Annotated in this window: 100 protein-coding genes; 54 read left to right on the top strand and 46 right to left on the bottom strand. The window is 73.8% G+C overall.

The features are described from left to right. Positions 1–305 precede the first annotated feature (305 nt). The gene (locus tag ABEA15_RS08630; RefSeq protein WP_425579374.1) at positions 306–1,589 is read left to right on the top strand and encodes a multidrug effflux MFS transporter; all 1,284 of its coding nucleotides are present in this window, start codon (positions 306–308) and stop codon (positions 1,587–1,589) included. A gap of 205 nt (positions 1,590–1,794) precedes the next feature. Beyond that, positions 1,795–3,675 (top strand): AMP-binding protein, encoded by a 1,881-nt coding sequence (locus tag ABEA15_RS08625; RefSeq protein WP_345556204.1) that lies wholly within the window; start codon positions 1,795–1,797, stop codon positions 3,673–3,675. 7 nt (positions 3,676–3,682) lie between these two features. Here the strand turns inward: ABEA15_RS08625 and ABEA15_RS08620 are convergent, their stop codons facing one another. The 3 genes from ABEA15_RS08620 to ABEA15_RS08610 all read right to left on the bottom strand — a co-directional run bounded on the left by ABEA15_RS08620 (position 3,683) and on the right by ABEA15_RS08610 (position 6,692). Continuing rightward, complete coding sequence (locus ABEA15_RS08620; protein WP_344143184.1) at positions 3,683–4,327, bottom strand: LuxR C-terminal-related transcriptional regulator; 645 nt, start codon at positions 4,325–4,327, stop codon at positions 3,683–3,685. Between the two features lie 10 nt (positions 4,328–4,337). Continuing rightward, positions 4,338–5,636, bottom strand: coding sequence for a sensor histidine kinase (locus ABEA15_RS08615; RefSeq protein ID WP_344143182.1), 1,299 nt, complete (start codon positions 5,634–5,636; stop codon positions 4,338–4,340). A gap of 93 nt (positions 5,637–5,729) precedes the next feature. Continuing rightward, positions 5,730–6,692 carry a hypothetical protein gene (locus ABEA15_RS08610; RefSeq protein ID WP_345556203.1) on the bottom strand — a complete coding sequence of 321 codons (963 nt, stop codon included), beginning with the start codon at positions 6,690–6,692 and terminating at the stop codon, positions 5,730–5,732. Positions 6,693–7,179: 487 nt separating this feature from the next. Between ABEA15_RS08610 and ABEA15_RS08605 the strand changes: the two genes are divergently transcribed. Then, positions 7,180–7,623, top strand: a complete 444-nt coding sequence (locus tag ABEA15_RS08605; RefSeq protein WP_344143269.1) for an SMI1/KNR4 family protein — start codon at positions 7,180–7,182, stop codon at positions 7,621–7,623. Between the two features lie 150 nt (positions 7,624–7,773). Beyond that, positions 7,774–8,460 (top strand): peptide deformylase, encoded by a 687-nt coding sequence (gene def, locus ABEA15_RS08600; RefSeq protein WP_344143180.1) that lies wholly within the window; start codon positions 7,774–7,776, stop codon positions 8,458–8,460. A gap of 41 nt (positions 8,461–8,501) precedes the next feature. Here the strand turns inward: def and ABEA15_RS08595 are convergent, their stop codons facing one another. Beyond that, the gene (locus ABEA15_RS08595; protein ID WP_345556202.1) at positions 8,502–9,224 is read right to left on the bottom strand and encodes a YdcF family protein; all 723 of its coding nucleotides are present in this window, start codon (positions 9,222–9,224) and stop codon (positions 8,502–8,504) included. Positions 9,225–9,552: 328 nt separating this feature from the next. Between ABEA15_RS08595 and ABEA15_RS08590 the strand changes: the two genes are divergently transcribed. After that, on the top strand, positions 9,553–9,954 hold the full coding sequence (locus ABEA15_RS08590) for a hypothetical protein (protein ID WP_344143178.1): 402 nt from the start codon (positions 9,553–9,555) through the stop codon (positions 9,952–9,954). Positions 9,955–9,985: 31 nt separating this feature from the next. Next, positions 9,986–10,378: a VOC family protein gene (locus ABEA15_RS08585; protein WP_344143177.1), complete on the top strand. Its 393-nt coding sequence runs from the start codon at positions 9,986–9,988 to the stop codon at positions 10,376–10,378. Positions 10,379–10,391: 13 nt separating this feature from the next. Here the strand turns inward: ABEA15_RS08585 and ABEA15_RS08580 are convergent, their stop codons facing one another. Beyond that, positions 10,392–10,838: a MarR family winged helix-turn-helix transcriptional regulator gene (locus ABEA15_RS08580; RefSeq protein ID WP_344143176.1), complete on the bottom strand. Its 447-nt coding sequence runs from the start codon at positions 10,836–10,838 to the stop codon at positions 10,392–10,394. An 81-nt stretch (positions 10,839–10,919) separates the two neighbouring features. Here ABEA15_RS08580 and ABEA15_RS08575 point away from each other — a divergent pair, with 81 nt between their 5' ends. Further along, positions 10,920–11,294, top strand: coding sequence for a cupin domain-containing protein (locus ABEA15_RS08575; protein WP_345556201.1), 375 nt, complete (start codon positions 10,920–10,922; stop codon positions 11,292–11,294). Between the two features lie 52 nt (positions 11,295–11,346). Here ABEA15_RS08575 and ABEA15_RS08570 read toward each other — a convergent pair whose 3' ends face one another. Both ABEA15_RS08570 and ABEA15_RS08565 read right to left on the bottom strand, forming a co-directional pair. Beyond that, entirely contained in the window at positions 11,347–12,249 is a 903-nt protein-coding gene (locus tag ABEA15_RS08570) for a short-chain dehydrogenase/reductase (protein WP_345556200.1), read from the bottom strand. After that, complete coding sequence (locus ABEA15_RS08565) at positions 12,246–13,151, bottom strand: alpha/beta fold hydrolase (protein WP_345556199.1); 906 nt, start codon at positions 13,149–13,151, stop codon at positions 12,246–12,248. Before ABEA15_RS08565 ends, ABEA15_RS08570 begins: the two co-directional genes overlap by 4 nt. Before the next feature lie 409 nt (positions 13,152–13,560). Here ABEA15_RS08565 and ABEA15_RS08560 point away from each other — a divergent pair, with 409 nt between their 5' ends. After that, a complete protein-coding gene (locus ABEA15_RS08560; RefSeq protein WP_345556198.1) occupies positions 13,561–14,079 on the top strand; it encodes a hypothetical protein in 519 nt (172 codons plus the stop codon). Positions 14,080–14,125: 46 nt separating this feature from the next. Here the strand turns inward: ABEA15_RS08560 and soxR are convergent, their stop codons facing one another. Next, complete coding sequence (gene soxR, locus ABEA15_RS08555; protein ID WP_345556197.1) at positions 14,126–14,635, bottom strand: redox-sensitive transcriptional activator SoxR; 510 nt, start codon at positions 14,633–14,635, stop codon at positions 14,126–14,128. A gap of 282 nt (positions 14,636–14,917) precedes the next feature. Between soxR and ABEA15_RS08550 the strand changes: the two genes are divergently transcribed. Continuing rightward, positions 14,918–15,424, top strand: coding sequence for an ATP-binding protein (locus ABEA15_RS08550; RefSeq protein ID WP_345556196.1), 507 nt, complete (start codon positions 14,918–14,920; stop codon positions 15,422–15,424). A 123-nt stretch (positions 15,425–15,547) separates the two neighbouring features. Then, complete coding sequence (locus ABEA15_RS08545; RefSeq protein ID WP_345556195.1) at positions 15,548–16,012, top strand: VOC family protein; 465 nt, start codon at positions 15,548–15,550, stop codon at positions 16,010–16,012. A 117-nt stretch (positions 16,013–16,129) separates the two neighbouring features. Here the strand turns inward: ABEA15_RS08545 and ABEA15_RS08540 are convergent, their stop codons facing one another. Further along, positions 16,130–18,244 (bottom strand): catalase, encoded by a 2,115-nt coding sequence (locus tag ABEA15_RS08540; protein WP_345556194.1) that lies wholly within the window; start codon positions 18,242–18,244, stop codon positions 16,130–16,132. A 271-nt stretch (positions 18,245–18,515) separates the two neighbouring features. Here ABEA15_RS08540 and ABEA15_RS08535 point away from each other — a divergent pair, with 271 nt between their 5' ends. Continuing rightward, positions 18,516–18,701, top strand: a complete 186-nt coding sequence (locus tag ABEA15_RS08535; protein WP_344143166.1) for a PspC domain-containing protein — start codon at positions 18,516–18,518, stop codon at positions 18,699–18,701. Between the two features lie 78 nt (positions 18,702–18,779). On the opposite strand, the gene ABEA15_RS08530 is transcribed toward ABEA15_RS08535, so the two are convergent. Then, positions 18,780–19,727 (bottom strand): NADP-dependent oxidoreductase, encoded by a 948-nt coding sequence (locus tag ABEA15_RS08530; protein WP_345556193.1) that lies wholly within the window; start codon positions 19,725–19,727, stop codon positions 18,780–18,782. A gap of 124 nt (positions 19,728–19,851) precedes the next feature. Then, positions 19,852–20,838, bottom strand: a complete 987-nt coding sequence (locus tag ABEA15_RS08525) for a helix-turn-helix transcriptional regulator (RefSeq protein WP_345556192.1) — start codon at positions 20,836–20,838, stop codon at positions 19,852–19,854. 63 nt (positions 20,839–20,901) lie between these two features. On the opposite strand from ABEA15_RS08525, the gene ABEA15_RS08520 reads away from it, so the two are divergent. After that, a complete protein-coding gene (locus ABEA15_RS08520) occupies positions 20,902–22,299 on the top strand; it encodes an FAD-binding oxidoreductase (protein WP_345556191.1) in 1,398 nt (465 codons plus the stop codon). A 351-nt stretch (positions 22,300–22,650) separates the two neighbouring features. Beyond that, positions 22,651–23,289 carry a GNAT family N-acetyltransferase gene (locus tag ABEA15_RS08515; protein ID WP_345556190.1) on the top strand — a complete coding sequence of 213 codons (639 nt, stop codon included), beginning with the start codon at positions 22,651–22,653 and terminating at the stop codon, positions 23,287–23,289. A 202-nt stretch (positions 23,290–23,491) separates the two neighbouring features. Here the strand turns inward: ABEA15_RS08515 and add are convergent, their stop codons facing one another. Then, positions 23,492–24,475: an adenosine deaminase gene (add, locus tag ABEA15_RS08510; protein ID WP_345556189.1), complete on the bottom strand. Its 984-nt coding sequence runs from the start codon at positions 24,473–24,475 to the stop codon at positions 23,492–23,494. Between the two features lie 408 nt (positions 24,476–24,883). On the opposite strand from add, the gene ABEA15_RS08505 reads away from it, so the two are divergent. Both ABEA15_RS08505 and ABEA15_RS08500 read left to right on the top strand, forming a co-directional pair. Continuing rightward, a complete protein-coding gene (locus tag ABEA15_RS08505) occupies positions 24,884–25,738 on the top strand; it encodes a glycosyltransferase family 2 protein (RefSeq protein ID WP_345556188.1) in 855 nt (284 codons plus the stop codon). Positions 25,739–25,877: 139 nt separating this feature from the next. Beyond that, positions 25,878–26,480, top strand: coding sequence for a hypothetical protein (locus ABEA15_RS08500; RefSeq protein ID WP_345556187.1), 603 nt, complete (start codon positions 25,878–25,880; stop codon positions 26,478–26,480). Positions 26,481–26,791: 311 nt separating this feature from the next. Here ABEA15_RS08500 and ABEA15_RS08495 read toward each other — a convergent pair whose 3' ends face one another. The 5 genes from ABEA15_RS08495 to ABEA15_RS08475 all read right to left on the bottom strand — a co-directional run bounded on the left by ABEA15_RS08495 (position 26,792) and on the right by ABEA15_RS08475 (position 34,962). Beyond that, complete coding sequence (locus ABEA15_RS08495; RefSeq protein WP_345556186.1) at positions 26,792–28,885, bottom strand: UvrD-helicase domain-containing protein; 2,094 nt, start codon at positions 28,883–28,885, stop codon at positions 26,792–26,794. A gap of 188 nt (positions 28,886–29,073) precedes the next feature. Next, a complete protein-coding gene (locus ABEA15_RS08490) occupies positions 29,074–30,297 on the bottom strand; it encodes an McrC family protein (protein ID WP_345556185.1) in 1,224 nt (407 codons plus the stop codon). After that, positions 30,294–32,378, bottom strand: a complete 2,085-nt coding sequence (locus tag ABEA15_RS08485) for an AAA family ATPase (protein ID WP_345556184.1) — start codon at positions 32,376–32,378, stop codon at positions 30,294–30,296. The genes ABEA15_RS08490 and ABEA15_RS08485 overlap by 4 nt, the downstream gene beginning before the upstream one ends. 141 nt (positions 32,379–32,519) lie before the next feature. Continuing rightward, positions 32,520–33,935 carry a competence protein CoiA family protein gene (locus ABEA15_RS08480; RefSeq protein WP_345556183.1) on the bottom strand — a complete coding sequence of 472 codons (1,416 nt, stop codon included), beginning with the start codon at positions 33,933–33,935 and terminating at the stop codon, positions 32,520–32,522. A 91-nt stretch (positions 33,936–34,026) separates the two neighbouring features. Then, positions 34,027–34,962: an HNH endonuclease gene (locus tag ABEA15_RS08475; RefSeq protein ID WP_345556182.1), complete on the bottom strand. Its 936-nt coding sequence runs from the start codon at positions 34,960–34,962 to the stop codon at positions 34,027–34,029. A 146-nt stretch (positions 34,963–35,108) separates the two neighbouring features. On the opposite strand from ABEA15_RS08475, the gene ABEA15_RS08470 reads away from it, so the two are divergent. Continuing rightward, on the top strand, positions 35,109–35,543 hold the full coding sequence (locus tag ABEA15_RS08470; RefSeq protein WP_345556240.1) for a DUF6879 family protein: 435 nt from the start codon (positions 35,109–35,111) through the stop codon (positions 35,541–35,543). Between the two features lie 52 nt (positions 35,544–35,595). Next, positions 35,596–36,300, top strand: coding sequence for a DUF6082 family protein (locus ABEA15_RS08465; protein ID WP_345556181.1), 705 nt, complete (start codon positions 35,596–35,598; stop codon positions 36,298–36,300). A 26-nt stretch (positions 36,301–36,326) separates the two neighbouring features. Here the strand turns inward: ABEA15_RS08465 and ABEA15_RS08460 are convergent, their stop codons facing one another. Then, positions 36,327–37,181, bottom strand: a complete 855-nt coding sequence (locus tag ABEA15_RS08460; RefSeq protein ID WP_345556180.1) for a hypothetical protein — start codon at positions 37,179–37,181, stop codon at positions 36,327–36,329. A 141-nt stretch (positions 37,182–37,322) separates the two neighbouring features. On the opposite strand from ABEA15_RS08460, the gene ABEA15_RS08455 reads away from it, so the two are divergent. Together ABEA15_RS08455 and ABEA15_RS08450 are read left to right on the top strand one after the other, a co-directional pair. Further along, the gene (locus tag ABEA15_RS08455) at positions 37,323–38,189 is read left to right on the top strand and encodes a helix-turn-helix domain-containing protein (protein ID WP_345556179.1); all 867 of its coding nucleotides are present in this window, start codon (positions 37,323–37,325) and stop codon (positions 38,187–38,189) included. Further along, a complete protein-coding gene (locus tag ABEA15_RS08450; protein WP_345556178.1) occupies positions 38,173–38,373 on the top strand; it encodes a DUF397 domain-containing protein in 201 nt (66 codons plus the stop codon). The genes ABEA15_RS08455 and ABEA15_RS08450 overlap by 17 nt, the downstream gene beginning before the upstream one ends. A gap of 60 nt (positions 38,374–38,433) precedes the next feature. Here ABEA15_RS08450 and ABEA15_RS08445 read toward each other — a convergent pair whose 3' ends face one another. The 4 genes from ABEA15_RS08445 to ABEA15_RS08430 form a co-directional block, all read right to left on the bottom strand. Continuing rightward, positions 38,434–42,573, bottom strand: a complete 4,140-nt coding sequence (locus tag ABEA15_RS08445) for an Eco57I restriction-modification methylase domain-containing protein (protein ID WP_345556177.1) — start codon at positions 42,571–42,573, stop codon at positions 38,434–38,436. Continuing rightward, positions 42,570–45,440, bottom strand: a complete 2,871-nt coding sequence (locus tag ABEA15_RS08440) for a helicase-related protein (protein ID WP_345556176.1) — start codon at positions 45,438–45,440, stop codon at positions 42,570–42,572. Before ABEA15_RS08440 ends, ABEA15_RS08445 begins: the two co-directional genes overlap by 4 nt. A 232-nt stretch (positions 45,441–45,672) precedes the next feature. Further along, the gene (locus ABEA15_RS08435) at positions 45,673–50,898 is read right to left on the bottom strand and encodes a DEAD/DEAH box helicase (protein ID WP_345556175.1); all 5,226 of its coding nucleotides are present in this window, start codon (positions 50,896–50,898) and stop codon (positions 45,673–45,675) included. Between the two features lie 256 nt (positions 50,899–51,154). Continuing rightward, the gene (locus ABEA15_RS08430) at positions 51,155–52,171 is read right to left on the bottom strand and encodes an NAD(P)/FAD-dependent oxidoreductase (protein WP_345556174.1); all 1,017 of its coding nucleotides are present in this window, start codon (positions 52,169–52,171) and stop codon (positions 51,155–51,157) included. An 81-nt stretch (positions 52,172–52,252) separates the two neighbouring features. On the opposite strand from ABEA15_RS08430, the gene ABEA15_RS08425 reads away from it, so the two are divergent. From ABEA15_RS08425 to ABEA15_RS08405, 5 genes are all read left to right on the top strand, one after another. Next, on the top strand, positions 52,253–52,894 hold the full coding sequence (locus ABEA15_RS08425; RefSeq protein WP_344143151.1) for a helix-turn-helix domain-containing protein: 642 nt from the start codon (positions 52,253–52,255) through the stop codon (positions 52,892–52,894). A 430-nt stretch (positions 52,895–53,324) separates the two neighbouring features. Further along, positions 53,325–53,702, top strand: coding sequence for a VOC family protein (locus ABEA15_RS08420; protein WP_345556173.1), 378 nt, complete (start codon positions 53,325–53,327; stop codon positions 53,700–53,702). A 76-nt stretch (positions 53,703–53,778) separates the two neighbouring features. Beyond that, on the top strand, positions 53,779–54,396 hold the full coding sequence (locus ABEA15_RS08415; protein WP_345556172.1) for a class I SAM-dependent methyltransferase: 618 nt from the start codon (positions 53,779–53,781) through the stop codon (positions 54,394–54,396). Positions 54,397–54,514: 118 nt separating this feature from the next. Further along, entirely contained in the window at positions 54,515–55,147 is a 633-nt protein-coding gene (locus ABEA15_RS08410) for a hypothetical protein (RefSeq protein WP_344143144.1), read from the top strand. Positions 55,148–55,382: 235 nt separating this feature from the next. After that, on the top strand, positions 55,383–60,839 hold the full coding sequence (locus ABEA15_RS08405) for an ATP-binding protein (protein WP_345556171.1): 5,457 nt from the start codon (positions 55,383–55,385) through the stop codon (positions 60,837–60,839). A 202-nt stretch (positions 60,840–61,041) separates the two neighbouring features. Here ABEA15_RS08405 and ABEA15_RS08400 read toward each other — a convergent pair whose 3' ends face one another. Beyond that, complete coding sequence (locus tag ABEA15_RS08400) at positions 61,042–61,509, bottom strand: DUF6653 family protein (RefSeq protein WP_344143141.1); 468 nt, start codon at positions 61,507–61,509, stop codon at positions 61,042–61,044. 163 nt (positions 61,510–61,672) lie between these two features. On the opposite strand from ABEA15_RS08400, the gene ABEA15_RS08395 reads away from it, so the two are divergent. Then, positions 61,673–62,416, top strand: a complete 744-nt coding sequence (locus tag ABEA15_RS08395) for a class I SAM-dependent DNA methyltransferase (RefSeq protein WP_345556170.1) — start codon at positions 61,673–61,675, stop codon at positions 62,414–62,416. 94 nt (positions 62,417–62,510) lie between these two features. Here ABEA15_RS08395 and ABEA15_RS08390 read toward each other — a convergent pair whose 3' ends face one another. Beyond that, positions 62,511–62,846: a winged helix-turn-helix transcriptional regulator gene (locus tag ABEA15_RS08390; protein ID WP_345556239.1), complete on the bottom strand. Its 336-nt coding sequence runs from the start codon at positions 62,844–62,846 to the stop codon at positions 62,511–62,513. A gap of 143 nt (positions 62,847–62,989) precedes the next feature. Between ABEA15_RS08390 and ABEA15_RS08385 the strand changes: the two genes are divergently transcribed. After that, entirely contained in the window at positions 62,990–63,541 is a 552-nt protein-coding gene (locus ABEA15_RS08385) for a hypothetical protein (RefSeq protein WP_345556169.1), read from the top strand. Positions 63,542–63,565: 24 nt separating this feature from the next. After that, positions 63,566–63,943 (top strand): hypothetical protein, encoded by a 378-nt coding sequence (locus ABEA15_RS08380; protein ID WP_345556168.1) that lies wholly within the window; start codon positions 63,566–63,568, stop codon positions 63,941–63,943. 84 nt (positions 63,944–64,027) lie between these two features. Here ABEA15_RS08380 and ABEA15_RS08375 read toward each other — a convergent pair whose 3' ends face one another. After that, positions 64,028–65,152, bottom strand: a complete 1,125-nt coding sequence (locus tag ABEA15_RS08375) for an FAD-dependent oxidoreductase (RefSeq protein WP_345556167.1) — start codon at positions 65,150–65,152, stop codon at positions 64,028–64,030. A gap of 53 nt (positions 65,153–65,205) precedes the next feature. Between ABEA15_RS08375 and ABEA15_RS08370 the strand changes: the two genes are divergently transcribed. Continuing rightward, positions 65,206–65,898 carry a TetR/AcrR family transcriptional regulator gene (locus tag ABEA15_RS08370; RefSeq protein ID WP_345556166.1) on the top strand — a complete coding sequence of 231 codons (693 nt, stop codon included), beginning with the start codon at positions 65,206–65,208 and terminating at the stop codon, positions 65,896–65,898. A gap of 260 nt (positions 65,899–66,158) precedes the next feature. Beyond that, positions 66,159–66,395 carry a hypothetical protein gene (locus ABEA15_RS08365; protein ID WP_345556165.1) on the top strand — a complete coding sequence of 79 codons (237 nt, stop codon included), beginning with the start codon at positions 66,159–66,161 and terminating at the stop codon, positions 66,393–66,395. Positions 66,396–67,330: 935 nt separating this feature from the next. On the opposite strand, the gene ABEA15_RS08360 is transcribed toward ABEA15_RS08365, so the two are convergent. Continuing rightward, positions 67,331–67,900, bottom strand: a complete 570-nt coding sequence (locus ABEA15_RS08360; RefSeq protein WP_345556164.1) for a TetR/AcrR family transcriptional regulator — start codon at positions 67,898–67,900, stop codon at positions 67,331–67,333. A gap of 82 nt (positions 67,901–67,982) precedes the next feature. Between ABEA15_RS08360 and ABEA15_RS08355 the strand changes: the two genes are divergently transcribed. Both ABEA15_RS08355 and ABEA15_RS08350 read left to right on the top strand, forming a co-directional pair. Beyond that, entirely contained in the window at positions 67,983–68,927 is a 945-nt protein-coding gene (locus tag ABEA15_RS08355; RefSeq protein ID WP_345556163.1) for an NADP-dependent oxidoreductase, read from the top strand. A 245-nt stretch (positions 68,928–69,172) separates the two neighbouring features. Then, entirely contained in the window at positions 69,173–69,859 is a 687-nt protein-coding gene (locus ABEA15_RS08350) for a DUF899 domain-containing protein (protein ID WP_345556162.1), read from the top strand. A 24-nt stretch (positions 69,860–69,883) separates the two neighbouring features. Here the strand turns inward: ABEA15_RS08350 and ABEA15_RS08345 are convergent, their stop codons facing one another. After that, the gene (locus ABEA15_RS08345; RefSeq protein ID WP_345556161.1) at positions 69,884–70,897 is read right to left on the bottom strand and encodes a helix-turn-helix transcriptional regulator; all 1,014 of its coding nucleotides are present in this window, start codon (positions 70,895–70,897) and stop codon (positions 69,884–69,886) included. A 61-nt stretch (positions 70,898–70,958) separates the two neighbouring features. Between ABEA15_RS08345 and ABEA15_RS08340 the strand changes: the two genes are divergently transcribed. After that, entirely contained in the window at positions 70,959–71,567 is a 609-nt protein-coding gene (locus ABEA15_RS08340) for a DinB family protein (RefSeq protein ID WP_345556160.1), read from the top strand. Between the two features lie 52 nt (positions 71,568–71,619). Continuing rightward, complete coding sequence (locus ABEA15_RS08335; RefSeq protein WP_345556159.1) at positions 71,620–72,717, top strand: winged helix DNA-binding domain-containing protein; 1,098 nt, start codon at positions 71,620–71,622, stop codon at positions 72,715–72,717. Between the two features lie 39 nt (positions 72,718–72,756). Here ABEA15_RS08335 and ABEA15_RS08330 read toward each other — a convergent pair whose 3' ends face one another. Continuing rightward, on the bottom strand, positions 72,757–73,134 hold the full coding sequence (locus tag ABEA15_RS08330) for a winged helix-turn-helix transcriptional regulator (protein ID WP_425579373.1): 378 nt from the start codon (positions 73,132–73,134) through the stop codon (positions 72,757–72,759). A 141-nt stretch (positions 73,135–73,275) separates the two neighbouring features. Between ABEA15_RS08330 and ABEA15_RS08325 the strand changes: the two genes are divergently transcribed. Beyond that, positions 73,276–73,683: a RidA family protein gene (locus ABEA15_RS08325; RefSeq protein ID WP_345556157.1), complete on the top strand. Its 408-nt coding sequence runs from the start codon at positions 73,276–73,278 to the stop codon at positions 73,681–73,683. 217 nt (positions 73,684–73,900) lie between these two features. Here ABEA15_RS08325 and ABEA15_RS08320 read toward each other — a convergent pair whose 3' ends face one another. Beyond that, complete coding sequence (locus ABEA15_RS08320; protein WP_345556155.1) at positions 73,901–77,227, bottom strand: ATP-binding protein; 3,327 nt, start codon at positions 77,225–77,227, stop codon at positions 73,901–73,903. Positions 77,228–77,358: 131 nt separating this feature from the next. Here ABEA15_RS08320 and ABEA15_RS08315 point away from each other — a divergent pair, with 131 nt between their 5' ends. Both ABEA15_RS08315 and ABEA15_RS08310 read left to right on the top strand, forming a co-directional pair. Then, positions 77,359–78,246, top strand: a complete 888-nt coding sequence (locus ABEA15_RS08315) for an alpha/beta fold hydrolase (protein ID WP_344143123.1) — start codon at positions 77,359–77,361, stop codon at positions 78,244–78,246. A 382-nt stretch (positions 78,247–78,628) separates the two neighbouring features. Continuing rightward, entirely contained in the window at positions 78,629–79,252 is a 624-nt protein-coding gene (locus ABEA15_RS08310) for a class I SAM-dependent methyltransferase (RefSeq protein WP_345556154.1), read from the top strand. A gap of 154 nt (positions 79,253–79,406) precedes the next feature. Here the strand turns inward: ABEA15_RS08310 and ABEA15_RS08305 are convergent, their stop codons facing one another. The 3 genes from ABEA15_RS08305 to ABEA15_RS08295 form a co-directional block, all read right to left on the bottom strand. After that, positions 79,407–79,559 (bottom strand): hypothetical protein, encoded by a 153-nt coding sequence (locus ABEA15_RS08305; protein WP_345556153.1) that lies wholly within the window; start codon positions 79,557–79,559, stop codon positions 79,407–79,409. Between the two features lie 109 nt (positions 79,560–79,668). Continuing rightward, positions 79,669–80,055 (bottom strand): VOC family protein, encoded by a 387-nt coding sequence (locus ABEA15_RS08300; RefSeq protein WP_345556152.1) that lies wholly within the window; start codon positions 80,053–80,055, stop codon positions 79,669–79,671. Between the two features lie 649 nt (positions 80,056–80,704). Beyond that, complete coding sequence (locus ABEA15_RS08295; RefSeq protein ID WP_345556151.1) at positions 80,705–81,472, bottom strand: SDR family NAD(P)-dependent oxidoreductase; 768 nt, start codon at positions 81,470–81,472, stop codon at positions 80,705–80,707. Between the two features lie 116 nt (positions 81,473–81,588). On the opposite strand from ABEA15_RS08295, the gene ABEA15_RS08290 reads away from it, so the two are divergent. The 3 genes from ABEA15_RS08290 (at position 81,589) to ABEA15_RS08280 (ending at position 83,965) form a co-directional block, all read left to right on the top strand. Beyond that, positions 81,589–82,407 carry a Rossmann-fold NAD(P)-binding domain-containing protein gene (locus ABEA15_RS08290; RefSeq protein WP_345556150.1) on the top strand — a complete coding sequence of 273 codons (819 nt, stop codon included), beginning with the start codon at positions 81,589–81,591 and terminating at the stop codon, positions 82,405–82,407. Further along, complete coding sequence (locus tag ABEA15_RS08285; RefSeq protein ID WP_345556149.1) at positions 82,400–82,882, top strand: anthrone oxygenase family protein; 483 nt, start codon at positions 82,400–82,402, stop codon at positions 82,880–82,882. The genes ABEA15_RS08290 and ABEA15_RS08285 overlap by 8 nt, the downstream gene beginning before the upstream one ends. Positions 82,883–83,233: 351 nt before the next feature. After that, the gene (locus ABEA15_RS08280; protein ID WP_345556148.1) at positions 83,234–83,965 is read left to right on the top strand and encodes a PIG-L deacetylase family protein; all 732 of its coding nucleotides are present in this window, start codon (positions 83,234–83,236) and stop codon (positions 83,963–83,965) included. Positions 83,966–84,022: 57 nt separating this feature from the next. On the opposite strand, the gene ABEA15_RS08275 is transcribed toward ABEA15_RS08280, so the two are convergent. After that, positions 84,023–84,667, bottom strand: coding sequence for a LysE family translocator (locus ABEA15_RS08275; RefSeq protein ID WP_345556147.1), 645 nt, complete (start codon positions 84,665–84,667; stop codon positions 84,023–84,025). Between the two features lie 239 nt (positions 84,668–84,906). After that, positions 84,907–85,671, bottom strand: a complete 765-nt coding sequence (locus tag ABEA15_RS08270) for a phytanoyl-CoA dioxygenase family protein (protein WP_344143114.1) — start codon at positions 85,669–85,671, stop codon at positions 84,907–84,909. Positions 85,672–85,851: 180 nt separating this feature from the next. Between ABEA15_RS08270 and ABEA15_RS08265 the strand changes: the two genes are divergently transcribed. Further along, positions 85,852–86,241, top strand: coding sequence for a hypothetical protein (locus ABEA15_RS08265; RefSeq protein ID WP_345556146.1), 390 nt, complete (start codon positions 85,852–85,854; stop codon positions 86,239–86,241). 31 nt (positions 86,242–86,272) lie between these two features. Here ABEA15_RS08265 and ABEA15_RS08260 read toward each other — a convergent pair whose 3' ends face one another. Continuing rightward, a complete protein-coding gene (locus ABEA15_RS08260; protein WP_344143110.1) occupies positions 86,273–86,629 on the bottom strand; it encodes an MmcQ/YjbR family DNA-binding protein in 357 nt (118 codons plus the stop codon). 132 nt (positions 86,630–86,761) lie between these two features. Here ABEA15_RS08260 and ABEA15_RS08255 point away from each other — a divergent pair, with 132 nt between their 5' ends. Then, complete coding sequence (locus ABEA15_RS08255; RefSeq protein WP_345556145.1) at positions 86,762–87,766, top strand: Gfo/Idh/MocA family protein; 1,005 nt, start codon at positions 86,762–86,764, stop codon at positions 87,764–87,766. Between the two features lie 34 nt (positions 87,767–87,800). On the opposite strand, the gene ABEA15_RS08250 is transcribed toward ABEA15_RS08255, so the two are convergent. Both ABEA15_RS08250 and ABEA15_RS08245 read right to left on the bottom strand, forming a co-directional pair. After that, entirely contained in the window at positions 87,801–88,754 is a 954-nt protein-coding gene (locus ABEA15_RS08250) for an AraC family transcriptional regulator (protein WP_344143108.1), read from the bottom strand. Between the two features lie 38 nt (positions 88,755–88,792). Next, positions 88,793–90,463: a CocE/NonD family hydrolase gene (locus tag ABEA15_RS08245; protein ID WP_345556144.1), complete on the bottom strand. Its 1,671-nt coding sequence runs from the start codon at positions 90,461–90,463 to the stop codon at positions 88,793–88,795. A gap of 694 nt (positions 90,464–91,157) precedes the next feature. Here ABEA15_RS08245 and ABEA15_RS08240 point away from each other — a divergent pair. Continuing rightward, positions 91,158–92,018 (top strand): RpnC/YadD family protein, encoded by an 861-nt coding sequence (locus tag ABEA15_RS08240; protein WP_345556143.1) that lies wholly within the window; start codon positions 91,158–91,160, stop codon positions 92,016–92,018. 68 nt (positions 92,019–92,086) lie between these two features. Continuing rightward, on the top strand, positions 92,087–92,302 hold the full coding sequence (locus ABEA15_RS08235; protein WP_345556142.1) for a hypothetical protein: 216 nt from the start codon (positions 92,087–92,089) through the stop codon (positions 92,300–92,302). A gap of 111 nt (positions 92,303–92,413) precedes the next feature. On the opposite strand, the gene ABEA15_RS08230 is transcribed toward ABEA15_RS08235, so the two are convergent. After that, complete coding sequence (locus tag ABEA15_RS08230; protein ID WP_345556141.1) at positions 92,414–93,778, bottom strand: dicarboxylate/amino acid:cation symporter; 1,365 nt, start codon at positions 93,776–93,778, stop codon at positions 92,414–92,416. Between the two features lie 150 nt (positions 93,779–93,928). Next, positions 93,929–94,474, bottom strand: coding sequence for a CGNR zinc finger domain-containing protein (locus ABEA15_RS08225; protein ID WP_344143103.1), 546 nt, complete (start codon positions 94,472–94,474; stop codon positions 93,929–93,931). 88 nt (positions 94,475–94,562) lie between these two features. Here ABEA15_RS08225 and ABEA15_RS08220 point away from each other — a divergent pair, with 88 nt between their 5' ends. Continuing rightward, entirely contained in the window at positions 94,563–95,393 is an 831-nt protein-coding gene (locus ABEA15_RS08220; protein ID WP_345556140.1) for an alpha/beta fold hydrolase, read from the top strand. A gap of 73 nt (positions 95,394–95,466) precedes the next feature. After that, complete coding sequence (locus tag ABEA15_RS08215; protein ID WP_344143101.1) at positions 95,467–96,234, top strand: SDR family oxidoreductase; 768 nt, start codon at positions 95,467–95,469, stop codon at positions 96,232–96,234. Positions 96,235–96,253: 19 nt separating this feature from the next. Here ABEA15_RS08215 and ABEA15_RS08210 read toward each other — a convergent pair whose 3' ends face one another. From ABEA15_RS08210 to ABEA15_RS08195, 4 genes are all read right to left on the bottom strand, one after another. Further along, on the bottom strand, positions 96,254–96,901 hold the full coding sequence (locus tag ABEA15_RS08210; protein ID WP_345556139.1) for a TetR/AcrR family transcriptional regulator: 648 nt from the start codon (positions 96,899–96,901) through the stop codon (positions 96,254–96,256). 8 nt (positions 96,902–96,909) lie between these two features. Further along, a complete protein-coding gene (locus ABEA15_RS08205; RefSeq protein WP_345556138.1) occupies positions 96,910–97,605 on the bottom strand; it encodes a DUF4166 domain-containing protein in 696 nt (231 codons plus the stop codon). Next, positions 97,602–98,288 carry an SRPBCC family protein gene (locus ABEA15_RS08200; protein WP_345556137.1) on the bottom strand — a complete coding sequence of 229 codons (687 nt, stop codon included), beginning with the start codon at positions 98,286–98,288 and terminating at the stop codon, positions 97,602–97,604. The genes ABEA15_RS08205 and ABEA15_RS08200 overlap by 4 nt, the downstream gene beginning before the upstream one ends. A 106-nt stretch (positions 98,289–98,394) precedes the next feature. Beyond that, positions 98,395–98,811 (bottom strand): VOC family protein, encoded by a 417-nt coding sequence (locus ABEA15_RS08195; RefSeq protein WP_344143097.1) that lies wholly within the window; start codon positions 98,809–98,811, stop codon positions 98,395–98,397. Between the two features lie 96 nt (positions 98,812–98,907). Here ABEA15_RS08195 and ABEA15_RS08190 point away from each other — a divergent pair, with 96 nt between their 5' ends. From ABEA15_RS08190 to ABEA15_RS08180, 3 genes are all read left to right on the top strand, one after another. Then, a complete protein-coding gene (locus tag ABEA15_RS08190; RefSeq protein ID WP_344143096.1) occupies positions 98,908–99,492 on the top strand; it encodes a TetR/AcrR family transcriptional regulator in 585 nt (194 codons plus the stop codon). A 69-nt stretch (positions 99,493–99,561) separates the two neighbouring features. Then, on the top strand, positions 99,562–101,316 hold the full coding sequence (locus ABEA15_RS08185) for a thiamine pyrophosphate-requiring protein (protein WP_345556136.1): 1,755 nt from the start codon (positions 99,562–99,564) through the stop codon (positions 101,314–101,316). A gap of 1,620 nt (positions 101,317–102,936) precedes the next feature. Beyond that, positions 102,937–104,244: a DUF418 domain-containing protein gene (locus ABEA15_RS08180; RefSeq protein WP_345556135.1), complete on the top strand. Its 1,308-nt coding sequence runs from the start codon at positions 102,937–102,939 to the stop codon at positions 104,242–104,244. 58 nt (positions 104,245–104,302) lie between these two features. On the opposite strand, the gene ABEA15_RS08175 is transcribed toward ABEA15_RS08180, so the two are convergent. Next, positions 104,303–104,653, bottom strand: coding sequence for an ArsR/SmtB family transcription factor (locus tag ABEA15_RS08175; RefSeq protein ID WP_344143092.1), 351 nt, complete (start codon positions 104,651–104,653; stop codon positions 104,303–104,305). A gap of 55 nt (positions 104,654–104,708) precedes the next feature. On the opposite strand from ABEA15_RS08175, the gene ABEA15_RS08170 reads away from it, so the two are divergent. From ABEA15_RS08170 to ABEA15_RS08145, 6 genes are all read left to right on the top strand, one after another. Continuing rightward, positions 104,709–105,467 (top strand): SDR family NAD(P)-dependent oxidoreductase, encoded by a 759-nt coding sequence (locus ABEA15_RS08170; protein ID WP_345556134.1) that lies wholly within the window; start codon positions 104,709–104,711, stop codon positions 105,465–105,467. Between the two features lie 64 nt (positions 105,468–105,531). After that, a complete protein-coding gene (locus ABEA15_RS08165; RefSeq protein WP_345556133.1) occupies positions 105,532–106,548 on the top strand; it encodes a tyrosine-type recombinase/integrase in 1,017 nt (338 codons plus the stop codon). 43 nt (positions 106,549–106,591) lie between these two features. Continuing rightward, positions 106,592–107,392 (top strand): exodeoxyribonuclease III, encoded by an 801-nt coding sequence (locus tag ABEA15_RS08160; protein WP_344143088.1) that lies wholly within the window; start codon positions 106,592–106,594, stop codon positions 107,390–107,392. A gap of 67 nt (positions 107,393–107,459) precedes the next feature. Beyond that, positions 107,460–108,239: an alpha/beta fold hydrolase gene (locus ABEA15_RS08155; protein WP_344143087.1), complete on the top strand. Its 780-nt coding sequence runs from the start codon at positions 107,460–107,462 to the stop codon at positions 108,237–108,239. 86 nt (positions 108,240–108,325) lie between these two features. Then, positions 108,326–108,976, top strand: a complete 651-nt coding sequence (locus tag ABEA15_RS08150) for an HAD-IA family hydrolase (protein WP_344143266.1) — start codon at positions 108,326–108,328, stop codon at positions 108,974–108,976. A gap of 542 nt (positions 108,977–109,518) precedes the next feature. Continuing rightward, positions 109,519–111,156 (top strand): alkaline phosphatase D family protein, encoded by a 1,638-nt coding sequence (locus ABEA15_RS08145; RefSeq protein ID WP_345556132.1) that lies wholly within the window; start codon positions 109,519–109,521, stop codon positions 111,154–111,156. Between the two features lie 122 nt (positions 111,157–111,278). Here the strand turns inward: ABEA15_RS08145 and ABEA15_RS08140 are convergent, their stop codons facing one another. Both ABEA15_RS08140 and ABEA15_RS08135 read right to left on the bottom strand, forming a co-directional pair. After that, positions 111,279–111,944, bottom strand: coding sequence for a response regulator (locus ABEA15_RS08140; protein WP_344143085.1), 666 nt, complete (start codon positions 111,942–111,944; stop codon positions 111,279–111,281). Beyond that, complete coding sequence (locus ABEA15_RS08135) at positions 111,941–113,212, bottom strand: sensor histidine kinase (RefSeq protein ID WP_345556131.1); 1,272 nt, start codon at positions 113,210–113,212, stop codon at positions 111,941–111,943. Before ABEA15_RS08135 ends, ABEA15_RS08140 begins: the two co-directional genes overlap by 4 nt. Positions 113,213–113,330 lie beyond the last annotated feature (118 nt).

The raw sequence follows: 113,330 nt of genomic DNA, 5'->3' as shown, positions 1-113,330 counted from the left end.
GCTCGGGCGCTGGTGTGTGCGTTGAGGTGGTCGCTGTCGGTGCGTAGGCGGCGGCGCCGGTTCCGTAGGGCGGGTGGGTCGGTGGGGCGAGTGGGTCGGTGTGGGCGGGGCGGTCCGTGCGTGCTTTTAGTTATGCTAACTAAGCGGTCTGGGTGAGGGAGTTCACGCCGGATCGCCGTGCGGGGTGTGCGGTGGGGGGATGCGCCGGGGGCGGGCCCGGCGTTGGTTTTTGTGGTGGCGCGTCGGTGCGGTGCCGCGATATGACTCGGCAGGTGGTCGGGTCGTCGGATGGGTTGGAGGGTTGTCTGGTGTCGCAGAGCCGGTTATCCGCGGAGCCGAAGTCGGCGGGGTGGCTGCGCCGGGAGCCGGGGCCGCTACCGCGGCGGTCGTTCGCGCTGCTGGTGCTGGTGCTGGGCACTCTGACGGCGACGGGGCCGCTGGCGACCGACCTGTACCTGCCGGCGTTTCCCGATATCGCGGCGGATCTGAACGCGCCGCAGGCGCAGATCCAGTTGACGCTGACGGCGATCATGCTGGGGTTGTCGCTGGGTCAGCTGGTGATCGGGCCGCTGAGCGATGCTGTGGGGCGGCGCCGGCCGCTGCTGATCGGGTTCGCGCTGTTCACGCTCGCGTCGTTCGCGTGTGCTCTGGTGCCGTCGGTGCCGGTGCTGGTGGCGTTGCGGTTCGTGCAGGGAGTGGCGGGGGCTTCGGGTGCGGTGATCGCGCGTGCGGTGGTGCGCGACGTGTTCGAGGGTGACGAGGCCGCGCGGTTCTTCTCGCGGCTGATGCTGGTGACGGGTCTGGCTCCGTTGCTGGGGCCGGTGCTGGGTGCGCAGTTGCTGCGGTTCGGGCCGTGGCAGGTGAGTTTCGTGCTGCTGGGTGCGGTGTCGCTGGTGAGCCTGGTGGTGGTGTTCTTCGCGCTGCCGGAGACGCTGCCGCGGTCGGTGCGGCGGCCGTTCGGGGCGGTGCCGCTGGCGCGGACGGTGTGGTCGCTGGTGCGTGACGTGCGGTTCGTGGGTCCGGCGCTGACGCTGGGGCTTGTGTTCGCGATGATGTTCACCTATGTGTCGTCGTTCTCGTTCGTGTCGCAGAGCCGGTTCGGGGCGTCGCAGCAGGCGTTCGCGCTGATGTTCGCGGTCAACACTGCGGGGTTGATGCTCGGGACGCAGGTGAACGGGTTTCTGATCGGCCGGGTGGATACGTCGCGGCGGTTGGCGGCGGGGTTGTGCGGTGCGCTGGCGGCGGTGGGGGTGCTGGGTGCGCTGGCGCTGGGCGGGGTGTCGGGCCCGTGGGCGCTGGTGGCGCTGACGTCGGTGTTCTTCGTGATGATGTTCAGTGTGGGGTTCGTGATGCCCAATGCGACGATGTTGGCGATCTCGTCGCAGTCGTCGGCGGTGGCGGGTACGGCTTCGGCGCTGATGGGTTCGCTGCAGTTCGCGTTGGGCGGGGGGTTGTCGTCGTTGGCGGGGTGGACGGCTTCGGGTGAGGCGAGTCTGGCGAGCATGGCGGTGGTGATGGGGTCAGTGGGGCTGCTGGCCGGCGGGGTGTTCGCGGTGTCGGCGCGGTGGGCGGTGCGATCTGCGTCCTGAGGTGGGATGACGCGGTGATTGGGGGCCTCGGTCGGTAGTCGGCCGGGGCCTCTTCGTGTGGGCGGGGCATGGTAGCGGAGGGCGGGTCGGGGCACGGGTTGCCGTGAGGTGAGGGTTGCGTGCACAGTAGGGCACGCTCGCGCGAGGCGCGCACGCTCGGGGCGGTGTCGCCGGTTCCCCCACCGGCTGTGAGGAGTGGTCGTTGATGGCGGGGTCGTCGGATGGTGCTGTCGGGCGGGTGCGGCTGCGCGGTCTGGGTGACGTGCCGTACCACTGGGCTGATGGTCCCGGGCGCGACGAGGTCCTGCTGGGGTTGGACGCTGAGGGTTCGGCGTGGAGTGCGTTGTCGAGCCGGGAGTTCTCGTCGCAGGTGGGGGCGGTGGCCAAGGGCCTGATCGGGGTCGGGGTCGGTGCGGGCGACCGGGTCGTGGTGGTGGCGCGGCCGGGGGTGGAGTGCGCGCTGGTGGTGCTGGCGACCTGGGTGGTGCGGGCCGTGGTGGTGTGTGTGCCGCCGCAGGTGTCGCGGGAGCGGTTGTCGTATGTGCTGCGTGACTGCGATCCGGCGGCGGTGGTGCTGGAGGACGGCGTCCATGCGGATGCGGTGGGGGTGCTGGGGCGTGAGCTGACGGATCTGGTGCGGGTGTGGCGGTTGGATGAGGGCGGTCTGGAGGGGATCGCGCGTCCGGGCGCGTACATGGATTCCACGGCGGTGCGGTTCAGGCGTGAGGAGCAGTCGGGGTCGGATGTGGCGGCTCTGGTGTATCCGATGAGCACGGCGGTGCGTGTGCGGGGTGTGGTGTTGACGCACGGCGGTGTGCTGGCGGCGGCGGAGTCGCTGGTGGAGCGGTTCGCTTCGGCGGGGGAGGGCCGGCGCCGGGATGACGGCGGTGCGGGCCGGGTGCTGATGGAGCTGGGGTTGTGGGAGCCGGGGGCGCTTGCGGGTGTGGTGGCGTGTGCGCTGGTGCGTGCGCCGGTGGGGTTCGTGGGGCGGGGTCCGCGGATGCGCCGGCAGATGCGGGAGTTCGCGCCGCGGGTGCTGGTGTGTCGGCCGTGGTTGATGGAGCGGGTGATGGCGGCGGTGCGGTCGTCGGCTCCGCCGAACGGCTGGGACCAGGTGGACCGGTTCAAGGTGGCGGTGGATCTGGCGGTGGAGTTCGACCGGGCGCAGCGCAAGGGTGCGCTGCGGCGGGTGTCGCGGGCGATGTACGAGTGGGTGTACGGCCGGGTGCGTGAGGCGTTGGGCGGGCACGTGCGGCTGGTGGTGTGTGCGGGCGGGCTGTCGGAGGAGCTGGACGGGTTCTTCAACGGTGCGGGGGTGCCGCTGGTGCAGGTGTGGGGGGTTCCGGAGGTCGGTGGGGTCGCGGCGGCGGGGTCGCCGGAGCATCGGCGTGCGGGGACGGCGGGCCGGGCGCTGGCGGGGGTGTCGGTGCAGCCGTCGGGTGAGGGGGAGTTGTGTGTGCGGGGTCCGCAGTTGTTCGCGGGCTATTGGGGTGATGAGCAGGCGGGGCGGTCTGCGGTGTGGGAGGGGTGGCTGGCCTCGGGTGCGGCCGGCGATCTGGACGATGCGGGGTTTGTGGTGGTGGGTCGGCGGTTGCGGGCGCAGGCGACGTATGAGCGGGTGCGGGCGCGTGAGGCGGCGGTTCCGGCGGCGTCGGCCGGGGGCGGGGCCGGGGCCGAGGTGGACTTTGTGGGGGTGTGGGAGCAGCGGGCGTGTGCGCATCCGCTGGTGTCGCAGGCGATGGTGGTGTGGCAGGGGCGGCCGTATGCGAGTGCGCTGGTGACGTTGGCGGCCGACCAGGCGGAGTACTGGCGGTTGGTGAACAACCGGCCGTTGTCGATGACGCGGGCGGAGTTGGCGGCCGATGCGGATCTGGGGGCGGAGGTCCGGTCGGCGGTGGTGGCGGCCAATCAGGCGGTGCCGGTGGAGTGGGCGGTGCGGGCCTTCCATGTGCTGGCCGAGGAGTTCACGGCGTCGGGGGGCCTGGTGTTGGGCGATGGGAGTCTGCGGCGCGATGCGGTGCTGCGGGCGTTCGCCGAGGAGATCGAGGGGCTGTACCGCAGTCGTGAGGCGCCGCGGGGCGAGTGAGCGCCCGTCATTGGTTGAGGTAGGCGAGCACGGCGCGGACGCGGCGGCTGTCGTCGGTGGAGGGCGGCAGGTCGAGTTTGGTGAAGATGCTGTTGATGTGCTTGCTGACGGCTTTTTCGGTGATGAACAGCCGGCCGGCGATGGCGGAGTTGGAGCGGCCTTCGGCCATTTCGGCGAGGACTTCGCGTTCGCGTGCGGTGAGTTGGGCCAGGGGGCTGGCGTCGGTGTGTTTGGCCAGGAGTTGGGAGATGACGGCGGGGTCCATGGCGGTGCCGCCGGCGGCGACGCGGTTGATGGCGTCGAGGAACTGGCCGATGTCGAAGACGCGGTCTTTGAGGAGGTAACCGACGGCGCCGCGGTCGTCGGAGAGCAGTTCGCGGGCGTAGAGCTGCTCGACGTGCTGGGAGAGCACGAGGATGGGCAGGCCGGGCAGGCTTTGGCGGGCGCTGATGGCGGCTTGGAGGCCTTCGTCGGTGAAGGTGGGGGGTAGGCGCACGTCGACGACGGCGACGTCGGGCCGGTGTTCGGTGAGGGCTTTGTGCAGGTCGGGCCCGTTGTCGACGGCGGCGAGGACGGTGCAGTCGTGTGCTTCGAGCAGGCGGATGAGTCCGTCGCGGAGCAGGGCGAGGTCTTCGGCGATGACGACGCGCACGGCGGGGTCCTTACTGGTGCGGGTGGGGGAGGTCGGGGTCGGCGGTCCGGGCGGGTTTGGGGGTGTCGTGGTCGAGTGAGCACGGCAGTTCCATGGTGGCGATGGTGGGGCCGCCGGTGGGGCTGGTGGTGTTCATGGTGCCATCGAATGCGGCGAGGCGGCGGCGGATGCCGGTGAGGCCGGTTCCGGCCCGGGGGTCGAGGCCGCCGCGGCCGTCGTCGCCGACGGTGATGACGAGGCGGTCGTGGCCGTGGTTGATGCGGACCCAGGCGCGGGTGGCGGCGGCGTGTTTGGCGGTGTTGGTGAGGAGTTCGGCGACGGCGAAGTAGGCGGCGGACTCGACGGGGCCGGGGGGTCGTCCGGGCAGGTCGATGTCGACGGTGACGGGGATGTGGTGGGTGAGGGCGAGGGCGCGGACGGCGCCGTCGAGTCCGCGTTCGACGAGGACGGGCGGGTGGATGCCGCGGACGAGGTCGCGGAGTTCGGTGAGGGCTTGGCGGGTGGTTTCGCGGGCTTCGGTGAGCAGGGTCTGGGCGGTGCGGGGGTCGTGGGTGAGCATCTCTTCGGCGAGGCTCAGGCTCATGCCGAGGGCGACGAGGCGGGCTTGGGCGCCGTCGTGGAGGTCGCGTTCGATGCGGCGGACTTCGGAGGCCTGGGCGTCGATGGTGTGGGCGCGGCTGGTGGCGAGGTGGGCGACGCGGGCGGTGAGGCGGTCGTGTTCGGTGGGGGCGAGCAGGCGGCGGTTGAGGCGGGCGTAGGTGTGGATGGCGGCGGGGGCGAGGAGGTAGGCGAGGGTGAGCAGGAGGGCGCCGGTGATCAGGGAGGGCCAGGCTTCGGCTTGGGTGGTGACGGGTTGGAGGGCGTAGATGCCGGGGTTGTAGCGCCAGGTGTAGGTGTGGGCGAGGGCGAGGACGCCGTGGGTGAGGAGGACGGCGGGCAGGGCGGCGAGGGCGAGGCCGGCGGTGCTGTTGGCGGCGAGCCAGATGTAGTCGCGGCGGGTGGCGGGGTCGGTGAGCAGGGTGCTGACCTGGGTGCTCAGGCGGGTGTCGGGCAGGGGCCGGTAGGCGGGGGCGGGGACGGCGCCGTTGGTGAGCAGGTGGGCGAGGATGCGGCGGTGGGTGTGGGCGTGGCCGCGCAGCAGCCGGGTGAGGGCGGCCAGGAGGGGCACGCCGACCCAGATGGCGCAGAGGGCGGCGGCGGCCAGGCTCAAAGCCAGCAGTAGGACCCCGGCTGCGGCGTGTGCGGTGAGCAGCGGTGACCACACCAGCAGGGTGAAGCGGGTGTGGGGTCGGTAGTGGGGTCGGGCCATGGCGGGTCCTTCGGGGCGGTGCGGTGGCGGGTGGGGCCTCCGTTCCATTGTGGCGTGCGGCGGGTGCGGGCGTCGGTGGTGTGTGGGTGTGTGTCAGGGCCAGCGCATGTCGGAGGCGTAGGGCAGCCGGGGGGTGGGTGCGGTGGGGTGGTCGTCGAGGGCGTCGCGCAGCTGTGTCCAGGCGTCGCGGGGGGTGTTGTGGGTGCGGGCGCAGCCGCCGCGCTGGGTGCAGGCGGTGTGTTGGGACAGGGCGCCGGCGGCGCGCAGGGGCTGGTCGCGGTGGCGGAGGCCCCAGGCGGAGACGTGGGCCCATTGGCGGGCCTGGATGCCGTCGGTGCGGTAGATCTGGGGCAGGGCGTGGACGGTGGGGGCGGCGCCGGTGGCGAGGTGGTGGATGTCGTCGAGGGTCCAGCCGTTGTTGCAGGCGGTGGTGCTTTGGCCGGGGGTGGGGCAGCCGCCGGCGGAGTTGGCGGCGTAGAGGCGGCGGTCGGTGGTGGCGGTGTAGGCGTCGACCCAGGCGCGGGCCCAGGCGGGGCTGGACCAGGAGGGTTCGGCGTCGACGGCGCCGGTGACGGTGAGGTCGGCGGTGTCGGCGCGGTCGGCGGCGGCGTCGACGATACGGGCCCATTGGCGGCCGGCGCGGCGGCCGCTGATGCCGCCGTCGTCCTTGTTGTTGACGCCGAGGGCGAGGTGGGCGGTGGTGCCGGAGTCGTTGCAGCGGGTGAAGCCGGCGGCGTAGGCGGCGGCGATGTCGATGGTGTCGCCGGCGGGGATGCGGGGGGTGGTGGTGTGGGCGGTGGTGCCGGGGTGGCGGAGCCGGTCGGGGTGTTCCTGGGTGCCGAGGAAGAGGATGCGCAGGCCGTTCTGGCCGGTGGCGGCGGCCGCGCAGCCGGCGTCGTCGGCGTAGGCGGTGTCGCGGGGGGTGCCGGTGGCGGTGATGTAGTGGCTGGTGGTGTGGCCGGGGTAGTCGGGTCGGGCGTGGGCGGCGGTGGGTGTGGCGGCGAGGGTGAGTGCGGTGGCGGCGGTGAGGGCGCGCTGGGCGTGTGTGGTGGGCACGGGCTCTCCTGGCTGCTCGCGGGCCTTGTTGGGCCCATTGAGCCGCGTGGTGGGGTGGTAGGGCACGCACCTGCGAAGACGGGCGTTTTCGGGACGATTTCGGGTGATGCGGTCGATGGGTGCGGGGTGGGGCGGGCCGCGGGGGGCGGAGGCCGGGGCCGGACATGCGAGCGCCCCCGCGCCCGCCGGTGGGGCGGGGCGCGGGGGCGCCGGTGTGCTGGGTGCGGGAGCCGGTGCGGCGGTCGCCTCACGGCGCGGGGCACAACGCGGCTCCGAAAGTCCGTCCGGGTTCGGCGCGCGCGGCGCCGAGCGGACGCGGTATTCCGCGAAGGCGTTGTATGGAGCCCGGGGGACACTTTCTACCGCACCGGCTCCCGCGGTGGGTGTAACGGCGGTGGGGTGGGGCGATATTCCGGCGGGGCGGGATCGCGGGGACGAATCGGGGGACTCGCGGGCTCCGGTTTCCCGTGCAATGCCGCAACCTGTGATGATTCTGGGTGTGTGGCGTGAACTGATCGTTGAGCTGTACCCGATGGCCGAGCCGGCCGCGCCGGCGGACGCGGCGACCGTCGCCCTGATCGAGAAGGAGTTGGGGCTGCCGGTGCCGTTCGAGCTGGCGTCGTTGTTCGCCGAGTGCGACGGGGTGTCCAACGAGTACGGCGACGCGGTGGTGTGGCCGGCGCAGCGGGTGGTGGAGGACAACCTGGCGATGCGGGCCGAGCCGGACTATGTGGAGCTGTATGCGCCGTTCCACGATCTGGTGTTCTTCGGTGACAGCGACATGGGGCCGCAGTTCGCGTGGGTGCACACCGACTACGGGCCGGGGATCGTGGTGTGGGACCACGAGACGGACCGTCGGCGGCTGGTGGCGGTGTCGCTGCGGGACTACCTGGTGCGGTGTTTGGGCGAGGGCGGCGGCTGGTGGCGGTGAGGCGGACCCGCTGAGCTGGGGCGTTGGGGCCCTGGGGCGGTGCGGTGGTGACTCGGTCGGTCTGACCTGCGACTTTGTGCTATTTTGCGTGCGTTGCCCCGGTGGGTGCGGGGTGTGTGTCCGCCACAGCAGGAAAGAGCGAGTCCAGCGATGTCTGAGTCCTCGGCCGCGCAGCGCGACGGCGACCGGGCGCGGGTGCGCCTGCAGGGAGCGCCCGTGGAGTCCTATCCGGAGTTGGCGCCGGAGGCGCTGCGGGGCCGGGTGCGCGACATCACCGAGGTGGGGGCCGAGGTGCTGCACCGGCCGTGCCGGTGGGTCGGTGACGCCGAGTTCGCCACGCCCGCGCTGGCGGCGCTGATCGACGACATGTTCGCGTCGATGTATGCGGCCGAGGGTGTGGGGTTGGCGGCGAACCAGGTGGGGGTGGACCTGCGGGTGTTCGTCTACGACTGCCCCGACGACGACGGGGTGCGCCATGTGGGCCACGTGTGCAACCCGGTGGCGGCCGAGCGCGAGGCCGAGGGCGGGGTGCTGGCGCTGGAGGACGAGGGGTGCCTGTCGGTGCCGGGTCCCCATGCGGAGCTGGCCCGGCCCGAGTACGCGCTGGTGCGCGGGTTCGACCGCGAGGGCCGGCCGGTGGAGATCGCCGGCAGCGGCTACTTCGCGCGGTGCCTGCAGCACGAGACCGACCACACTGTGGGGCGGTTGTACATCGACCGGTTGGCCAAGCGCACGCGGCGCAAGGTGCTGCGGCGGATGGAGGAGATGCGCGCGGAGGTGCTGGAGCGGCGCCGGGCCAACGCCGAGCGGCTGGCGGCGGGCGGCGCGGGCTCCTAGGCGGCGCCCGGGCGCGGCCGGGTCCGCGGCGGGGCCGCGGGTCAGGCGCCGGCTCCGGGCTGCTGGGGTGCGGGGCGCAGGCTCTCGCCGGGCACGAGGTGGCCGGTGAAGCCGCGCTCGCACAGGCGCTGGCCCGCCTGCCACACCCGGTCGGGCACGTCCACGGGTGCGCTCCAGCCGCGGCGGGCGTAGACCGCGAGCCGCTGCAGGTCGCCGACGAGGAAGTCGACCAGCTCGGCGGGGCTGTGCTCGGGTGTGGTGTAGGCGCGGTAGCCGCCGCCGAAGCAGCTGAAGGTCCATTCGGGGCCGGGCCAGTGCACGGCGGCGGTGGCCAGGGCGCGGCGGGCCATGTAGGGCTTGGCGGTGACGACGGCGCGGCGGGGCCGGGGTGCGGCGGTGGCGGCGAGGTCGCGGGCCAGGTGGAAGTTCTCGGCGGTGTTGGTGGCGCGGGTCTCCAGCAGCACGGCGTCGCGGGGGATGGGCGCGGTGGCGCGGGCGGCGCGGGCGAAGGTGGCGGCTTCGGACTCGGGCCAGCGCGGGGCGGGGCCGTCGCCGCCGGTGCGCCGGCCGCGGTCGCCGCTGAAGACCAGCAGGGGCGCGGCGCCGTCCTGGAAGAGGCGGGCGGCGTGTTCGGCGACGCGCAGGTCGTGGCTGCCCAGGACGAGGACCAGGTCGTTGCCGGTGCCGGCGTCGGCGGCGGGGCGGGTGTGGAAGTCCCACAGGAGCTCGGCCAGGGCGTGGGTGGTGCTGTCGAGCTCTCTCACGGGGGCCAGGCTAGCGCGGTGGGCGGGGTCTGCGGTGCCGGGCGGGCTCCGGCGCCTTGGGGGTGTGGGGGGCCGGTGGCCGGTGAGCGGGGGTCTGCGGCGGGGCGCGAGGGGGCCAATCCGGGCGGATTGGCCCTTTTTCGGCGGGGGTGGGGGTGCGCCGGGGGCGGCGCGGCCTCCGGCGGGATGTGGTATTCGGCCCTGGCCTGGGCAGATATGTGCGTAGCGCCGTATCCGGCGGCCGGTGGGCGGTTGCGCCGGGTTCGGGGGCGGTGCGCGCGGGGCGCGGACCGCGGGTGCCAGGCGCGATGCCGGGAGGGGGCCGTCGATGCGCGCAGGTGCGGTGGCGGGACCGGTCGTGCTGGTGGCCGTGGCGGCGCTGGGCGGCTGCGGGCTCGGGGCGCAGCCCTCGGGCCCGGCCGGCGGCGAGGCGCGGCCCGGCCAGGCGGAGCAGGTGCGCTCCGACCGGAGCACGGGGGTGCGCGGGCGGGTCGTGCGGGTGGAGGGCGCGCCGGGGGCGCACTGCCTGCTGGAGGCGCGGGCCACGTCGGCGTGGGCGCCGCCGGTCCCCGACACGGCGGTGATCAGCGACGCCGAGGGGCGCTACTTCTGGGCGCTGCCGGAGGCCACCTACACGATCGCGGCGCGCTGCGGTGGCGACCGCGGGCGGGTGGAGGGCGTGGAGGTGGTGTCCGGCCGGGTCGCGGGCGCCGACATCGTCGTGCGGTGAGGCCGCGGGTGGCGGTGGGTAGGTTCGGCCCATGGTCAACGTCCTCAGCAGCCGCGTCCTGATCCACCCCACCGACCTGGAGCGCAGCCGCGCCTTCTACCGCGACGTGGTGGGGCTGGCGATCTACCGGGAGTTCGCCACGGGCGGCGGCGAGTACGGGACCGTGTTCTTCTTGGGCGGGGGGTTCTTGGAGCTGTCGGGCGGCAGTGAGCGGGCGCCCGCGCCGGGGGCGGTCCAGTTGTGGCTGCAGGTGCCCGACGTCGCGCGGGCGCGCGGGGAGCTGGCCGCGCGCGGCGCGGCGATCGTGCGCGAGCCCCGGCGCGAGCCGTGGGGGCTGGTCGAGATGTGGCTGGAGGATCCGGACGGGTTGGCGGTGTGCGTGGTGGAGGTGCCCGAGGACCATCCGGTGCGCCGCCGGGACTGAGCGGTGCGCCGCCTCACCAGGCGGGGCGGAGGTGCCCGGGTGCGGCGAGGGCGGCCAAGTCGGCGCGCAGCCGGGCCATGCGGTCGGGGCCGATGCGCTCCTGCCAGGCGGCCGCGGCGCGGGCGGCGGCGTCGTCGGCGGCGCGGGTGGCGGCGCGGCCCTTGGCGGTGAGTTCGACGAGGCGGGCGCGGGCGTCGTCGGGGTGGGGGCCGCGGGTGACGTAGCCGTTGCGGTGCAGTTCGTCGACGAGCTGGGCGGCGGCCTGCTTGGTCATGCCCAGGTGGGCGGCGAGCTGGGCGGTGGTGGCGCCGTGGGGGGCCAGGCGGGTGAAGGCGAACCCGTGTGCGGGGCGCAGGTCGGTGAATCCGGCCTCGTGCACGCCGGCGTCGATGGCCTCGGTCAGGGCGGTGGAGGCGGAGAGCAGCAGGGCGGTCAGGGCCAGGTGGTCGGTGTCGGCCATGGGCCCATCTTGACATTGCGGACAGGCTGCCTGACCATTGACCCCATATGGTCAAGCTACTTGTCTATTTGGAGGCCGTCCATGCCCCTGATCACCCGCGCCCAGGCGCGCACGCACCGTATGCACGGCGTCGCCTTCGTCTCCTACGCCGCGCCCTCCCAGGGCTCGGGTGAGCTGTGCGCCTGGCGCCTGGAGGTGCCGGCGGGCGCGGCCGGCGCCGAGCACGCCATCACCCGCGAGGAGGTGTTCCTGGGCCTGGAGGGCGTCCTGGAGCTGAGCGTGGACGGGGACACCTGGCGCCTGGAGCCGGGCGACGCGGCCGTGGTGGGCGCCGGCAGCCGGCTGAACGTGGCCAACCCGGGCACCGGCACGGGCGCGGCGTGGGTGGCCACGAGCACCGGGCTGCGCGCGGTGACCGCCGAGGGCGCCTGGATCAGCCCGCCCTGGACGAACTGACGACCCGCGCCCCGGCCCGGCCGCCACCCGCGCGCCGGTCCGAAGGCGGGGCTCAGCCGGTGCCCCGGGCGGCGCGGGCGCGCAGGTCGGCGGTGCCGCCGGCGCCCACCGCCGCGGCCCGGCTGTGGCGGGTGGCCGCCAGGTGCTCGCTCAGCCGCGCGATCTCGCGCGGCGCGGCGGCGCCGATCACCCCCGGCAGGACGCCGCGCAGCCCCTGCACGGCGCGCAGCCAGGGCTGGCCGTAGACGTGGGCGCGGCGGCGGGCGATGCCCTCCACCAGCCGCTCCACGGCCGGCTCGGGCGCGTAGGTGCGGTTCATCGGCCAGGGCAGGCGCGCGCGCAGCGCGCGCAGAGCGGCGTCGCTGTCGGCGCCGCGCACCATGTCGGTGTCGGTCCAACTGAGGTAGGCCACCCCCACCCCCACGCCGTGGCCGGCCTGCTCGGGGGCCAGGCAGTGGGCGAAGGCCTCCACGCCGGACTTGGCGGCGCAGTAGGCGCCCATCAGCGGGGCCGGGGTGAGCGCGGCCAGCGAGGCGACCTGCAGCAGGTAGCCGCGGCTGCGCTGGAGGGCGGGCAGGAACGCGCGGGCGGTGGCGACGGATCCCAGCAGGTTGACCTCCACGACGCGGTCGAAGGCGGCGGCGGGGATGTCGGTGAAGGGGCCGCCGGCGGCGATGCCGGCGTTGGCCACGACCACGTCGATGCGGCCGAAGCGCTGCTCGGCCTGCTCGGCGGCCGCGGCCAGCGCCGCCGCGTCGGTGACGTCGGCCTCGAACGCGGCGGCCGCGGGCCCGCACTCGGCGGCGACGGCCTCCAGCTCCTCCGGTTCCAGCCCGACCGGGACCAGGGTGGCGCCCTCGCGGGCCAGGCGCAGCGCCAGCAGGCGGCCCAGGCCGCGGGCCGCGCCGGTGACAACGGCGACCCGTCCGGACAGGCGGGGGCGGCGCGGGCTCATGCGCTCTCCTGGCGGGGCCGGGGGGCGAGGTGGGTATCGGCGAGCTCGGCCAGGGCCCGGGCCAGCGGGGCGGGCGACTCCAGCGGGGTCATGTGCCCGATGCCGTCGAGTTCGAGCAGGCCGCGGCAGTCGGGCAGCAGGCGGGCCATGCGGCGGGCGTGGGCGAGGGGGGTGAGCCGGTCGGCGGAGCCGGCCACGATCCGGGTGGGCGCCTCCAGCCGGGCCAGTGCGCGGTCGAGGTCGATGCCGGCCAGGACGCGGCCCCAGCGGGCGCGGGGCGTCGGCGCCACGGCGTGGACCATCTCGGCGCACACCTCGACCATGTCGGGCGGCGCGTCGGCGGCCATGGTGGCGTAGCGCAGGGCCGCCCGGCTCAGCCGGGTGCGCGGGCCCAGCGGCAGCGGCGCGGTGAGCATCGCGCGGTGGGCCAGCCGCCCGGCCCGGGGGAAGCGGGCGGCGCCGGGGAAGACCCGCGAGGAGCGGGGCAGGTCGCTGGGGCCGGTGCTGGCCAGCAGCGCGGCGGCGGCGCGGGCGGCGAAGCGGGGCCGGTCGGCGGCGGCCATCAGGGTCATGGCGCCCATGCTGTGGCCGGCGAAGACCGCGCGCTCACCGGGCTCCAGTGCGGCCTCGGCGACGGCGAGCAGGTCGTCGGCCAGGGCCGAGGTGCTGTAGCCGCCGGCGCGCGGCACCTGGCTGCGGCCGTGGCCGCGCTGGTCGTAGCAGACCAGGCGCAGCCGGTCGCCCAGTTCGGCGATGAGGGGGTGCCACAGGCGGGTCGAGCACGCCCAGCCGTGGGCCAGCACGACGGGGGGCGCCTGGGGCGGGCCGTGGATCTCGGCGTGCAGGCGGGTGCCGTCGGCCGAGTGCACGGGCAGGTGCTGCCGGGGGGCGGGCGTGGGCATGGTCGGCTGCTCCTTGCGGGACGGGGGGCGGGTCCGCCGGATGGGGCCCGAGCCTAGACCATGACAATGATCATTGGAAGGGTCGTGGCGCACCGGCCCGCGCCCGCCGCCGCGGGCGCCGGCGCGGGCGCCGCCGGGCGCGGCCCAAGGCCCGTTCCGCCCGATGGGGGCCTCGGCGATGGCGGGACCCGCGGCCGCCGGAAGGCGCAGAAAGCGCCGCGTGCGGTCTCCCGCGGCAGCGGCAGAGGGGAGCCCGCCCGCGCCGCCGCCCGGCGCGTTCCCCGGCCGGTCGCGGGCCCGGGGCCCGAAAGCGCGGTCCGGGCCCCGCAGGCCGGGCGCGCTCGGCGCCACCGCCCGCCGCGCCTAGAATCGGGCCCGGACCAGCGCACGCAACCGGGAAGGCCGTCACGTGGACCAGGACCTCACCCTCGAGACCATCCTGGCGGGGCTGGCGCTCTACGCCCCCGTCGGCGAGTCCCGGCGCGGCCGCGTCAGCTCCACCACCCTCGACCCCGACGGTCCCGGGCTGCTCAAGGCCGTGATCGACTTCGGCTCCACCCCCGAGGGCCCCGACACCGGCCCCGACCTGGAGATCGCCAGCCGCCGCTTCGGCGGAGGCGAAACCGATCAGCGGCTGCGGGCCTTCTGCGCCGAGCGCGAGCTGATGGAGCGGCGCTCCCGCGACCCCGCCGGCGCCGACTCCTTCGCGCTGGGCGGGGACGCCGCCTGGTCGGCCGCCGCCGTCGCCCTGGACGGGCGCGAACACGCCTTCACCGTGCTGAGCAGCGACCACGCCTGGGTGGGCGCCGGACTGGACGGCGGCGGGGTGATGGTGCGGGTGTTCACCCGGCCGCCGGGCCCCGGGCCGGCGGCGCTGCGCCGCATCCGCTCGGCCCAGGAGCTGGAGCCGCTGCGCGGGCGCGGCTGAGCACCGGGCGGCGCCGGCTCGCGCGCCGCACCGGAGGCGGCGGCGCTCAGGGGCACTCCTGCCCGGCCTCGGCGGCCGCCGGCCCGCCCTCCCGGGCCTCGGGGGTCAGCAGCCGGCGCGGGCCCGGCCCCTGGGCGGCGAGGCGGTCGTGGGGGTTGGACAGCACGCAGCGCTCCAGCGACAGGCAGCCGCAGCCGATGCAGTCGGTCAGGTCGTCGCGCAGCCGCTCCAGCTGGTTGATGCGCTCCTGCAGCCGGTCGCGCCACAGCTGCGACAGCCGGGCCCAGTCCTCGCGCGTGGGCGTGCGCGCCTCGGGCAGGGTGGCCAGCGCCTCGGCGATGTCGGCCAGCGGGATGCCGACCCGCTGGGCGACGCGGACGAAGGCGACCCGGCGCAGCGTGTCGCGGCGGTAGCGGCGCTGGTTGCCGGCGGTGCGGCGGCTGGTGATCAGCCCCTTGCGCTCGTAGAAGTGCAGCGCCGAGACCGCCACCCCGCTGCGCTGGGCGAGCTGTCCCACCGTGAGCTCCTTGGCCTTCCACGACGGCCCGACCGTCATCGCCGCCTCCCCTCACACGACTTCAAGCCTGGTTGAGGTTCGAGCCTAGCCGCGCCCGCGGACCGCGCGGAACCGGCGGGGCGAGACCGACCGAGTTGGGCCATAGCGCTTGCACGCCCGCAGCGTCTGGGTGATATTGGATGCCGAGCCCGGCGCGGGCCGACGGGGAGGAAACGGCCAGCGCACCACGGGTTCACGGGGGTGGCGCGGTGCGGGCCCGCGGGTGCGCGCAGCGGCCCCCGCGTGTCGGCGAAACCGGGGGGAGCTTCAACCGTGCACCACATGACCGCAGTCCCGCAGGCCGCCTCCCCGCCCCGCCCCTCCACCAGACCGCCGCAGCAGCCCGAACCCGACCACGCCCTCACCTTCGCCGGGCAGGCCGCCAGTGTGGGCGCGATGCGCGACTGGATCGCCCGGTGCCTGCGCCGCGGCGCCTTCGACCACTCCGCCGGCCTCCTCGACGACCTGCTGGTCTGCGCCAGCGAGCTCGCCACCAACGCGGTGCGCCACTCCGGCTCCGGGCTGCCCGGCGGCACGTTCACCGCCCGGCTGTGGCAGGACAGCCGCCGGGTGCGCGTGGAGGTCGCCGACCTGGGTCCGCGGCCGGGCCGGCCCACCCGCCCCCGCATCGACGCCTCGCTGATGGGCGACGGCGCCGCCGAGAACGGCCGCGGCCTGGGCTTCGTCGCCGCGCTGTGCGAGGGCGGCTGCGGCACCACCGCCCCGCCCGACCCGCGCGGCCACACCGTCTGGTTCGAGCTGGCGACCGAAACCGCGAGCCGCGGCTAGGCGCGTCGGCGCCTCTGCGCCGAGCCGCGCCGACACGGTGCGCGCGGAGCGGGCCGAAGCGGCCGGGGCGGGCTAGCGTCGAGCCGAGGCAGCACACTTCCAGCGCACAGATAGGGGCAGTCCGTGATCACCAGACTGGGTGTGGCGAGCGTGTTCGTGTTCGACTACGACGAGGCCAAGCGGTTCTTCCTGGACAAGCTCGGGTTCGAGCAGCGCTTCGACCTGATGATGGACGACGGGATGCGGTGGCTGACGGTGGGCCCGCCGGCCGATCCCGTCTTCCAGCTGAGCCTGTCCGTGCCCGGGCCGCCGATGCACGACGAGGAGACCGCCCGCACGATCCGCGGGCTGGTGGCCCAGGGCGCGCTGAGCGCGGGCGCCTGGAACACCGACGACTGCCGCGCCACCTACGCCGCCTACCGTGCGCGGGGCGTGGAGTTCCTGCAGGAGCCGCACGAGGTGCCCTACGGCGTCGAGGCGGTCTTTCGCGACCCCTTCGGCAACTGGTACAGCCTCAACGAGCTCAACGAGGCGGCGCTGGATGCCGAGGCCATGGCCGAGCGCTTCGGACCCGGCGACGCGGGCTGAGGGCCCCGCCCCGCCGCCCGGTGCGGCGCCGGCCGGGCACGAACGCGGGGGCGGGCACCGGTGCCCGCCCCCGCACCTGCTGCGCGCCGCGGCCGGGCGCACGGCCGCGGCGCGGCCTCAGGCCGGCACGCGCGCGGTGTCGCGGTCCCAGACCCGGTGGCCGGCCAGGACCCCGGCGAAGGCGCGGTAGAACTCCTCGGGGTCGCCGCCGCGGTGGGTGACGACCCCCTGGTCGACCACCGCCGCCGCGTCGCCGTCGCCGGCCAGGCGCAGCCGCGGCAGGGGCGCGGCCTCCAGCACGCCCACGCCCTCGTGCAGGCCCGCGACCGGTTTGGCGTGCTTGAAGGCCTCGGCGACGTAGTTCAGCGCCAGCCCGTCCTCGGCCAGGGCGGCCGCGCACCGGGCCCCGCCGGCCACGACCACCGCGTCGTAGAGCACCGAGGACATGGTGTGCATGGCCCGGTCGACGGCGAGCCGGGCGCCGTCGGTGCCGGCGACGCTGCCGTCGTCGGGCGCCAGCACCTCCACCGCCGCGCCGCGCTCGGCCATGGCCTCGCGGAAGCGCGTCACCTCCGCGGCGTTGACGCCCTCCTCGGCCAGGACCGCGATGCGGCGCGAGAAGACGCTGTCGGTGGGCGCGTTGGCCTGGCTGAGCGCCGGCGAGGAGCGGCCGTGGTTGGCGACCTCCTCGGCGGCGGGTGGATCGACGCCGATGCCGACGGCGACCGCGCGGGCCAGGGTGTGGTCGATGCGGTTGAGGTGGGCGACCACGCGTTCGCGCACCGCCGCTGTCTCGCACTTGCCCAGCTCGAACTGGAAGGCCGAGGTGAGGTGCTCGCGCTCCCAGCCGGCGAGGCTGTTGAGGAACAGCGTCGCCTGGCTGTAGTGGTCCTTGAAGCTCTCGCTGCGCTTGCGGATCTTGGCGCCGTCCACGCGCTCCTGGTAGTGGGTGTAGGGCGCCTCGCCCAGGTAGGGGCAGCCGCTGCCGAGCGAGTTCGGGAAGTAGCTGGTGCGTCCCCGGTGGACGGTGTGCTGGCCGAAGCCGTCGCGCTGGTTGTTGCTGACCTCGGCCACCGGCCGGTTGACCGGCAGCTGCTGGAAGTTGGGCCCGCCCAGCCGGATCAGCTGGGTGTCGAGGTAGGAGAAGTTGCGGGCCTGCAGCAGCGGGTCGTTGGTGAAGTCGATGCCGGGCACCACGTTGGCGGTGTGGAAGGCGATCTGCTCGGTCTCGGCGAAGAAGTTGTCCGGGTTGCGGTTGAGGACCATCCTGCCCACCGGTGTGACCGGGACCAGCTCCTCGGGGATGATCTTGGTGGGGTCGAGCAGGTCGAAGTCGAAGGCGTGCTCCTGGGACTCGGGCACCAGCTGCATCCCCAGCTCGTACTCGGGGTACTGGCCGGACTCGATGGACTCCCACAGGTCGCGCCGGTTGAAGTCGGGGTCCTTGCCGCCGATCTTCTGGGTCTCGTCCCAGACCAGCGAGTGCGTGCCCAGTAGCGGCTTCCAGTGGAACTTGACGAAGGTGCCCTCTCCGCGCTCGTTGACCAGGCGGAAGGTGTGCACGCCGAAGCCCTGCATCATGCGGTAGCTGCGGGGGAGGGCGCGGTCGCTCATCAGCCACATCATCATGTGCAGCGTCTCCGGCTGCAGCCCGACGAAGTCCCACAGGGTGTCGTGGGCCGACTGGGCCTGGGGGATCTCGTTGTGGGGCTCGGGTTTGACGGCGTGCACGAAGTCGGGGAACTTGATCCCGTCCTGGATGAAGAACACCGGCATGTTGTTGCCGACCAGGTCGTAGTTGCCTTCGCGGGTGTAGAACTTGGTGGCGAAGCCGCGCACGTCGCGCACGGTGTCGGCCGAGCCGCGCGAGCCGGCCACGGTGGAGAAGCGCACGAACACCGGTGTGCGCAGGCCGGGGTCGGTCAGGAAGTCGGCGCGGGTGTAGCGCGCCATCGACTCGTAGACCTGGAAGTAGCCGTAGGCGCCGGCGCCGCGGGCGTGCACGACCCGCTCGGGGATGCGCTCGTGGTCGAAGTGGGTGATCTTCTCGCGGAAGTGGAAGTCCTCCATCAGCGTGGGGCCGCGCTCCCCGGCGCTGAGGGAGTTGTCGGTGTCGTCGACGGCGACGCCGGTGTTGGTGGTCAGCGCTTTGTCGGAGTCGTCGCGGACCCCCTCGAGCCGGCGGTCCTTCTCGTCGCCCGCCGGCGCCTGGTCACGGGAGAACTCGGACATGGCGGTGCCCCTTCGCTGCTGCGGTGCCTGGACGTTCCCGGGCCGGGCCCTGCCCGCCGCCCGGGAGCATGCGCGTCTGCGCCGACCGCTGACCGCAGAGTCCGGGTGCAAACCCGCCCTGTGGCATCGGGCACCCGCAGCCGAGGTGGGCCGGGGGCGCGTTCGGGGTAGGGGGCGTGTGCATGCCCCGCCCGGACCGCCGTGCGCTGTGTCGACGGCCGCGGGCCGGAGCGGGGCTCGGGGGACTCGACGAAGAGAGGAGGGTCCAGCGATGGCTTCGAACGGCCTGGTGCGGACCCGCGACAACGTCATCGCCGGGGTGTGCGGAGGTCTGGCGCGCCGGTTCGGCTTGTCGCCGTTTCTGGTGCGGCTGCTGTTCGTGATCTCGTGCGTGCTGCCCGGGCCCCAGGTGGTGATCTACCTGGCGCTGTGGATCATGATTCCCCAGGAGTTCTGAGCCCGTCCGGTCCGGCGGCGCCCCCGCGGGCGCGGCCGGGCCGCGGCCCCGCACGCCGTCGCCGGCGTGCGGCGGGTCCTAGTCGCCGACGGTGATGACGATCTTGCCGCGCAGGTGGCCTTCCTCGCTGAGCCGCTGGGCCCGGGCGGTCTCCTCCAGCGGGAAGGTGTGCTCGACGGGCAGGCGCAGCCGGCCCTGTTCGATCAGCGGCAGCACCTCGGCGAAGACCTTCTCCAGCGGGGCGCGGTCGGCGCCGCCGCCGGAGAAGCGCACGCCGTGCTCGGCCGCCGCGGGGTCGGCGACGGTGACCACCCGGTCGGCGGACCCGGCCAGCTCCACCGAGACCGCCAGCACCCCGCGGCCGGAGGCGTCCACGACCGCGTCGACACCCTCGGGGGCCGCCTCGCGCAGCCGCTGTTCCAGCCCGGGCCCGTAGGTGACGGGTGTGACGCCCAGTTCGCGCAGGAAGGCGTGGTGGCGCGTGCTGGCGGTGCCCACGACCGCCGCGCCGCGGTCCCGCGCCAGCTGGGCGACGATCAGGCCGACGCCGCCGGCCACGGCGTGGATGAGCACGGTCTGGCCCCGGCCGCCGCCGGGGCCCATGCCCACCAGGCCGAGGGCGCGGTAGGCGGTTTCGGCGGGCGTCGGAAGTGCGGCGGCCAGTTCGAACGACAGCCAGTCGGGCTTGGCCGCGAGCTCGTCGGCGGGGGCCAGGGCGTGGGTGGCGGCGGCGGCGCCGCCGTGGGCCTTGCCGAAGACGTGCTGTCCCGGGCTCCAGGCGGTGACGCCGGGGCCGGCGGCCTCGACGGTGCCGGCCAGGTCCAGGCCGGTGCCCTGGGGCTGCTGCGGTGGCTGGTCGGGGTCGGCGGAGAAGGCGCCGCTGCGGATCTTCCAGTCGGCGGGGTTGACCCCGGCGGCGCGTACGCGCACCCGGACCCGGCCGGGTCCGGGCTCGGGGAGAGCGACCTCCTCCAGGGCGAGCACGTCGGGGCCGCCGTAGCGGGAGAAGCGGACGGCGCGGGCCATGGTGTCCTCCTGGTGTCGTGGGACGCGGGCGTCGGTTGCGACAGGCGGCGGTGGAACCCGGTCGCCGCTTGGGGGCAGGCGCTCGTTCTGCGGACCAGCGCGCGGGCGCGTGCGGCGGGGCGGGTCACCGGGCCAGGCGCCGCCCCAGGCTATGCAGTCGTTCGGCGACCTCGGGGGAGGCGTCGATGTCGACCGGGGCGCCCAGGGCGGTGATCGCCGCGACGTAGTGCACGACGAGTTCGGGGGCGTGCGCGGCGAGCCGCACGCGGCACCGGTGGTCGCCGTCGGGGGCGACGGTGCCGGGCACGGTGTGGAACAGGCGGGAGCGCACCTGCTCGGCGGGCAGGTCGACGCGCAGCCGGGCGGTGTGGGGGTAGTCGGCCTCGGCCATCGCGCGGGCCAGGAACGCGGCGGGGCCGGCGGCGGGGAGCGGGCGCGGGGTGAAGCGGCGCCGGGTGGGCAGCGGGTCGGCGATGCGGTCGGCGCGGAAGGTGCGCCAGTCGGCGCGGTCGGGGTCGTAGGCGATGAGGTACCACCGGCCCTGGGCGGTGACCACGTGGTGGGGCTCGACGCGGCGGCGGCCCGTGGCGCCGCGGCGGTCGCGGTAGTCGAAGGCGAGCAGTTCGCCGTCGCGGCAGCACCCGGCCAGCAGCGCCAGCCGGGCGGGGTCGATGTCCACGGCGCCGCGGTGGGGGAGCGCGGCGGCGCCGCCCAGGGCGGCCAGGTGCGGGCGAAGGCGGGCGGGCAGCAGCGCCTCCAGCTTGGTCAGGGCGCGGGCGGCGCCCTCGGCGATGGCGGGTGCGCCGGCGGCCGCGGTGGCCAGGGCGAGAGCCGCGGCCAGCGCCTCGTCGTCGTCGAGCAGCAGTGCGGGGGTGGCCCGTCCGCCGCCGGCGAGCCGGTAGCCGCCGGCGGTTCCGGTGGTGGCCTGCACGGCGTAGTCCAGTTCCCGCAGCCGCTCGACGTCGCGGCGCAGGGTGCGGCGGCTGATGCCGAGCCGGTCGGCCAGCTCGGGGCCCTGCCACTGGCGGCGGCTCTGCAGCAGCGACAGCAGCCGCAGCAGGCGGCCCGGCATGGCCCGGCGGGTGGAGGCGGGCCCGGTGGTGTGCTGCATGCCGTCCAGGATCGCACCCCTTGCGGACAGGTTGCGGCCGCAAGGGCTGCAAGCGTGGAGGCCATGAGGCAATCGACGCACAGCACACGGAAGACGGACCTGAACCGGTTGGAGGAGCGCACCGCGGGGCCGGTGCACCGGCCCGGGGCCGAGGGCTACGACCGCGCGTGCACCGGCTACCAGTTGCTGGAGCCCCACCGGCCCCGGGCGGTGGTGGAGGCCGCCGGAGCCGCCGACGTGCAGGCGGCGGTGCGCGCGGCCGCGGAGGACGGTGTGCCGGTGGCCGTCCAGGCCACCGGGCACGGGCGCGCGTCGGCGCTGGGCGGCGGCGTGCTGGTGAGCACCCGGGGCATGGCCGGGGTCGAGGTGGACGCGGGCGCGGCCACCGCCCGGGTCGAGGCCGGCGCGACCTGGGGCCGGGTGGTGGAAGCGGCGGCTGAACATGGGTTGGCGCCGCTGTCGGGGAGCATGCCGGGGGTCGGCGCGGTCTCCTACACCCTGGGCGGCGGTGTGGGGCTGCTGGCCCGCCGCTACGGGTTCGCCGCCGACCGGGTGCGCCGGGTGGAGGCGGTGACCGCCGACGGGCGGCTGCGCACGGCCGACGCGGAGCGCGAGCAGGAGCTGTTCTGGGCGCTGCGCGGCGGCGGGGGGAGCTTCGGCGTGGTCACCGCGCTGGAGATCGGCCTGGTCCGGCTACGCCGGGTCTTCGGCGGCGGACTGTACTTCGACCTCGCCGAGCGCCCCGATGCGGTGGCGGCCTGGTCGCGGTGGACGCGCTCGGTGCCGGAGGAGACGACCTCGGCGGTGACGCTGCTGGTGATGCCGGATTCGGCGGGGGTGCCGGAGGGGATGCGCGGCCGCCACCTCGCCCAGGTGCGGCTCTGCCACGCGGGGCCGGCCGAGCAGGGGCGCCGGCTGGCGCGGGAGCTGGTCGCCCTGGCGGGGGAGCCGGTGCGCTCCACGCTGCGCGAGCTGGACTACAGCGAGTCCGGGGCGGTCTTCGACGAGCCCGAGGTCCCGCACGGGTACCGGTCGCAGAACCTGCTGGTGGACTCGCTCACGGAGGGGGCGGGGCAGGAGCTGGTGCGCCGGGCCGGGCCCGATGCGCCGCTGATGTGCGTGGTGGGGCTGCGCCACCTCGGCGGCGCGCTGGCGCGGGAACCGGAAGGGGCGGGGGCGGTGGGCCACCGGGGCGCCGCCTACCTCGCCTCCGTGCTGTCGCCGGTGGAGTCGGGCGGCGAGGCGGAGGCCGCAGACCTGCACCGGCGGGTGCTGGCCCCCGTCGCGGGGCAGGCGGTGGGGCGATCGCTGAACTTCAGCTTCGGCCCGGCCGCGCCGGAGGACGTGGCGTCCTGCTTCGCACCTGCGGACTACCGGCGTCTGCGCCGGGTCAAGGCCGCCTACGACCCCGATGACCGCATCCGCGCCAACCACCCCGTTCCCCCGGCCCCGCGCGGGTAGGAGACTCCTGGCTGTGCGGGTGTGCGGGTGTGCGGGTGTGCGGGTGTGCGGGTGTGCGGGTGTGCGGGTTGAGTGATGGGGGAGAGTGTGCGCCGGCACGAGGACGGCCCCGGAACGATCGCGTGGTGTGCCATCGCAGCGATTCCGGGGCCGCTGAACCCCGGTGCCCTCCTCTCCGGCCTCTCCGAAGCCGCATGGGCGGTGATCGAACCCCGCACGCCCGCGCACGACCGCACCAAGGGCGGCGCAGCCGACGCCATCAGGCGGCCGGCCCGGCCGTTTCCCCCTTCTACTGTTTATCCGATATACAGTAATGGGGGAACAGTCCGCCCAGCTCTGTGAGGAGGCCGCATGCGGATCCGCGCGTTCGAGCCCGGGGACCGCGCCGAGCTGGAGGCGCTGGCCGCCTACGCCGGCCGGGGAGCCCCCACCGAGTCGCTGTGGGGCCACGCCCTCTCGGAGGCGGCGGTGTATCTGACCCCCTACATCGACCTGGACGCCGGGTCGGTGCTGGTGGCCGAGGACGGCGGCGCGCTCGTGGGCTACCTGGCCGGCTGCCTGGACGGCGCCGCCTTCCCCAGCGAGGAGCAGCGCATGGCCGAGGCGATCCGCGCCCACCGGCTGGTCCTCAAGCCCGGCCCCGCCGCCTTCTTCGCCCGCAGCCTGCTCGACACGGCCTGGGCGGGCGTGCTGCGCCGACCGGCGGCCGGCACGTTTGACGATCCGCGCTGGCCCTCCCACCTGCACATCAACGTCGCCGAGCCCGCACGCGGCACCGGTGCCGCCGAAGGCCTGATGCGGACCTGGCAGCAGCGGGTGGCCGAGTCCGGTTCCCCCGGCTGCCACCTGCAGACGCTGGTCGAGAACACCCGGGCCGTGCGGTTCTTCCGGCGCATGGGCTTCGCCGAGCACGGGCCCGCCCCGCTCGTGCCCGGGCTGCGCCACGACGGGCGCCGCCTGCACCAGCGCACCATGGTTTGGCAGCCCTGATCCCCGTCGCGGGTGCGGGGCGAGGGCGTGTGCGGCGGACCGCCGTGCCCGTGGACAAGGCCGCGGAGGGCGCCGCCGATCAGCCGGGCGGCCGGCCTCGACGCCTTCCCGGCCGCACGCCGGTCCGTGGGGGCGGCGACGCCCGCCCGCGAAGCGCACACGATCGGCCGCGGCCCGAGACGCCGAGCCCGCCGCCCGCGCCCTACGCCGGCGGGGCGGCCAGCCAGGTGCCGATACCCGCCTCGATGCCGCGCTTGACCTGCGCGGGCGCGAAGGAGGCGGCGACCGCGGCGCGCGCGAACGCGGCCATCTCCGCGTCACTGCAGCCGAAGGCCTCCCGCACGCGCTCGTACTCGCGCGTGAGCGAGGTGCGGGCGACGTCGGGCACATCGGTGTTGAGCGTCACCGCCAGGCCCGCCTCGCGCAGCCGCGGCAGCGGGTGCTCCGCCAGGCTGGGGGCGAACCCGAGCGCGACGTTGGAGGAGCAGCACACCTCCAGGGCGGCCCCCTGTGCCCGCACGCGCTCGACCACCGCGGCGTCGCCGAGCGCGCCGAGGCCGTGGCCGATGCGCTGGGCGCCGGTGTCCAGAGCCTCGGCCACCGACGCGGCGCCCCCGGCCTCGCCCGCGTGGTGGACGATACCGACCCCGGCGCGGGCGGCCTCGTCCAGCACCTCGGCGAAGGGCGCCAGCGGGTAGGACTCCTCGCCGGCCATCCCGATCGCGGCCACGTGCTCGGGATGCTCCAGCGCGAGGGCGAGCGTGCGGCGGGCCCTCTGCACCGGGCGCCGCCGGGAGTGGTCCAGGATGAGCCGGGTGTGCAGGCCGTGGGCCGCGCCGCCCTGCGCGAGGCCCGAGAGCACCGCCTCCAGCGGCATGCGCGCGTCGCCCAGCCGCTCCCCGTGGGCGGCGGCGCTGAAGGTGACCTCGGCGTAGCGGGTGCCGTCGGCCGCCTCGTCGGCGGCGAACTCGCGGGCGATGCGGGCGAAGTCTGCGGGGCGGCGCAGGCAGGAGCGCACCCGGGCGCCCCGGTCGGCGAAGGCGCGGAACCCGGCGAAGCGCTCCGGTGCCGCCTCGGGCGGTTCGATCCCGTTGGCCGCGGCGATCTCGCGCAGGGTGGCGGGGCGGATCGTGCTCTCCAGGTGAACGTGCAGGTGGGCCTTTGGCAGGCGGGCGAGGTCGCGCATGCGCCGGAGCCTAGGCGGCGGCGGGCGGTTCGCGAACCGGTTTTTCACCCCGGCGCGCCCGCTGCGCGCCTCGCGCCGGGGCGGCCGCGACCGCTGCGGCGGGCAGCACCGAAGCCCGGCGTGCCGCGACTTCCCGTTGCACGCGTGATCGCGCTACAGTGCCTGCGCCCGGCCTCGTGCGCCCCGCGCGGCGCGGAGCGACTCCGCTGTCCGCCCGAGGGCGCCGCGGCGCGTGCCATGCTTGCCTCGCAGCGCACAAGCCCCGGCCGGGCGGGATTTCACCTGGCCGACACCGCCGGTTGGACCGGACCCGATACACCGGGCTGGCAGCGTTCGCATCCGCGCCCGGTCGCCGCCGGCCGGCCCGGGCGCGCCCCCGCTCGTTCCCGACTACGACAAGGCACTCCCGTGAGGATTTCGGTGATCGTCCCGGCCTACAACGAGGAAGCGGTGCTCGGCCGCTGTCTGGAGGCGCTGGCGCGCCAGAGCAGGCCCGCCGAGGAGATCATCGTCGTCGACAACAACTCCGTCGACCGCACCGCCGAGGTGGCCCAGGCGTTCGGCGCGTACGGGGTGCGGGTGGTGCGCGAGGTCCGCCAGGGTGCGGTGCACGCCCGCAACCGGGGCTTCGACGAGGCCGGCGGCGACGTGCTGGGGCGCATCGACGCCGACACCATGGTCGGCCCGGAGTGGGTGGCCCAGCTGGCCGAGGCCTTCGCCGCCGACCCGCGCACCGGTGTGCGCCCCGACGCCGTCACCGGGCCGTCCTGGTTCTACGACATCCCGCTGCGCCGCGCGGGGCTGGCGGCCCACCGCTTCTTCTGCCACCGCCTGAACCGGCTGCTGTCGGGCCACGCGATGCTGTGGGGCTCCAACATGGCGCTGAGCCGCGGGTGCTGGAGCGCGGTGCGCGGCCACACCTGCGCCGAACCGGGGATGTGGGAGGACCTTGACCTGGCGGTGCACCTGAACCGGCTCGGGCTGCGCGTGTGCTACGTGGACCGGTTGCGCGTACCGGTTTCGGCGCGGCGCATCGGCGCCTCGGTGCGCGACCTGTACTCCTACCTGCGGGCCTGGCCCCACACCTACCGGCTGCACGGCCAGCGCCGCGCGGCCTGGGGAGCGGCGGTGTTTTTGCTGGTGGGGCTGGTGCTGCTGCGGCCGTGCTCACTGCTGGTGCGGGCGCACACGCCCTACGACGGCACGCTGTCGCTGAGCCGGCTGTTCCGCCGCTCCTCGACCGTGAGCCGGCCCCTGCCCTGACGCCGGCCGCGGCGCCGTGGCGGGCCCCCTGGCTGCGGCCGGGGCGCGGGCGGCGGCCCCACTCGCGGGGGACCGATGCCCCCGGATCTCCCCCGGGCGGGGGTGCCGCGCCGGCGGCCCGGCGGGGTCGAATCGACCCATGGCATCCTCGATCTCCCCTTCAGCGTCCGGACCCTTCGCGAGCGCGCCCGCCCGGCCCGGCAGGGCCGTCACGGCGACGGCGGTGCTGACGATCCTGGCCTGCGTGGGCTTCGCGCTGGTCAACGTCGTCTTCGAGCTCACCGACCGCTTCTCCGGCGGCGCCTACGCCGACTACGCCGACGGACTGGCGGTGATGAACTGGCTGGTGGTGGGCCTGAAGATCGTGGGCGCGGGGGTGGCGCTGCTGTCGGTGGCGCCCGAGCGCCGCTGGGCGCCGGCGCCCCTCGTGGCCGTGCTGGCCTGGGCCGGGTTCGCGACCCTGGGCGTCTACGGGCTGGGCTCGGTGGTCCAGGCGCTGGGCCTGGCCACGGGCATGACCGGCGACCCCGGCCGGATCGGCGCGGGCGCCGTCGCCTATGTGCTGTTCTTCCTGCTGTTCGCCGTCGGCTTCGGGACTCTGGCGGTGTCCCACACCCGCCGCCACCGCATACGGGCGCGCGTGGCCGTGGTGGGCTTTCTGGGCGCGCCGCTGCTGCTGGGCGGGGTGTTCGTGGGCATACCGGCGCTGCTGGCCGCCCTGGGGGTCATGCCCCCGCTGTGAGCCCCACCCGCGCGGCCCGCGCGGCGCTCACTCCAGGACCACGCACCCGCGCCGCCGCAACGCCCCGAGCCAAGCGGGGCGGCGGTCGGAACCGCACCAATCCGAGGTTCTTGCCGGAACTCGCCGCCGATTCGGTGATGTCCCAGCGATAGCCCGTGCGGCGAGCCGGCTGACGGGCGCCGACTCAGTCACGCCGCCGCTATTGATGCCGAGCCGAACTGCGCTCGCGGCCGCCGTTCCCATCCTTGGCCAGAGCCTGCACCCAGTGCAATGCGTCAGACGAGGGGCGGAGGACCTGATCTGCCCGTGTATCACTGCGCCGGTAGAAACGGGCTGGGGGCACCGCTGTAGGAGACATACAGGGTGTCGCGCGCCCGGGTGCAGGAGACGAAGAGTAGATTGCGCTCGCGCTGCAGACCGTGGGCGTGGCTGGTCGGATCCTCGATGCTGTCGGCAATCTGGGACTCGTGTGGCACGATCCCGTGCTCGACACCCACCACGGCCACGCAACGGAACTCCAGCCCTTTCATAGCATGCATGGTGCCCACCCGGACTCCGGGCCCCGTGGCCAGAGCGCCGCAGTCGATCGCATCCTCCTTCAGGCGCGCCGCCGCCGCTTCGGTGACCTTGCGGCTCCGCCCCGCGATCCCGATGGAACCGGCCTCGACTCCCTGATCGATCCATTTCCGCACCTGCTCCGCCAAGGCGTCGAGTTCGGCGGCGCGTTCGCTGAATCCGCGCACCGTTGGGCGGCGGCCGTGCAGGGGCGAACTGTAGGTGTCGAGACTGTCTTCCAGGTCGTCGAGGCCGGTGGCCGGCGCGGCCCCGAGGACTTGCACCGCCCAAGAAAGGATTTCCTGGGTACTGCGATAGCTCACGGTCAGCTTGCGGCTGCGCCCGCGCACGTGGACGCCCAGAGAGGCCAGCGAAACCCGGTGGTCGTAAATGCGCTGATGCGGGTCGCCCGCGATGAAAAGGTCGTCGGTCCCCTCGGCCGCGAGCGCGCGGATGAGCCGCCACTTCGCCGGGTGCAGATCCTGCGCCTCGTCGACGACCACGTGCTCATAGCGTCGATCTCCGGTGCGCTCCAGGATCTCGGCGGCCGCTGCGGCCACCTGTGTGAACGTCCACTGGTTGGCGGTAGCCATGTGCTTCGTCGCCTCCAGCACAGCGCGCCAGACGCTGCGCTTCTGGTCGACGCTGAGGCGGCTGCCCCGTCCGCGCCGCGCGGCGTCCACATAGGCCCGCTCGGTGCGCAGGTCCTGGGCCAAGATGACCTGCTCCCATTCGGCGAGCAGAAAGGCACCCGACAGGCCCCGCTCGGCGCCGGCCTCATCCCAGAGGTCTTCGAGATCCCGTGCGTTAGGGAAGGCGGGACCGGCACCGCACTCGTGGGACACCACCTCGTAGGCCACCCGGTCCAGGTTGCGCACGTCCACGCGTTCGCGCTGCGCAGGATCGGTGATCAGCAGTTCGACCTGCGAGCGCAGCGCAGCGTCCAGCGTGCGGGTGAACGTGGTCAGCAGGACCTGCGGCGGCCCGGATTCGTAGCGCGACGTCAGGTGGGCCACCCGGTGCAGGGCCGTGACCGTCTTGCCGGTGCCGGCGCCGCCGGTGACCATCGCGGGGCCGTTGAAGCTCGGGCGGTAGGCGATCCTGCGTTGCAGGGGGTGCAGGAACACCCGCCACAGGTCGAACGCCGCATCCAGCATCGACTGGAGGCCCTCCGGCCCTTCCACGAAGACCGCCTGGCCGGGGCTGCGCCGGATGGCAGCGGTCAGGTCGTCAAGGTCGATGTGGTCCGGGGCGACCTCCTCAACAAGGTTCTTGGCGACTTCGGCCCAGGCTTCCTCGGGAGTCATCCCCGAAGCCAATGCCACGAGGGCGTCGTACTGACCGCCCGGCAGCATCTTCGCCATCGCTTCCAAGTGGGCCTCGGACGTCAGCAGCCGCACGATCGGCAGCGATTCGGCGTCCACACCCAGCCGGATGAGGTCGGCGTCGGAGATGTGGTCGAACAGCCGCGCCGGGTCCGCGGCGGCGAGTTCCTCCAAAGCGGGGGTGAAGCTCTCCAGCGCGCTCTCGTCGCGGACCTCCAGCACGCCGAGTGCGTGGTTGACTGAGAACCGCCTGCTGCGGATGTAGGCGTAGGCCTCGTCGTGCGGCAGGACGGTGACCAGGAGATAGGTGTCCTCCGATTGGGCGACGACCACGCCCCGGTAGTTCAGCGTGATGCGCAGCGTGCGGACCCGCGGATCGCGCGCGTCGGTGACCTTCTCCAGGTGCCCCCCGGCGTAGTACACCTCCGCGAACTTGTGCAGTGCGTCGTCGACCGCCTTCTGGATCCGCTTGTCGAGCTTGGCGTAGCGGCTCAGGAAGTCCTTGTCGATGGCGAGCTGGGGCATGGGGGATTCCTTACTCTGCAGGCGGCCGCGGGTCGTGCTGCGAGTCCGAGCACCGCTGCGGTCGGGCACGCGACAGCAGTTCACCAGTGCTCGGGCCGCTTTGTCCCGGAAAAGGAGTAAATGATCGTCCCAGGCGGAGAGTGCGCCCAGCGGCACGATGCCTTCTCCTTGCCCTCCCGCCTCGGGCGCTAAGCCTCGCGCAGTGCACCGCTGGACATGCATTCGGCGATGTCCTCGACCTGATCGAGTACCTCCACGGGGGGAAGGTCCAGATCGAGGACGTGCCGCTGGATGATGACCCCCCCGCTGCCGGCGATCCGATGGCTCCGAGGCGCGGTACTCGCGCCGGACGCATAGACCAGGTGGCCCTGGCCCAGGTCCAGCGCGGTGCAGTAGGCCAGCACCTGGTAGACGTCGTCGTCGGTGCGGCCCGTCCGAGCGGTCTTGTACTTGGCGTCGGCGACCCCCGCCGGCACCGGTCGGCCGTCTCCGCCCTGGCGGTAGTAGACGAGATCGGGGCGCAGCTGCAAGGTACAGGCACGGTCCAGGTAGTGGTCGGTGTCCTGGGTTTCGCAGCGGCCGCCGTAGGAGGCCAGGGCATCGCTCAGCGCTTGGGACACGAAGTCTTCGAAGACCTGCCACATGCGCAGCATCAGTCCGTCGACGCGCACCCCGTCGGGCCGGTGCAATTCATAGGAACCGCCGCGCAGCACCAGTTCCGCAAGGCCCAGCGGCGCCTGGTACCGGGCGTTGAGGCGGCTGAGCCGCCAGTGCGGCAGCGCGCCGCCGGGCACGGGCGCGGAAACACCGTCCAGCCGCGCGATCACGCGGTGCAGCAGGGCCCGGGTCGCGCCCTGCAGCCCGCCCAGGCGCAGAAGGCGCCGAGCCGCTCCGAGCAGGATCCGGTTCTCCGCGATGTCGGGGGAGAAGTCGTCGTAGACGACCTCCACCGGCAGCAGGGAACCGAAGCGCCGACGCAGCTGCTCGGAGGAGCGGATGCGCCCGCGAACGACCGGCAACGCATCCTCGACCGTGTGGTAGCCCAGCAGTACCCCGTGAGCCAGCGTCCGATCGGCCATGCGGGCGAAGGCGGCCGCGATCGCCGGCAGCAGGTCGGTTCGCTCCTGGGCCTCGACGCTATGGCGGCGCCAGTGGACGCCGTGCTGGGCGTAGCCGATCAGGAACATGATCCGCTGGACCGCCAGTTTGGGGGCGATGCGCAGTTCGACGTCGGCGTCCTGCGGCCCCACGCGGACAGCTCCGACCAGCCCCTTGTCGGCGGTGAGCGTCCAGGTCCCGCCCGGTTCGGGTTTCATCGTCACCAGCTCGCACGCCGCCAGCGCCGCCGCCTGTGCGGCCGTCAGCGCGACCCCGGTCCGCGGCGCGTGCTCGGTCAGTTCGATCCGCGTCATGCCAGCGCCGCGTCCTCGCCCAGGCCCAGCTCCTTGCGCAGCGTCGCCAGCCCGTACATCTTCTCGACATCCACGCCGTCGCCGTAGTGGTGCTCCTCCAGCAGGGGGAGGATCTGGTGGCGCCACACCCGTTGCAGACCGCGCGAGTCGGCGTGGAGCGCCTCGCGCATCAGGTAGGAGGGGCCGACGCGGAAGTCCCGGTCGGCGATGCGGTCGTTCAGCGCCGCCAGCAGCCGCGCCGCGTCGTCGGGCAGGTCGCGGCGGGACAACCACCGCTCCAGCACCACCGAGGCCGGACCGGCGCTGGGGTGCAGCTCCTCGAACCAGAAGCGGCGGCGCATGGCCGCGTCGATCAGGGCGATGGAGCGGTCGGCGGTGTTCATCGTGGCGAGGATGACGATGTTGCGCGGCAGGGTGAAGCCCAGTCCGTCGTCGGAGCCGTAGAGCAGGTCGACCGACTTTCCGCGGTACTCCAGCAGGAAGTACAACTCGCCGAAGACCTTGGCCAAGTTGCCCCGGTTGATCTCGTCGATGATCATCACGAACGGCTCACCCGGACGCTTGCGGGCGGCGTCGGCGAGCTTGCGCAGCGGCCCGGGGGTGAGCTCGAAGGAGGGCTGCTGGCCGTCGGCGGCCGGGCGGGGGCGGTAGCCCTCGAAGAAGTCCTCGTAGGAGTAGGACGGGTGGAACTGCACGAGCTGGGTGTTCTCCGGCTTGCCGCCGGTGAGGTGCTTGGCCAGTTCCTGGGCGACGTAGGTCTTGCCGGTGCCCGGCGGGCCGTAGAAGATGAGCTGCGGCCGGTCGCGCAGCAGGTCGACGCATTCCTGCAGCCACTCCTGGTCGAACAGCAGCGCCTCGGCGAGCCCGGGATCGGCGTCGGGCAGGGAGAAGTCGCGCTCGGTGACCGGCTGGTCGGGTTCTTCGCCGAGCCATTCCTCCAGGTCGCCGACGAACTCGGTGAGGTCGATGAGGACGGCATCGGGGTTGGTGAGCCGGTTGGCCGCCGCTTCGGGGAGGTCGGTGTAATCGCGCGGGCCGTCCGCGGTGTGCCAGGCGACCTTGCGCTGCAGGTTGGCCTTGCCGCCGCTGCTGGCAGTGTAGCCGGGCGGGCCGTCGACGAGGCCGATGTAGACCTCGGCGCCGTCATTGGTGAGCACGATGTCGCCGGTACGCATCCGGGTGAGGAAGTCGTGGTACTCGCGGGTGAGCTTGTCGCGTTCGGCGGCGCCCGCGTGGGCGTAGCCGTCGTCGACGGCGGCGGCGACCGCCTCGCGGGGGCTGTCCGCCGGAACCTCCGGCAGCCGCGATGCGGGCAGCGAGCACATGCCCTCCGGCAGCCAGAGCGAGCGGACGAGGTTCTCGCCGTGGACGCTGGACCCGCGCACCAGCCATGCGCGGCGTTTGGGAGTCTCGCCGGGGTCGTCGTCGGCGAGGTACTGGCGCAGGTCGGACTCGGTGAGCCGCTGGTGGGGCCGTGCGCGGCCGTCGGCCCCGACAGCGCCGTCGGCCTCCAGCAGTCCTTCGACCAGGCGCCGTTCGTCCTCGGTCAGGTGCGCCTGCTCCGGCGGCCTCCCGTCGGCGTCGAGCACACGGTGCCACCCCTCGGGGCGGGTACCGCACAGGTGGTGCACGAGCAGGGAGGCGTCGAGGCCGGTGACCAGCGCCAGGTCCTGGGCGGAGGCCCACGCCCCGCCCGGCAGCGCGGGGAGGGCGTCCTGCACCCGGTCGAACCAGGCGCGCTGCCGGCGCCACTCGGTGTAGCGCTCGCGCTGCACCTCCCACAGCTTGTCCTGGTCGGGCCAGGAGTCCAGCGCCCAGCGGCCCACCCCTGTGACCTGCCAGGTGCCGTTGCCGTCCTTGAAGATCCAGCCGATCTTGACCAGCTCACTCGATACCCAGCGGAGGTTGCGGTTGGGCCCGTTCTGGTCGTTGACGTAGGCGGCCCAGTCCGTCTCCAGTTGCGGGTATTCCTGCAGGAGCTTCTCCCACAGTGCCCCGACGTGCATTCCGCGGGGTTCGCCGGCCAGGATCACCATGGTCAGGCGAGTGGTCTTGGCGTTGAGTTGTTTGCGAGTCGGCATCGGGGGCTCCCTTCGGGATGCCGGATGCGGGCGAGCGGCAATGAGCGACCACCATGGTGCCCGAGGGGGACGACAGGCTTCGCCATGGTGCGAGGTCGAGGGCTCGCCGCTGCCGCGTGGGCTGAACGGCTTGCGCCCGTCTCACCGTGATCGCCGAGCGTTGACCCGATCCGCGAGTTCGCGCAGGGTTCGTGCGTCGGCCGGCTGATGCCGGGACCCTCCGCCGGGATTGCGGTCCACGCCCGCCGGGGGCGTGGGAGTCCTGCCCTCCCGCCGCAGGCGACGGCGGATCGCCTCGGCGCGGGCCTGCAGCGTTTCGTTCAAGCTGGAGGAGGACGCCGGGCGCGCGGGCTCGGTGGGGGCCTCACCGGCGGCGCTGGGGACGGAACCGCGGCTCTGCACGTCATCGCCGTCCGGATCGCTTCTCCACCGGGATGAGGCCACCCCCTCCGCGGTTCGATCCAGTTCGGCACTGATCTTCTGCCGCTGCTCGTGAGCGAGGCCGTTTCCGGGCTCGGAAAGCGTCCGCAATTCGCGCCGGAGCTGCTGCGCGCGGCCGCGCTGGCCTGCCCCCCGAGCGGCCTGCCATTGCTCCAGCAGATTCTCAGCACGCATATGCGGTTTCATCAGTTTTTCGATCTTCTGCAGATCGCGCAGCTTGGCGTCGAGTTCGTCCCGCACTTCCTCGGGAAACTCGGCCATCCTCCGCTCGATCATTTCGAGAGCTCGGCCGGCCGCTTGAGGATCCTCTCTCGCCAGCGCATCGTCGAGCAGACGACGCAATGCCGTCAGGCGGCCGTTCGGTTCGGGAGTGGTCTCTGTCCCGTTTGCCTCGGGCGCAAGGCGCAGCCGTTTCCGCTCTCCCAGCATCGGGGTGCGGATGCCGTTACGAGTGAGAGAACACTCGTCGAGGCCGTTCCACCGGACGCGGCCGTCGGCGGTGGCGGTGCCGACGTCGAAGGTACGGCCGAGGTCTTCGTCCTTGAATCGGATGCGCAGCGCATAGCCGTTGCGGTCGATCAATTCACGCGCGAGGGGCGGATTGTTCCTGATGAGCCAGTCCAACTGGTTGATCTCGCCGGTACGGAGCAACCCCGCCAGATAGCCGTCCAGGTCTTCGGTCAACTCGATGCAGATCGGCGGAAGATCGTCCACGCCGTCCAGAAAAACCCGAGTACAGGTACCGCCGTCTTCGAAGTCGCCCTTGTAGTCAGGGGAGCGCGCCTCCAGACCGTGCCCTTCCAGCCAGCGGTTCACACGCCTGCTCGCATAGAGGTGGTCGGCGCTGTCGGCGTCCCCGTAGCGGCGGGTGCACTCGTTGGACGAGGGGTGGTGGGCGAAGTGGCAGACCTTCTCCCGGTAGATCTTTCCGCTGAGTTCGCCGCCGCAGCCGCCGAGCCAGGTTCCGCACCAGAACTTCCGGCCCTGATGGAGTTCGCGGAACCTCAGGGCACCCGACTCGTCCATGGGGAGGCTGACCGGCTCGTCTGAACGCGCGCCGCCGACAACGGCGGTCTGCACCAGACGGCGGTCGTCATCCTGATCCCAGCGCGCCATGAAGGCACCCTAACCATGCGTTACCGCGAACTCCGGCGGATCGAGCGGACTGGCCGATTCCGGCCTTCATGCGAACGTGCCACGGTTACCGTCAGCTACGGAAGACGTTGTCGAGATGCCATTCGATGAAGTCGGGATGCGGCCGATCCGCCCGTTGCGTAGGGAGGAAAATCGGCCGCTCCGCTCGGTCGTAGAACCATTCGGTGTCGGCGAACTCCTTGCGCAGCCACGGGCTCACCAGCAGCCGGCGCTCGGCGTCCAGCCCGAGGTAACCCCGGTCGAACATCGTGTGGACGTCCGAGCGCAGCAGGAGGCCGTTGTCGGTGCGGTGTTCCCCTCCCTTCGACAGGGGGCGGATGTGCGCCGCTTGCAGCGTCGGACGGATCGCGCTCCCCGTCACGGCGCAGCGGCCGCCGTAGGCGTGCAGCATGACGCCCTGAAAAGACCACTGGCCGCATCGGACGGGCCTCGGCTTGGGTTCACCGTAGACCGGACCGGGGCGGTGCCAGGGCTTGGAGTCGTCGATGTCGAACAGTACGCGGTCGCTCTGCACGGCGACCCGGTGGAAGTAGTCGGCGTAGCGCACGTCCGCCGAAAGGTCGTAGGACCTGCCCTGGACGAGATTGGGGGCGAAGTCGGGTGGGGGATCGGCCGCGACGTCCTCGGGAAGGAAGAAGGGGTCACGCAGGAACACGCAACCGATCTCCGGATCGCCGCCGTCTGGCATGGGCTCCTTGCGGCAGCTGGTGATGCGCTCCCGCAGCTCGCCGAGTGTCGCCGCTCCATTGCCCTCGCCCAGCACCCGCCACGCCTCGGACACACGCAGGCGCGCAAAGCCGCTGTAGAACCCTCCGCCCACCACCCGATTGTGCGGTGCCCGCGTCTTGAACAGGAACGGCTCGCCGACGGCGAGAACCTTGAAGTCCCGCAGGTCGGACGGCCTCCAAAAGTTGATCTCGGCTATCCCCGGATGGTCGGCGAGGTACCGGTACCACTCGGTGTCTGTAACTCCGACATATCCCTTCATCCGGGGAATTATGCCCGCCGGGGGACGTGGTTGTCGCGGCGACTCGATCGCCGATGCGCCTCTGTTGTGGCTGCTCCGGTAGCCGATCCTGGCCATTACGAAGATGCCGTTTACACTCCGTGAGCGGTAACGTCGGCTGAAGGTCCATCGGACGGTTCGGGACGGGTGGGTGGTCTGGTGTGCTGCTGAAAAAGGAGGCCGAAAGCGACCGTCCGCTCTACGAGGACGTACGCGCCCGCGCGATCGAGTTCGCCCGGGTGCGCGTCGTGCAGGAGCCGGTGACGGAATACCTGCGCTATGAGCTGATGAGTTACCGCATTCGCGCGACGATGGGCGAGAACATCGAGGTCCTACGGGAGCCGTCCGGGACGCCGTTGCCGAACGGTGCGACCTTCGACTTCCTGCTCTTCGACCGGCGTACCGCCCTGGTCCACGACTACGGAAACGGCCCGACCGGTGTGCAGGCGGGAGGCTGGCTGGTACGCGATCCCCGCACCGTTGGGGCCTTGGAAGAGCGGGCACTCGCGTTGCGCGCCGGCGCCGTTCCTTTCGAACGGTTCCTGGCCCAGGCGGACTTTTGAGGCGTGCCGATCCGTCGCGGCCGCGACGGATCGCGGGCGGTAGGCTGCGCTGATGAACCGGCGAGGGGTGCGCTCCGCTGCGGTGGGCGCCGGCGTCGTCCTCGGCGTCGCAGCGGTGGCCGCGAGTCTGGCGATTCCGGCCCTCCTGCTCACAGGAGCCGACGGCAGAACACTCGATCGCTGGTCCAAGATCGGCGAGGCCGTCGCCCCGGTCGGTGTCTTCTTCTCCGGTGTCGCCTTCATCGGGATCGCCCTGACGCTTTTCCTGCAGCGGCGCGATCTGCAGAACCAGAGGTCGCAGTTGGACCTGGCAATGGAGGACCAGCGGAGCAGCAGCGAGATTTCGCTGCGGCAGATCCACACCGACATCGTCAAGATGGCGATCGACGACGAGCTGCTCGGCGTCTGGCCGGAGGTGTACCCGGGATCGCGGGAGACGCGGAAGGACCACTACTGCAATCTGGTCCTCAACCTGCAGAAGGTCGCCTACGAAACCCAGACGATCGAACTCGGCGAGTTGCGCGGAGCCCTGCCCCACCTGATGACCAGCCGCGACATCTACGCGTTCTGGGCGAAGGCCAGAGCGGCCCATGCCGCGGTGACCGGCGGCGACCAAGCGGAGGACTTCTTCACTGCCGAGGCCGACGCGGCCTTCACGGCGACGCGGCCTCCCTCCCCGCAGAGCCTGGCGGCTGTCCTGGTCAACGCGGTCGCCCAGTGGCGGCGCGAACGCACAACGGTGTTGCGAAGAGGATGACGTACTGATCGGGGCAGCCGATCGCGCTAACCGGATCCCGGCTCGTTCGGGCCGGGACCGACCCCGCGCACGGTTTCCAGGATGTAGTTCGGGCACGCGAGGTCGGCCCAGGTGAAGCGCAGAATGCGGACGTCGGGGTGGGCGAGTTCGAGGGCGTTCTGGCGGCGGCGGTCGCGCAGCAGCGACTCGGGGAGCTCGTGCGGCGCGCGGCCGTCGGCCTCGACGAGCAGGCGGCGGTCGGACCACCACAGGTCGCCGACGGCGATGAGGCGGCCGCGCGCATCGTGGAACGAATGTTGCAGGTCGTCGGGCGGCACGCCGCCGTCCGCGCACACCAGCCGGATGCGCGTCTCCAGAGGGCTCTGCGCCCGGCCGTCGGCCAGCTCCCACCAGGGGCGCGAGCGGCGGCAACCGGAGCGGGCACGGTTGGCGGCGGCGAGCCCGGGAAGCTCCCCGCTCCGGACGAGCCCCTGGTTGAGAGCGGAGTCGAGCAGGCAGACCGCGGTGTAGCGGTCCACCCGCAGCACGACGTCGCGCAGGGTCCGCCCGGGGCACGTGGCCCGGATCCCGCCCCGGGACACGATCTCCGCCGGTTCTGTGGCCCAAGTGTAGAGACGGACGCCGGGGATGCGGTACGGGGTGCCCGTGGCCGGGCGGCCCCACACGAAGGACCAGCCGCCGCGGATGTCCTGGACCAGGACCACGGGGATGGTGCGGTGCCGGTGGCGGACGTAGAGCACCGGGTGGGCGGTGTGGGAGAGGGCGACGACGGCGGTGCCCCCGTAGGCGCGGATGGCGGTGGCGAGGCGGGCGAGGTGGTGGGGGCGGCCATGGCTGCTTTCGGTGGGTGGGTGGTGGCGTTGGGTGATTGTTGCGGGCATGCGAGAACCTCCGATGCGGACCGCTTAAGCGTGCGAACATCGACTCTGACCAACTACTCACAGTGTTGTATGACTCAAGTCATGAAGTCAATAGTAGAACTGACTTAGTCACTCATCGAGGAGGTGGCTAGACTGCCACGCATGCAACCCGCGTACAGCCCGAGCGTTCGGCGACGACGACTCCGAACGCAGCTCCTTCGGTACCGAGAGCGGGCCGGACTGACCACCGCTCAGGTGGCCAAAGAGCTGGGCTGGCCTCAGGTCAAGGTGTCCCGCCTGGAGACCGGCTTCAAGAAGTCGGTGACGTCTGATGAGCTGGACGCTCTACTGGACTTCTACGAAGAGGACGATGCGGAGGTCCGAGCTTCACTCCATGAGTGCGCACGGCTGGCCAAGGAGCGCGGTTGGTGGGCTCGCTACCGGAACCTCATGTCGACGGCCTTGCCGGACTTCGAGACCGAAGCTTCCGTGATCAAGACTTACGAGTGCCAGGTAGTACCGGGCCTGCTTCAAACCCCTGACTATGCGGAGGCGATCTTCCGAGCCAACCTCGTCCGTAGTGATGAGGAGATCCGGGAACGAGTCTCCGCCCGACTCAAGCGCCAAGAGATCCTTAACCGTGTGGACCCGCCGGCCTACTGGGTGATCCTCGACGAGGCAGCACTGCGGCGAGTGGTCGGTTCGGTAGAGGTGATGAGCCAGCAGTTGCGGCACCTCACCCACATGGCTGCACGACACAACATCAACATCTATGTTCTGCCGTACTCAGCGGGGGCGCATCCGGTAACGGTCGGTAGCTTCGTCATCATGGACTTCCCCGACCCGTTGGACGCCAGCATCGGGTACGTCGAGACCCCGATCTCAAGTTTGTACGTTGAGGAAGATCACGAACTCACAGAGCTGAACTCCCTGTTCGGCGGAGCGCAGGGCTCGGCTATGAGCCCTGCGCACTCCCTCCAATTCATCAAAGACGTCACCGAATCCTTGGAGAATGAGTCGAGTGTCTGACCAGAAAGTTTGGCGGAAGAGCAGCTACAGCGGCGTGAACACAAACTGCGTCGAAGTCGCCGACCTCCCCGGCGCATCTGCTGTCCGCGACTCCAAGCACCCCGACGCCGCAGCCCTCGCGTTCCCGGCCGCTGAGTGGCGGGCCTTCGTCGCCAGCGTCAGTTGGAACGAGTTCGAGGGCTGACGCACGACGGCCGCACCGCCGATCAGTCGGCGATGCGGCCGTTGTATGTCGGGGGCCGGATCAGTCGCGCTCGGGGTGGCGCGGGCCTTCTCCGGGGGGTGGGTCCAAGACGGTCCGGTAGGGCTCGCCGGTCTCGGCGGCCTTCGCCATTGCCTCGTAGATCTCCAGGATCGTTTCCTTGGTGCGGTAGGAACCGTGGGCCTGGAGATCCTTCTTCTTCACGATCGGGAACGTCTCCATGATGTAGTCGACGTCATCGCGCCCAATCCCGTACAGATGGAAGAACGCCGCATCCAGTTCGCAACGGAGGAGGAACCTCCGCTCCTCATACCACACGAATGGAGCACCAGTGTCCCCATAATCATTCGCAAAAGGTTTCATGTCCCACGCGGTGTAGGCGAGCTCGAGGGTGCGAGGATTGATCCATTGGGTGACCTCATGAGATTGATCCCAGGTGGCATTATTATGCAGGTACTTCGGGGTGAGGAGCGGTATTTGCTCAAATTGGAAAAAGTTTAGATTCGTTCCGCCGAGCTTCTGCCTCAACACGTAGTCGAGAGGAAATGAAGCTGTGTTGGCGTAGAGCGAGGCAGATTCCAACCTGTCCGTGTGTATTAGGTTTCCTGAGTCGCCTATCCCGCTCTTGGGAAACACATATGAAATCAAAGACCGCTCATCCGTGGCTCTGCAGATCTTGCGGAACCCGAGCAGCCAGGAAACCGAATCTCCGGTCTGACCATCTACCTCTTTCTCGGCAACCCAGTACCTCGGCAGAGCCAGCGCGCTAGGGTCGGTCTTCTCCTCCACTGTCATGTCCCGAGCAGACTCGCTCGTCTCGTAGGTCGCCCACCGGTGGTCGTAGTGGTGGAGCATCTTCGCTTCGTACAGCGGGAGCATCCGCTCCTCGCCCTTCACGAAGACGTTGCCCTCCAGGTGCCAGCCGTCCGCCTTGAGGTCTTCGCGAATGTGGAAGAGGTGCGATGCCGACGTCATGTTGAAGAGGCCCTGCATGAACGAGACGCCCCACGGGTTGCCGTCGGACTTCCCGTGCTCCACCAGGACCGGCGCCGCTTCATAGATCTTGAGGGTGATGTCGGCGTCGCGGCGCGACCGGAAGATAGGGCAGGTGCCCGTGTTGGGGTTAAGCTTGAGTATCTCCTCGGAGCTAAGGTAGAACTTTTTCTCGGCGTCAGCGAGTTCGGCTGTGTCGTGCAAGAAAAAGGCGAACTCGGCGCGCTCGACGGCAGCGCCGCGACCGGCGACAGTCAGGAGTGTGAACTTGTAGCTGCTGTGTACGTTCGGGAAGATGTTTCGATTCTCGAAATCGTACACGGTGGCCAGTGCGCGACGTTGGACAAGGTCCTTGAAGAAGTACTGTGTCGTCGCGTCTGTCACGATCCCAGTCGGAACAATGAGCCCAAGCCTTCCGAGCGGATGCAGAAGGCTCACTCCGCTCTCGCTGAAAACGGCGTAGGTATTGATCCGACCGCGCCCAGTGTTCTCATAGCGCTGCGAGTTGGCGGCGAAGTGGCGAACCCCATCGACTCGGCGCTTCTCATCTAGATAAGACTCGTGGATGTCTTGCTTCTCTGGATGTTCGGAAAGTTCTTCGATTAGCTTCTTGCGCTTTGCGCCGGCCGCGCTCGCGATCTCTGGGTCCCGACTAGTGAAGAACTCCTGTTCCTTCAGCTCAATCTGATCCCAAGGCGGATTTCCAAGCACACTCGTGAACCCGCCCTGCCACCCGGTCGCCGGGTTGTAGTCCTCCCTCTCATCATCGGCTCCCGGAAACACCTCCGGAAACTCCAGGTGCCAGTGGAAGAACTGGTACCGCCGGTTCAGCCGCTCCAGCTCCGTGCGCTGCTCCGCCGAAAGCGCCCCTTCCGCCGACTCAAGCTGCCGCACGGTCTCCGTCGTCACCGGCGCAGCCGCATCCGGCCGCTTCGGCCAGACGAACGCCGCGCACCATGCATCAGCCACCCGCCGTCGCTGCTGCTTCTCCGCCGACCCCTCCAGCTCCCGCAGCTTCCGCGCCTGCTCGCGGATGCCGGCCAGGCCCGGCTTGGTGTTCCGGTTGATCTCGCGAGCTTCCTTCGCGAGCTTCACGTTGCTGGAGTAGCCCTCACCGGCCGAGAACGCGCTGATCTGCCCGCTCTCACGCTCCTTCTTGTTCTGCTTCTTCACCACACCGACGAACTTCTTGTCGTCGCCCTCCAGCACCTTGAACGCGCCGTCCGGGACCCCCTGCTCCAGCAGCTTCGGCGTGGTCCCCAGCAGCGCGTTGCCCACCTTGATGTGCGGGTCGAGGAACGCCAGCGGCTTGCCCGGCTCCAGCGACGCCAGCCACAGCGACACCTTGGTCAGCTCCACCGCCAGCGGGTTCAGGTCGACCCCGTAGATGCAGTTGCGCACGACCTCCGGCATGGCCTTGGTGACCGCGTCCGGGGTGGGCTCTTCGTCGCCCGCCTCCAGCACCGCATACGCCCGCGCGATCCTTCGTGCCGCCGCCACCAGGAAGTGCCCCGACCCGCAGGCCGGGTCGCACACGGTGATCTTCAGCAGGTCGGAGGGAACCCTGTTCTTCGCGTACTCCTCGATCACCGGATCCAGCGCGCTGTCCAGCAGCGTCTCCACCAGCGGGCTCGGCGTGTAGTAGGACCCCGTCGTCTTTCGGTCGTTGCCGGCCGCGCCCTTCAGCTCGAAGGTGCGGTTGGCGGTGTCCAGGTGCGGAATCAGCTCCAGCAGCGACTCGTAGATGGACCCCAGCTCCTCGGCGTCCAAGTGCTGGTAGTCCACCCGCTGCCAGCGGCCGCCGTCGTCCTTCACCCGGGTCAGGTGGCGCATCGCCGCCAGCAGTCGCCGGTTGGACAGCGTGACGTTCGGGTCGCGCAGCAGCTCGGACCGGACTGCCGCGCCCTCGCCCCCGCTGTCACCCGTGCTCTCCTCCAGCGCCCCCGCCGTGAAGTACAGCCCGCCCAGCGGCGGCAGCGCCAGCTCCGGGCGCCCCTCATCGGTCCCCAGCGCCTCCAGTACGATCACCAGCGTCCGCCACAGGTCGTCGTGCCGGTCGCCGATCCGCTCCGCAGCGATATGCCGCAACCGCTCAGTGGAGAAGTAGGTCCGGTAGCGCTCCCGCGCGGCGTCGCCTGCGTGCGGGTCGAGCAGCGCCCCCTTGTCCTCGGCGACGAACAGGAACAACACCTGGTAGGCCAGCCGCAGCAGCTCGTTGCGCAGGTCGTAGCGCGATACCGCCCCCGTGCGCAGCTTCTCCCGCAGCTCGGGGCTGTCCTCCAGGAACCCGGTGCCCAACTCCTGGAGCGCCTCGGTGAGGCCGTCGCGCAGCTTGTCGCGGAAGCGCACCCCGGTCTTGTCGCCCTCGGTGCGCCACTTCTCCAGCCAGCAGTCGGCCACGCTCGGCGCCTTCAGCGCCGGTGCCGCGGCGCCCTCCTCGTCTGCCGCCTCGCCGCCCTCGGCACGCCCGCCGCCGTCGGCCGCGCCCTCCGGAGTGTGCAGCTCGAACCGGGACGCGTGCGCCAGCGCGAACAGCAGCACGAAGTCGGAGTACAGCTCCCCCTCGAAGATCGACTCCAGGTCGAACTCGATGAACGCCGCCTCCGACAGCGACGCCGCGTCGCGCAGGATGCGCAGCTTCTGGCCGTTGCTGACGATGCCCCAGAGGTGGTCGTCGCTGGCGTTGAGGAACTCCTGGAGCATCGACTGCGGGGCGCGGTCGCCGCCGGCGTGGCCGTTGCCGCCGCGGTGCTTGTCCAGGTCGCGTTCCCAGGCCACCAGGTGGATGGGCACGCTGCCCCACACGTGGCTTACAGGGTAGGCACGCCCCTCGGCGGTGAGGTTGGTGCGCTGGTGGGGGAGGCGGCCGAATCCGAGATGGTCGAAGAGCGGCAGCAGCCAGCGGTTGCGGGTCAGCGAGACGGCCGAGTCGCCCGGCCCGGCCTCGGCCAGGCGCTTCTGGAAGGCCCGGTAGGCGCCCAGCAGGTCGTCCCAGCGGCGGCTGGCGGCCTCACCCAGGCGGCGGCCGGGCACCAGCCCGTACTCCTCGGAGCGCAGGCCCTTCAGGTCCGGGTCGCCCGCGCCGATGCGGCCGATGAGGTCGGCGGTCAGCAGCGAGCCCACCACCCGGATGGCCGAGTACCCCCGGGTGTTGGCCGTGCTGGCCGCGCTGGTGCTCGCGGTACTCACTGGGAACCTCCGGCCGGAAGGTAGACGTAGGCGCCGAGCACGTCAGCGCGGTCGTGGGGGACGAGCTTCAGCCCGCGCACGCGGGCCTCGGCGGACTTGCGGACGTTGTAGTGGGCCTCGCGCAGTTCCTCGGCGATGTCGGCGCCGGCCGCGTCCAGGTCGCCCTGGAGCGCGTCGAGTTCGGCGACGGCGCGCTGGGCCTGCTTGGCGACCTGTTCGGGCAGGATGTTGCCGTCGGGAGAGGAGGACAGCAGCTCGGCGACCTCGTCGTGGCCCAGCCATTCGCGCTGACCGTCCTCGCCGGGCCGGTAGCCGTGCACCCGCGCCTCCTCCACCACGGTGGTGCGGGGGGTCCCGCGGCCGGGCAGGGTGAGCAGGAACCGGTAACGCACCAGCAGCAGCACGGTGCGGATGGGCACCCGGGCGCTGCGGGTGACGCCGAGGCGCTTGGCAGGCGGCACCGTCTCCGGTTTGGGGTCCAGCGCCGACTCCAGCACGTAGCGGGCCAGCGCGCGCACGGCCGTGTCGGTGCGCAGCAGGACGTGTTCGCGCGGGCCGGCGGGCAGGTCGCGGCGGAAGACGAGCTCCTTCTTGGCGGACTTGCCGTTCTTGGCGTCGTCGTCCACGCCCAGTGCGGCGCGCACGCCCGGCGGCAGCGGGTGCGGGGTGACGGTGAGGGCCTCGCCGTCCAAGTGGGCGGGGGCGCCCAGCGCCGAGACCGAGTCGCGGACGAACGCGGCGACGTCGCTGGGGCGGCCCAGGGCGTCGCGCGCCGCGGGTCCCAGGCGCTCCAGTTCGTGTTCGACGTCGGAGAGGTCCATGCCGGACTGGGCGAACTTGGTGACGCGCCGGGACTCCTTCTCGGAGAGCAGTTCCCATTCGCGGTCCAGGTTCTCGCGGGCCCGGGTGATGCCGAGGTCGAGTTCGAGCTGGTCGGTCTGCTGCCCGCGGATGAGCACGCCTTCGACGAGGGCTTGCAGCACAGTGTCGCTGGAGCTGGGCACGGGCACCGCGACACCGGTCTGGGCGGCGATGGTGCGGTGCTTGCGGATCAGTACGTCCAGCACGAGGCCGTCGATGCCGTTGTCCACGCCGTAGAGGGTCACGGCGCGCACCCGGTCGGCGCGCTGGCCGAAGCGGTCCACGCGGCCTTCGCGCTGCTCGTGGCGTGTGGGGTTCCACGCCAGGTCGTAGTGCACGACCGCGCGGAAGTGCTCCTGGAGGTTCACGCCTTCGGAGAGGCAGTCGGTGGCGACCAGGACGTGGCGGCCCTCGGCGCCGGTGAGCTCCTCGATGCGGGCGACCCGCTCGGCGGGGGGCAGTTCGCCGGTGACGGCGGCGACGGTGTGGTTCTTCTTCAGCGCGGCGCGCAGTTCCTCGGCGACGTAGTGGGCGGTGGGGATGTAGCGGCAGAAGACGATGGGGTCGTAGCCGTCGGCGAGCAGGTCCTTGACGGTTTTGACGACCAGTTTGAGTTTGGTGTCGTGCTGCTGGCCGCTCAGGGCGTCGGCGCGTTTGGCCAGCTCGGCCAGGCGCCGCTTCTCCTTTTTGGCGAGGGTCTCCTCGTCGGCGTCGGCGCCGGGGGTGGCGTCCACACCCTCCACCGCTTCGTCCTCGGCGAGGTCGAGCACGGTGGAGCGGGCGAGGTCGTCGGCTTCGGGCTCGGTCTCGGCGTGGGTGGCGGCTGAGCGGGCGCGCAGGGTGGCGGCCGCGGCGGCGGGGGAGGAGGCGACCGAGCGCAGCAGGGCCAGCGCCGACCACCAGCGCACGCGCCGCTGCACGCCGGTGCCTCGGGTGTCCTGCACGGTTTCGCGGGCGTAGGCGAGGATGTCGGCGTTGAACTCGGCGTAGGCCGGGCTCATCTCGTAGTCGGCGTCGCGGGTCTCGCGGTCCTTGGGGAAGGGGGTGTCCTCGCCGATGTAGCGGCGGATGTCGTTGCGGCGGCGCTGCACGAAGTGCCGGGCGAGCAGGTCGCGGCCCTTGCTGCTGCTCAGGTCGACCTCGGCGAGTTCGGGTTGGAGCAGGCCGATGAGATCGCGGAAGGCGTCCTCTTTGCCGCTGTGCGGGGTGGCGGTGACCAGCAGCAGGTGGCGGGAGGTGTCCTTGGCGACGCCCTTGAGCAGGTCGTGGCGGTGCTGGCGCTGACCGGTGCCGGAGGCGCTGACGCAGGTGTGGGCCTCGTCGACGATGACGAGGTCGGGGCAGCTGCGCAGGAACTGCGAGCGGCGGTGCTCGGCCTTGATGAAGTCGGTGGAGACGATGGTGTGTTCATAGACCTCGAACAGCGACTGGTCGGTGCGCAGCGGGCGCTCCAGGCGGCGCACGGTGGAGGGCAGCACCAGTTGGGCCTCGATGCCGAACTTGTCGCGCAGTTCGGCCTGCCACTGCTCGGCGAGTGCGGGCGAGCACAGCACGGTCAGGCCGCGGGCCTCGCCGCGCTCCAGCAACTCCTTGGCGATGAGTCCGGCTTCGACGGTCTTGCCGATGCCGACGTCGTCGGCGATCAGCATCCGCACGGTCTCCATGCGCAGGGCCATGAGCAGCGGTACGAACTGGTATTGGCGCGGTTCGACGCCGATGGCGCCCAGCGCGCGGAAGGGGCCGGCGGTGGAGGTGAAGCCCACGCGCATGGCGGTGCGCAGCAGCCCGGCGGAGACGTGGTCGCCTATGTGCTCCACGCGGGTGGAGGGGCGCGGGAAGTCGGCCGGTTCCACCTCGCCGGGGAAGAGCAGGGCGGTGTAGGCGTCGTCGCCGTTGAGCGGGCGGGCCACGACGAAGGCGTCGTCGGTGGGCGGCAGGACCACCCATTCGCGGCCGCGGCCGCGCACCAGGGATCCGGGTTGGAACGTGGCGGTGGCGGTGCTCATCGGATGCCGCCTTGGCGGATGCGGGTCAAGGAAACTACCTCGCGCTCGTTGATCAGGGGATGGGTATCCAGCTTAGGAACCGCCGGCGGCATCTCGCGGGGCTTTAGGGTGCGCTTGGAGAGAGGCGCCCACGGGGAAAGCACCAGCACTCCGCCGGGGCGGGGGCTCATAGTGGATCTCTGGGGGTGGGCGGGACTGAGGGCCGCCCGGGGTGTGCCGCCTCTCGACACGCTCACCGGCCGTGGCCGAACACACTGGGGTTGGCGGCCACCACCCGGTGCCAGTCGGTGTCATGGGCGAAGCGCACCACGAGCCAGCCGAGATCCTCCAGGCGGTACTCGGCCTGAAGGTCGCGCATGGCCTGGTGGGCGCTGTCGTGGTGGGGACCGTCGACGAACACGGCGACGTCGGAGCCGTTCAGCCGGTACACGAAGTCGGGCCGGGCCAGCGCCGCAGCGACGGTCACCTGGGCGTCGTCGGGCACGCGGTAGCCGCCGTCGCGCAGCATCGCCAGGAAGTCGCGCTCCAAGCTGCTCTCGGAGCGGCTGTCCAGGTCGGCGAGCTGCTCCTCGGCGCTCGCGGCGTCGCCGCCCACGGCTTCGGTGCGGGCGCCGGCCAGGGCCCGCAGCGGCTCGACGGCCGAGAGCCGGTCGATGCGGGTGTGGTCCTTCTGGTTGGTGTAGGAGAGCAGGCAGTCGTAGCAGCCGCGCTCGCAGCGTTCGGTGGTGCCCTCGGCGCTGCCGCGGTCGGTGCCGTCGGCGTCGGTGTGGATGATGTTGAGCGCTTCTGTGGCGACGCGGGCGAGGGTGCCGGGTTCCTCACGCAAACGGCGCAGGACCCCGGCGCCGCCTTCGGCGCTTTCGACGAAGAGCATGCGGCCGCGGGCCTGCGGGTCGGGCAGGTCTTCGCTGGAGAGCTCGGCGTCCTCCAGTTGGAAAACGGCTTCGATGCCGCGTTCCAGCGCGTAGCGCAGGGTGACCGCCTCTTCCGTGCTGAGCTGGGAGGCCCAGCGCAGCACCAGGATGTTCTTGCTGTCCTCGACGTAGGGGGTGACCTTGGCGGTCTTCTTGGCGTCCTTGAACGAGCCCAGGCCCTCTTCGTCGGGGACGGCCTCGGTGGCTTTGGCTTCGCTGAGCCAGCGGCCGGTGACCGGGTCGATCCAGAAGCCGACGTCGTTGCGGTTGCGGCGGCGGCGCCGGCCCATGTTGATGACGCGCACGGTGGCGGTGTCGCCGTAGACGAGGTCGGCCAAGCCGGCGCCGTCGGCGTCCTTGGCGGTGGCGGCGGCGCGGCCCGAGCGGGCGCCGTGGTCGGAGAAGCGGAAGGCGGTGCGCAGCTCGAAGCCGGCGCGGCGGCGTTCCTCCTCGTCGGAGGAGATGCGCTGGCGCCGCACGGTGTAGACCGTTTCCAGCCGCATGAGGTCGGACATGGTGGAGCTGAGCTGCTGTCCGCACTCCTGGCATTCGTCGGTGCCGGCCTGGCGGTCGTGCCAGTAGCCGCAGGCCGCGCAGATGCGCGCTTCGGCGGTGCTGAGGTCGCCGCCGTCGGTGGGGACCTGGATGCTGGTGACCTCGTAGCGCTGGCCCTCGTGGTAGATGAGCGCACCGGGGCCGAACTCCGAGACCGCGATGAAGCGCGGGCGCTGGAGGTAGGTGCCGCGTTCGCGGCGGGCGGGGATGTAGGCGGCCAGCGGCAGGCGGGGGAAGGAGTAGCCGGGCAGGAAGCCTTCGGAGGCGAAGTAGCGGTAGGTGTAGAAGTCGCTGAACTGGTGGTTGTGGTCCTGGTTGAGCAGGAGTTGCTGCTGGGTCTCGGCGTGGCCGCGGCGCGCCTTGGCCTCGCGGATCACCCGGGGGCTGTTGGAGGTGTCGATGACGTGGCGGTTCTGGGCGTGCTGCTCGGTGAGCGCGGCCTGGTAGAGGCCGCGCCAGCGGTCGCAGACGCGGTCGAAGCGCCCGGGTGCGGCGCGTACGACGTCGTTGACCCATTCGCCGTACCACCAGGGACTGTCGTGGACTCCGGTGTCGGCCAGGACCGCTTGGGCGCGGCCGACGGCGCGGCGCTGGGCGGCGGGGTCGTTGATCGTGCTGGTGATGTGCTGGCGCAGGGCCAGCGAGGGCATGGAGTCGGAGTCGGCCGCCACGTCGAGGACCTCGCCCATGCCGCTGTTGAGGTGGGCGCCGGTCTCGGCCAGCCAGATCGCCTGGACGTGGGAGCGCACCAGGTCCTCGTTGGCCAGGTCGAGGCGGGGCGGTTCGACGCTGCCTGCCACCATGCGGGCCGAGCGGCGGAAGTAGTACTGGTCGTGGGCGCTGCCGGTGGAGCAGTAGGTGGTGACCAGGGCGGGCTGGCCGCTGCGGCCGGCGCGGCCGGAGCGCTGGGCGTAGTTGGCCGGGGTGGGCGGGACGTTGCGCATGCCCACGGCGTTCAGCGAGGAGATGTCGACGCCGAGTTCCATGGTGGGCGAGCAGAACATGAGCTTGAGCGTGCCCTCGCGGAAGTCCTGCTCGCGCTCGCGCCGGTCGTCGGCGGGCACCTGGGCGGTGTGCTCCTTGGCCTGCAGGCGGCGGAACCGGTCGGATCCGGCGCGGTAGAGGTCGCGGAAGTAGGCGTTGACGTGGGCGCCGGCGTCGTCGTCGACGACCTTGCGCAGCGGGTCGGACACGCCTGCCTCCCCGCTGCCGGCCCGCCAGATCAGGCCTGAGGACTTCAGCCGGTAGCCGGTGGCCGCGCGCTTCTCCTCGATCGGTGTGAGCAGGCCGAGCCCGGTCAGCACCGCCACCAGGTCGTCGATGACGAGCTGGGCGTCGTCGAGGGAGATGGCGCCGGGCACCACGTGGGCGAAGCGGCCGGGGTGGCGCAGGTAGCGGCCGAAGGCGCCGCGGGCGGTGATGTGCTTGTCGGTGCGCAGCTTGCCCGTGCGGCCGGGCTCGATGTAGACGGTGCCGGGCTGCACGCGGTCCTCGCCGGGCGACAGTGCCCAGGGGTCGCGCAGGGACTGGTTGGACTGGCTCTCTAGGCGCTCGTAGCCGGCCTGGGTGAAGACGTCGACGTCGACGGCCAGTGCGCGGCGGAACTCGTCCAGCAGGATCTTGGCGAGCCGGTAGCGCAGTTCGGGGGGCGCGTCGCCCAGGAGGGCCGAGACGCCCCGGTCGGTGCCGGGGCGCTTGTCCCAGCTTTCCTCGTCCTCGCTGATCTCGGCCAGGTCGGTGTAGTCGAAGCGGAGCAGGCCGGTCTGCTCCAGGTTGGGCATGGTGACCCGCCAGCCGTCTTTGAGGTCGGTGTAGATGCGGTAGCCCACGACGTTGCGCAGGGCGGCCAGCACCGCCTCCTTCTGGGAGAACTTCACGCCGGGGTTCTGCGCGAACTCGTCCAGCGGCAGGTCGAGGACGTCGGTGACGCGTTCGGCGACGGTGTCGTGGCGCAGGCCCGTCTCGCCTGCCTGTTCGGCGGCGCGGTGCAGGGCGGCGCGGATCTGGGCGACCTGGGCGAAGTCGTTGAAGTGGCCGGCTTGCAGCGAGGCGTCCTGGCGGTTGTCGACGAAGGTGAGCAGTTTGCGGGCCTCGGGGGCCAGGTCGCGCTGGTGCTCCAGCCCGTGCACGACGCTGCCGCTGACCAGGGTGACCGCGGAGCTGCGGCCTTCGGCGGCGAAGGTGGCGAGTTTGGCGAAGTCGTTGGAGCGGGGTTCCTCGTAGGAGACGCGGCAGCGCAGGCAGAAGCGGAAGGGGGCCTGCATGTACCAGGCGCGCAGGCCTTCGCCGGGCGCGGTCTCGTAGCCGGCGGCGTCGATCCACTTCTGCTGCGGGAGCTTGTCGCGGAACCGCGGGAGCACCTGGCCGGCGCCGTCGTCGCCGACCGACCACCAGGAGTCGGGCAGGCGCCCGGCCTCGATCGGGTCGGCGGGCCAGGGGTGGTCGTCACAGACGTAGAGGTAGCCGTTGACGTCGTCGCCGCCGCCGGCGTCCTGCTCCTGGCGGGCGGAGTAAGAGGGGGGAGCGGTGGTCTTGGTGGAGCGCGCCACGACGATGTACTCCTGGCCGCATTCGCGGCAGAACGCCAGCGGCAGCAGCGCCTTGTCGCGCCGCCCCGGGACGCTGACCTGGTACTTGCCGGTGACGTAGCGCTCCCGCGGCGAATCCAGGCTCACATAGACGGTGTCGCCTTTGGACAGGAACTGGTGGAGCCGGAACGCGAAGAGCGGGCGGCCCGTTTCGGGATGGCGGGCGCGGGCGCCCCGCTGGAGCGTCTCCTGGATCGCCGTCTCGCAGCGCCTTCGCCCTTCCTCGCCCAGGGCACCCGTGGTCTCGGCCAGGGCGCGGGAGGCTTCCGGCAGGGTGGTCGGAGGGCTGCGCACCAGGCGCGGCGGTGCTCCGGGGTGCTCGGCGGGTTCTTCGGCCAGACCGAAGGTGGATTCGATCCAGCAGGCCAGCGGGTCGGACGCCAGTTCGGAGTAGCCGTGCGCGGTGGTGGTCGGCGCCAATGCGGCATCCACGGCCCCGCGCAGCTCGGCGGTCGAGGGAGCGGGTGTCTCGGTGTTGCGGCGCAGGGTCTCGCCGATGACCCGTTCGGGCTTGACCTCCGTGCCGAAGAGCCGGGAGGCGACACCGGCCACGCTGCGCTGGGCCTCGGCGAAGGTGCGGCTGGAGGCCATCGTGGCCGAGGTGCCGATGAACTGCAGCTCCGGTGCGTTGCAGGCGTCGCGCAGCCGGCGCACGAGCAGGGCGACGTCGGCGCCTTGGCGGCCGCGGTAGGTGTGCAGTTCGTCCAGGACGAGGAAGCTCAGCCCTTGGGCGGCGCCGAGAAGTTGGCCGCGCTCGTGGGGGCGGGTGAGCAGGTACTCCAGCATCACGTAGTTGGTCAGCAGGATGTCGGGCGGGCGCTTGAACACCTGGTCGCGCTGCTCCTGGTCCTCCTGGCCGGTGTAGCTCGCGAAGCGCACCTTCTGCCCGCTGCGGGACAGGCCCCAGGTGAGGTACTTGGTCAGCTCGTGGTGCTGGCTGTTGGCCAGGGCGTTCATGGGGTAGACGACGATCGCCTTGATCTGTCCCGGGCGGGGGTCGCGCAGTACCCGGTCGACGATCGGCAGGATGTAGGCCAGGCTCTTGCCGGAACCGGTGCCGGTGGTCAGCACATAGCTGTCGCGGGTCTTGGCGGCCTCCAGCGCCTCGCGCTGGTGGCGGTGCAGCGTCAGCGACCGCTCGCCGGGGTCCTCCGCGTGCTTCTTGTCGCGGAAGAAGCGCTCGCACTCGGGGCGCAGCACGCCCTCGGCGGCGAGTTCGCCGACGGTTCCGCCCGACTCGAACCCGGGGTTGAGGGAGAGCCAGGGGTCGGGCCAGCGGACCTTGTTCTCCTCTTCCTCTTTGAGGTAGTCGGCGATTCGCTGATCGCGGACTTTCACCAGCGAGCTCGTGTACTCGCTGTAGTCGTCGATCAGTTCCTTGTGAACAGAGAAGACGTCCATCGCCACCCACGCCCTATGTGCGGAGTTCCCGCGCGTTCTCGCGTCGGCGGGGGCAGCACCGCTGCCCCCGCGCCCCATAGGTAGCACAGCGTGAAGAAGGAACGGAACGGAAAGGTCGAATCGACACAACGGCCGGGAACGGCCACTGTGGGATGCTCCGAGGTCCAGGTCCGGCCTTCCGATTGTCACCGGCTTCCTCGAAGGCGAAGACCTCGGTTTTCTGCATGCGCAGCACCCCCTCCCGTGCTGTTCGTCCCTACGTGGGCCGGAAGGGTGCCCGGTCGCTCAGCAGCGCCTGGGCCTCGGCCGAGAACGGGTCGCGGTGGGCGGCCAGCGCCGCGCGGGTGTCCTCGGCGATCAGGTCGGCGTTGATGCGGGCTCCCGCCGCCGCGCCCGCGGCAGCGGCCGCGCCGACCTGGGCGGCCAGGTCGGTGGTGTTGCCCGCCACCCAGACGCCCTCGACCTCGGTGCGGCCCTCGGCGTCGGCGGGGATGTGGTCGCCGACACCCATGGCGTGCTCGACCGGGTGCAGGCCCAGCCCCGCGAGGAACCCGGCGCGCGCCCGCATGCGCGGTGCGACGGCGACCGCCTCGCGGGCCACCAGGGTGCCGTCGGCCAGCCGCAGGCCCGCGATGTGGTCGCCGGCGACCTCGACGGCCGTGACCTCGCCCTCGACCACGCGGATGCCGCGGGCCGCCAGCTCCTCGGCCTGGTCGCCCGTGGGCGCGGGCCGGCCGTTGGTCAGCAGCACCACGCTGGCGCTCAGTTGGCGGAACAGGTGCGCCTGGTGCACGGCCATGGGCACGGGGCCGGTCGCCAGGACGCCGATGGCGCGGTCGCGCACCTCCCAGCCGTGGCAGTAGGGGCAGTGCACCACGTCGCGGCCCCACCGCTCGGCCAGTCCCGGGATGTCGGGAAGCTCGTCGACGAGCCCCGCGGCCACCAGGATCCGGCGCGCCCGCACCGCGCGGCCGTCGGCCAGGCCCACGGTGAAGGCGTCGCCGTCCCGCCAGGCGCCGATGACCTCTCCCCCGGCCACGTGCCCGCCGTAGCGGCGCACTTCGGCGCGTCCGCGCTCCAGCAGTTCGCCGGGCGCCATCCCGTCGCGGGCCAGCAGCCCGTGCACACCCGCGGCCGGCGCGTTGCGGGGCGCGCCCGCGTCGACCACGGCCACCGACCGGCGCGACCGCGCCAGCATCAGCGCCCCGTTCAGGCCCGCCGCGCCGCCGCCGACGACCACCACGTCGTATCCGTCCTGCAGTTGCTCTTCCATGCGGATCACCTCCTGCGACGAGCATGCGTCCGCACCCGACCTCACGGCAAACTTCTTTGCAGATATGGCAAAATCGGGGGTATGAGCGACGCCTTCGACCAGACGATGGACGCGGTCGGCCCCCGCCTGCGCGCGCTGCGGCGGCAGCGCGAGACCACGCTGGCCGAGCTGTCGGCGGCCACCGGCATCTCGGTGAGCACCCTGTCGCGGCTGGAGTCGGGGGCCCGGCGGCCCACCCTGGAGCTGCTGCTGCCGTTGGCCCAGGCGCACGGCGTCACGCTCGACGAGCTCGTCGACGCCCCGCCCACCGGCGACCCGCGCATCCACATGCGGCCCCTGACCCGCGGCGGCATGACGATGCTCCCGCTGACACGCCGCTCCGGGGGCATCCAGGCCTACAAGCTGATCCTCCCGGGCGGCGACGGGCGCCGCACGCCCGACCCGCAGACCCACGAGGGCTATGAGTGGCTGTACGTGCTCAACGGGCGGCTGCGGCTCGTGCTGGGCGAGCACGACCTGGTGCTGTCGCCCGGCGAGGCCGCCGAGTTCGACACGCGGGTGCCGCACTGGTTCGGCGCCGCCGACACCGGGCCGGTCGAGATCCTCAGCCTTTTCGGCCGCCAGGGAGAGCGCGCCCACCTGCGCGCCCGTCCCCGCGCCAAGAAGGACGACGGGGACGGCGAGGAGGGCTCCGGCGGCGACCTCGCCGCTCGGAGGTCCTGAGTGCCTTCCCCGCCCGCGCGTGCGTGCGTGCCGCCGCCGCGATCCGCCGCGACGCGCCTCCCTCGGCGCGGAAGCTCGACTCCGGCGTCCTGGAGGTCCCGGGCGGTGCCCACCACGGCGTTCGTCTCCACCGCCGCCCCGGGAGCCGAAGCCGCCCACCGAAGCCGCCGAGGAGCTCCACCTGCTCGGCGCGCTCGCCGCGACCGGCACGCAGGAGACGGCGGAGGTGAGCGGCGCGGCCGACGCCGGCGTCGGCCGCGCGAGCGCACCCACGGGCAGGCGTTGACGGAGCAGGCCGAGGCGACAGGGGGAGCGGTCCGCGGCCGGCGGGCGGGGTGCGGCGGCGACTCCTTCAGGCAGGCGAGCGCGATCCCGCATTCCGCCGCGGCGTCCCTCGCCACCGCCGCCCGGCGAGTGCCAGACTCAAGGCGTGGCGAACAAGCTCTTTCCGATGCTGTCCTGCGGCGACCTCGAGCGGTCGCTGGCGTTCTACCGCGAACTGCTCGGCGGCGTGGAGACCTACCGGTTCCCCGAGGAGGGCCCGCCCCAGTTCGTGGCCCTGGCACTCGGCGAGTCCGAGATCGGGCTCGGCCCGGTCTCCGCGCAGCCCTGGCACGGACGTCCGCAGCGTCCCGCGACCGGGCACCGGATCGAACTGTGCGTCTACGTCGACGACGTCGACGAGGCGTTCGCCCGTGCGCGCGCCGACGGGTTCGAGGCGGTCGCCGAACCGGCCGAGACCCCGTGGGGCGAGCGCATCGCCTGGATCGGCGACCCGGACGGCAATCTGGTGATGCTGACCCGTTAGCACCGGCGCGGCGGATGCGTCGGCGGGCGCCCGATACCGTCGGAGCGGGACTCTCCGGCAGGAAGGCGGCGCGGTGGTGGACGAACGCGGGAACCGGTGGAGCGAGCTCACCGGAGGCGAGGCGGGGGAGCGCTATGCCGCGCGGTTCGCGGCGTTGGCCGAGTCGGGGACCGACGTGCACGGCGAGGCGCACTTCTGCGCCGGGCTGCTGGCGCCGGGCTCGCGCGTGCTGGACGCCGGCTGCGGCACCGGCCGGGTCGCGATCCGCCTCGCCGAACTGGGGCACTCCTGCACGGGCGTGGACGCCGACGCCTCCATGCTGGCCCAGGCGCGCCGCCGCGCGCCGGAGATGGCCTGGTGCGAAGCCGACCTGGTGGAGGTGGCCGACCTGGGGCTGGAGCCCGGGTTCGACATGGCGGTGGCGGCGGGCAACGTCGTCCCGCTGCTGGCGCCCGGAACCGAGCCCGCGGTGGTGTCGGCGCTGGCGTCGCTCCTGCGGCCCGGCGGGCTGCTCGTCGCCGGTTTCGGCCTCGACGCCGACCACCTGCCCCTGGCCGAGGCCACGGTGACGCTCGCCCACTACGACACCTGGTGCGCCGGCGCCGGACTCGAACCGCTCAGCCGGCACGCCACCTGGGACGGCGACGCCTACACCGGCGGCGGCTACGCCGTCAGCGTCCACCGCCGCCCCTAACCCGCCCCGGGCGCCGCCCTCCGATCCCGGCCCGCAGGCGCGCGCGGTCGAAACCGCAAGGCCCGGCGCACCGCGCGCTTTCGGGAGCGGTCCACCGAAGAATGGAGAGTCCATCGCGATGAAGTCCCTCCGGCGGCTGTTCGCCCGACCGGGCCCCTCCGAACCGGCGGTGCCCGCGGCCGTACCGCACCAGTGCCAGAACTGCGGATCGCCGCGGTTGTTCAGGGAGAAGGCGTCGTTCACCGCGGTTCACAGCGTCAGCGCGAGCCGCAGCATCTCGCGGCCGTTCGAACCGACGCAGATCCACTGCAGGAAATGCGACTTCCTGGTGTGCGACGACCTGTACGGCGACGGAGCGGCCGCCTACGCCCAGCTGGCCGCCCAGGCCGGAGCCCGCCGGCCGCGAATCGCCGCACAGGTGGCCGAGGCCGTGCGGGCGGCCGAGCGGCTGCCGGCCCTGTCGGACGCACAGCGGCGGCGCGGCTACGACCGGATCCGGCAGGCCTGGGGCTGCGCCGGCATGCGCACCGTGCCCGCAGACGGCCTCCGCGACACCCTCACCCGGATCGCCCGCGGCTACTTCGCCGAGGGCAGCCACCAGGTCAGCGTGCAGACCGTGGAGCGCACGGCCGTGGACTTCTCCTTCATCACCGCGACCGGCTGGCGCCCCGTCCGGCTGGTCCGGACCGCCGACGGCGACTTCGCCGTCTACGGCCAGATCCAGCTCTACCGCATCCTCGACGCCGCCTGACCCCCGCCGCGGCGGGCAGGGCGGGCGGGCCGACGACTGTGAACTCCCGCACTCTTCGCCGACCCGAAGGCGGAGGGTTTTGCACGATTCCCACAACACCGGCCGGGATGCCTCCGTTGGCTGCGACATGGCACTACCGGCCGGTAGAAGGCAGGGTTGAGAGTTGCGGCCGCCATCCCCCCGCTCCGCGCGTCGTCGTTTCGTCCATCTGTCGTTCTAGGGAAGGGCTCTTTCGGTGTTCAGTCGTGTCGCCATCGTCAACCGCGGTGAGGCCGCCATGCGGCTCATCCACGCCGTCCGGGACCTGGCCGCCGAGACGGGGGCCCGGATCGAGACCGTGGCGCTGCACACCGACGTCGACCGCACCGCGGCCTTCGTCCGCGAAGCCGACCTGACCTACGAGATCGGCCCCGCAGCGGCGCGCCCCTACCTCGACCAGGCCGTGCTGGAGCGCGCGCTGGTCGAGACCGGCGCCGACGCCGCATGGGTGGGCTGGGGCTTCGTCGCCGAGGACCCGGCCTTCGCCGAGCTGTGCGAGAAGGTCGGCGTCACCTTCGTCGGGCCCAGCGCCGAGGCGATGCGCAAGCTCGGCGACAAGATCGGCGCGAAGCTCATCGCCGAGGAGGTCGGCGTCCCGGTCGCCCCGTGGAGCCGCGGCGCGGTTGAAAGCGTCGAGGACGCCCTCGCCGCCGCCTCCCGCATCGGCTACCCGCTGATGCTCAAGGCGGCCGCCGGCGGCGGCGGGCGCGGCATCCGCGTGGTCACCGACGAGACCGAGCTGGCCGACGCCTACGAGCGCACCAGCCAGGAGGCCGCGCGCGCCTTCGGCAGCGGTGTCGTGTTCCTGGAGCGCCTGGTCACCGGCGCCCGCCACGTCGAGGTCCAGGTGATCGCCGACGGCCAGGGCAGCGCCTGGGCCCTGGGCGTGCGCGACTGCTCGGTGCAGCGCCGCAACCAGAAGGTCATCGAGGAGTCCGCCTCGCCCGTGCTCAGCGCCGACCAGGCGGGCGAGCTCAAGGCCTCGGCGGAGCGCCTGGCCGTGGCCGTGGGCTACCGCGGCGCGGCCACCGTGGAGTTCCTCTACCACCCCGGCGACGGCATGTTCGCGTTCCTGGAGGTCAACACCCGCCTGCAGGTCGAGCACCCCATCACCGAGTCCACCACCGGCTTCGACCTGGTCAAGGCCCAGCTGCACGTCGCCTCGGGCAACACGCTCGACGGCGAGCCCCCCGCCGAGCGCGGCCACGCCATCGAGGCCCGGCTCAACGCCGAGGACCCCGACCGCGACTTCGCGCCCTGCCCGGGCCGCATCGCCCGCCTGGACCTGCCCGCCGGACCCGGGATCCGCGTGGACACCGGCGTCAGCGAGGGCGACACCATCCCCACCGACTTCGACTCGATGATCGCCAAGGTCATCGCCTACGGCCGCGACCGCGACGAGGCACTGGGCCGGCTGCGCCGGGCCATGACCGAGACCGTCGTGGTCATCGAGGGCGGCGCCACCAACAAGAGCTTCGTCCTGGACCTGCTCGACCGCCCCGAGGTGATCGACGCCACCGCCGACACCGGCTGGATCGACCGCGTCCGCAGCGAGGGCGGGCTCGTCTCGCACCGCCACTCCGGCGTCGCGCTGGCCGCCGCCGCCGTCGAGGCCTACGAGGAGGAGGAGCGCGTCGAACGCCAGCGCCTCCTCTCCACCGCCTTCGGCGGGCGCCCCCAGGTGCGCCACGAGAGCGGCCGCCCGCTCGACCTCAAACTCCGCGGAGCCGGCTACCGGGTGCGCGTGGCGCGGGTGGGCGCCCACCGGTTCCGCGTCGGCATCGAGAGCGGCGGCGACGCGCGCACCGCCGACGTCGAACTCGACCGCTTCGACAGCCACACCGGCCACATCGTCGTCAACGGCGCCCGCTACCGGCTGCTCACCGGCACCCACGGGCCCACCCACCTGGTCGAGGTCGACGGCGTCACCCACCGCGTCAGCCGCGACGAGGGCGGCGTCGTGCGCTCGCCCGCCCCCGCGCTGGTGGTCGCCACGCCGCTGGAGGCCGGCGCCGAGGTCGAGGCGGGCGCGCCCGTGCTCGTGCTGGAGAGCATGAAGATGGAGACGGTGCTGCGGGCGCCGTTCAAGGCGCGGCTGAAGGAGTGCGTCGTCTCCGTCGGCAGCCAGGTCGAGACCGGCGCGGCCCTGCTGCGGCTGGAGCCGCTCGGCGGCGAGGCCGAGGACCCCGCGGCCGCGGCCTCGGCCGAGCTGGACCTGCCCGAGGCCGCCGCCGACGTCCCCGCAGCACAGCGCCTCGTGCGCGGCCGCGAGGACCTGCGCGGCCTGCTGCTGGGCTTCGACGTCGACCCGCACGATGAGGCGCGGGTCCTCGACCACTACCTCGCCGCGCGCCGCGCGGCCGCCGCCGAGGGCCACCGCGTCCTGGGCGAGGAGCTGCGGCTGGTCGAGGTGTTCGCCGACCTGGCCGAGCTGAGCCGCAACCGCACCGCGGGCGAGGACGGCGGCGGCGACACCCGCGTGCACAGCCCCCGCGAGTACTTCCACACCTACCTGCAGAGCCTCGACGTCGAGCGGGCCGGGCTGCCCGAGTCGTTCCAGGCCAAGCTGGCCACGGCGCTGAGCCACTACGGTGTCGCCGACCTGGAGCGCACCCCGCACCTGGAAGCCGCGGTGTTCCGCATCTTCCTCGCCCAGCAGCGGGCCTCCGCCGACGCCGCGGCCGTGGCGGCGCTGCTGCGCACCTGGCTGCAGGAGCCGCCGCCCGACGAGGCGCTGCGCGAGCCCGCCGGGCTGGCCCTGGAACGGCTGGTCGCGGCCACCCAGGTCCGCTTCCCCGCCGTCGCCGACCTCGCGCGCGGTGTGGTCTTCGCCTGGTTCGGCCAGCCGCTGCTGCGCCGCAACCGCGCCCGCGTCTACGCCGGCGTCCGCAAGCACCTGCGCCACCTGGACGCCCACCCCGACGCCCCCGACCGCGACGAGCGCATCGCCGAGATGGTGCGCAGCACCGAGCCGCTGGTGCGGCTGCTCGGCCGGCGGCTGCTGCGCAACGACCGGGACAACACGGTCATGCTGGAGGTGCTGACCCGCCGCTACTACGGCAACAAGGGCCTGTCGAACGTGCGCACCAGCCGCACCGCGGACTGCACCTTCGTCGTCGCCCAGCGCGCCGAGTCCGCCGTCGCCTCCGCGGCCGTGTCCTTCGAGGAGCTGGGCGGCGCGCTGCGCGGGCTCGCCCGAACGGCCGAGGACGCCGGGTCCCTGGACGCCGACGTCTACCTCGCCTGGGAGAACCAGCCCGCCGACTCCGAGGCCATGGCCGCCGCCCTGGCCGAGGTCATCGCCGCCCACCCGCTGCCCGAGCAGGTGCGCAGGCTCACCGCCACGGTCGCCGGCCGCAGCGGCGCGGTGATGCACCACCACTTCACCTTCCGCCCCGCGGGCGGCGGCATGGCCGAGGACCGCCTCATCCGCGGCCTGCACCCCTACATCGCCCAGCGCATGCAGATGGAGCGGCTGAGCAACTTCGACCTCACCCGCCTGCCGTCCTCCGACGAGGAGGTCTACCTCTTCCAGTGCGTCGCGCGCGACACCCCCTCCGACGAACGCCTCGCCGCGTTCGCCCAGGTGCGCGACCTGACCGAGCTGCGTGAGCAGGACGGGCGCCTGGTCGCGCTGCCCACGGCCGAGGACGCCGTCGCCGCCTGCCTCGACTCGATCCGCCGCGCCCAGTCGCGCCGGCCCGCCAAGAAGCGCTTCAACACCAACCGGATCGTGGTCTACGTCTGGCCGACCAGCGAGATCACCCGCTCGGAGCTGCAGACCATCGCCGACCGCGTGCTGCCCACCACCGCCGGCGCCGGCCTGGAGGAGATCCTGGTCATCGCGCGCCAGCGCGACAGGGACACCGGCGAGCCGACCAAGATCAGCGTGCGCATCACCTTCGACGCCGCCGGCGGCACCGACCTGACCGTGGGGCCGCCGCCCACCGCGCCGATCGAGCCGCTCGACGACTACCGGCAGAAGGTGCTGCGCGCCGGCCGCCGCAACACCGTCTACCCCTACGAGCTGACCGGCCTGCTCGGCGACTTCACCGAGCACGACCTCGACGACGCCGGCGCGCTGGTGCCCGTCGACCGGCCCAAGGGGCGCAACACCGCCGCGATCGTCGCGGGCGTGGTCACCACACCCACGCGCCGACACCCCGACGGCGTGAAACGCGTGGTGCTGCTGGGCGACCCGACCAAGGCGCTGGGCGCGCTGTCGGAGCCGGAGTGCCGCCGCGTGATCGCCGCGCTGGACCTGGCCGAGCGCACGGGCGTGCCGCTGGAGTGGTACGCGCTCTCGGCCGGCGCCCGCATCTCCATGGAGTCGGGCACCGAGAACATGGACTGGGTGGCCGCGGCGCTCAAGCGCATCGTGGAGTTCACCCAGGACGGCGGCGAGATCAACATCGTGGTCGCCGGCATCAACGTCGGCGCGCAGCCGTACTGGAACGCCGAGGCGACGATGCTCATGCACACCAAGGGCATCCTGGTCATGACGCCGGACTCGGCGATGGTGCTCACCGGCAAGCAGTCGCTGGACTTCTCCGGCGGCGTCTCGGCCGAGGACAACTTCGGCATCGGCGGCTACGACCGGGTGATGGGCCCCAACGGCCAGGCCCAGTACTGGGCGCCCGACCTCACCGGTGCGCGCGACATCCTCATGCGCCACTACGACCACACCTACATCGCCCCCGGCGAGCAGGCGCCGCGGCGGGCCGCCACCACCGACCCCGCCGACCGCGACGTCTGCGACTTCCCGCACGCCGTGGAGGGCAGCGACTTCACCACGGTCGGCGAGATCTTCTCCGCCGAGGCCAACCCCGAGCGCAAGAAGCCCTTCGACATCCGCACCGTGATGCGCGCCGTCTCCGACCAGGACCACCCCGTGCTGGAGCGCTGGGCGAGCATGGCCGACGCCGAGACCGCGGCGGTGCAGGACGCGCACCTGGGCGGCATGCCGGTCTGCCTGCTGGGCATCGAGTCGCGGTCGGTGCAGCGGCGCGGGTTCCCGCCCACGGACGGCCCCGACACCTACACCGCGGGCACCCTGTTCCCGCGGTCGTCGAAGAAGGCGGCGCGGGCGATCAACGCGGCCAGCGGCAACCGGCCGCTGGTGGTACTGGCCAACCTGTCGGGCTTCGACGGCTCGCCCGAGTCGATGCGCAAGCTGCAGCTGGAGTACGGCGCCGAGATCGGCCGCGCCATCGTGAACTTCCACGGGCCCATCGTGTTCTGCGTGATCTCGCGCTACCACGGCGGCGCTTTCGTGGTGTTCTCCAAGGCGCTGAACCCGAACATGACGGTGCTCGCGGTGGAAGGCTCCTTCGCCTCGGTGCTGGGCGGCGCACCGGCCGCCGCAGTGGTGTTCTCCGGCGAGGTCGACTCCCGCACCGCCGCCGACGCGCGGGTGACCGGCCTGGAGGCACGGGTGGCGGCCGCCGCCGGCGCCGACCGCGCGGCGCTGACCGCCGAGCTCGACGAGCTGCGCTCGGCGGTGCGCGCGGAGAAGCTCGGCGAGGTGGCCGCGGAGTTCGACCGCGTGCACAACATCCGCCGCGCGGTCGAGATGGGCTCGGTCGACGCGGTCATCGACGCCGCGGAGCTGCGCCCCCGCATCATCGAGGCCATCGAGTCGCGCCGGGGCTGAGACCACGACGACCCGCGCTGCGGCGGGGCGTGCCGAGGAAGCCGCCCCGCCGCCGTTGGGCAACCGTCCGGCGCGGTGCGGCGTTGCCTCAGCGGCGCCGCGGCGCCGGGCTGTCCCGGGGCAGCGGTCCGGAACACGCCCGGCCGTTGAGGGCCGCCGCCGAGCGCGGCGGCCCGGACCGCGCTGCTCCGGGCCGGACGGGTCAGTCCTCGTCCGTGTCGTCGTAAGCGTCGGTGTCGGCGGCGCGGCGGTCGTAGTAGCGGGCCATCTGCTCCCAGTAGACCATCGTCAGCCCCATCATCGCCGCCATGGCCGCAGCCGCGCCGACCGGGCGGCGGCGGTAGGCGGCGACCACGGCGAGCGTGCTCGCGACCGAGGTCGCGGCCTGCACCGCCACCGCGGCATCACGCGGGCGCTCGGTGATCCAGCGCTCTTCGCCGAGCATCGCCCGCGTCGCCCACGCGCTGTCGTCGGCCGGCTCGGGAAACAGCACCGGGTTGAGCGCCATCCACCCCGCGACCAGCGCGGCGTGCTTCCAGCTGCGGGTCCAGACCGGTACCAGGATCAGCGGGGCGCTCGCCCACCGCGACCACGCGCTCCACGGGTTGCTGTGGCGGGCGAAGACGGCGCGGCGCAGGCGCGCGAGGGCGCCGGGGGAAAAGGCGGACATGCACACGTCCCTTCCTGTCGGATCCGACGGTTCTCCGCCGACCAGGGCGGTGCACCGCGCAGCACGCTACGCCCGCCGACCGGTGCGGGCAACAGCGCCGGGAACCCGGCCGGACCGGAAAAACCGGAGGCGGCCGGCGGGGGGAGCGGGCTAACCTCGTGCGATGCACGAACACGCGGACCACTTCGGCGAGGACGTCGCGGCGGCCTACGACGACCCTTCGGACGCGATGTTCCAGCCCCGCGCCGTCGAGGCCACGGCGGATGTGCTGCACCGGCTGGCCGCCGGGAAAGCGGCGCTGGAACTGGGAATCGGCACCGGGCGCATCGCCCTTCCGCTGGCACGGCGCGGCGTGGCGGTCCACGGCATCGACCTGTCGGAGGCGATGGTGGCGCGCCTGCGCGCCAAGCCGGGCTCCGAGGCCATCGGTGTGACCATCGGCGACTTCGCCACCGCCCGCGCGCCCGGGCGCTACTCGCTGGTCTACCTGGTCTTCAACACGATCATGAACCTCACCAGCCAGGACGCGCAGGTGGACTGCTTCGCCAACGCCGCCGAGCACCTCGAACCCGGCGGCCGCTTCGTCGTGGAGGCGGGCGTTCCGGGCCTGCGCCTGCTCCCGCCCGGCCAGAACGTCGTGCACTTCGCCACCCGGCCCGCGCGGTTGGCCTTCGACGTCTACGACACCGCCACCCAGTCCATGAGCTCCAACTACGTCGAGGTCTCCCACGACGGGCACGGGAGCTGCCGCTCGATCCCCTTCCGCTACGTCTGGCCCGCCGAACTGGACCTGATGGCGCGGATGGCCGGGCTGCGCCTGGCCGAGCGCTGGTCGGGATGGTCGCAGGAGCCCTTCACCCACGAGAGCACCGAGCACGTCTCGGTCTGGGAGAAGCCCGCCGCCTGAGACCCGCGCGAGGACGTCGCGGCGTCGCGGGCCCCGGGCCGCTCGGCCAGGACGCGATGCAGGACGGCGCGGGGAGTCGGCGTCGGCCGCCCGGCTACGCCTCGACGTCGAAGCGCGCGCGTGCGCGCTCGACATCGGACATGGTGGCGGTGGTCCAGCGCAGCAGCGCGTCGATGAGCTCCTGGAGCGAGGTGCCGAGCGGCGTGATGCGGTACTCCACGGCGAGCGGGCGCGTGCTCGTGACGACACGCTCGACCATCCCGTTGCGCTCCAGGCGCCGCAGCGTCGCCGTGAGCGACTTCTGCGTCACGACGGGGATCGCCCGGCGCAGCTCGTTGAAGCGCGAGGGCTGCTCGCACAGCGAGTCGAGGACCTGAAGCGACCACTTGTCGAGCACCTGGTCGAGCAGTTCGCGGTGCGGCGCTCTGATCTGGGAGCGGTCGGCGCCGGGGCGTGGACCGCTCGCCTCCCGGGAGCACGGGAAGGCAGGTAGACGCCGGCGGCGCACGCGCGGCGGGCCGGGCGGCGTCTTGGCGATGTCGCCGGCGGACGTCGTGATGGCAGACTCGACCCGTGGATACCGGATCATCGTCCGAAGCGGTGGACACGGCCGCTCTTGAGAACGCCGCCGGGCCGGCCGTGACGTCCTTCTGCTGGTGGCGCGGCGATCTCCCGCAGGACGTGTGCGAGGACTACTGGCGCGACGTGCACGGGTTCATGTTCGCGCGCGTGGCGGGCCTGTGGCAGTACCGGCAGCTGCGCCTGGACGCCAACCGGCCCGACCTATGGCCGGCGGTCCAGGGCCTGTCGTTCGACGGCCCCGGCGTGGCCCAGCCGCAGGGCATACCGCACGGGCTCTTCCTGTCCGAGGCCGACCTGGCCGCATTCGGCAACCATCCACTCCCGAAGGAGGCCATCCCCAACGACGCGCGCAACTTCATCGGCCGCATCGGTGCGCTTCTGTCACCCGCCACCAGGGGCCGCACGCTCATCGACCGGATCAACGATCCCGCCCTGCAGGGCCCTCCGCCGATGCCCGCCTTCGTGCTCTGCTTCGTTCCACGGACGCACGCCTCGCCCGAGGAGTTCCACCGCTACCTCATCGAGCACGTGGCGCACCCGTAGAGCGAACACCGCGACGTCCAGCGGTTGCGCGTCGAGCCGCTTCCCCCCTACGAGCAGTCGGCGATGCGCTCGCCCGGCGTGGCGCACCGATGGCCGAGCGACGAGACCTATCTCGGCTGGATCGAGCTGGCGGTGCGCAATGAGAACGTCCTCGGCGAACTCCTGGCCGGCTCGGGCGCCGACGGACTCGCCCGGCAGATCAGAGCCGTGCACACCTACCCGATCCGCGAGGTCTACACGATCATCTCCGCCGGACGGCCGACCGAGGTCGGCCTGCGGGGCTATCCGGCCGTGCAGACGATCGCCGCCGCCGGTGCGGGCAATCAGCACAGCCGCGAGGTGCTGGACCTCCTCTTCGGCGATGCCGCGCACGGCCTGGATCGGCTCAGGCGACACACCTGACCGGGGTGCCGGTAGACCGCGGCACCGCTGTGCCCGTTCACGAGGCCGTCGCGAGCCGCGGGCGGCGGTGCTCGCGCGCGGCAGTCAGGATGGCTGGACCTCGTCGAAGAGGGCGAGGGCTTCGGCGGGGTCCGGGCTCACGAGGCGCTCCAGCCCGGCCGTCGTGATCTCCGCCCACGTGGCGGCCCGCGCCCACATCTGTTCCTCGAAGGCGCGGATGGCGTCGTCCAGATCTCCAGGACCGGTGGCGGCGGCGACGGACTCGGCGAGTTCGGCGCCTTCCAGCATCGCGAGGTTCGCGCCCGCCCCCAAGGGGGGCATCAGGTGGGCGGCGTCGCCCAGAAGCGTCACCCCGGGGACGTGGGCCCAGGTGTGGGACACGGGCAGGACGTGGAGGGGGCGGTGGACGAAGGCGGTGCCGCGGCGGAGGAGGTCGAGGACGGGAGCGGCCCAGCCGTCGAACAGGGCCAGCAGGCGTGATCGCACGGCCTCGGCGTCGGACGGGTCCGGGTTCGCGTGCCGGTCCAGCGGCGCGCGGAACTGGGCGTAGACCTTCAGGTGCCCACCGCTGTTGCGCTGGGCGACGAGGGCGCGGTTCACGCCGTAGACGGCCACGGAACCCGCGCCGACCAGCCGGGCCAGGTCGGGGTGGCGGGTGTCGACGTCGTCCAGGGAGGTCTCGACCAAGGTGACGCCGGTGTAGTGCGGCGCCGCGGACGAGACCGCCGGGCGGACGCGGGACCGGGCGCCGTCCGCGCCGATCACGAGGTCGAACGTCTCCTGGCGCCCGTCCGCGGAACGGACCAGCACGCCGCCCCGGGGCTGCGGCACCACCTCCGTCACGCCCCGCCCCCACTGCACGTCCAATGGGCCGAGTAGCAGGTCACGGAGCTGCCCGCGGTCGATCTCGGGATTGGCCCTCTCGCCCGGACGGGGGTGCCAGTCGCGGAGGACGGTTCCGTCCGCGTCGAGGATGCGCATGGCCTGTCCCTCGGGACGCGATAGTGCCTGGAACTGCGCCAGCAGCCCCGCCTTCTCCAGAGCGAGCTGGCCGAGTCCTTGGTGCAGGTCCAATGCGCCGCCCGGGGGACGGGCGTCGGGGGCGGGATCGCGTTCGAGGACCGTGACGGGGTGTTCACGGCGGTGCAGGACGCGGGCGAAGGTGAGCCCGGCGGGGCCGGCCCCGACCACGGCGATACGGTGTCCCATATCGATACACTGTATTCTTTTGTCGCGATGTATCGCAACGGTACGGTGTAGGAATGACTGTGTGGGACCGGCCCGAGCCGCCGCCTCGCCCTGCGCCGCTCGACCGGGGGCGAATCGTTGCCGCCGCCATCGCGCTGGCCGACGTGGGCGGACTGGAGGCGGTATCGCTGCGCAAGGTCGCCGCCCGGCTGGACGCCGGCCCGATGCGGCTGTACGGATACATCTCCACCAAGGAGGAGCTGTTCGACCTCATGGTGGACGAGATCCACGCCGAAATCCTCCCCGAGGAGCAGCCCGCTGACTGGCGGGAGGTGCTGCGCATCCGCGCCCACCGCACCAGGCAGGCCGCACTTCGCCACGAATGGCTGGCCGACCTGCTCGGCGGACGTCCGACCCTGGGCCCCAACGCGCTTGCCGTGACCGAGGCCACGCTGGCCGCCCTCGACGGCCTCACCGACCTCGACACCGTCCGCCACGCCGTGGAGACCGTCAGCGCCTACTCCACCGGCGCGATCAGGCGCGAGATCGCGAACCTGCGGGCCGAGCGCGCCACGGGCCTGTCCAAGCGCGAATGGCAGCCCGCCTCCGGCCCGCACCTGAGGAAAATGCTGGCCACGGGCCGCTTCCCGGCGCTGTCCAAGGCCGTGTACGACGGCGCGGAGGTGGAGGCCGAGGAGTCATTCGCGACCGGTCTGGAGTGGGTCCTCGACGCCGTGGCCGCCAAACTCGCCCGGCCGCCGGCGTGACGCTCCGGACTTCCAGGTGACATCCGGGGCACCGCCCGGCGCCGACGTCCTGCGCACCAGGCTGCGCGACCGGTTCAGCCGCAAACCTTGACGCCAAACGACCTGGTCAGGGCATCATGTGGCCCGCAGGCGCGCTTCCCGGGGCAGCGCGGGTGGTAGCGATGCGGCCAAGCACCTGTGGGACACCGGTATAACTCTATTCCCGCGTTCGCTTGGAGGGCGCCAGCGGAAGTGCGTCATCCCCTCCATCCCAGGCGGCCGTGAAATGGCTCGCGGCCACGAACGGGACACTTGACGCAGCCAAGGAAGTCGGCGGCGAGGAAGCCGCCTCCTACGTCGACAAGGCCCGCGATGAGGTCTCCACAGCGGGGACGCACCTGGACGCTCAGGAGGGCGAAACCGCTCAGTTCTCCGAAGGGCGTGTCAGTCGGCTGGATGACGGCACGACCCTGGTGGTCTTCCCCCTGACCGGCGGGATCTCACCAGCAGTGCGCTGACCGTCGCGTCGTTCGGCACCGCCGTCGCAGGCCGGCGGCGCTAACGGGCGGCCGGCCTGCGACGGGGCTCGCCGACGGTACTGCGCCCGTCGACGGCGGGGGGCCGGGGAGGAATACGGCCTCCTTCACGCCGTGGTGGTCTGCTTAGCCGTCGCAGTTGCCGATCGTGGCCGGCTGCGCGCGCACGCGCCTGGCTGCTGCGTGTCGTGGTCGACTTCGACGGCAGCGCGTCGGAGGTCGGGCGGGGCGGGGCTCGTCGACGAGGCCGGTCTCGCTGATGTGCCGCTCCAGCACGGGCAGGCGTCGCGGTGGTGAGCGTGGGCACGTCGATGGGGCCTGTGTCAACGCCTCCGCGGGGCGCCCCCGGGGGCCGGCGCCGGCCCCGCTTGGATGCCCCCTGCGCCCCGAGGTCCCGTGCCGCGTCGGAGGACCGTCCGCCCGGCCGCCGGCGGGGAGGTTTTCGTTGTTACGTTGATGATTACGTTAATCACAAACGGAACCACGAAACAGAAAACGGAACCATCGCGGAGCCCTCGCTTCCGATAAGTGAGCGTTATCGGAAGCGAGGGCGGAGCGGACTCCCGAAGCCCTTTTCCGGCGGTGCAACGGAACTCGGCGGCGAGGACGGGGCGGCCGGCGATGCCGCCGGGGCTCACGCAACCCGCGGGCGGTGACGGCCCGGGCTGCCGCGCAGGGGCGGCCGCAGCCGTCGGCGGGCACGGCCGACAGCGGTTCCTACACGGTGCGGTGGGCTCGTCCGAGCCGGCCGGCGGGCGCCTGCTCCGACCGGCCCGCCGCCGAGCCCGGAGGCGACGGTGGTGGCGGTGGAAACGGCTGCGCGGCCCGCGTAGCGGCCGCGGCCGAGGGTGAGGGTGAGGAGCGAGCGCCCCTCCGGGTGCGCGGACGGCGGGGCGCGCCCTACCGAGGTCCCGCCCTCAGCACGAAGCGCTCGCCGCTTGCACTTCCCGGAGGGTGCGCCGGGCGACGTCGCCGAAGTCGTCGCGGTCGGCCGCGTGCCTCCAGCGCTCGTAGGCGACCGTGCAGGCGAGCGCGCCCAGTTCGGCGGCCACGCGCGCGGTCAGGTCGGCAAAGCCGCGGCGCTTGAGCGCGTCGGTCATCGCCGCGGTGAGGCCGAGTTCCTTCAGCGCTTCGCGTTCGCGCAGCTCCGGGTTGGCGGCGATCACCGCCGATCTGCGGGCGCCGAATTCGCGGCGGTCGGGAGTGAAGACCTGCTCTCCGATCACGTCCAGCGCATGGGCCACGGCGTCGAGAGGACCGGCGCCGGCCGGCGCCGCGCCGATCCCGTCGGCGAGCAGGCCGGCCACCGTGCCCCTGCCGAAGAGCACCTCCCGCTTGTCCCGGAAGTGCCGGAAGAAGGTGCTCTTCGTGAGCCCGGCGCGCTCCGCGATCTCGATCACCGTCGTCTTCTCGTAGCCCTGTTCCTCGAACAGCTCAAGGGCGGCGGCGACGAGTCGCTCGGATGCGTGGGGTTGCCATCGGGCCATGGCGACAGTGTACGGGACTTGGTGCCGTCACTCGTGTACAGTGATGGGACCAAGTCCCGTCACTCTCGTGTTGGAGATACCCATGAGCAGAGCCGTCGTCTATGAGGCGTTCGGAGATCCCGAGGTACTGGAGGTGCGCGAGGTCGCCAAGCCCCACGCCGGGCCGGGCGAGGTCCGCGTCCGCGTGACGGCGGCCGGTCTCAATCCCATGGACTGGGGTATCGCCTCGCAGCCCGAATTGGCCGCCCGGTTCGGCATCACCCTGCCGTCCGGCTTCGGTTACGACTTCGCCGGGGTCGTCGACGAGGTCGGCACCGGCGCTGCGGGATTCGCCGTGGGCGATCGCGTCTACGGCGGCGCGCTGGGAAGGGCCGCCGCCGATTTCGTCGTGATGGCGGTGCCCGCCGATGCGACCGAGCCGCTGTGGCACACGCCGGAGGGCATCGGCGACGAGGTGGCGAGCACGCTTCCCGTCGCCGGCCTGACCGCCGCCGCCGCGTTGGAGGCGATCGACCCGCGCTCCGGCGACACCGTCCTGGTCGGCGGCGCCGCGGGCGGCGTGGGCGTGTTCGCCCTGCAGCTCGCGAAGCTCGCCGGTGCCCGAGTGATCGGGACCGCCGCGGAGAGCACGTTCCCGTTCCTGCGCCGGTTCGGTGCCGAGCCCGTGGCCTACGGCCCCGGGCTGGCGGAGCGGGTGCGGACCCTGGCGCCGGAGGGCGTGTCCGCGGCCACCGACCTGTTCGGCACCGAAACGGCCGAGGCCGCGCTCGCGCTCGGCGTGGCGCCCGAGCGGATCTCCACGATCGCCGCGGGTGCCCATCCTCCCGGCGGTGTCCGCGCGACCGGTGGCTTCGACGCGGAGCCGGACGCCGTGAAGCGGATCAGCGACGCGATCCTCGCCGGCGCGATCACCGTGCCGATCGCCGCGACCTTCCCGATCGAGCGGATCCGCGATGCCGTGACACTGCAAGCCGGACGCCACGTCCACGGCAAGATCGTCGTCACGCTGGACTCCCGTCTCCGCTGAACACCGCGCCATGCGACACCCGTCGCGGCGCAGGCGCGCGTCCGCTCCCTGCGACGCACCCGCCCGCACGCGCGCAACCCGCCCCTGGGCCACTCGACCGCCTGCGGCGGCTGGGGGCGCAACCGCCCCCGGCCCGACCGCCGGGGGACCGATGAGTTCGGGCGGCGTGTGCGGTCCCCCTCCAGGTGGACCGCACACGCGACTCGGCCGCGACCGCCGCGGCCGGACACCCCTGGGAGGAAGCCATGGCCGCCAACGCCCTGCCGCCCGTCGTGGACACCGACACCTGGCAGCGCCGGCTCGACGAGCTGCGCGCCCGGGAGAAGGCCGCGACCCGCGAGCTCGACGCGATCGCCGCCCAGCGCCGCCGCATGCCGATGGTCGAGATGCCCGACTACACCCTGGAGGGCGCGGAGGGCCCCGTCCGGCTCGCCGACGTCTTCGGCGGCGCCTCGCAGCTGATCGTCTACCACCACATGTGGTTTCCCGGCGAGCGGTGGCAGTGCGGGGGCTGCACCTGGTTCACCTCCCAGTACACGCGGCTGGAGTTCCTGGGCAACTACGACGCCCGGTTCGTGGTCGTCACCCAGGGCCCGATCGAGGAGGCGCTGGCCTACAAGCGCCGGGTCGGCAACCGGATGACCTGGTACTCCACGGCGAACAGCCCGTTCGGCGCCGACGTCGGCGCCCCGCCCGGCGGCGGGTTCGCCCTCAACGTGTTCCTGCGCGAGGGCGGCACCGCCTACCGCACCTGGCACACCGACGGCCGCGGAACCGAGCAGCTCAGCCACACCTTCGCGCTGATCGACGTGCTGCCCTACGGGCGCCGGGAGGAGTGGCAGGACTCGCCCGAGGGCTGGCCCCGGTCGCCCGCCTGCAGCGGCTGGCCCGGCTCCGAGGACCTCGCCGCCCTCTACGGAACGGAGGCTTGAACGCGTCGGCGCCGGGCCCTCCGCTCACTTCCGCGCCGGGTCCTCGGCGGGTGCGGAGGCCGCGGCGGCGGCGTAGCGGCGGGCCAGGTGGGCGAAGGCCGCGGCCAGCTCGGGCGGGCCCGCGACTTCGATATCGGCGTCGAACATGCCGAGGGTGGCGGCCAGCCCCGGCCACGACCACGAGCCCAGCACCACTTGGCACCGGTGCGGTCCGATCTCCTCGACGACGCCGTCGCGCAGGTAGCGCGAGACCTCGGCGGCGGGCAGGCCGAGGACGGCCTCGCCGCGGCACGGCCACCCGCCGGAGGCCCCGCCCTGGAACCGCGCGGAGACGAAGGCGGCCACATCGCCCCCGGGCAGCTCGCGCGGGGTGAAGCGCGGGCCCGTGGGCGTGCGCGGGGTGATCCGGTCGGCGCGGAAGGTGCGCCAGTCCTGCCGGTCGAGGTCCCAGGCGACCAGGTACCAGCGCCCGCCCCAGGTGACGAGGTGGTGGGGCTGCGCCCGGCGGGGCGCAGCAGCCGGGTCGTCGCGGCCGGGCTCCGGCGCGGAGGCGCGGGAGTAGTCGAAGCGCAGCACCTCGCGGGCGTGCACGGCCGCGCTCAGCGCCATCAGCACCCCGCTGTCCACCCGGGGCCGCGGCCCCGCCGCCGCCCGCTCGACCGCGGTGGCCTGGAAGGTGTCGATGCGGCGGCGCAGCCGTGCGGGCATGACCTGGCGGACGGTGTTCAGCGCGCGCTCGGCCCCCTCCTCGATGCCGGCGCCGGTGGTGGCGGCGATCCGCAGTGCCACGGCGAGCGCGACGGCCTGCTCGTCGTCGAACCGCAGCGGCGGCAGCTCGGCGCCGGCGTCGAGCCGGTACCCGCCGTCGGGGCCCTTGTCGGCCGCGACGGGATAACCCAGCTCGCGCAGCCGGTCGACGTCGCGGCGCACCGTGCGCGGGCTGACCGCCAACCGCTCGGCCAGCACCGCGCCCGGCCAGTACCGGCGTGCCTGGAGAAGGGACAGCAGGGACAGCAACCGCGCTGAGGTTTTCGGCATGAATCCATCCTGGCCGAAGAAGAGGACACAACCTGTCCGCTCCTGCTGCGACTGTTCTTTTATGACCGACGACGACCGGAAGGACTCCGCCATGAACACCACACCCACCACGACCGCCGCGCTCGGCGGCGAGCGGGCCGACCTGCTCGCCGAACTCGCCATGGCACGGGCGTTCTTGATCGGCACGGTGCGCGGGCTCAGCGACGCGCAGGCCGGTGAGCGCCCGACGGCCAGCGCGCTGTGCCTGGGCGGGCTGCTCAAGCACGTCGCCTCCACCGAGGAGGCCTGGATGCGCTTCGCCGTCGAGGGCGCCTCGGCGATGAGCTTCACCCTTCCCGACGGCGTCACCTGGGACGACCTCATGGCCGGGACCGCGCGGCAGATGCCGCAATGGGCGATCGACCGCCAGAGGGAGTTCGCGATGCAGCCCGGCGAGACGCTGGCCGCAATCCTCGACCGCTACGCGCGGGTCGCCGCCCGCACCGAGGAGGTCGTCGCCTCCGTGGAGGACCTGTCGAGGACCCATCCGCTGCCGGAGGCGCCCTGGAACGAGCCGGGAGCGGCGCACAGCGTGCGCCGGGTGCTGATCCACGTCATCGCCGAGACCGCCCAGCACGCCGGACACGCCGACATCCTGCGCGAGTCGATCGACGGCCAGACCTCGACCTGACCGGTGCCGACCGCCGCGCACCCGCCGTCCGCACCGCCGCCCGAAGGAAGCGATGGAGCTCCTCGACAGCCGCGCGCTCAACCGCGCCACACTCGCCCGCCAGCTGCTGCTCGAACCCTCGCCCATGCCGGTGCTCGACGCGGTCGCGCACCTGTGCGGCATGCAGGCCCAGGAACCGCAGGAACCCTTCGCCGGACTCTGGTCGCGGCTGCGCGCCTTCGACCCGGCGGAGCTGTCCGACCTGCTGACCGGGCGGCGCGTGGTGCGCACCCATCTCATGCGCCGCACCGTCCACCTGCTCGCCGCCGACGACGCCCTGGCCTGGCGGACCCGGCACGAGACCATGCTGCGCCAGCGGGTCCTGGGCGTCTACCGCCGCGAGTTCGCGGGGGTCGACCTCGACGCGCTCGCGGCGGCCGCCCGGGAGGTGGCGGCCGACGGCCGGCCCCGCACGACGGCCGAGCTCGCCCGCGAGCTGGCCGACCACCGGCCCGAGCCGGGCGCCCGGGCGCTGGGGGAGATGATCGGCGCACTGGTGCCGCTGGTGCAGCTGCCGCCGCGCAGACTGTGGCGGCAGACGGCGGGCGTGCGCCACATGGCGATAGCGTCGTGGCTGGGGCGCGCGGCCGACCCGCTGGAGCCGGACGCCTCCGATCCCGTGGGCCGGGCGCTGGTACGGCGCTACCTGGCGGCGTTCGGCCCCGCCGCATCGGCCGACCTGCGCGCCTGGTGCGGTCTGGCCGGGCTCCCGGCCGCGGTCTCGGCGATGCGCGAGGAGCTGGTGGCCTTCCGCGACGAGCGCGGCCGGCGGCTGCTGGACCTGCCCGACGCGCCGCGCCCCGACCCCGCCACCCCCGCTCCCGTGCGGTTCCTGCCCGCCTTCGACAACGCGGTGCTGGGCTACCACGACCGCACGCGCATCATCGACGACGCCCACCGCGGCCTGTCGGTGACGGGGGCGCGCTTCGTCCTGGTGGACGGCCGGGTGGCGGCGACCTGGAGTGTGGAGGACGGCGCGGTGGGGGTGACCCCGCTGCGCGGCCTCTCCGGCACCGAGCGCGCCGAGGTGGCCGAGCAGGGGCGGGCGCTGGCGTCGCTGCTGTCGCCGGGCCGAAGCCGCCGGGTGCGCATCGCCGAACAGCCCCGCTGAGCGCCGCGCGCCCGCCGGGCGGCGCTTCGGCCGGCCCGCTCAGGTGTCGAAGCGGCGGCGGGAGGCCTCGATGTGTCCGATGTAGCGGCGGGTCCAGCCGCACATCGTGTCGACCGTCGCGCGCAGGCCCCGGCCGGCCTCGGTGAGGGTGTACTCGACCCGCGGCGGCACGGTCGGGTGCACGGTGCGCTCGACCAGGCCGTTGCGCTCCAGCATGCGCAGGTTCTGGGTGAGCATCTTGTGGCTGATGCCCTCGACCATGTTGCGCAGCTCGTTGAAGCGCAGGGTGCCGTCGCCGAGGAACTCGATGATCAGAAGCGCCCACTTGTTGGCGACGTCGGAGAAGATCTCCCGCGCGAGCGAGTCCGCCCGCGCCAGGTCCGCGTCCTCGGGCGAGCCCGTGTACTGCGTGGTCACTATAAGGTTCCCCAGTCACCGAAAAGTACGTTCTTCCATGTCAGCGCACACTCTCCTACGGTTTCCGAGTAACCGCAAGAGAGCACCGCCGGAGCCGTACGCCCGACGGTCTCGCACCACGAGGGGAACGAGGCACCCACGATGGCGATCACCCTGATCGACCCCGGCGGACTGCCGGAGATCGGCGCCTACCGGCAGGTGGCGGTGGCCACGGGCTCCAAGCTGGTCTTCGTCGCCGGTCAGGTGGCCTGGGACGCGGAAGGCAGGGTGGTCGGCGCGGGCGACCTCGCCGCACAGGTCGAGCAGTGCTACCTCAACGTCGCCACCGCCCTGACCGGAATCGGCGGCTCCTTCGACGACGTCGCGAAGCTGACCGTCTACGTCACCGACTGGACCCCCGACAAGATGCCCCCCTTCATGGAGGGCGTCGCGCGGGCGGCCGCGAAGCTGGGGGCCGCCCCGGCCCCGCCCGCCACGCTGGTGGGCGTGGCGGCGCTGGACGTACCCGAGCACCTGGTGGAGGTCGAGGCGACCGCGGTCCTCGACTGAGCCGGCGCCGCGCGGGTCTCTGAAAGGAGCGCGGCGCGGGGGCGCCGGGGCGGATGCCGGTCGCCGCCGTCAACCGCCTCGCGCTGCCGACCCGACCGCCGCAGCGACCGGCCTGGCCCTCGGCGGGGGCGGGCCGGGGGGGACCTGCCGCCCAGCATCGGCCGGATGACCATCAACGGCCCGGTGGCCGGCGCGGGCCCGCCCGTCCGCGGCGGGTTCAGGCCTGCGCGCGCAGCTCCCGCTCGGCGGCGCTCGCCCAGTGCGGCGCCCCCGCGTGTTCGGCGACGGTGCGGGCGCGGCGGTAGTGGTCCTCGGCCTGCGGCCCCCACCCCAGCGCGCGGGCGAGGTCGCCCAGGTGATGGGCGACAGGCCCCAGCGCGACCAGGCCGCTGCCGGCCCCGGCCAGCTCATCGGCGGCCGGCAGCAACCGCTCGTAGGCGCGCCGCATCCGGCCCTGATCGCCGACCGCGCGCGCGACGCGGGCGTCCAGGCAGGTCAGCGCCTCGTTGAGCAGACCCACCGGCGCGGGCGGCGGCGCATGAGAGGCCGCCGCGCCCATGCCGACCAGCGGCAGCGCCCACGGTGCGTAGGGCCCCCACTCGGCCCCCGCCAGATCCGCCCAGTCGGCGGGGTCGGGCCCGCCCGGCTGCAGCCGCAGGCACAGCAGCGCCAGCGGCACGGCGCCGCGCGCCATGCCGGGCATGCCCGAGCCCGCCAGCGGCCCGGCCGCGGCGCGGTAGGCGTGCTCGGCCTCGGTGAAGCGGCCCGCCGCGGCCGCGCGTAGGGCCGCATACAGGCCGGTGAACACGGCGACGCCGCCGATCTCGTAGCGCTCGCCCAGCTCGCCGGCCGCGTCGGCGTGGGCGTCGGCGGCGGCGAAGTCGGCCAGAGCGCTGCGGGCCTGCATCTGCACGAGCCGGCCCAGCACCTCGTAGGCCACCAGGCCCGCGCCGGAGGCAACCTCGACCAGCTCGGCGCCGATACCGGCCCGCCGCCGCGCCCCTCCCGCGGTGTGGAAGGACTGCATGAACCCGGCGTTGAGGGCCGCGCACAGCAGCGCGGGATCGCCCCCGCGCCGTGCGAGGGCCTCGGCCCGGCGGGCGGCGCCGGGTCCGCGCTCGCCGGGATCGCCGCGCAGCTCCAGCGCGAGGGTGATCAGCAGGCGGCAGCGCAGCTCCTCGTCGCCGCCGTCGGGGGCGGCGGCCTCCAACGCCGCCAGCGCCTGCTGCGCGGCGCCGGCCACGCGGGCGGAGAGGCCCTCGTCGTCGTTGCGCGGCCACAGCGCCGGCACGTCGAAGGCGGTGACGACCCGCCCCAGCAGCTCGGGGTCGTCCAATCCGGCGGCCGCCTCCACGGCGCGGCCCCGGTGGGCGCGGGCCTCCTCCAGCCGCCCGGTGACCGCCAGCGCCCGCACCATGCCCATGACCGCCTCCAGGTGCACCCGCACGGGGGCGCCGCTGCGCTCGCACGCCTCGGCCGCCTCGCGCCACAGGCGGGCGGCCTCGTGCGGGGCGAAGCGGTCCTCGGCCCCGCGGGCGGCCGCGCGCGCGTAGACGGCGGCGCGCTCGTCGGATCCGGGGGTGTCGGCGCGGGCGAAGTGGTGGGCCAGCGACGCGGCCTCGCCGGGGCGCAGCCGCTCCAGGGCGCGGGCGGCGGCGCCGTGCCAGTGCGCCCGGCGCGGCCCCGACAGCCCGGTGTAGACGGCGTCGCGCACCAGGACGTGGGAGAAGCGCAGCCGGCGCGGCTCGGGTTCGGTGAGGAAACCGGACTGCAGCGCGGCGTCGAGGGCGTCGAGCATGCCGTCGCCGTCTCCTCCCTCCTCGGCGGCCACGGCGGCCAGTACCCCGGGGTCGACGTCGCGGCCGATCACCGAGGCCCGGCCCACGAGCCGCCGCGCGGCCGGGTCGAGGCCGGCCAGGCGGTGGCGGATGAGGTCGCCCACCCCGGGCGGGACGGTGTCGAGCGCGCGGGCGCCCTGGTCGGCGTAGAGGCGGGCGAGCTCGCGCACGTAGAAGGGGTTGCCGCCGCTGCGGCGGTGGATCGCGGCCACGGCGGCCTCGTCGGCGCCGCGCCGGGCGGTCTCGGCCACGATCCGGCCGGTGTCGCTACGGGAGAGCCCCTCCAGGTACAGGCGCAGGGGTTCGCGCGGGGCCAGGCGGGCCAGCGCGCGGGTCAGCGCGGGCGTGATCTCGTCGCTGCGGTAGGTGCCCACCACCAGCACCGGCGGGGTGCCCGGGTGAGCCGCCACCCCGGCCAGCAGCTCCAGGGTCTCCTCGCCCGCGCGGTGCAGGTCGTCGGCGACCAGCAGGACCGGGGCGCCGGCGGCGGCCGCCTCCACCAGCGCGACGGCGCGGCGCAGGGCCTGGAACCGGGCGGCGGCGGGGTCGGCGGGGGTGTCCGCGCCCGCGGGCGCGGACACCCCCGCCGCGGCGGAGGAGGAGGCCGCCGCCAGCGCCGCGGCGATGCGCTCCCAGGTCCAGGCGGGCGGGGCGCCCTCGTGCTCGGGGCACTCGCCCCAGGCGACGGTCCACCCCCGCGCCGACAGGCGCGCGGCCAGGTCGCGGGCCAGCGCGGTCTTGCCGGCCCCGGCGCCGCCGGCGATCAGCGCCGTGACGGTGCCGCCCTGCTGTGCGCGCTCGGCGGCCCGCTCCAGCTCACCGGTTTCGCCGGAGCGGCCCAGCAGCGGGTGCGCCGGCGGGCGCGGCGGCGCGGGCGCCGCGGGGGCGGGCGGGCCCTGCTCCGGCGGACGCGGGCTCAGCCGCGGCGCTTGGGCGAGGATGTCGGCCTCCAGCGTGCGCAGCCGCTCGCCCGGCTCCACGCCCAGTTCCTCGGCCAGCGTGCGGCGGGCCCGCCGCAGCGCCGCCAGCGCCTCGCCCTGGCGGCCCGAGCGATACAGCGCCAGCGCCAAATGGTGCCAGGCGTCCTCGCGCAGCGGGCGGGCGCCGACGTGGGCCCTCAGGTCGGGGACCGCTTCGGCCGCCCGGCCCGACCCGATCAGCGCCTCGGCGCGGTCCTCCACGGCGGCCAGGCGCAGCTCCTCCAGCCGCTCGGCGGCGCCGCGCGCCCACGGGTAGTCGGCGAACTCGGCGTAGGCGGGACCGCGCCACAGCTGCAGGGCCCGCTCCAGCTCCTCCAGGGCCGGGCCCGGCCGCGCGTCGGCCAGCAGCGCGCGGCCCCGCGCCGCCCCCGCCTCGAACCGGTCGGCGTCGACCGCGCCCGGTGCGGCCCGCAGCACGTAGCCGGGGGCGGCGGTGGCCAGCAGGCGGGCCGGGCTGCGGGGCGGCCGGGCGGGTTCCAGCGCGCGGCGCAGGTCGGCGACGAACGTGCGGATCGCCGCGACAGCGCCGTCGGGCGCCTGCTCGGGCCACAGGTCCTCCACCAGCCGGTCCACCGGCACGACCCGTCCGCCGGCCACCAGCAGCCGCGCGAGCAGGGCCCGCTGCCGCGGCCCCTTCAGTACCGACGCCCCGTTCGGGCCGACGGCCTCCAAGGGCCCGAGCACGGCGAAGCGCACCGCGGCCGGGTCGTCGGAATCGCTGGTCATGGTATCGAATCTAGCCGGGCGCACCCGGTGCGGCGTCCGGGCGCCGGCACTTGGCCGCTGCTCATCGGCTGCTCATCGCCGCACGGCAGGCTGCGGGAGTACCGCAACGCAACCGCGAGAAGGAGCCCGCCGTGGAACCGCAACCGCGCATCGAAGGATTCGACTACCGCCGTCTGCCCGGCGCCGAGGGGGTGGAGCTCAACGTCGCCGTCGGGGGCTCGGGCAGCCCGGTCGTGCTGCTGCACGGCTTCCCCCAGACCCACCTGATGTGGCGCCACGTCGCCGCCGACCTGGCCGCCGACCACACTGTGATCTGCCCCGACCTGCGCGGCTACGGCGACAGCGACAAGCCCGCCGACTCGGGCGGCGGCGCGACCTATGCCAAGCGCACCATGGCCGCCGACGTCGTCGCGCTGGCCGGCGCGCTGGGACACGACCGCTTCGCGGTGGCCGGCCACGACCGCGGCGCCCTGGTGGCGCTGCGCGCCGGGCTGGACCACCCCGGCACCGTCACGCACGTGGCCGCGCTGGACGTGCTGCCCGTACCGCAGATGTGGGAGGCGCTGCACGGGCGGGCGGGTGCGGTGGGCTTCCACCTGTACCTGATGGCCCAGCCCGCCGACCTGCCCGAGAAGCTCATCGCCGGCGCGCCCGAGGCGTTCTTCGGCCACTTCCTGGACAGCTGGTCCCAGGACCCCGCCGCGATCCCGCCGCACCTGCGCGCGGCCTATGTGGCCAAGTCCGCCGCGGCGGTGGACTCCATCGTCGCCGACTACCGGGCGTCGGCCGGCGTCGACGCCGACCTCGACGAGGCCGACCAGCGGGCCGGCCGGCAGCTGGCGATGCCGGTGTCGGTGCTGCAACAGGACTGGGGCGCGGTGCTGGGCTACGACGCCGCCGCGATGTGGCGGCCCTGGGCGCCCGACCTGGACCACGCCACGGTCTCCTGCGGCCACTTCATGGCCGAGGAGGCCCCGGCCGAGGTCGTCAAGGCGCTGCGGGCCCTGCTGGAGCGCTGAGGGTTCGGGTCCGGTCGGCGGCGGTGCCGGGCGTGTGCGCGGGCACGCGCCCGGCACCGGCAAGGGCGCATGAAGCGCGGCGCCTCCGGCGGCGGGTGAGGGCACGGCTGCCGGAGGGACCGCCCACAGCGCGGGCAGCACGGGCAGCGCCCCGGGCCCGCGGCTTCCCGGGGCGGTGCGCGGGTGGACCGCACTGTCCTCGCCCGGTCCCGCTCGGCGGCGCTCGGTCAAGAGCAGCGCAGGCGGACTTGCCGGAACGGCAACGCCGCTTGTCCGCGGTCCGGTGGCGGTCGCAGGATCCCCGCATAGGCGCGGCGGCGCCGCCCGGTACCGGAGCCGCCGCCGGGCCGCAGGGACCGCGAGGACAAGGGGGGACCGCCCGATGAACGACGACACCGGCACGGCAGGACAGCGGTTCTGGGACGCCCGCTACAGCGAGAGCCGGCGCGTGTGGAGCGGCGAGCCCAACGCGGCCCTCGTCGCCGAGACCACCGGCACGGAGCCCGGCACCGCTTTGGACCTGGGCTGCGGCGAGGGGGCCGACACGGTGTGGCTGGCGCGGCGCGGGTGGCGCGTGGTCGGCGTCGACGTCTCCGGAATCGCCCTGGAGCGCGCCCGCATCCGCGCCGACGAGGCCGGCGTGGGCGAGCGCACCGAGTTCCAGCGCCACAGCTTGGGGTCCTCGTTCCCCGAGGGCCGCTTCGACCTGGTCTCGGCGTGCTTTTTGCACTCCTGGCAGGACCTGCCGCGCGAGCCCGTGCTGCGCACCGCCGCCTCGCGCGTCGCCTCCGGCGGGACGCTGCTGATCGTCGGCCACGTCGGCGCGCGCGTGTGGGAGGAGGAGGTCGGCTCCCACGTCGAGCAGCCCACCGCGGCCGAGGTCCTGAAGTCGCTGGAGCTGCCGGAGGCGGAGTGGGAGGTCCAGGTCGCCGAGGAGCGCGAGCGCGCCCACCCCAGCCCCGGCGGCCACCGCACCGACAGCGTCCTCAAGCTGCGCCGCCGCTGAAGGCGCCCCGCAGGAGAGCCGGTCCGCCGCTGTCGGCCCCGCCCCTGCTCAGGCGGGGCGGACGGACAGCCGTCACGCCATTCCTCAGCACCGGCGCTTCGAGGGAAAGGAGACTCCGCCCCGGAGAGACCGTTGGAAAGGCGCCTCAGCCGGATCACCGCGGCCGTGACCACGGTTCGGCGCCGGCCGGGTCGCGCTCGTGGTCGCGGGCCAGGCGGCGGTGGCGCACCGGCCGGGCGAAGGTCGGCTCCGCCACCCCGCGGCGCGCCGACGCCTGGAACCCGGTGGCGTCCTCGGCGGGCCGCACGGTCCCACGACCGACCGGAGCTTCGCAAAGGCCCGGGCCGGCAGCCGAGCGTGGCCGGGCTGCGCCGCCGGCCCGCCGCGCCGCCCGGCGCCGCGGGCCGGCTGTGCGGTCAGACCAGGGTGGAGATGCAGAAGGGGTGGCCGGCGGGGTCCAGCAGCACTCTCCAGCGGTCGGGGTCGGGCTGGCTCGCGGGCGCGGACGCGCCCCGGGCCAGCACGTGGGCCTGTGCGGCGTCCAGGTCGTCCACCCCCAGCTCGATGTGGGCCTGCTTCTCCTGGTCGGGGTCGGGCCAGGTCGGAGGGCGGTAGTCGGTCAGCCGGTTGAACCCCAGTCCCGCCTCGCCCTCCCGGCCGAGCAGGACGAAGTGGTCGCTGGAGAAGACCGCGGGCAGACCGAGGAGGCCGCTGTAGAAGCGGGCCAGCGCGGCCGGGTCCGGGCAGTCGAAGGTGACGGCCGCATACCGGAAGACCGGTGCGGACGTGGTGTCGGTGGCCATGGCCGCGACTCTAGGAGCACACCCGGACAGCTTCCGTCCGCGATACCCGCCGATCCCGCCCGCCTCCCGCCTGCGGTTGCGGAGCGGCCGCGCGGCCGCCGAACGCCGCGACCACCCTGCCGGAGCCGGACGCCCCCGGCTCGGAGACTGCCGGGTAAGCGGGTGTGCGCGTTGAGTGCGAGGGAGGCCGCGTGCACCGGCACGATGACGACCCCGCAACAGTCGGCGCGTCGCCGCCGAGCGCGGAGGTCGACCCGCCGGTGCGGCTCTGGTCCTCGACCCCGGAACAGGTGGCCCTGCCGGACCGTCTCCGGCAGGCGCTCCTGCGGCGCTTCGACCTGGAGCACCTTTCGGATGCTCAAGCAGACGCCGGGGTGGACGGTGCCGCGCCTGCGCAGCCCCGAGGCGGCCGGCCGGTGGATGTGGCTGGTGACCGCCGCCCACACCCGGCTTCGCTCGGCCCGCCCCGTGGCAATGTCCGCGCGAGGGCGGCCTGTCGCGCCGGTGCGCCCCGACCCCGGTTGCGGGTCCCGGGCCTCCACGGGGATCGACGAACCGGGGCCGGGCACCGCGCCATGACGTGGGAAGGACCGTCGAACGCGCCGTCAGCCTGCAGGAGCACCACGCCCGACCAGGTTGAGAACCAAGCTCAGGCCTCCTCGGGGTCGTGCCCGCGCACCGAGCGGCCGCCGTCCAGGGGCAGCACGGCTCCGCTGATGAACCCGGCCCGGTCGCCGAGCAGGTAGGCCACCGCGTCGGCGACCTCCTCGGGCTCACCCACCCGGCCCAGCGGGTGCAGCCGCGCCATCTGCTCCCGGGTGCGCAGCGCCTGCCCGGGCTCCTGGCCCGCCAGCAGGGCCGTGTAGCGCTCAGTCGCCACCGACCCCAGCGCCAACGCGTTGGCGCGCACCCCGTGCGGCCCGTAGTCCACGGCCAGGGCCCGCGTCAGGCCCTCCACGGCCGCCTTGGCGCTCGCGTAGGCCATGGCGCCGGGTACGGGGCGCTGGGCCTGGTGGGAGGAGACGTTGACGATCGCACCGCCGGTGCCCGCCCGCAGGAACCGGCGCACCGCCACCGCGCACCCGGTCACCACGGGCGCGAGGTTGGCGGTGATCAGCTCCGTCATCCGCGCGGGAGCCGTGGCGTGCAGGTCGGCGTCGCGAAAGACCGCGGCGTTGTTCACCCAGCCGCCCAGGGCGCCGAACCGCTCGGCCTCCTCTGCCACGGCCTCGGCCACCGCCTCCTCGGCGGCGTCGCCCGGCACCGCCGCCAGGAACTGCGGCCGATCCGCCGCCCACCGCAGCGCCCGCTCGTCGGCGTCGACCGCCACCACGGCCCCGCCGTCCTCCACGAGGCGCTCGGCGATGGCGCGCCCGATCCCGCGCCCGGCTCCGGTCACCACATAACTGCGCCGCATGCGCGCAGCATGCCAAACGGCGGCCGCGCCGCCAACCGCCCCGGTGAGACGCGCGCGTATGCCGACGAGCATGTCGGCCATGGCCCGCACCCGCCCGGCGGCGTTGACTGGCTGCCATGACGACCGACACGCACACCCGCACATCCACCACGCTGGTGCTGGGCGGCACCGGTAAGACCGGGCGCCGCGTCGCGCGGCTGCTGGCCGAGTCCGGCCGAGCCGTGCCCATCGGCTCGCGCTCGGGCCGGCCCCGCTTCGACCGGCAGGACGAGACCACCTGGGGCCCGGTATTGGAAGGGGCCACCAGCGCCTACATCGCCTATGCCCCCGACGTGGGACTTCCCGGCGCCGACGCGGTGATCGGCCGGTTCGCCCGGGCCGCCGCCGCGGCCGGCGTCGCTCACCTCGTGCTGCTCAGCGGCCGCGGCGAGCCCGGCGCCCTGCGCAGCGAGCAGGCGCTTCGCGCCTCCGGCGCCGCCTGGACCGTCGTGCGCTCCAGCTTCTTGATGCAAAACTTCACCGAGGACTTCCTGGCCGCGGCGGTGTCGGGCGGCGAGGCCGTCGCGGCGGTGGCCGCCGCCGGCCTGCTGGAGCCGGACCGCGCCGGGCGGGTCTACGAGGTCACGGGCCCCCGGCCGCCGACCTTCGCCCGGGCGCTCGCCGAGATCGGCGCCGCCGCCGGCCTCGACCTCGCCTACCGGCCCACCACCACCCGCGAGTTCGCCGCCGGCCTGGTCGCCGACGGGGCCGACCCCGCCCTCGCCGAGTCCCTGTCCGCGCTGCTGGGCGAGGTGCTCGGCGGGCGCAACACCCCCACCGCCGACGGCGTCCGCCAGGCGCTGGGGCGCGAGCCCCGCGACTTCGCCGACTTCGCCCGCGGCGCCGCGGCGGCCGGCGCCTGGCACACCGCCCGCACGGAGGCGACCGGTGCCTGAGATCGTGCGGCAGGCGGCGCTGGTGGCGGCCGCGGTGGACACCGGCCTGTTCGCGGGGCTGTTCACCGCCTTCGCCTACGCGGTCATGCCCGGGCTGGCGCGCGCCGGCGACACCGCGTTCGTCGAAGCCATGCAGCGCATCAACGCCGCCATCCTCAACCCGGTCTTCGCCGCGGTCTTCGCGGGCACGCCGGTGCTGCTGGCCGCGGCCGCGGCCGTGCACCTGGGCGCCGACGGCGCCGCGGCGGCGTGGCTGGGCGCGGCGCTGGCGCTGGTGGCGGCGGTGATCGCCGTGACGATGGCACTCAACGTGCCGCTCAACAACGCGCTGGAGCGGGCCGGGCACCCCGCCGACCCCGACCGGGCCGCCCGGGCCCGCCGGGCCTTCGAAGCCGCCTGGGTGCGCTGGAACGTGCTGCGGGCGGCGCTGTCGGTCGCGGCACTGGCCTGCGCGGCAACAGCGCTGACCGCCTGAGGGCCTCCGCCCCCGGATGTTCCCGGGGCGAGAATCCCGGCCGGCTCCGCCCGGACCGGCGCGCCACGATGGTTCAAGGGCCGCGCGGAGCGGCGCGAAAGGGGAGCGGGCGATGCGCACCGACCGCCTCGCACCCCCGCGCTCCTGCGACACCGAGCGGAGCCGCCACGCGGACGAGTCGGCGGGCGCGCGCCGGTCGCCGCGGTGCCCGAACCCCCGGGCCCCGGCGGACGACGCGGCCACCCGATCGCGATCGACGGCGGCTGTGACCTGCTCGGGCATAGGCTGGCGCCGGCCCGCCACCGGGTGCGGCCCGCACCCGCCCGACTCTCCCGCGCGAAAGGACCCGCCGTGACCGACCGGCTCGAACCCATGCCCGCCGACTGGCAGCGCGCCCTGGCCGTCGTCGCCCACCCCGACGACCTGGAGTACGGCGCGGCCGCGGCCATCGCCTCCTGGGTCGACGGCGGACGCGAGGTCGCCTACCTGCTGGCCACCCGCGGCGAAGCCGGCATCGCCACCATGGAACCCGCCCGCGCCGCCGAGGTGCGCGAGCGCGAGCAGCGGGCCAGTGCCGCCGTCGTGGGCGTGTCGTCTGTGGAGTTCCTCGACCACCGCGACGGCGTCGTCGAGTACGGCCCCGCGCTGCGCCGCGACGTGGCCGCCGCCATCCGCCGGCACCGCCCCGAACTGGTCGTCACCCTCAACCACCGCGACACCTTCGGCGGCACCTCCTGGAACACCCCCGACCACAGGGCCGTGGGCCGGGCGGTGCTGGACGCCGCCGCCGACGCGGGCAACCGGTGGATCTTCCCGGAGCTGGCCGAGCAGGGCCTGCCGCCGTGGGAGGGCGTGCGCTGGGTCGCGGTGGCCGCCTCGCCCCGGCCCACCCACGCCGTGGAGGCCGGACCCGGAATGGAGCGGGCCGTGCGCTCGCTGCTGGAGCACCGCGCCTACATCGAGGCCCTGACCGACGCCGACCCCGAGACCTACGTCCGCGGGTTCCTGGGCCGGGCCACCGGCGACACCGCCGCGCGCTTCGGCGGGCGTGCGGCCGTGTCCTTCGAACTGTTCCCCCGCTAGAGACCCGACCGAGAGACCGGACAGAGGGCGCCGCCGCGCCGCGGCCTCCGAACGGGCTCAGCGGGAGTCGGCGGCCAACCGCAGCGCCAAGCCCGCGAAGACGGTGCCCGAGAACGCGTGCAGCACCCGCTGGACCAGGGGTCGGCGGCGCAGCGCGTCGCCCAGCCGCCCGGAGAGCAGGCCCGCGGCGGCGTCCACGCACAGCCCCACCATGATGAACAGCGCCCCCAGCAGGAAGAACTGGGCGGCCACGTGCCCGCGGGAGGGGTCGATGAACTGCGGGAAGAACGCCAGGTAGAACACGATGACCTTGGGGTTGGCGAGGTTGGTCAGCATCGCCCGCACGAACACCCGCAACCGCCCCGCGCCGCCCGCGGCCCGGGGCGCGGCGCCTGCGGCCGCCCCGGCCCGCACGGCGTCGCGAAACGCCAGCACCGCCAGCACGACCAGGTAGCAGGCGCCCGCGATCCGCACCGCGGTGAACGCTGCCGGGAAGGCCTCCAGCACCGCACCCAGCCCCAGAGCGGCGGCGCTGGTGTGCACCGCAAGCCCGGCCGAGACCCCCACCGCCGCCAGCAGCCCCGCACGCGGCCCCGACGACAGGCCGGTGGCGGTGATGAACATCATGTCGGGGCCCGGCGCAAGCGACATCAGCAGCGCAGCCAGGCAGAAGGCCGCGACCACCTGCGGATCGACCAGCATCGGCACCCCCGTTTCGCATACCCCGACCCCGACCCCGCCCGCGGCGCCGCAGAACGGCGACCGGCCGATCCTACTCCGGCCCGGCCGCGGGCCACATCCGATTTCCCCTGCGCCCGGGCGCGGCCCGGCAAAGCCGTGTGGGACGGCCGCGCCGACCGGGTGCCTTCCCCGGGCATCCGGTCGGCGCGGCGGGAAACGCGAAGCCCTCCCGGGGGCAGAACCCCCCGGACACTCTCGACCTAAGCGCCGGCCAGCGCCTGCTGGACGGCGCGTTCCACCGGGGTGGGCTCCGACGCCCGCAGGTCCAGGGGGGCGGTGGGCGCCAGCGGCGGCTGGGCGATGAACCGCGGTGCGCTGCCGTGGTGGGGCTGGGCCGTGTGCACGAGGAAGGGGTGGCACAGGAAGACGTCGCCGGCCCGCCCCACGGCATCGACGACCGGGCGGTGGGCGCTGGCCTCCACGGCCTCGCCGCACAGGTCGAACCACTCCCGCCCCGGCGGCTCGGAGAATCCGGCCAGCAGCGGCGCGACGTCGCGGTGGGAGCCCGCGCGGATGCGGGTGGGCGCGTCGGCCGCGGCCACGTCGGTGAACAGGAACAGCATCAGCAGCGCCCGCCCGTGCGAGCGCAGCGTCACCCGGTAGCCGCCGGCGTCGTCGGTGCAGCCGGCGTCCAGGTGCCATCCGGCGTCGCCGGGGTCCTCGCTGCTGGGAAACCGCAGCGGGAAGGTGCCCAGCCCCGGGGGCGCCTGCCAGCGGCCTTCGCCGGCGAGGCGGTCGTAGGCGGCGTGCAGCGCGTCGGTGTTGGCGGCCTCGCGAAACGGCGCGCTGGACAGCCCCGGCACCCGCACCACCGGCCGGGTCCAGGTCGCGGGGTCCTCGGGGTCGCAGCCGCTGGCCTGCCACAGCTCCGCACGGCAGGCCGCGGTCACCGCCTCCGGCACGGCTCCGGGAAGATGCACGAAACCCTCGTCCACGAAGCGTTCGACGTCGGCGTCGCTGAACATGTCACCCCTGTCGGCAGGTCGGCGGTAGAAGCGGAACCGCCCAAGCCCACCAGCGCCGCACACGCCTCGCAAGCGGTTTTCCCCCGCGCCCGGCGGCTGTGGGCCGCGGCCGGTGTGGCCGGTGCGGGCTGCGGGCACAAGCCCCACAGAGTGCGGACCCGACCGCCACGAGGAGGCGCCATGCTCGTCCCCCGCCTGCTGGGGGCGGTGACGATCGCTTTCAGCGCCGCGATCATCGCCCGCCCGCACCTGATGGCCCGCCCCAGCGGCCACGCCGGTCCCGACGGGCAGGTCCCGCACGACATCAGGCTGCTCATGCATGCGATCGGTGTGCGCGACATGGCGCTGGGCGCGCTGATGCTGTGTGCGCCCGGCCCCGCAGCGATGCGCGCGGCGGTGGCCGCGCGCGTGGCCAGCGACCTCGGCGACGCCGTCGTCTTCGGAACCCGCCTGCCGCGCGCCGAGCAGCGGCTGAAGATCGGCGCGGCCGCCGCCGGGTGGGCGGCGGTGTGCGCCTACAGCCTGCGCCACATCCCCGCCGCGGCGCCCGCGCGGTACCGGCGCCGCTGACCGCCCCGACCGCGGCCTCGACCGCCGCCGGTCACGGGCCGGGCGCTTGGCCGGCGTCGAACCGCCGCCGCAGCCGCGCCGGCGCCTTGATCCGCCACGCCTCGGTCACCAGCTCGGCCAGCTCGCCGTGCCCCACCCGCTCCAGGTCCACCAGGACCGCCCCGTAGCCGTCGTAGTGCGCGGTGGTGAAGAACGCCGGATCGCCCGAGGCCAGCAGCGCCTCCTTCTCATCCAGCCCGCACATCACCACCAGGGCGCCCTCGGCCTCGCTGCGCAGCCGCACGAACAGCCTGCCGCGCACCTTCAGCGCCGGGGTGTTGTAGGAGGTCGACTCCTCCACCTCCATAAGCCCGCGCCCCAGCGCCACCACGTCGTCCCAGTCCGCCATCGCCCGCTCCTTTCGGCTGCCCCGCACCTGCCGCGGCCACCCGCCGCGGGCCCGCTGCGCCCGACCGTGCCGACCCCCGCGGGCGTGCGCCCGCCCCCTCCGCCCCCGACACCCCTGGAATAGGCTGCTGCGGTGACCAACGACATCTCCCCCCAGACCCCCGTGCGCTGGGGCATCCTCGGCACCGGCGCCATCGCCCACCGCTTCATGACCGGCCTGCGCGCCGTCGCCGACGCCGAGGTCGTGGCGGTGGGGTCGCGCAGCGCCGCCACCGCCGACCGCTTCGCCCGCACCTGGGACATCCCCCGCGCCCACGCCACCTACGCCGATCTGGCCGCCGACGAGGGCGTCGACATCGTCTACGTCGCCACCCCGCACAACATCCACCACCAGCCCACCGTGCAGTGCCTGCAAGCCGGGCGCCACGTGCTGTGCGAGAAGCCGCTGGCCGTCAACGCCGGCCAGGCCGCCGCGATGGTCGAGGCCGCCGAACGCGCCGACCGGTTCCTCATGGAGGCCATGTGGACCCGGTTCGCCCCCGCCACCCACAAGGTCCGCGACCTGCTGGCCGAGGGCGCCATCGGCGAAATCCGCATGGTCCAGGCCGGCATCGGCGGCCGCATGGACTACGACCCGCAGGGCCGGCTGTTCTCCCCGGACCTGGCCGGCGGCGCGCTGCTGGACGTGGGCGTCTACCCCGTCGCCTTCGCCTCGATGGTGCTGGGCGCGTTCACCTCGATCCAGGCCCAGGCGCACAAGGCCCCCACCGGCGTCGACTCCCAGGTCGCGATGACGGTGACCGGAAGCGGCGGCACCCTGGGAGTGCTCAGCTGCTCGATCGAGGCGCCCATCCCGCGCCGCGCCGACATCGTCGGCACCCGCGGCAGCATCGCCCTGACCGACTGGTTCTGCCCGACCGGGCTGGTGCTGCACCGCGAAGGCGCCGACCCCGAGCGCTACGACTACCCGCACACGGCCAACGGGTTCGAGTACGAGGTCATGGAGGTCCACCGGCGGCTGCGCGCGGGCGAGCGGCAGAGCCCGCTGATGAGCTGGCGGGAGAGCGTGCGCATCGCCGAGGCCCTCGACGCCGCGCGCGAGCGCATCGGCGTGGCCTACCCCGGCGAGCACACCTGACGCACACCCCCGCCCGCGCGCCCGCGGCCGGTGCTCAGGACCCGGCCGGCGCCGCGCCGACGCGGCCGCGGTGCTGGGCCGGGCTGATGCCGTGCACCCGTTTGAACGCCGCGCTCAGCGCGAACGGCGTGGCATAGCCGACCCGCCGCGCCACCGCGGTGACGGTGGCCTCGGGCTCGCGCAGCAGCTGCGCCGCCAGCTCCAGCCGCCACCCGGTCAGATAGGCCATCGGCGGTTCGCCCACCGCCTCGGTGAACCGGCGCGCCAGCGTCGCCCGCGACACCCCCGCGGCCGCCGCCAGCTCGGCCACCGTCCAGGGGCGCTCGGGCGACTCGTGCAGCAGCCGCAGCGCCGGCCCGGCCACCGCGTCGCCCTGGGCGCGGTACCAGCCCGGCACCGCGCGTCCCGGTTCGGCGAACCAGGAGCGCAGAGCCGAGATCACCAGCAAGTCCAGCAGCCGGTCCAACACGACGTCCTGGCCGGGCTCGTCGCGGTCCAGCTCGGCGTCGATGTCGCCCAGCAGGGGCGCGCTCCAGGCTCCCGCGTCCAGCACCACCACCGCGGGCAGCGCGCTCAGCAGCCGGTGGCCGATCTGGGCGCCCATGCGGTAGGTGCCCACCAGCAGCCGCGCGTGGGCGTCGGCGCGGCTGCCCCACAGCCGCACCCCCAGCCCCAGCACCTGCGAGAGCGGCTCTCCCTGGGGCGTGGTGCAGTGCTCCCCGGGCTCGATGAACACCTGCGGCGCGGTGCCGGGGTCGTCGGCGAAGGTGTAGGGGGCGGGCCCGCGCATGAGGGCCGCCCCGCCCACCGGCACGCGGCACGGCTCGCCGCCCTCGGGCACCACCCAGGTCTCGCCGCGGCGCGGGGCCACCAGCGACAGCGGGGCGCGGTCCTGCACCCGCACCGCCCAGGGCGGGTCCATGGCCACACGGCACAGGAACGCCCCCCGCGCGCGGGGCCCGTCGAGAAGGCCGGCCAAAGCGTCCACACCGGCAGCCTAGACGCCGCGCGCCCCGGCGCGTGCCCTCACGCGGTGCTCAGCGGCAGCTCCACCGCCGAGGGGTGCGCGCCGTCGTGCAGGATGCGCAGGTCGTTGGTTCGCATCGCGGTGCCCGACTGGTCGCCGGTACCCAGGTTGCGCTCGTAGCGGGGGTGGGCGCCACCGGTCACCAGCACCCCCACGCGGTGGCCGCGGGCGAAGAGGTGGGCCGCGGGCCACATCCGTACCCGCGCCCGGTACACCCGCCCCGCGCCGCCGGCGGAGCCCGCCTCCTCGCCGCCGCGGCCGCCGGGCTCCAGCCGCACGATGCCGTCGCACACGTGGACCCACCGGCCCTGCGGGTCCACGTCGCACAGCCGCACGAACACGTCGCAGTGCTCCAGCTCCGAGCAGACGTCGACCTGCGCCGAGACCGGGCCCGCCGCCTCGACCGCCTCCTCCAACTCGGGTCCGGCGAATGCGGCCACGTCGGCGCGGCCCAGCAGGGTGCGGCTGTCCTTCGCGCCGCCGCCGAAGAGCACCGGACCGCCCACCGAGGGGGTGGGATCGGCCGGGTCGTAGCGCAGCGGGGTGGGCGCGCACGCGCCGGGGCGCCGGCGGCCCAGCCGGCCCCCGGGGTGCAGGAACAGCGGTGTCGGGGTCCGCTCGGGCGGCGGCCAGGCGTCGAGGTCGCGCCAGCGCCCGGCGCCGCCGCCCACCCACACCCGCACGCCTTCGGCGGGCGCTCGGCCGCCGCGCAGGGCGTGCTCCAGAACGGCGAAGGCCTCGCTCATGTAGGTGCGGGTGAACAGGCCCCACCCGTGCGTCCAGGGCCCGATCAGCAGCCGCACGCTGCGGCGGGCGCCGCTCTCGCCCGAGCGCAGCGCCGCATAGCCCTCCAGCACCCCGGGCAGGAACGGGTCGTACCAGCCCCCGGCCAGGTGGACGAGGGGCGGCAGGCGCTCGGCGTTGGCGGTGTGGTCCATGGCCTGCCACAGCGCGCCGGGGCGCCGGTGGGCGAGCCACTCCTGGAAGACGTCGATCCTGTGCCCGGCCAGGACCCGGTCGGCCTCGCTCACCGGCAGGTGCGCGTAGGCGCGCCGGCCCCGCAGCAGCGCCGGGAGCAGGGCCGCGGCACCGCGCAGCAGCGAGGGGTCGCCGCCGGCGCGACCCAGCGAGCTCATCTGCTGGACCCACCGCAGCCAGTCGCCCAGCGCCAGAACGCCGCCGCGGTAGAGGAAGGTCGAGTACACCTCGGGCGGTGCGTCCTGGATGAGGGCGGCGCGCCACTCGCCGATCGCCTCGGCGCCCATCTGCCACTGCGTGTAGCCCAGGAAGCTGGCGCCCCAGGTGGCCATCGCCCCGCAGAACCAGGGGCGGGTGCGCAGCCAGTCCATGACCGCGCCCGGTTCGCCCGGGTCCAGCAGCCAGCCGCGGAAGCGGCCGCTGGAGCCGCCGGTGCCCGCGGTGGCGACGATCAGCACCTGGTAGCCGCGCTTGGCGATGAGCCGGGCGGTCCAGGCGCCGGAGCGGCGGCCGTAGGGGGTGCGCATCAGCACCAGCGGGGCGCGCTCGTCGTCGGCGGGATGGTAGCGGTCGGCCAGCAGTCGGCCGCCGCCGGGCAGGGGGATCGCCAGCCCGCGGCGGACGAGTATGCGCGGGCAGCGCACGGGCGGCAGGCCGGCCTTCCAGCCGGCGCCGCGGTCGGACCAGGGCACGGTGACTCCTCACGGCGGCGTGCGGGGGCCGTCGCGGCCCCCGCACTGCGGTAGCGATCCAGCCCAGCATATCCAAGTTTCAGAAAATTCTGAACATTCAGAAACCATGAGGATGTCCGAGTGCGGCCGCCACAGGGCCGCGTCCGGGCCGTTTTGAACCGGGTCTCGCCTTGGCGCGACCGCGCCGGCTCCGGCCCGGTCACCGAGCCGCCTTGTGCGGCCTGCTGAGCCTCCGCCGAGGGGCCCTGCCCGTCGGCTCAGGTCGTGAGCCGGTCGATCCGGGCCATGGGCCCGGCGTGGAGCGGATCCGGGATCGCGCCGTCCCCGGTGGCGAAGCCCCCGGGCTCAAACGATGGTCACCTTGGCACCGGACTCGGCGACCGCGCCGACGACATCCGGACGATGTGTCGCCGGCGCTGCTCGCGCGGCGCAAGGGGGAGGTTTTTCGGTCGGGGCGGTGCCGGCACCCGCGCCGCCTGCGAGCCGGTGGGGGCGCCGGCACCGCACTCGCCGGAGGGGGACACGCCCGCCCAGGTCGCCGACCAGGTCCGCACCCGCGCAATTGCGCCGGCGGCGCGGCCCACACGCCGCCTCCGCAATTCGGACGGCCCAGGTGACCGCGGATATCTCGGCATCCCCGGCGGATTCGCGGAATCGTCCGCAGGGGCGCGCACACCCCCGGTAGCTTCCTGCCATGCCCACCACCGAGCACGAGATGCCGCTGGAGTTCCTGCGCAACCGTCCCGAACTGGCGGCGCTGCTGCTGGAGCGCTCCTTCGGGATCTGCGTCCCCGACTACGACGAGACCCACCTGGCCTCGGGCGACTGCACCGACAACCAGCCCCGGGAGTACCGCCCCGACGGGGTCGTCGTACTCAGAAACGCCGGAGTCGACCGGCTGGCGGTGGTGACCGAGGTCCAGCGCAGAACCGACGAGCGCAAGCGCTACACCTGGCCCGTCTACCTCGCCACGTTGCGCTCCCGCCTGGAGTGCCCGGCGGTCCTGCTGGTGATGTGCCCCGACCCGGCCACAGCCAAGTGGGCCGGCCAGCCCATCGACATGGGCCATCCGAACTGGCACCTGGTTCCGCTGGTGCTGGGTGAGGACCGGACACCGGTGGTGACCTCCATCGAGGAAGCCGTCGCCGTGCCCGAACTGGCGATCCTCTCGGCTCTGGCGCACGGCGGAGAGGACATGCGCACCATCGTGGCCTGCGCCGAAGCTCTGAATTCCGTGCCTAAGGAACTGTTCAAGCTCTACTATGACTTCGTGGCCACGGCGCTGTCCGGCGCGGCTCGACGGAATTGGGACGAACTCATGCGAACCACTGAGAGTTACCAGAGCGAATTCGCCCGCAAGTACGTGGGCATCGGCGAAGCCAAGGGCGAGGCCAGGGGCGAGGCCAAGGCTGTGCTGCGGGTTCTGGAATCCCGGGGGATCCCCGTGCCGGAGGAGGCGCGGGAGCGCATCTCGTCCTGCGCCGATCTGGATCAGCTCGACGCCTGGCTGGACCGCGCCGCCCTGGTCGACTCCGTCGACGAGCTGTTCGCGTGAGCGGCGACGCCGTCCCACTGTGGCCCCCGGCGGCCGACGAGTACCGCAGCGAGTTCGCACGCAAATACGTGGCCATCGGTGAAGCCAAGGGCGAGGCCAGGGGCGAAGCCAAGGGCTTCGTAAAGGGGATGGCCACGGTGGTGCTGCGGGTTCTGGAATCCCGGGGCATCCCCGTGCCGGAGGAGGCGCGGGAGCGCATCTCGTCCTGTACCGATCTGGACCGGCTCGACGCCTGGCTGGACCGCGCCGCCCTGGTCGACTCCGTCGACGAGCTGTTCCGCTGAGGCTTTCCGGAAGGCCGCTGCCACGGCCGGCGCTCCCCCCGGCCTGCGGCGGCCGCCTGCGGTCGGCGGCGCGCTCGGATCAGGCGCCGCCGACCGCAGGTCCCCGCCGGCTCAGCCGGGCGGGTGCGGCGCCGAACCCTCGGCGGGACCCGGTGAGGCGGCCTGGGCGCGCTCTTCGGGCGCGGCGCCCTGGGTCCGGCCCGAGTCGGCGGCCTCCTCGGGCTCGTGCATCATCCCGCGCTCGGTGCGGGCGATGATGCGGGTGCCCGTCAGGTCCCCGGTGACGTTGCACATGGTGCGGACCATGTCCAGGATCGCGTCGATGCCGGCCACCAGCGCCACCGGCGCGAACGGCAGCCCCGCCTGGGTCACCGCCAGCGAGAGCATGATCAGCCCCGCCCCCGGCACCCCGGCCGTGCCGATCGAGGCCAGAACGCCCACCAGCACCACCATCAGCAGCTGGCCCACGGTCAGCTCGACTCCGGCGACGTTGGCGACGAAGACGGTGGCCGCGCCCACGTAGATCGCCGTGCCGTCCATGTTGACGGTGGCGCCCAGCGGCAGCGTGAAGCCGTAGACGCCCTCGTCGACGCCCATGCGCCGGGCGGCGCGGGTGGAGACCGGCAGGGTTCCGCTGCTGGAGCGGGTCGCGAAGGCCGTCACCATGGGCTCGCGCGCCGCGCTGAAGAAGCGCCGCAGCCCGATCCCGAACAGCGCCATCAGCCCGACATACACCGCGATCTGCACGGCCACCCCGCCGTAGACCACGGCGGTGAGCTTGGCCAGCGGCAGCAGCGCGTCGGCTCCGGTCTCGGCCATCACCACGGCGATCAGCGCGAACACGCCCACCGGGGCGTACTGCAGCACGCCGCGCACGATGAGGAACACCAGCTCCACGCCCGCGTCCACGCCGCGGCGCAGCAGCTCGCCCAGGCCGCGCACGCGCTCGTCGGTGCCGGCGCGCATGAACGCCAGCGCGATGCCGGCGGCGATCGCGGCGAACATCACCGCCAGCACGTTGCCTTCGGCCAGGGCGGCGAAGGGGTTCTCGGGGATGACGTTGAGCAGGGTCTCGGTCACCGGCGGCGCCTTCTCGGGGCTCTGCTCGGCCTGGCCGGGCGCGGCCAGCCCGGCGCCGGGGGAGACCGCCAGCGCCAGCAGGATGCCGGCGGTGATCGCCACCGCGGAGGTGGCCAGGTAGAACACCAGCGCCTTGAGGCCGATGCCGCCCAGCCGGGCCGGGCTGATGGAGGAGACGCCGGCGATGAGGGTGAGCACGACCAGCGGCATGACCAGCATCTGCAGAAGCCGCAGGAACACGTCGCCCAGCGGCTGCAGCGCGGTTGCGGGCTCGCCCACCAGCAGCCCGGTGGCGGCGCCGGCCACCAGGGCGATCGCCAGCTTGTAGATGAGCGGGAAGTCGAGGTAGCGCCGCCACAGGGATCTCCCCGGCGTTCTCGAAGGGTGCTCGGCCATGGAAACGTCGTCCTTTGCGCTCGTATACGCGGCGGCGGGGGTGTGCCGCCTCGCTGGGGTGACTTCCCGCGGGCGGGGCCCGGGCACCGCCGGCGCGCGTATCGCAACCGATGCTTTACATCCGGTAGCGGCGCGCGGGGCCGGGCGGGCTCAGCCGCGGCGGGTGCGGTAGGAGCGCATCTTGTGGCGGGCGCCGCAGATCTCCATGCTGCACCAGCTACCGGAGTTGGCGGGGGAGCGGTCGTAGAAGACCCACCGGCACTCGGGGGCGGCGCAGACCTTCAGCCGGTCGCGCCGGCCGCCGATCTCGGCGGCGGCCAGGGCGGCCAGCACCGCGGCGAGCAGCCCTTCCGCGCCTTGGGCGCCCTCGGCCTCGGGCCCGAGCAGGCGCGGCGCGGGCTCGTCGGCGCGCCAGCGCGGCGGGCCCAGCAGGGCGCGCGACTCCGCGCTCAGCCGCGCCCTGGCCGGGCCCGGTGCGCGGCCCTGCAGGTGGTCGCGCAGCGCTTCGCGCACCCCGCGCAGCCGCTGCGCCTGGCCCGGCGCCAGAGCGCCGGCGGCGAAGCCCCGCCCGCCCAGCCAGGCGCGGGCGCCGGCGCTGTCGGCCAGAGCGTCGGTGCCGTGCAGGAAGGCGGCGGTGTTGCAGAACGACTCGACCAGGGCGAGCTCGCCCGGTGCGCAGGGACGCGTGTAGACCACCCCGCGATGTTACCGCCTCGCACGCCATGCCGGTAACTGCTACCGTTACCGCCATATCCGCAAAGACGGTAACGAAAGGGGAGGGGCCGTGACCGACACACCCGCCACCGCACTCACCGAGACCTTCGAGGCACCCAACGGCCGCATCGCCTGGACCCGCATCGGCGAGGGCCCCGCCGTCGTCCTCATGCACGGCACCCCCTTCTCCTCCGCCGTCTGGCGCGACGTCGCCGCCGCCCTGGCCCCGCGCCACACCGTCTACCTGTGGGACATGCCCGGCTACGGCCGCTCCCAGATGCACCCCGACCAGGACGTCGGCCTCGCCGTCCAGCAGCAGGCCTTCACCCGGCTGCTGGCGCACTGGGACCTTGAGGCCCCCGCCGTGGTCGCCCACGACTTCGGCGGCGCCGTCGCCCTGCGCAGCGCCCTGCTCGACGGCGCCGCCTACAGCCGCCTGGCCCTGGTCGACGCCGTCAGCCTGCGCCCCTGGGGCAGCGACCTCTTCCGCCTCGTCGCCGCGCACCCCGACGTCTTCTCCGCCCTGCCCGCACCCATGCACCGCGCCCTGGTCGAGGCCTACATCGCCTCCGCCGCCCACCGCCCCCTGCGCGCCGCCGACGCCGCCGAACTCGCCGACCCCTGGCTCGGCGCGACCGGGCAGGCCGCCTTCTACCGCCAGATCGCCCAGGCCGACGAGCGCCACACCGCCGAGATCGAAGACGACCTGCACCGCCTGCCCATGCCCGTCACCGTCGTGTGGGGACAAAACGACGCCTGGCTGGCGCCCTCGACCGGCCACCGCCTGGCCCGCGCCATCGGCCACGCCCGCCTGCACACCGTGCCCGGCGCCGGCCACCTGATCCAGCACGACGCCCCCGCCCAGCTCACCGGCCTGATCACCGACTTCCTGGGCCGCTGACCGCCCCGGTGGCGCCGGGCGGCGCAAGGAAAACCCGGTGCGCCCCGCCGCGGCTGCGGCGAAGATGGCGCCCATGGACGCCCACACCGCCATCCGCCCCGTCGCGCTGGTCACCGGGGCCGGACGCACCTCCAACATCGCCGCCGCCACCGCGCGCACCCTCGCCGCCCACGGCTGGGACGTCGCCTTCACCTACTACCGCCCCTACGACGCCCGCATGCCCTGGGGCGCCGAAGAGGGCGCCGCCCGCGCCCTGCACGCCGCCATCACCGACCACGGCGTCCGCGCCCTGGGCGTTGAGGCCGACCTGGCCGACCCCCAGGCCCCCGCCCGCCTCATGGACACCGTCACCGAGCGCCTGGGCCCCGCCACCGCGCTGGTCCTGGCCCACTGCGAGTCGGTGGACTCCGGCCTGCTCGAGACCACCCTCGACAGCTTCGACCGCCACTTCGCCGTCAACACCCGCGCCGCCTGGCTGCTCATCCGCGAGTACGCCCTGCGCCTGCAAGCCCCCCACGGCGCCGGCCGCATCATCGCCCTCACCAGCGACCACACCGCCCACAACCTGCCCTACGGCGCCAGCAAAGGCGCACTGGAGCGCATCACCCTGGCCGCGGCAACCGAACTGGCGCACCTGGGCGTCTCGGCCAACGCCCTCAACCCCGGCCCCGTCGACACCGGCTGGATGAGCGCCGAACTGGCCGAACACCTGCGCAGCGCCACCCCGCTCGGCCGGCTCGGCACCCCCCAGGACTGCGCCGACCTCATCGGGTTCCTCTGCTCACCCCGCGGCGGCTGGGTCAACGGCCAGCTGATCGCCAGCAACGGCGGCCTGTCCTGAGCCCGCACCCCGCGGCCGGCTACCCCCGGCGCGCGGGCGCCGAGGACGCCCGCCGCAGCCGGGCGCGCAGCGCCCGCTGCGCCAGCGGCCCCATCTCCTCCACCACGGCCGCCGTCCGGGCCAGCTGCTCCAGCGACGCCAGCGCCCGCTCGGCGCCGGCCGCATCGGCCCCCTCGTACAGCTCCAGCCCCACGAAACCGGCCGCCACCGCCCGCGCCAGCCCGCCCACATCCACCAGGTCGGCCATCGGCCCGCCCGAGAGCACCCGCCCCAGCACCTGCTCCAGCTCGGCGATCCACAGCTCCAGCCCCGCCGCGGTGGCCTCGGCCAGGCGCGGGTGGCTCTGGGCGCCCGCCAGCAGCTGGCCCAGGGTGGCCACATGCCCGGCCGCCCGCTCCTCGGCGTGGACCGCGCGCCCCAGCTCCACCAGCTCGTCCAGGCTCGCCACGGCGGCGAACCGCTCGCGGTAGTGCGCCACCCGCTGCCCGGCGCCGTAGCGGCACGCCTCGGCCAGCAGGTTGTCCACGCTGCCGAAGTGGTAGAAGACCAGGCCCTGGTTGACCCCGGCCGCGGCCGCGATGGTGCGCGCCGAGGCGCCCGCGATGCCGTGCTCCACCAGGGTCTGCAAAGCCCCGGCGAGCAGCCGGGTGCGGGTCTCCTGGCTCATGGGCCGAACTATACGCGCTGCTCCTCGCGCACCGCCCGCAGACCGGCGCACCGCCCCAGCGCGGCCGCATCGGGGTAGTCGGCCTCGAACCAGCCCTCGTAGCCGAACAGCGCCCCCAGGACCGGGTTGTCCACCACCACCGCGATGCGAAAGCACCCGGCCCGGTCGTCGTAGGACTCGCGCACCCGTGCCCGCCCCGCCAGCGCCGCGGGCACGCCCACGTCGACGGGGCCCTCGCGCAGCCGGTGGCGGCCCGACTCGATCAGCAGCTCCCCGCCGGGCCCCGCCGCCGCATGCAGATCGGTGGCCAGGTGCTGGTGGGTGCCCAGGTAGTCGACGATGCAGCCGCGCTCGGGGGAGTAGACCATGTGGGCGTCGAACCGCCGCCGGCGCTGGGGGAAGGCGAAGCTGCGCACGAAGGTGAGCGCCTCGCGGCCGAACGAGTCGCGGTAGGGCGCGTTGACCACGGTGAAGGGCACGTTCTCCCCGGCCTCGGGCAGCAGGACGTTGCGCAGCGCGCCCAGCGCCAGCAGCGGCCGCACCGGCCACCGGCCGTGCCAGACGCGGTGCATCACGCCGCGGCCCACGCAGCCCCGCCCCGTGGACAGCCCCGCCGAGAAGCGGTGCTGCAGCCGGGGGTGCAGCCGCTGGAAGTCGGCGCCCAGCGCGCGCACGAACAGCGGGGGAGTCTCCGCGGCGCTCATCGAACGGCCTCCCGCCCCGCGCGGACGGGTGCGGGCGCGGCGGGCCGGCGGCGGCAGCGCCGCGCCGCGGGGACGCCGCGCGGCACCGGCAGCAGCACCGCCGCGGCGGCCAGGGCGGCCACGGCCCAGCCCAGCACCGCCGTCGCGGCGGCCGCCGGTACCAGCGCGCGCAGGCCCGCATTCACCAGAGCCCGCCCGCGCAGCCGCTCGGGCGCGGTGCCCTCCTCGCACCACAGGCGCAGGCGGTCGAAGGACCAGGCGGTGGCCCAGCCCATCAGCGGCCCCACGATCACGGCGTCGGCCGCCCGGCCGGCCCGGCCCCAGCGGGGGCGGTAGCGGTAGCCGGTGGCGAAGTCGACGCCGCCGGGGCGCGGCGTGTAGCGCCAGTGGCCGCCGCCGCGGGCGATCGGGCTCAGCGGGTGGTCGGAGGCGAAGCGCAGCGCCGAGGTGCGGATGCCGTCGGCGCGGGCGCGCTCGGCGGTGGTGTGCCCGGTCCCGGTGATCACCACCCCGGGCAGCAGGCGCGTGGCGTAGGCGAAGCGCTGGGCGTGCCCGGCGTCGCCGTCCAGGGCGGAGATGGAGGAGAAGCGCAGATCCCAGCGCCGGTGCTGGGCGGGGTCGCGGGTGCGGCGCCACACCCGCTCCATCGGGGCGGCGATGGCGGTCTCCACATACAGCTGCACGGCCGACCTCCCGGCAGAGACGTTTTTGAGCGGTCGCTCAAACGGCAGCCTAAACCGATTTGAGCGACCGCTCAAGGGCGGCCGGTGCGACCGCCGCCCGCCCTCGTCACAACCCGTGGGCGGCCAGCCACTGCGGATCCGCCTCCACCAGCTGCAGCACCTCCACCACCACCCCCTCCGGACCCCGGACCTGGAAGCGCCGCTGCCCCCACGGCTCGGTGACCACCTCCAGTGCGAAGTCCGCACCCGCGCCGCGCAACCGCTCGGCCTCGGCGTCGACGTCGCCGACCAAGAACGCCACCATTGCCCCGGCCACCGCCCGCCCCCGCAGCCCCTCGGGCAGGGACGCGTGGTCGCAGTGCACGAAGTCCAGGCTCACCGACGGCAGATCGGGCGATGCGGTGTTGACGTACCAGCCGATGTCGATGTTCACGCCGAAGCCGAAATGCTCGGCGAACCACCGCGCGCACCCGGCCGGGTCCTGCACCGACAACGCGAATCCGACCAGGTTCTTGGTCTGCATACCACTCCCTTCGCCGACTACTGCACCCATAGTACTATGGGCGGAGCACTCCACATGAAGTGGTTTTTCGCGACACGTCAGGAGAGCACCACCCCCATGGCCCGAACCAACGAGACCCGCCGCCGCGCACTCCTGGACGCCGCCATCGACGTCCTCGCCGACCACGGAGCCCGCGGCCTCACCTTCCGCGCCGTCGACACCGCCGCCGCCGTACCCCCCGGCACCGCCTCCAACTACTTCCCCGACCGCGACACCCTGCTCGCCCAGGCCGGCGCCCACGTCCACATCCGCCTGGCCCCCACCCCCCACCGCATGGCCGAACTCACCGCACCCGCCCCCACCCGCGAAACCGTCCGCACCGCCATGCACGACCTCTACGACCGCATCACCCGCGACCCCGCCGGCTACATCGCCCTGCTCGAACTACGCCTGGAAGGCATCCGCCGACCCGACGTCCGCCACGCCCTCACCGCCGCCATCAGCACCAACATCGCCGACAACATCGCCTTCCACGTCGACGGCGGCTACCCCGGCGGCCGCCGCACCGCCGTCGCCCTCTACCTCGCCATGAGCGGCCTGATCGTCGAACGCCTCACCCTGCCCGACGCCTGGCGCGACCCCGGATTCCCCCGCATCATCGACGACCTCGTCGACACCGCCCTACCCCCCGACACCCCCTGACCCGCCACACCACCGAAAAGCCCCACACCCTGGCCGAACACCCCCACCACGGATGCTTGACTGGGCGCCATGGACACCACGCCCTACACCACCAGCACCGCCTTCCTCGAAGCCCTCACCGAAGCCGGCGTCGAATACGTCTTCGCCAACCTCGGCAGCGACCACCCCGGCATCGTCGAGGCCTACGCCCACGCCCGCGCCGACGGCGACGCCCACCGCTTCCCCCGCATGATCATCTGCCCCCACGAAAGCGTCGCCTTCTCCGCCGCCCAGGGCTACGCCCAAACCACCGGACGCCCCCAAGCCGTCATCGTCCACGTCGAATGCGGCACCCAGAACATCGGCGGCATGCTCCACAACGCCGCCAAAGGCCGCACCCCCGTCCTCGTCTTCGCCGGCGCCTCACCCTTCACCCAGTACGGCGAACACACCGGCAGCCGCAACGAGTTCATCCAGTGGATCCAAGACGTCCACGACCAGCGCGGCATCGTCCGCGGCTACACCAAGTACGACAACGAGATCCGCACCGGCGCCAACGTCAAACAACTCGTCCACCGCGCCATGCAGATCGCCACCAGCGAACCCGCCGGACCCGTCTACCTCGTCGGCGCCCGCGAGGTCATGGAGCAGCACCTCGACCCCGCCCAGGCCGACGACCCCCGCTACCACCTCCAGCGCACACCCCCCGTCGCCCCCGCCGCACTCGACCCCCACACCACCGACACCGTCGCCTGCGCCCTCGCCCACGCCGACACCCCCCTCATCGTCACCTCCTACCTCGGCCGCGACCCCCGCGCCGTGCCCCAGCTCGTGCACCTGGCCGAACAACTGGCCATCCCCGTGCTGGAGTCGGTGCCCATGCGGCTCAACTTCCCCGCCGACCACCCCCTCCACGCCGGCTACCAGTGGAACACCCAGGAGCCCACACCCGCCCTCGCCGAAGCCGACACCGTCCTGGCCCTCGACACCGACGTCCCGTGGATCCCCCTGAGCAACCCGCCCCGCCCCGACGCCCGCATCTTCGTCATCGACACCGACCCCCTCAAAGAGCAGATGCCGCTGTGGCACGTGCCCGCCGAAACCTTCTCCCGCGCCCAGGCCCGCACCGCCCTCGACCAGCTCTGCACCCACATCGACCACACCGGCCTCGCCGACGGCGACGCCGTCGCCCGGCGCCGCACCCGCCTGCACCGCCGGCACGACCAGCGCCGCGCCGCCGCGGCCGAACGCGAGCAGCCCCACCCCGACGCCATCACCCCCCAGTCCCTCGTCGCCCAGCTGCGCGACCTGCTCGCCGCCGTCGAGCAGGACACCATCGTGCTCACCGAGGCCATCTCCAACTACCAGACCGTCAACGAGCACCTGGGCGCCACCCGCCCCGGCAGCCTCATCGGCTCCGGCGGCGGCTCCCTGGGCTGGCACGCCGGCGCCGCCATCGGTGCCAAGCTCGCCCACCCCCACAGCCTCGTGGTCAGCCTCGTCGGCGACGGCTCCTACCTCTTCGGCGTGCCCTCCTCCACCTACTGGGTCGCCCGCCGCTACAACACCCCGACCCTCACCGTCGTCTTCGACAACCGCGGCTGGAAGTCGCCCAAACTCTCCACCCTGGGCGTGCACCCCGACGGCGCGGCGGCCGCCAACGACGACTTCAACACCGGCTTCGACCCCGAAGCCGACCTGCCCGGCATCGCCGCGGCCGCCGGCGGGGCCTGGGGCCGCACCGTCGACCGCCCCGACCAGCTCGCCGGCGCCCTCAAAGAGGCCGTCGCGGCAGTGCAGGGCGGCAGGCCGGCCGTGCTCAGCGTGCACGTGCCCAAGGTCTGACCCGGGGCCGGGGGAGCCGCGGGGCCGCACCGCGGCCGGAAAGGCCCGCTCATCCCACACGCCGGCCACCCGCCGCCGGAGCGGACCGCCGCGGCACGGGGCCGGGTGCTCTGATGCAGGACATGGGGCATTACAGAAAACGGGGGAGTGCCGCCGGTGTCCGCGCGTATCCGCTCCGCGCCGACACCGGCGCCCGCGCCCACCGCCGAGCACGGCGCGCCACGGACCAGGCACCGGCTCCTGCGACACGCTCGCTGTGGGCGGCGTGTCGCGGTGCACGGCCGGTGCGACCGCCGCTACCTGCAAAAACGCAGGTGAGCGGGGGAGTGGCACCCGCGACGCGGGGACCTGGCCCGCGCCGGGGGCCCGGCGCCCGCGCGGCGCGCACAGTAAACGGGACCGGGCGTTCGGCCACCCCGGGGACCGGACCGGCTGAGCCGAAGACCGGCTCGGCGAGCGCGGCGCGGTGGGCGCGGCGCGGTGGGCGGGGACGAACGCGCCGTCCACGGCGCGCGGGGCGCATCGCCGGGTTCGTTGAACGGGAGGCCGCCGCGGTGCGACGACGCGAGCGTACGGCGCCCGGCCGCGCCGCCGCCGGCCGGGGCGGGGCGCGACCGCGCGAGCCGTCACAGGGTGACACAGGGGGGCGGCGAGCGCCCGGCGGTGCACTACCCGATCCGATAACGGACTTACTTTACATAATGTATATTATCGGCTCATCGGGGACGAGCGTGAAAAGCGGTGCACACCGGGTGTTTCGCGGCTATCCGGCCCCGTCAGTCCGGCGCGGCTCGGTGACCCCGCCCGGCCCTGCGGCGCCCCGGGCACGGGGCCTCGCACCGGAGCCGCTGACAGCCGCCGCGCCGAAGCCCGCCGACCGGGGTGAGGACGCATCCGCCGCCGACCCGGGCAGGTGGCGCCGCCGGACGTGGTGGTCCCGGCCGAGGCGTCGGCGCCGCGCATGAACGACACCGGGCGCGGGGTCGACCCGGGAGGCGACTCACTCCGGCAGCGGCGCCGGCGACGCGTCCGCACCGGCCCGTGCGGGCTGTGCGGCGTACGGGAGTTGCTGCCCTCATACGCCGCGCCATGGTCGCACCGGACGAGGTGCAGGCACAGGCCGGCGCCCGCGCCGTTTCCGGCGCTGACCCTCGGGATCGGCACTGCGGCACCCGCCTCCGATCCTTGGCGGCGGCCCGCCGCCGGACGCCCCGCAGCTCGCAGGCCATGCTCCCGGGCGCCCGGGCGGCTGATGTGCCGCCGTGCCGCGTGTGCGCCCCCGTGTCGTCCGTCGCCCCCGCCCCTTTCGACCGATATAGCTAAGTTTCATGCATAAAATGTGTTATGCATCATTTGCGGATGATGTGCGGAGGAAACTCCCGGACTCCGGACGGCGTCTGCGGGTAGCAGGAATCCGCCACGCCTTTCGGCGCGGTCAGCCCGGTGGCGGGCGCCCCGCGGGATCCGGGCGCACGGCGGCCCTCCCGCGGTCGGCGCCCCAGACGCCTACTCCCCCGTCCGCGTTGTCTCCAGAGCCCGCCGGTCCCCCGGTTCGGCCACAACCGGTCACCGCGGAGCGGAACACCTGCATTCGGCCTCCGAACAGGCGATCCTCAGAGGGTGTCCAACAGCACCAGCACCTCACCCCGCGGCGGGTCCGGCGACGGCGCCGACCCGGCCGCCGCGCCCGACCAGAGCGCGCCCGCGCCGACCGCCGCCGCCACCGCGCCCCCGCCGCGCCCGCGCCTGGTGGGCGTGGACGTGGCCCGCGGCCTGGCGGTGCTGGGCATGTTCGTCATCCACGTCGGGCTGGGCTGGGGGCTGGGCGCCGACGGCGCCAACCCCCTCACCGACCTGGTCTCCGGCCGCGCCGCCGCGCTGTTCGCCGTGCTGGCCGGCGTGTCCATCGCGCTGCTGTCGGGCGGCTCGGCCCCGGTGCAGGGCCGCGCCATGGGCGTGGCGCTGTGGCGGGTCGTGGTGCGCGGCCTGCTCGTCCTGCCCCTCGGGGTGGGCCTGACCATGCTGGGCACACCCGTCGCGGTGATCCTGGCCTACTACGCCGCCTTCTTCGTGCTGGCCGTCCCGCTGATCGACGAGCGCTGGAAGGTCGTCGCCGGCACCGCCGCGATCCTGGCCGCGGCCGGGCCCGTGGTCTCGTTCTGGCTGCGCTCCATGATCGCCGACGGCCCGCTCGCGGGCCCCGCGGCCCTGGTCGAGGCCTACGACCCGATGGTGGCGCTGTCCGGCAGCGGCCTGCTCGACCTGCTCGTCACCGGCTCCTACCCGGCGCTGACCTGGCTGCCCTACGTACTGGCCGGCCTAGCCGTGGGCCGCCTCGACCTCACCTCGCTGCGGGTGCGCGCCGGGCTGGTGGCCACCGGCACCGCCCTGGCCGCGCTGGGCTACGGCCTGTCGTGGGTGGCGATGAACCCCATGGGCGGGCGCGCGCGCCTGGAGGCCGGCTACAGCGCCGCCGCCATGGCCGACCACGGCGGCTACACCAGCACCGCCCAGGCCATGGCCGAGGGGTTCAGCGGCACGGTGCCGGTCAACGACTGGGTGTGGCTGCTGACCGCGCTGCCGCACAGCGGCACCCCGCTGGAGCTGGCCGGCGCGGGCGGGGTCGCCATCGCGGTGCTGGGGCTGTGCCTGCTCGCCGAGCCCGTGCTGCGGCGGGTGGGCTACCCGCTGGCGGCGGTGGGATCGCTGGCGCTGACCGTCTACGTCGGCCACGTGCTGCTGATCTGGGTGGCCGAGAACGGCCTGTGGCAGGGCACGCCGCTGCAGTGGGTCACCGACGACCTGGCGCTGACGCTGCTGGTCGGCGCGCTGGGCGGGGCCACCCTCTGGCGTCTGGCGCTGGGGCGCGGCCCGCTGGAGCGGCCGCTGCACACGGTGTCCTCCTGGGCCGCCAAGCGCATCCCCTGATTCGCCCGGCCCCGCCGGACGCTCCCCGCTCCCCCGCACCCGCCGGTGCGCGCCGGCGCTAGAGGGGACCGGACTCGCGCAGGTGCACGCCGGCGCCCGCGTCGTGGGCCTCGGCCGACTCCAGAACCGGTGCCAGCAGGCCGGGGAACCGGGCGTCGAGGTCCGCGCGGCGCAGCGCGACGTAGCAGCGGGTGCCCTCCTGGCGGGTGCGGGTGATGCCGGCGTCGCGCAGCACGCGCAGGTGGTGGCTGAGGGTGGACTTGGCCACGGGGGCGCTGAGCTGGCCCCAGCCGCGCTCGCGCCCGTCGGCCAGAAGCCGCACCAGCCCCAGGCGCACCGGGTCGCCCAGTGCCGAGAGGACCTCCACCAGCGAGAGGTCGCGGGTGTGGGGGTGGTGGGCGTCGCGCATGCCCCCATGGTAGCTTGTTCGATGTTCGTCAAACATCGAATGAAAGGGGTGCGCCATGCCCGCCCCCACACCCCTCGCCGACCGCGTCGCCCTCGTCACCGGCGCCTCCTCCGGCATCGGCCGCGCCGCCGCAACCGCCCTCGCCCGCGCCGGAGCCCACGTCATCGCCCTCGCCCGCACACCACACGCCCTCGACGAAACCGCCCGAACCCACCACCGCATCACACCCCACCCCGCCGACCTGCGCACCCCCGACACCCCCGCCCGCGCCGTCGACGCCGCCCTCACCGCCCACGGACGCCTCGACATCCTCGTCAACAACGCCGGCGCCACCGCCTTAATGCCCCTCACCGACACCCGCGCCGACACCATCGACGACCTCTTCACCCTCAACGTCACCGCACCCACCCTGCTCACCGCCGCCGCACTCGACCCCCTCACCCGCACCAGCGGCGCCATCGTCAACATCTCCTCCACCTACGGCCACCGCCCCATGCCCGGCGCCGCCCCCTACGCCGCCTCCAAAGCCGCCCTCGAATCCCTCACCCGCAGCTGGGCCCTCGAACTCGCACTCCACCGCATCCGCACCAACGCCCTCGCACCCGGACCCACCCGCAGCAACGCCCTCACCGCCGCCGGACTCGACCCCGACACCGTCACCCGCATCCACCACGACGAAACCCAGCGCATCCCCCTCGGCCGCCGCGGCGAACCCCACGAGATCGCCACCTGGATCACCCACCTCGCCGACCCCGCCGCCACCTGGATCACCGGCCAGGTCATCACCGTCGACGGCGGCCTCGAACTCACCTGACCCACCCCGCGACACCCCGCCACCCCCACGTGTGCACGCCCACGCCATAGGCAATCCTTCAACCATGGACAGCACCCGCCCCACCACCCCCCGCGCCCCCACCATGACCGTCGACGACGCCATCACCGAATACCTCACCGCCCGCCAACCCCAGAAGCCCTCACCCCACACCCTCGCCGCCTACCGCCGCGACCTGCACACCCTCCTGCACCACCTCGCCGACGCCGAACGCTGCCGACCCGACCAGCTCCACCTCGCCGACCTCACCGCCCCCCTCCTCCGCCACGCCTTCGCCCGATTCGCCGCCGACCGCGCCCCCACCAGCGTCACCCGCGCCTGGTCCACCTGGAACGGCTTCTTCGGCTTCCTCGTCGCCCACAACCTCACCGACGGCAACCCCATGCCCGCCGTCTCCCGCCCCCGCACCAAACCCCACCAACCCAAACCCCTCATCGGCGAAGACACCCCCGAAAAACTCCTCACCGCCCTCGCCGCCGGATGCCGCCGCGCCCGCGACCCCTGGCCCCAACGCGACTTCGCCGTCCTCGCCCTCGCCCTGCTCACCGGACTGCGCTCCGCCGAAATGCTCGACCTCACCATCGACTCCCTCGGCGGCCGACCCGGCGAACGCCGCATCCGCGTCCACGGCAAAGGCAACACCACCCGCTCGCTGCCCATCGAACCCCCGCTCGAAGCCCTCATCGACGACTACCTCCGCAGCCGCGCCGCCCGCTTCAACCGCACCCCCACCGGCAACGACGCCCTCCTCGTCGACACCCGCAACCACCCCCTGCGCCGCGGCGGCCTCCAATACCTCGTCCGCCAGTGCTACAAACACGCCGGCATCCACGACCGCGTCGCCCGCGGCACCCTCGTCCACGCCCTCCGCCACACCTTCGCCACCCGCCTCGCCGAAGACGGCGCCTCCGTCACCGAGATCATGCACCTCCTCGGCCACGCCGCCATCACCTCCTCACAGACCTACATCGACACCACCGCCGCAGCCCAACGCGACGCCGCCCGCTCCAACCGCACCTACACCGCCCTGCGCGACCTCACCCCGCCCCCCACCACCGCATGAACCCCGCACCCGCCCCACCCGCCGATTGACTACGCTTACCGACGTGCCCACGACGATCACCACCGTCAACGTCAACGGCCTGCGCGCCGCCGCACGCAAAGGCCTCCTGGACTGGCTCGACACCACCGGCGCCGACATCGTCTGCCTCCAGGAGACCCGCGCACGCCCCGAGCAGCTCACCACCGCACTCACCCGCCACCCCCGCTACCACCTGCTGCTCGCCCCCGCAGACGAACCCGGACGATCCGGCGTGGCCATCTACACCCGCACCCCGCCCCACACCCACCGAACCGGCTTCGCCACCCCCGAATTCGACAAAGCCGGCCGCTACCTCGAAGCCGACATCGGCGACCTCACCGTCGCCAGCATCTACCTCCCCTCAGGCGAGGTCGGCACCCCCCGCCAAGACGCCAAACACCGCTTCATGGACGCCTTCCTGCCCTACCTCACCCACCGCGTCCACGACACCACCACCCGCGGCCGCCACCTCCTCCTCTGCGGCGACCTCAACATCGCCCACCACCCCGCCGACCTCAAGAACTGGCGCAACAACCGCAACCACTCCGGCTTCCTCGACCACGAACGCGCCTGGCTCACCCGCCTCCTCCACACCACCGGCTGCCGCGACGTCGTCCGCACCCTCCACCCCGACACCCCCGGCCCCTACACCTGGTGGTCCTACCGCGGCCGCGCCTTCGACAACGACGCCGGCTGGCGCATCGACTACCACCTCGCCACCCCCGCCCTCGCCCGCACCGCCCACCACGCCCGCGTCGAACGCGCCCCCACCCACGACCGCCGCTGGTCCGACCACGCACCCGTCACCGTCACCTACACCCCATGACCCCCCGCACACCCGCCGACCGCCCGGCGCCCACCCCCACGCGCCCCAACCAGCACAAGGACCGCCCATGAGCCTGCCGATCGTCCTGGTCCACGGCCTCCGCTTCTCCAGCAGCATGTGGCGGCCCCAACTCGACCAGCTCACCGCCGCCGGCCGCACCGCCGTCGCCTGCGACCTCCCCGGACACGGCAACCGCCGCGGCGAGGACTTCACCCTCACCGGCGCCGTCCAAACCGTCGCCGACACCATCGACACCCTCGGCGGCCGCGCCCTCGTCGTCGGCCTCAGCCTCGGCGGCTTCGTCTCCATCGCCACCGCCGCCGCCTACCCCCACAAAACCGCCGGCCTCGTCGCCGCCGGATGCACCGCCCGCCCCGCCCAGACCCTCGCGCAGGTCTACCGCATCCCCACCGCCCTCCTCGACCGCCTCCCCGACAAAGGCCAAGCCGTCAACGAACGCTTCCACCGCCTCACCCTCGGCGACGGCGCCCAAGCCGCCCTCGACGGCGGCCTCGCCATGGAAGCCGCCCGCGCCGTCATCGACGAGGTCGCCGACATGGACGTCCTCGGCGCCCTCACCGCCTACCCCGGCCCCGTCTGGCTCATCAACGGCGCCCGCGACCACTTCCGCATCCACGAGAAGCGCTTCCTCGACGCCTGCTCCGACGGCCGCCTGCTCAACGTCCCCCGCGCCGGCCACCTCGTCAGCCTCGACCAGCCCGACAACTTCACCCGCATCGTCTCCGACGCCGCCGACGCCGCCTCCCTGCGCCCCGCTATCGCCCGCCCCGCCAACCCCGGAACCACACCCATGCTCGACGACCCCACCCGCCAGGACCCCGCCTGACCCCCGCCCCGGCCCCGCGCCGTGGCCCGATCCACACCCGCCCACTCCCCCGCCCCCGCGGCGCGCTGCCTAGACTCGCCCCCGTGATGATCACTGCACAGGCGCTCCTGTTCGACATGGACGGCACACTCGTCGACTCCGGCCCCGCGATCGAAGCGTCCTGGGCCCAATGGGTCCAGGAGTACCGCATCGACCGCGACCGCTTCACCCAGGTCGTCGGCCACGGCATCCCCGCCCGCCAGATCGCCGCCCAGCTCCTGCCCGCCGACCGCGTCGCCGAAGCCACCCAGCGCCTCGAACAACTGGAGATCGACCGCGCCCCCGACCTGCGCGTCCTGCCCGGCACCCGCGAACTCCTGGCCAGCCTGCCCGACGACGCCTGGGCGATCGTCACCTCCTGCACCCGCCCCCTCGCCCAAGCGCGCGCCAAAGCCGTCGGCATCGACCCGCCCCTGCTGATCACCGCCGACGACGTCACCGCGGGCAAACCCGACCCCGAGCCCTACCTCCTCGCCGCCCGCCGGCTCGACGCCGACCCCGCCCGCTGCGTCGTCTTCGAGGACGCACCCGCCGGACTCGCCTCGGCCCGCGCCGCCGGCGCCCGCACCGTCGCCGTGACGACCACCGCCGCGGCCGACGAACTGCGCCCCCACGCCGACACCGTCGTCGCCGACCTCGGCCACATCGACTGCGCCCCCGCCGCGCACCCGCCCGTCGAGATCGACATCCGCCCCTGACCCGCGGCACCTCATCCCAGCCCCGCGCCGGCCGCCGCGCCCGCGGCGGGTGCGGAACGGGCGACCGAGCGCCGGCCGCGCGTCGAACCACGGGTAAAGCGGCTCGACCCTCCGCCGCCGGTGCTCGCCTTCCTCGACCGGCCGTTCGTCTTCGGGCGCCCCGACGAGCTCCGCGACCCCGTCGGCGCGCCCGCCGCCGCTATCGGGTTCGGGTGAACGCTTCGCTGCCGATTCGCCGACCGGCGGACCATGGCGGATGAACCGCCGCCGTTGCGAAATGAAGGCCTTCTGCCAATGGCGGCGGATGGTGGCGGAAGCGGGGTGCGGAGTGGTGTTTCCGCACGCTCATATTTGCCTCGCCGATTCTGATTTCTCTCGACGAAACCCCAGTGACCAGCGGCTTTTTCGGCTGCGCCGCGCGAAGCCGAACGTTCACTATGAGGTGGTTGGGGTTTCATGCCCCTTATGTCGTCATAGAGCACGGTCCACCGCACCTCCTCCCCCGTGGAGGGCGGCCAGCGAATCGACTGAGGAGACCGTGCATGCCCGACATCCCCCGATCCCCCCAATCCCCCGCCCCCGAGAACACCCCGAACCCCGACCCGCCCCTCTCCACCGCCGCCGCATCCCCCACGCGCCGCCGCGCACTGACCGCCGGCGGAGCCGCCATCGGCGCACTCGCGCTCGGCACCGGCCCCGCCTGGGCCCAACCGGGCCACAACGGCGCGGGCGGCCGCGGGAGGATCACCGAGCCCTTCACCCTCGGCGTGGCCTCCGGCGACCCGCTGCCCGACGGCTTCGTGCTGTGGACCCGGCTGGCCCCCGACCCGCTCGCCGAGGACGGCCGCGGCGGCATGCCCGACCGGCGGGTGCGGGTGCGCTGGCAGGTGGCCACCGACGAGCGCTTCCGCCGCGTCGTGGCCTCCGGCGCCGAGTTCGCCCGCCCCGAGGAGGGCCATTCGGTGCACGTCGAGGTGCACGGGCTGCGACCGGGCGCGGAGTACTACTACCGCTTCCGCGCGGGCCGCGAGCTCAGCCCCGTGGGGCGCAGCAAGACCGCGCCCGCCCCCGGAGCGCGCCTGGACGGCTTCGCCTTCGCGTTCGCCAGCTGCCAGAACTACCCCTCCGGCTACTACACGGCCCACGCCCACATGGCCCAGGAGGACCTCGACCTGGTCTGCTTCCTGGGCGACTACATCTACGAGGGCGACGCCCAGGGCGACATCGGCCGCGGCCACCTGCCCGCCCGCGAGGTGTTCTCGGTCGCCGACTACCGCGTCCGCCACGCCCAGCACAAGACCGACCCCGACCTGCAGGCCGCCCACGCCGCCTTCCCCTGGGCGGTGGTCTTCGACGACCACGAGGTCGAGAACAACTGGGCCGACGACGTCTCCGAACCCGACGACGAGCCCGACCAGGACCCGGCGGTCTTCCTCCGCCGGCGCGCCCGCGCCTTCCAGGTCTACTACGAGCACATGCCGCTGCGCCGCGCCCAGCGGCCCGCCGGCTCGGCGATGCAGCTCTACCGCCGGCTGACCTTCGGCGACCTCGTCGACGTCCACCTGCTCGACACCCGCCAGTACCGCAGCGACCAGGTCGGCGACAGCGGCCACGCCGACCCCGGCCGCACGCTGCTGGGCGCAGAGCAGCGCGAGTGGCTGGAGGAGGGCCTGACCGGGCCCACCGCACGCTGGAACGTCCTGGCCCAGCAGGTGTTCTTCTCCCAGCGCGACTTCAACGAGGGCGAGAGCACCAACTTCTCCAACGACGCCTGGGACGGCTACCGCCACGAGCGCGACCGGATGCGCGACGTCTTCGCCTCGGGCCCCTCCAACCCCGTGGTGATCACCGGCGACGTGCACGCCAACTACCTGTGCGACGTCAAGGCCGACTTCGCCGACCCCGACTCGGCGACGGTGGCCACCGAAGTGGTGGGCACCTCCATCGCCAGCGGCGGCGACGGCGAGGACCAGCGCGACACCGACCTCGTCCAGCTGGCCGAGAACCCCCACATCAAGCTGATCAACCGGCGCCGGGGCTATGTCCGCAACGAGGTCTCCCGCGGGCAGTGGCGCACCGACTACCGGGTCGTCGACTACGTGACCCGGCCCGACGCGCCGATCCGCAACCTGGCGACGTTCGTCATCGAGGACGGCAGTCCCGGTGCCCAGCAGGTGTGAGGTGCCCGGTGACGGGCTCGGCGCTTGGGCAGTAGAGAGAGGAGCGAGTGACCTACCGAATAGCGGCCTTTACAACGTAGATTCATAGTGCGTGCCGACCCGGCGCCGCTTTCGGCCAGTGCTCAGCGCGGCGCCGGGTCCTCGCCCACACGGATCAGGCCAGAGTCGTAGGCCGCCACCACCGCCTGGGTGCGGTCGCGCACCGACAGCTTGGCGAGGATGCCGGAGACGTGCGTCTTGACCGTCTCCACCCCCACGAACAGCTCGGCGGCGATCTCGGCGTTGGACATCCCCCGCGCGAGCAGGCGCAGCGTGGTCGCCTCCCGCTCGGTCAGCGACGCCACGGCCCGCGCCGCGGGGGTGTCGACCGCGCCCGCTGCAGCGGCCAGGCGGCGCACGGCCGCGGGGAACAGCAGCGAGTCGCCCCGCACCACCGTCCGCAGGGCGTCGAGGATCTGCTCGGGGCGGCTGCGCTTGAGCAGGAAGCCGCGGGCGCCGGCGCGCAGCGCACCGTAGACGTAGTCGTCGTTCTCGAACGTGGTCAGCACGACGACGGCGGGCGCCGCGTCCAGCGACCGCTCAAGTGCGCGGGTCGCCTCGATGCCGTCCAGGCGCGGCATGCGCACGTCCATCAGCACCACGTCGGGCCGGTGGCGGCGGGCCATGTCCACCACCCCGGTGCCGTCGGCCTCCTCGGCGACCACCGACAGGTCCGGCTCGGACTCGATGAGGGCCCGCAGGCCCGCGCGGATGAGGTCCTCGTCGTCGACGAGCGCCACCGTGATCACTGTGCGTCCTTCCAGGAGATGGCGGCGCGCAGGCGCCAGTGTCCGTCCTCCGCCCCCGCATCCAGGGTCCCGCCGAGCAGGCGCAGCCGCTCGCGCATCCCCCGCAGGCCGCGTCCGCCGCCGCGGTTGCGGCCCGCGTCGGCGGGCGCGGGGTTGGCGATCTCGACGGTCAGCCCGCCGGAGCCGACCCGCAGGCGCAGGGCGACGGGCACCGGCCCCGCGTGGCGGAGCACGTTGGTGAGCCCTTCCTGGCAGATGCGGTAGGTCTCGCGGGAGACGACGCCGGGGACGGCGGCCGGGTCGCCCTCGATGTCGGCGGAGACCTCGGCGCCGATGGCCCGGGTGGCCTCGATGAGCCTCTCCAGGTGCGCCAGGTCGCGCTGCGGGGCGGTGGTGGGGCCCTCGTCGCGCAGCAGCCCCAGGACGTGGTCGAGTTCGGCGGTGGCGGTGCGGGCCTGCTCGGCGATGGCCTCCAGCGCCGAGCGCGTGAAGGCGGGGTCGGTGTCGATGACGCGGGCGGCCGTACCGGCCTGCAGGGTGACCACCGACAGGGCGTGGCCGATGGAGTCGTGCAGCTCGCGGGCGAGGCGGTTGCGTTCGGCCAGGGTCTCCACGCGCTGCTGGGCCGCCGCCAGCCGTTCCGCCGCCGAGGGCCCCAGCAGCACCGGCGCGAGCCGGGACATGAGCGCGCCGAGGCCGGCCACCGTGTAGATCACCGCCAGCAGCAGGGCGGCACCGGCGAAGGACGCGGCGATGCGCTCGGCCGGCGCGGGCGGGGAGCCGCCCAGCGGATAGAGCGAGCCCTCCATCAGCCCGGCCGGGTCGGGCACGACGGCGGTGGCGGCCAGCACGGCCGACTGGGTCAGCCCCAGCATGGTGGTCAGGCACACCGCGAACCCCGCGCTTAGATGGAGCACCAGCCACAGGGCGGTGCGCATGCGGCTGCGCCGGGTGCGGGCCTCGGCGACCTCCTCGGCGGCGAGCGCGCCCGTGACCAGGGCGCGCACCAGGTGGGTCGACATGGTGCGCACGCCGGGCAGCCACGCGGTGGCCGCGATCAGCAGCAGCGCCGGCACCAGCCCCACCGCCAGCGCCGAGTCAGGCGAACCGGCGCCGGGCCCGCCGCCTCCGGCGAGGATCAGCGAGGCGAGCACGGCGGTGGCCATGAGGTAGGGCATGAACACCACTCCGCCCAGGACCAGGTGGACCCAGCGCGTGTAGGTCGCGACCGCGGTGAGCGGGCTCAGCAGGCGGCGGATGTGGGGCACAGGGCGATACTCGCACGCGGGACCGGCCGCCGCTTCCCCCGCCGGAGGGAGCGCCGCCGCCGCGGCGCGGGGCGACCGGGGTGTGACGGGGCACTCGCGCACAGCCGCTACCCTCGGT

The sequence above is a fragment of the Streptomonospora halophila genome (assembly GCF_039542725.1).
In the GTDB taxonomy this organism is placed as follows: Bacteria; Actinomycetota; Actinomycetes; order Streptosporangiales; family Streptosporangiaceae; genus Streptomonospora; species Streptomonospora halophila.
Note: the sequence above shows the minus strand (reverse complement) of the source record. Positions and strands in the feature narration are given on the sequence as shown.

Bases quoted from the DNA above. Each gene is read 5' to 3' on its own strand.
- ABEA15_RS08580 (WP_344143176.1), bottom strand. From the start codon at position 10,838: ATGGCCGACACCGACCACCTGGCCCTGACCGCCCTGCTGCTCTCCGCC.
- ABEA15_RS08440 (WP_345556176.1), bottom strand. From the start codon at position 45,440: ATGAGCACCGCCACCGCCACGTTCCAACCCGGATCCCTGGTGCGCGGC.
- ABEA15_RS08270 (WP_344143114.1), bottom strand. From the start codon at position 85,671: ATGTTCAGCGACGCCGACGTCGAACGCTTCGTGGACGAGGGTTTCGTG.
- ABEA15_RS08185 (WP_345556136.1), top strand. From the start codon at position 99,562: ATGGACACCACGCCCTACACCACCAGCACCGCCTTCCTCGAAGCCCTC.
- ABEA15_RS08430 (WP_345556174.1), bottom strand. From the start codon at position 52,171: ATGGAAGAGCAACTGCAGGACGGATACGACGTGGTGGTCGTCGGCGGC.
- ABEA15_RS08310 (WP_345556154.1), top strand. From the start codon at position 78,629: ATGAACGACGACACCGGCACGGCAGGACAGCGGTTCTGGGACGCCCGC.
- ABEA15_RS08340 (WP_345556160.1), top strand. From the start codon at position 70,959: ATGACCGACGACGACCGGAAGGACTCCGCCATGAACACCACACCCACC.
- ABEA15_RS08155 (WP_344143087.1), top strand. From the start codon at position 107,460: ATGAGCCTGCCGATCGTCCTGGTCCACGGCCTCCGCTTCTCCAGCAGC.
- ABEA15_RS08275 (WP_345556147.1), bottom strand. From the start codon at position 84,667: ATGCTGGTCGATCCGCAGGTGGTCGCGGCCTTCTGCCTGGCTGCGCTG.
- ABEA15_RS08175 (WP_344143092.1), bottom strand. From the start codon at position 104,653: ATGCGCGACGCCCACCACCCCCACACCCGCGACCTCTCGCTGGTGGAG.
- ABEA15_RS08460 (WP_345556180.1), bottom strand. From the start codon at position 37,181: ATGCCCGCAACAATCACCCAACGCCACCACCCACCCACCGAAAGCAGC.
- ABEA15_RS08410 (WP_344143144.1), top strand. From the start codon at position 54,515: ATGAAGTCCCTCCGGCGGCTGTTCGCCCGACCGGGCCCCTCCGAACCG.
- ABEA15_RS08425 (WP_344143151.1), top strand. From the start codon at position 52,253: ATGAGCGACGCCTTCGACCAGACGATGGACGCGGTCGGCCCCCGCCTG.
- add (WP_345556189.1), bottom strand. From the start codon at position 24,475: ATGCGCGACCTCGCCCGCCTGCCAAAGGCCCACCTGCACGTTCACCTG.
- ABEA15_RS08145 (WP_345556132.1), top strand. From the start codon at position 109,519: ATGCCCGACATCCCCCGATCCCCCCAATCCCCCGCCCCCGAGAACACC.
- ABEA15_RS08605 (WP_344143269.1), top strand. From the start codon at position 7,180: ATGATTCTGGGTGTGTGGCGTGAACTGATCGTTGAGCTGTACCCGATG.
- ABEA15_RS08355 (WP_345556163.1), top strand. From the start codon at position 67,983: ATGAGCAGAGCCGTCGTCTATGAGGCGTTCGGAGATCCCGAGGTACTG.
- ABEA15_RS08535 (WP_344143166.1), top strand. From the start codon at position 18,516: ATGGCTTCGAACGGCCTGGTGCGGACCCGCGACAACGTCATCGCCGGG.
- ABEA15_RS08480 (WP_345556183.1), bottom strand. From the start codon at position 33,935: ATGGCGCGCTGGGATCAGGATGACGACCGCCGTCTGGTGCAGACCGCC.
- ABEA15_RS08325 (WP_345556157.1), top strand. From the start codon at position 73,276: ATGGCGATCACCCTGATCGACCCCGGCGGACTGCCGGAGATCGGCGCC.
- ABEA15_RS08265 (WP_345556146.1), top strand. From the start codon at position 85,852: ATGCTCGTCCCCCGCCTGCTGGGGGCGGTGACGATCGCTTTCAGCGCC.
- ABEA15_RS08320 (WP_345556155.1), bottom strand. From the start codon at position 77,227: ATGACCAGCGATTCCGACGACCCGGCCGCGGTGCGCTTCGCCGTGCTC.
- ABEA15_RS08295 (WP_345556151.1), bottom strand. From the start codon at position 81,472: ATGCGGCGCAGTTATGTGGTGACCGGAGCCGGGCGCGGGATCGGGCGC.
- ABEA15_RS08485 (WP_345556184.1), bottom strand. From the start codon at position 32,378: ATGCCGACTCGCAAACAACTCAACGCCAAGACCACTCGCCTGACCATG.
- ABEA15_RS08350 (WP_345556162.1), top strand. From the start codon at position 69,173: ATGGCCGCCAACGCCCTGCCGCCCGTCGTGGACACCGACACCTGGCAG.
- def (WP_344143180.1), top strand. From the start codon at position 7,774: ATGTCTGAGTCCTCGGCCGCGCAGCGCGACGGCGACCGGGCGCGGGTG.
- ABEA15_RS08450 (WP_345556178.1), top strand. From the start codon at position 38,173: ATGAGTCGAGTGTCTGACCAGAAAGTTTGGCGGAAGAGCAGCTACAGC.
- ABEA15_RS08400 (WP_344143141.1), bottom strand. From the start codon at position 61,509: ATGTCCGCCTTTTCCCCCGGCGCCCTCGCGCGCCTGCGCCGCGCCGTC.
- ABEA15_RS08300 (WP_345556152.1), bottom strand. From the start codon at position 80,055: ATGGCCACCGACACCACGTCCGCACCGGTCTTCCGGTATGCGGCCGTC.
- ABEA15_RS08290 (WP_345556150.1), top strand. From the start codon at position 81,589: ATGACGACCGACACGCACACCCGCACATCCACCACGCTGGTGCTGGGC.
- ABEA15_RS08585 (WP_344143177.1), top strand. From the start codon at position 9,986: ATGGTCAACGTCCTCAGCAGCCGCGTCCTGATCCACCCCACCGACCTG.
- ABEA15_RS08230 (WP_345556141.1), bottom strand. From the start codon at position 93,778: ATGGCCGAGCACCCTTCGAGAACGCCGGGGAGATCCCTGTGGCGGCGC.
- ABEA15_RS08530 (WP_345556193.1), bottom strand. From the start codon at position 19,727: ATGGCCCGCGCCGTCCGCTTCTCCCGCTACGGCGGCCCCGACGTGCTC.
- ABEA15_RS08520 (WP_345556191.1), top strand. From the start codon at position 20,902: ATGAGGCAATCGACGCACAGCACACGGAAGACGGACCTGAACCGGTTG.
- ABEA15_RS08165 (WP_345556133.1), top strand. From the start codon at position 105,532: ATGGACAGCACCCGCCCCACCACCCCCCGCGCCCCCACCATGACCGTC.
- ABEA15_RS08375 (WP_345556167.1), bottom strand. From the start codon at position 65,152: ATGGGACACCGTATCGCCGTGGTCGGGGCCGGCCCCGCCGGGCTCACC.
- ABEA15_RS08495 (WP_345556186.1), bottom strand. From the start codon at position 28,885: ATGCCCCAGCTCGCCATCGACAAGGACTTCCTGAGCCGCTACGCCAAG.
- soxR (WP_345556197.1), bottom strand. From the start codon at position 14,635: ATGACGGTCGGGCCGTCGTGGAAGGCCAAGGAGCTCACGGTGGGACAG.
- ABEA15_RS08575 (WP_345556201.1), top strand. From the start codon at position 10,920: ATGCCCCTGATCACCCGCGCCCAGGCGCGCACGCACCGTATGCACGGC.
- ABEA15_RS08625 (WP_345556204.1), top strand. From the start codon at position 1,795: ATGGCGGGGTCGTCGGATGGTGCTGTCGGGCGGGTGCGGCTGCGCGGT.
- ABEA15_RS08455 (WP_345556179.1), top strand. From the start codon at position 37,323: ATGCAACCCGCGTACAGCCCGAGCGTTCGGCGACGACGACTCCGAACG.
- ABEA15_RS08240 (WP_345556143.1), top strand. From the start codon at position 91,158: ATGCCCACCACCGAGCACGAGATGCCGCTGGAGTTCCTGCGCAACCGT.
- ABEA15_RS08435 (WP_345556175.1), bottom strand. From the start codon at position 50,898: ATGGACGTCTTCTCTGTTCACAAGGAACTGATCGACGACTACAGCGAG.
- ABEA15_RS08195 (WP_344143097.1), bottom strand. From the start codon at position 98,811: ATGCAGACCAAGAACCTGGTCGGATTCGCGTTGTCGGTGCAGGACCCG.
- ABEA15_RS08565 (WP_345556199.1), bottom strand. From the start codon at position 13,151: ATGCCCACGCCCGCCCCCCGGCAGCACCTGCCCGTGCACTCGGCCGAC.
- ABEA15_RS08490 (WP_345556185.1), bottom strand. From the start codon at position 30,297: ATGACGCGGATCGAACTGACCGAGCACGCGCCGCGGACCGGGGTCGCG.
- ABEA15_RS08215 (WP_344143101.1), top strand. From the start codon at position 95,467: ATGGACGCCCACACCGCCATCCGCCCCGTCGCGCTGGTCACCGGGGCC.
- ABEA15_RS08465 (WP_345556181.1), top strand. From the start codon at position 35,596: ATGAACCGGCGAGGGGTGCGCTCCGCTGCGGTGGGCGCCGGCGTCGTC.
- ABEA15_RS08345 (WP_345556161.1), bottom strand. From the start codon at position 70,897: ATGCCGAAAACCTCAGCGCGGTTGCTGTCCCTGCTGTCCCTTCTCCAG.
- ABEA15_RS08540 (WP_345556194.1), bottom strand. From the start codon at position 18,244: ATGTCCGAGTTCTCCCGTGACCAGGCGCCGGCGGGCGACGAGAAGGAC.
- ABEA15_RS08150 (WP_344143266.1), top strand. From the start codon at position 108,326: ATGATCACTGCACAGGCGCTCCTGTTCGACATGGACGGCACACTCGTC.
- ABEA15_RS08515 (WP_345556190.1), top strand. From the start codon at position 22,651: ATGCGGATCCGCGCGTTCGAGCCCGGGGACCGCGCCGAGCTGGAGGCG.
- ABEA15_RS08550 (WP_345556196.1), top strand. From the start codon at position 14,918: ATGACCGCAGTCCCGCAGGCCGCCTCCCCGCCCCGCCCCTCCACCAGA.
- ABEA15_RS08190 (WP_344143096.1), top strand. From the start codon at position 98,908: ATGGCCCGAACCAACGAGACCCGCCGCCGCGCACTCCTGGACGCCGCC.
- ABEA15_RS08370 (WP_345556166.1), top strand. From the start codon at position 65,206: ATGACTGTGTGGGACCGGCCCGAGCCGCCGCCTCGCCCTGCGCCGCTC.
- ABEA15_RS08570 (WP_345556200.1), bottom strand. From the start codon at position 12,249: ATGAGCCCGCGCCGCCCCCGCCTGTCCGGACGGGTCGCCGTTGTCACC.
- ABEA15_RS08170 (WP_345556134.1), top strand. From the start codon at position 104,709: ATGCCCGCCCCCACACCCCTCGCCGACCGCGTCGCCCTCGTCACCGGC.
- ABEA15_RS08205 (WP_345556138.1), bottom strand. From the start codon at position 97,605: ATGAGCGCCGCGGAGACTCCCCCGCTGTTCGTGCGCGCGCTGGGCGCC.
- ABEA15_RS08500 (WP_345556187.1), top strand. From the start codon at position 25,878: ATGGCATCCTCGATCTCCCCTTCAGCGTCCGGACCCTTCGCGAGCGCG.
- ABEA15_RS08210 (WP_345556139.1), bottom strand. From the start codon at position 96,901: ATGAGCCAGGAGACCCGCACCCGGCTGCTCGCCGGGGCTTTGCAGACC.
- ABEA15_RS08615 (WP_344143182.1), bottom strand. From the start codon at position 5,636: ATGGCCCGACCCCACTACCGACCCCACACCCGCTTCACCCTGCTGGTG.
- ABEA15_RS08590 (WP_344143178.1), top strand. From the start codon at position 9,553: ATGCGCGCAGGTGCGGTGGCGGGACCGGTCGTGCTGGTGGCCGTGGCG.
- ABEA15_RS08335 (WP_345556159.1), top strand. From the start codon at position 71,620: ATGGAGCTCCTCGACAGCCGCGCGCTCAACCGCGCCACACTCGCCCGC.
- ABEA15_RS08475 (WP_345556182.1), bottom strand. From the start codon at position 34,962: ATGAAGGGATATGTCGGAGTTACAGACACCGAGTGGTACCGGTACCTC.
- ABEA15_RS08525 (WP_345556192.1), bottom strand. From the start codon at position 20,838: ATGCAGCACACCACCGGGCCCGCCTCCACCCGCCGGGCCATGCCGGGC.
- ABEA15_RS08360 (WP_345556164.1), bottom strand. From the start codon at position 67,900: ATGGCCCGATGGCAACCCCACGCATCCGAGCGACTCGTCGCCGCCGCC.
- ABEA15_RS08260 (WP_344143110.1), bottom strand. From the start codon at position 86,629: ATGGCGGACTGGGACGACGTGGTGGCGCTGGGGCGCGGGCTTATGGAG.
- ABEA15_RS08395 (WP_345556170.1), top strand. From the start codon at position 61,673: ATGCACGAACACGCGGACCACTTCGGCGAGGACGTCGCGGCGGCCTAC.